The following is a 115343-nucleotide window of genomic DNA, read 5'->3' as shown; positions in this document are numbered from 1 at the left end:
GGGCGGGATAGATCGAAAAGATTGTGCCGATGGACACGTTCACGTCGATATTCGACGACCCGTCCAGCGGATCAATGGCCAGTGCGAAGTCTCCGGCGGGGTCCAGAACTTCGACGGTTTCGCGTTCTTCGGATGCGTAATGGCGCACACCAGTGCCGCGCAGTGCGCGGGCAAAGGCTTTATCTGCGATCACGTCCAGCGCTTTCTGGGTATCGCCGTCGGTATTCGAACCAAGTTCAGCGCCATGCCGCTCTTCCAATGGGCCACGCGCGATTTGAACGCTCAGTTCAGACCCGACCCGGCATATTGCCTCGATCATCGGGCGCAGGGCCTTGGGCACCTGTTCCATTTCGATGTAAGATGTCTCGCTCATCGCCAAGGCCTCCCTCCTTTAGCAGTGGATGGGATTGTTGTTGGCCAAGAATGAAGATAAGAAAATTTAATCTTTTTGAATTTGTGTTAGGAATTTTGGAATGCAGAACCTCAAGGCGCTGACTTTCAAACAACTGCGGGCGCTGGTTTCTGTGGCAGAACACGGAACGATTGCCGCCGCTGCAAACAGCTTGTCTTTATCCTCGCCGGCGGTGCATAGCCAATTGAAATTATTGGAAGAAAATTTCGGAACGCCACTTCTTGATCGGGATGTTTCGGGACAATTTCATGCCACTCAGGAAGGCCGGATTCTGATCGAAGCTTTCGAAAAAGCCTGGGGTTCGCTCAGCCGCGCTGCCGAGGATATCGAGGCCGTGCGGCGTGGCGCCGCAGGCCGTGTTGTGTTGGGCGTGGTCAGTACCGGCAAGTATTTCGCCCCTGGAATTGTGGCGCGGTTGAAGGATCTTCATCCCGAAATAGAGATTCGCCTGATCGTCGGGAACCGCAATGAGATCATAGAAGGGCTAGAGTCCGAACGCATAGACATCGCGGTGATGGGCCGTCCTCCGCGGCAACCCGATGTGATGGCCGAACCGCTGGGGCCCCATCAGCATGTGCTGATTGCCAAACCCGATCATCCGCTGGTCGGCGCCGGGAAAGTGCCCAAGGCAGATATTCTCAGTCAACATTTCATGATGCGTGAGGAAGGCTCCGGCACCCGAATACTTGCGATGCGATTTCTTGACCGGTTAGGGCAGGGCAAGGTCTATGATTTTACCGAAATGGGCAGCAATGAAACCATCAAGCAATCGGTGATCGCTGGCTTGGGCGTGGCGCTACTGTCAGCGCATACGGTGATTGACGAACTGCGCGCTGGTCGACTGGCGCTGATCCGGGCCGGGGGATTGCCGATCATGCGGCACTGGTTCGTGCTGCACCGTTCGGATCTGCGGCTGACCGGGGCGATGCAGACCGTTTGGGATGAAATTCGCAGCCACGCGATGGAGATGATCCGGTCTGAAGAAGTCGCTGAAGTGATTGCGGAATAGGGGGCTCAGGCACCGATGGCAGATGGTGCGGGGGCACCGATATTGACTTTGCTACGGTAATCCGACGGACACATGCCGACGCGCCTGCGAAACATGCGGGAAAAATAGGCCGGGTCGTCATAGCCCAGATCGAAACCGATCTGGCGAATGTCGATACGGGTATAGGCCAGTTGCCGGCAGGCTTCGCGGAATATCGTCGCATCGACATAAGCCTGCGCCGATGCCCCGGTCAGATCACGTACCACCCGGGTCAGATGGGTCGCGCTGACCGCCAGCGCATCGGCGTAATCGCTGACCCGCCAGCGGTCGCGAAAATGTTTCTGCACCAACTGTTCGAAACCTGCCATGATCTGGCTGTAGCGCGCGGGAATGTCACCGCGTTCCGGTCCCGGCAGCAATCGTGCGACCCGCACCATGATCTGTTCCGCCAAGGCTTTCAACATCAACGACCGCCCCGGATCGTCGGTGCAATGTTCGTGGTGCAGGCTGTCGAACAGGGCACAGATTACATCATTCGCCGGCAGGAGGCCCCAATGTTCCAGTCGCTCCGCCAGGTCATTAGGTTGACCGAACAGTTCCGGCAATTCGGCGGTGGGCAGGGTCAGGACATAGCCATCGGTGCCTTTCGAAAAGGAAAAACTGTGCACCGTCCAGCGCGGCATATTGATCACAACCGGTTCATTCAGGTCACGCCGGTTGCCATCGACGCCCAGAACCGCCGATCCGCGGCGGATCAGGAACAATTGATGGACATGCGGATGCCGATGCGCCGAAATAGTCCAACCATTCGGTCCTGCCCGGTCCAGAATTCTTTCGCAGTGTAACAGGTCCGGCAATAGCTGTTGTTCGCCATAAAGGGCATAGGCGGGTATCCGGGTCATGACGGGCCTTTCAGTTTATGTTCGATTAGTACCAGTCTTTGAGAAAAAGCGCCATTCCGAATAAACTGTGATCTGATATCAGTAACGGCAATCGAGGATGGGAGAAGAATTATGCGCACACAGGTTTGTATCATTGGTGCGGGTCCATCGGGCCTGCTGCTGTCTCAGCTGCTGCACCGCAAAGGAATTGAATCGGTCGTGCTGGAACGCAAGACCAAGGACTACGTTCTGGGCCGGATTCGTGCGGGCGTGTTGGAGCATGGATTTGCCGAGCTGATGCGCGAAGCAGGTGTCGGCGACCGGATGGACCGCGAAGGTTACATCCATGACGGCACCGTCATCGCCTATGACAATCACCAGTTCCGCGTCGATTTCGCGGCGCGGGCCAATGCCTCGGTTATCGTTTACGGTCAAACCGAATTGACCCGTGACCTTTACGCCGCGCGCGAAGCGGCGGATGGCAAGATCATCTACAATGTCGATGATGTACGCATTCAGGATGCCGATGGCGACGCGCCCTATGTGGAATTCAATGTCGGCGGTCAGGGCCAGCGGATCGACTGCGATTACGTGGTCGGTTGCGACGGGTTCCACGGCGTGTCACGTAAAACGATCCCGGAAACTGTCCGCAAGGAATATGAAAAAATCTATCCATTCGGCTGGCTTGGCGTTCTTTCAGAAACCCCCCCAGTGCATGACGAACTGATCTATTCCAACTCCCAACGCGGTTTCGCGCTGTGTTCGATGCGGAACGAAAATCTCAGCCGGTACTATGTTCAGTGCCCACTGGATCATAAGCCCGAGGACTGGAGCGATGACGCCTTCTGGGAAGAGCTGAAGCGCCGGATTCCGGAAGAAACGGCAGAGAAATTGATCACCGGCCCATCAATCGAGAAATCCATCGCGCCGCTGCGATCCTTCGTGACCGAACCGATGCGGTGGGGCAAGCTGTTCCTCTGCGGCGACGCTGCCCATATCGTACCGCCGACTGGGGCCAAGGGGCTGAACACGGCTGCTTCGGACATCTATTACCTCTACCACGCGATGGTTCAGTTCTACGTCGATGGCGAAGAGGAAGGTCTGGACCGCTATTCCGAAAAGGCGCTGGCCCGGATTTGGAAGGCGGAACGGTTCAGCTGGTGGATGTCGAACATGCTGCACCTCTATCCTGAACAAAGCGCATTCGATCGCAAGATGCAGCGCGCCGAACTGGAATTCCTCGAACGCAACGAAAGCGCGCAAAAGGTGATGGCGGAAAATTACGTCGGCTTGCCATTCTGATCAACCACTGCAACAGCGGCCGGGTGTCGCTGTTGCAGCATTGACCGGCCGCTGCTCGGTGCTCAATCCGCCAGCAGTGACGCCATGCGCCGCAGCGCCAGCTGATAGCCTTCAACGCCGAAGCCCGCGATCACCCCGTCCGCACGCAGCGATACATAGGAATGGTGGCGAAAGCTTTCGCGCTTGTGCACGTTTGAAATATGCACCTCCAGCACCGGGCCTTCGAACGTATTGAGCGCATCAAGAATCGCCACAGACGTATGCGTGTAGGCAGCCGGATTGATGATGATCCCCGCCGCCTTATCACGCGCCTGATGAATCCAGTCGACGATCTGGCCCTCGTGGTTCGATTGCATCAACTGGGTTTCCAACCCCAGATCGGTTGCCAGACGGCTGCAATCCGCCGCGACGTTGTCCAGCGTGATATCGCCGTAAATCTCGGGTTCCCGCTTGCCCAGCAGGTTCAGATTGGGGCCGTTGAGGATATGGATCGTCTTGGTCATGCGTTTATCCGCCTATGGGTATGGCGTTTTTTCGCACCCGGCCCGGCGCAATGCAAGCACAGCCTGCCAGCTCAGGTACGGATCAGCTTTAGACGCTCTCCCTCTTCGACCCAGTTCAGATCGCCCTTTGCCGCCATGTAATTCGCATGCGCCAACGCTTCGCTGAAGGCAAAGCTGACTTCATGCGCGTCAAGCTTGCCCTTGAACAGAACCGGCACCAGATCGTTGACGCTTTGGGGCGCGGGGCCACAGGCGTTCGCAATCATATCGCAACGTTCGGCATGGTGCTGTGCCAGTTCGGCACGGCGCTGATGCAACCCGTAAAACGGGCGGTGATGGCCCGACAGGACCAGCGCATCCTCGGGAACTGTATCGCTGATTTGCTCCAGTGACTTCAGGTACAGCCCCAGGGGATCTGCGGCGGGTTCGCTGGCAAAAACCGAAATATTCGGGCTGATCCGTTCGATGACCTGATCGGCGGCCAGGAACAGATTATCCGACGGGTCATACAGCATCACCTGTTCCAAGCTGTGACCGTCGCCGGTCAGAACCTTAAACTGGCGACTGCCGATCCGAAGGTCCATGCCTTGGTACAGGCGGTGATAGCTGTCCGGTGGCATCGATACCATCCGAAGATAGCCATGCCCCAATGTACTGACCAGTTTTGCACCCTCCGTCGACATTCCGTGGCGGGCATAGAAGTGGGTGTAGGGATCGGCTTTGGCAGACGCTGAGGGATTGGTAAGAGAGAGAAAAGACAGGAACGACCCGGCACTCGTCAGTAATTCGACCCCCAGCGTTTCGCACAGCCACCCGGCATTGCCAATATGGTCGGGATGGTGATGAGTGACGATCACTCGGGTGATTTTTTGTCCCGCCATCGGACCCTCAAGCAAAGCCTGCCACGCGGCGCGGCTTTCGGAGTTGGAAATACCGGTATCGACAATTGCCCAGCCACCATCGTCTTCGATGAAATAGATGTTCACATGGTTCAACCGGAACGGCAGGCTCAACCGCGCCCACCGGATGCCCGGGGCGATTTCAAGTGTTTCGCCAGGGGATGGGAGGTCGGTGTGGGGAAATTGCAGGGACAAGGGGACTCCGGGTTTTCAGTGAGCGGCCAGCAGGAATAGGACCGAAGGGCAGGATAAGGCAAGCTGTTGGGGTGACTTGCGTATAGCTGCTGTCCGCAAATGACGTTCCGTCAGTCGATCTGCGGCTTGTGCGGCCCTGATTTGCACAAGACAGTTTCACCAAGTTGGGAAAGCAGGAGGAAAGACCATGCAGATCAAGGGATCTCTGGCGGTGGTGACCGGTGGTGCAAACGGCATCGGCCAGGCGCTTTGCGAAGCGTTGGCAGATGCCGGGGCGAATGTGGTTGTGACGGATCTGGACGGGGCCGGAGCCAAGGCGGTGGCCGCTGAAATCGGTGGCCGCGGTTTGCAACTGGACGTGGCCGATGCGGAGGCGATGGCGCAGCTGATCGCGGATATCGAGGCCGAAGAGGGGCCGATTGATCTGTTTTGTTCCAACGCCGGGATTGCCACCGGATTCGATCTGGATTTTGCCAATGCTGGCGGTGCCCCTGACGAGGTCTGGCAGAAAGCCTGGGAGGTCAATGTCATGGCCCATATCCGCGCCGCGCGAATCTTGGTGCCGCTGATGAAGGCGCGCGGCGGCGGTACGTTCCTGAACACGGTGTCGGCCGCTGGACTGCTCAGCCAGGTTGGCAGTGCGGTCTATTCTACTTCCAAACACGCTGCGGTGGGATTCGCCGAAAATCTGGCCATCACCCATCGGGATGATGGTATCCGGGTCAGTATCCTATGCCCGCAAGGCGTCGATACCGACATGTTGAACGGCATCAGCAGTGGCCCACAAACGCTCGATGGTGTGTTAACGCCCAAGGCCGTAGCGCAGGCGGCGCTGGCCGGGTTGCAGGCCGAACAGTTTTTGATCCTGCCGCACGAACAGGTGCGTGAGTACATGACCAGAAAACTGGCCGATTATGACCGCTGGATCGGCGGCATGGCCAAGCTGCAACGGATGATGAAGGACTGAGGTGGCACGCTTCGGACTAAAACGCGAACCAGGCTTTTTAGCGGACTTTCGAGGTCTCAAACTGCAGGGGTTATAGGCCCTGCTATCGGCAGCTTTCCATTCAGCTCCGGTAGCTAAGGCATCACCCGGTCGGGGCCAAGCGTATATCCGGCCCCGGCAAAGACCTTCAGATTGCGCGATCCTAACCGGATCGAGCGTGGTTTCAGCCCATAGGTTCGCCGGATTGAATGGCTGAAATGGCTGCTGTCGGGATACCCCAGTTCCAGCGCCACTTCGGTCAGGCTTTCGCTGCCATTGGCGTGGTCGAGAAACCGTCTGGCCCGTTTCCACATCCGTAGAGACCGGAACGCGATGCCGGTGTTTTCTTTGAACAGGTGCAGGAAGCGTGAGGTCGACAAACCCGCCTTGGCCGCCAGATCATCGGCACTGAGCGCGTTATCCTCGATCTCGATACAGATCGTCGCCAACGCCTCTTTGATCCGGCGGTCTTTCGGGCGTTCTGCCAGCGTTTCGCCCAAAAATAACAGATCGAAAGCAGTATTGGTGAACCCAGCCTCTTTGCCGCTTGCCGACAGCTGCGCTTCGGCATCGCGGATACGCTGAGCCAGTTGCGGCCCGCGTTCGGCATCGTTGCAACGCGCAATCAGACGCGCCTGATCCTCGGGTCGCAGGCTTTCGGGTTCGAAGCCAAGGTTCAGGATGCGGCCGCAAGGCGATATCAGCCGATGGGTTTCATATGGTGCCAGCGCTGCGATTTGCCGTCGTTCTGTCCGGCCGGACTTGCCAAATCCGATATCCAGCTCGCCTTCCGGTGCAACATAGATCGTAACGCCCCCCATTCTGCGGGGTTTGCCCGAATTACCTAACAAACCGGAATAGAAGAACCGGTCGCGCCCAATGGCCATCTGGCCCGTCGTCCGATGGGGTCTCATCTGCACTCCTCCTGAAGCAAGCGTGGCGCGGGGGGGAGGGGCTGTCAATTCACCGGACCGGTGGTTTCACACTGGTCCGGGGGAAATGGCGTAACGTCATTTGGCAGGATTGTCAGCAGAAGCTGACCCCGCACGGGGTGTCGTAAATCTGGGCCACAGCCTGGGGTCGTTCGCGAAGCACCGCACGCTGATTGATCGACCCTTTGTCGGTAGCCTCGCCCTTGTCGAGGTTCGGCGGTGCGGTCAGCACCACGACCCGGCGCACCCGGTTGGAACTGCCAGTGGCCGCGGCGGCGAAACTATCCAGTTTTTCCTGCAACGCGGGCAGGTCGGCCTCACCCACGCCCTCGGCAGGAAACACCAGAGCGCCCAGTTCCTCGCGGTTTTCGCCGACGATCACCGCGTCGCGGATCAGCCCTCCGAAATGATCGACAAGCTTGGCGCGCAGCGCGCCGACTGCGACCCATGTTCCGGTCGCCAGCTTGAAATTTTCCGCGATCCGCCCGTCAAAGAAAAATCCTTTGGTCAGGTCATCCGGATCGGCCGGGCGCAGCGCGTCGCCCAGCAGGTAAAATCCTTCCTCGTCGAAATGGTCCGCGGTGGCTTTTGCATCCTTGTAATACCCTGCGGTGATCGAGGGGCTTTTCAGGCGCGCTTCCAGCTTATCCTCGTTTGGTACCAGTTTCAGGGTGATGCCGCGCGCGGGCACGCCGACATTGCCGGGCGCTTCCTGCTGTTCGGTGCACATCAGCGCAAAAGGCCCGGTTTCTGTCGCGCCCAACGCTGTGGTCAGCAAAACGTCATGCCCGGCCACGTCGCGCGCCATGTCCAGCAACCCGTCCCAAATATGCTGCGCCATGCCGGCGCCCGCATACATCATCAGATCGAGATGAGCGAAGAACCTTTCGGCCAGTTCGCGGTCCTTGCGGAATTCTTCCAGCAACATTTCGTATCCTGCTGGCACGTTGAAATACCAGGTTGGCGATATTTCGTGCAGGTTGCGCAGGGTTTCTCCTATCAGGTGCGGGGTCGGTTTGCCCTCGTCGATGTAATAGCTGCCGCCATTACACAGCACCATGTTGAACACCTTGTTGCCGCTGGCGGTATGACTCCATGGGGCCCAGTCGATGACGACGGGCGGGTGGTCGCGCAGGAAGCGGAAGCAATCGGCGACCATATCCTGATTGCGGGCAATCATGTCATGGGTGTTGATCACCGCCTTCGGGCTGCCTGTCGATCCGGAGGTGAACAAGTATTTCGCCACCATATCACCGGTCAGTTGCCCGAACGCCGCGTCGGCCTTGGCCGGATCGCCCGCCAGTGCCGTGATATCCAGCATGTCGCCGCTGGGTTTCGTGGCGGCAACCATAGTGCCGTCGGTGCGGATGGCATCGACCGCAGGGGCATATCGTGCGCCGTCGGACACGAAGATCAGCCCCGGCTGTAACAGCTCGGCCACGCCGGTCAGCTTGTCATGGGTTTCCGAGACCAGCGAAAACGCGGTGGACACAGCCGCGCTCGGCACGCCGACATATTGTGCTGCCAGCGCGACCAATGCATGGTCCAATGAATTTTCTGACAGGATCAGAACCGGCCGGTCCTGCGATAGCCCCATCTCCAGAAAGGCTGCGCCCAGCGATCTCACCCTGTCATGAGCCGTGCCATAGCTCAGCCGCCGCCAATCACCGCCCTCCACGCGCTGCGCCAGATAGATCGCTTCAGGCGTGGTTTCGGCCCAGTATTTCAGTCGCGCCGGGATGGTGTCGGCCAGCCGCTCGGCGACGCCAAGATGTTCCATCAAAATGGTGCCGTCATCGCGTTTTTCGACGTGGAATTCCGGTGTCCAGAACTGCGTAGCGGTCATTGCTTAATCCTCCCTCAGGAAATGGCGGAACGAGAGACTCGCCATAGTCCATAATTGATATATAATATAACTATTATCACTAAGACGAGCAAGCCGTTTGGCAGAGAGGAGTCTACAATATGAGCGAACAACCGAAGCTTGCGCGGCCGGGGCTGCGGCATGTCTGTGATCTGTTTGTGGAACTCGATCCGATCCGCGAAATGGGGGCCGGACAGGCGGGACAACGGCGGATCATTCCGATTGTTGGGGGCCGGGTCGAAGGTCCGGAAGTAACGGGAAAAATCCTGAACCTCGGCGCCGACTGGCAAACGATCTGGTCAAATGGCGTGGCTGAACTGGACACCCGCTATGCCATCGAAACCGATGACGGTGCGGTGGTGGAAATCCGCAATTACGGCTATCGCCACGGCCCCGATGACGTCATTGCCGCCATCGCCCGCGGCGAAGAGGTTGCGCCGAGTGCGTATTACATGCGTACCCATGCCAGGTTGGAAAGCGGCGATCCGCGCTATGCCTGGGTTAACCGCACCCTGTTTGTCGGTACCGGTGCCCGCAAGGACGGTCAGGTTGTGGTATCACTTTTTGCCATCGACTGATCCCGTGCACCGATATCGGCCTGTGCGACAGAGACGGATTTGACAATGGCAAAAACCTCGGACCCGGGGTGCAGATCCAACAGGGTGGCGGATCGTTTGGTGATGCGCGCCAGTATCTGATCTTGACCTGCTTTCAATTGCACCATCGCGCCGGGGCCGCCGCCGCTGCGGATCGCGGTCACCTTGCACGGCAATACGTTCAACGCCGAAATCCGTTCCGGTCGATCAAGGGACAGCATTACGTCATTGGCATGAATACGCAGTCGAACGGTGTTGCCCGGCGCGACACCGATCCGCGGCAGGAAAACCTGACCGCCCGCGGCCATAAGTTCGGTCAGCCCATCGGCGTGATGTGCGGTGACGGTGGCGGCCAGAACCGACCCCGCTTCGCGCAATCCGAAGGCCGGGGCCAGCGCCGGATCCGACATCACCTGTGCGGTCGGCCCGGTTTTCAGCAGCTTGCCTTTGTCCAACAGCACGACAGTTGTGGCAAGACGGGCAACCTCGGCCACCGAATGGCTGACATAGAGGATCGGGATATCGGTTTCGTCCTGCAGCCGTTCCAGATAGGGCAGGATTTCTGCTTTGCGCGCTTCGTCTAGCGCGGCAAGCGGTTCATCCATCAGCAACAAAAGTGGTTGCGACAGCAATGCCCGACCGATTGCCACGCGCTGCTTTTCCCCACCCGATAGCGCGCCGGGACGACGGTCGAGAAGATCGCCAATGCCCAGCATATCGACCACCCGGGCTTCTTCGGTCCGGTCACCGCGCCGCCCGGAGAACCACCTGCCATAACGCAGGTTATGCCGAACCGTCAGATGCGGGAACAACCGGCCCTCTTGGAATACATACCCGATGCGGCGTTTATGCGGCGGTAGGAAGAGCCCCTTTGCGCTGTCGCAAAGCACCCGCTCACCGATCTGAACCCGGGCCTGATCGGTCCGCAACAGACCGGCAACGGCATTGACCAGCGTGGTCTTGCCCGATCCGGAACTGCCGAACAGGGCGGTGACACCGGCGGGGGCTTCGAAACTTGTATCCAGTGTGAAGCCTTCGAAACGGTGCTGTATGGAAATCGACAGGCTCATGTGCCCATCATCCGTTTCGTTGCTCTGCGGGCCAGAATTTCGGACCCGATCAGCGCCGCCATCGCGATGGTGACCGACACCGCCACCAGACGCAGGGCAGAAGCTTCACCGCCCGGCACCTGCAGGAAGGCATAGATCGCCGAAGGCAGGGTCTGGGTCTGGCCGGGGATGTTAGACACGAAGGTGATCGTGGCGCCAAATTCCCCCATCGCCTTGGCAAATCCCAGGATCGCCCCGGCAATGATCCCCGGAAGGATCAGCGGCAAGGTGACCGTCACGAACACCCAGATACGCGGTGCGCCCAAGGTCGCAGCGGCCTGTTCCAGTTTCGGATCGACCGATTCCAGCGCCAGCCGGATCGCCCGCACCATCAGCGGGAACCCCATGATCCCAGCCGCCAGCGCCGCACCGGTCCAACGGAACGCGAATACCAATCCCAGCGTATCGGCCAGCCATGATCCCACCGGCGCGCGGCGTCCAAAGGTCAAAAGCAGCATATAGCCGGTGACGACTGGCGGCAGGATCAGCGGCAGATGCACGATGCCGTTGAGCAGTTGTTTGCCCCAGAATTCACGCCGCGCCAGCAGGACCGCTATCCAGATCGCCAAAGGCAACGCCACCACAGTGGCCCAGAGCGATACCCGTAGCGACAAGGCAACGGCGGTCCATTCTTCGGGGCTCAGAAAATCCATCTGAGGCAGGTCAATTGGACTGCGGTGGGTCGGTAAAACCGTGGCGCTGGAAAATCGCCTTGGCAACCGGCGTGCTGAGGTAGTCGAGGAACGATTGCGCGTCGTCGCTGCGGGTGTCGGCCAACATCGCGACCGGATAGGTGATCGGTGGATGACTGTTTTGGGGGAAGGTTGCCACGACGCTCACCTTCGGTTCCGCCTGCGCATCGGTTCTGTAGACGATGCCCAGCGGTGTTTCACCAAGCGCGACCAAGGCCAGCGCAGCGCGGACATTATCGGCCTGTGCCACATGCGGCGCGATTTCGGACCAAAGCCCCAGAAATTCCAGCGCGGCCTTGCCATAGATACCGGCGGGAACCGCCTGATACAGCGCCATCGCCATATGCCCACCGTCCAGCGCGTCGACCAACCCGTCGTCCAAAGCCAACGGGGCGGCCCCGGCTGGGCCGATGAGCACGAGCTGATTGCCCAACAGATCGGCGCGGCTGCCTTGGTGCAACAACCCTAGCTGTTCCAGATGATCCATCCATGCCGTATTAGCCGAAATAAACACATCGGCCGGAGCACCGGCTTCGATCTGCCGGGCCAACGCCGAACTGCCTGCAAAGGACAGGGTCACATCATGCCCGGTCTGATCTTCCCAGTTTGTGGCGACATCTGTCAGCGCGGTTTTCAGACTGGCGGCGGCGAATACGCTGACCTGTCCGGCCAGACCGGGCAGGGGCAGCAACATCAGCGCAAGAGTGCAAACCAATCGTTTCATGCTCCTGAAACTCCGGCGAAAGTCAGGAATTTGCAAGCGATATTATTATCGAATCAAAACGAGAACAGCCGCCCCAAGAGGCGGCTGTTCAGCTCTACTAAAAGGGAATGCAGTATTAACCGCCGTGCTTCTTGATCAGCTCTTTTGCTTGCATGATTAGCGCATTACCATCAATGCCCTTGCCTTCCAGATCGGCGACCCAACGGGCGATCACTGGTTGGGCTTTTTCCTTGAAACGGGCGACTTCGGCTGCGTCCAGCTGGACGATTGTATTGCCCGCCTTCTCGGCGATATCGCGTCCCGGTTTATCATACTCGTACATGACTTCCGCTGCGAATTTGGACAAAGCCATGCCGGATTCCGCATCGATTGCAGCGCGGATATCCTCGGGCAGGCTGTCATACTTGTCCCGATTCATCACCATGACGATCGTCGCTGTATAGAGCGCTTCTTCACCGGAAAATTCAGTGTGATTGTGAACCAGCTCCGCAAGCTTGATCGCTGGCGTCACTTCCCACGGGATCACGGTTCCGTCGATCACGCCCTTGGACAACGCTTCGGGAATTGCAGGCAGCGGCATCCCCACCGGAGTTGCACCCAGTTCCGACAACAGGTCGTTGATCACCCGGGTCGGACCGCGAAGTTTCTTGCCTTCGAGGTCTTCCAGCTTGGACACGCCATCCTTGGTGTGGATCACACCGGGACCATGCACCCAGGCACCCAGCACTTTGACCTCGCCATATTCGCTGTTTTGCAGGTCGGTTTCGACCATGTCCTGAAACGCCATCGCGGTGGCGACCGGGTCGGTCATCATGAAGGGCAGTTCAAACACCTCGGTACGCGGAAAACGTCCGGGGGTATATCCCACAACGGTCATAACGATGTCAGCAACACCGTCAATCGCCTGATCCATCAGATCCGGTGGCCGTCCACCCAGCGACATCGCGTCGTAATGTTCAATCTTCAACTTGCCGCCGGTGCGGTCTTCGACGCGCTTCGCCCAAGGTTTCAGAATGTGTTTCGGAACCGTCGCAGGCGGCGGCAGAAACTGGTGCAGGGTCAGGGTAATGTCCTGCGCAAATGCCGCTGCCGGCGTCAGGCCCATGGCCAGCACCGCAGCGGTTGCTGTTTTCAGCAGAGTTCGTTTTTTCATTTTTCCTCCCAAGAATGAAGTTGGTTTGCCCAACTCGTTAGTTGCCTGTCATATATACTCTCTTTTGTCCGATGGGACTGAACATTATCAGTTCAACGTCACCGGCAGATGGCGCGGCCCACGGAAACCGAACCCGTAGAAATCGACTTTGGATGGATCAGGCAGGGTCATGTTGGGGAACCGGTCGAACAGCATCGGTAGCATGATATTTGCAATCATCCGCCGCGCAACATGGGTGCCTTGACAGAAATGCGGTCCGTTACCGAACGCCTGATGTTGCTGCTTGAGGCGGAAGATGTTGTACAGGTGTCCATCTTCATAAAGATCTTCGTCATGATTGGCTGACGCCTGAATGGTCATGACGGTGTCGCCCTTTGGAATGAGGTTGCCACGTATCTCGGTATCTTCGGTCACCAAGCGCGACGAGACTTGGATCGGCGCGACCCAGCGTACACCTTCTTCGAACGCCTGCAGCCACAGTCCGTCCGTCTTGCAGGCCTCGAACTGATCGGGATTGCTTAGTAGTCCGTAGATGATGGTCAGCAGCGCGTCGCGCGGTTCGTTGATGCCGCCGCCGATGGCAATTTTTACGTTGGCATATATCTGCGACATCGGGATCGGATCTTCTGCGTTCAGCATTACCGAAAGGGCCGATTGGTTCGGGTCCTTGATGTGTTTGTCCGCCGCCCGTGCGAACAGCGCGTCCATTTCGTCATTGGCCGCATCGCATTGCGCGAATAACTCGTCCGCCCAGCCAAAATTGCCAGCGCCATCAATCAGAATCTGGCTCCAGCGCTGCATGTCGTCATCGCTGGCCTCGGGAATGCCCAGCAGGCGGGTCAGCGTGCGCGCGGCAAAGGGGCCCGCCAGTGTCGGAAACAGATCCACCGTCTCGCCGCGCGGCAGGGCGCTGACGAATTGCTCGGCGATCTCGGTATAGATCGGGGTCCAGCACTGCGTGATGTTCTTTGCGCTGAAGGACGGGGCCATCGCGCCACGTTCGCGGGCATGTTCTTCGCCATCCTTACGCATCAGGGTATGAGCGCGGAAGGCACGTTCCATCGGCGTTTCGGGATCGTTCGAACTGAACAGACCGGGGTTGTCCTTGACGTATTTGGTGTCTTCGGCCTTGGTCAGCAGGGTGCGGCCTACAGATTTCACCCGCAGAACCGGCGCTTCTGCGCGCAGCCGCTTGTAAATCGGATAGGGATCGAGCGTGAGTTGCTGAATCGTGATCGATTCGTCTATCGGTGCGAAATTGTCGAGCGCAGCGGTCATCGTTCCCTCCCCAGAACGTCAACGGTATAGCGACTTTAGGCGAGCGGGTTCTATTCGACAATCTGATGAAATTGATATACTGCATCGACAAATTCGATGGAGGTTCCCGTGGCATCCCGTGATCCGATGACCGTGGATTTTGCAGCATTGAAAGTGCTGCGGCTGGTGCATGCCCATGGGTCCTTTACCCGTGCGGCCGAAGCGTTGGGGGTGAACCAGTCCACGATCAGCTATGCAATCGACCGGCTGCGCAACGTGTTCAGCGATCCTCTTTTCGTACGTCAGGGGGCGGGCATTGTCGCCACCGACCGTTGCAATGAAATTGTCGCGGCGGCGGGGCAGATGGTGGATGAATTCGCCGCCCTGACCGAACCGCGTGAATTCGATCCGGCCAATGCCCGGGCAACCATCACGATATCGTGCAATTTCTACGAAAGGGTGATTTTGGTGCCGCCGCTGGTACGGCGGCTGAGGGATAATGCGCCGGGCCTGAAGCTCGACATCATCTCTTCGACCGTGCAAGGCAAGGATCAGTTGGCGCGCGGAGAAAGCGATCTGCTGATCGGGCCGGTCCAGATCACCGAAGGCGGGTTCTATGGACGGCGGTTGGCCGGCGATCACTATGTCAGCGTTATGGCGCCAGATAACCCGCTGGCAGGCAAGGTGTTGACGGCCAGGGAATTTGTTGCTGCTCCGCATGTGGTGGTGACTTATGGCGGCAATTGGCAATCGCGCTATCTGGTCGAGGTCGAAGCGGCGGGGATGATGCTGAATTCGATCATGGAAGTCCCAAGCCCGGCCAATTTGCCCGATATCCTGATCGGCACCGATCTGGTTGCGACGGTTCCTCTGCGTACAGCGCGCGCTTATGGAGATCAGGTGGTGTTCGGGGAATGCCCGTTTCCCGCGCCCTTTGACATTGACCTTTACTGGACCTCACGGACGCATCATTCGGCGATGTATAAATGGGTGCGGAAAATGTTGGGCGAAATTGCGGACGAGTTAAATCAGGACCGGGTATGACGGTTGCAGCGCAAGCGCGTTGCTTTGGTCATGGCCCTGACTTTTGGCGTTTAGCGTCAGCAGCTGACTTTGCCATCGGCGGCGTCGACCGGGCCGCAGAAGAGCCGGTAAAGCAGGCTGATCACCTCATAGGTGTTTTCATCCGCAAGCGAGTAGTAAATCGTTTTGCCTTCTCGCCGGGTCGTCACCAGACCCTCTTCGCGCAGCCGTGCCAGCATCTGACTGACGGCCGCCTGACGGATTTCCAGCAGACTTTCCAACTCGCCCACTGATTTTTCGCCCGATCCCAGATGGCACAGGATCATCAGCCGCCCCTCATGGGCCAGAGTTTTAAGATACGCGGCAGCCGCTTCAGCGCTGCGGGCCATTTCTGAAGGCGGGGCGGGGGGTGTCTGAGTGTTCACGTCTCGATCATTCCTCGATTTTCCGCCTTTCTTAGCATGTATTTTTATGAAGAGCGAGATCGGCGGCGTGTTGTCGGGGCTCCGCCTTCAAATTGGTTATCCTGCTGATAAGCACAAGGGCTCTGTTGCATTTCCAAGTGCAGATTGCTGCCGGAATAGGCATTTTCGCGGGCCAGAGCCTCGTCGACAGAGATCCCCAGGCCGGGGGCCTCAGGCGGGATGACGTAGCCGTTTTCGACCCGGATCGCGCCACCGATCAGCGCATCATGGAACGGGGTTTCGATTGTTTCGATCATCAGCAGGTTGGGGATCGAAGCGGCAAGATTGATATTGGCTGCCCATTCCACCGGGCCAGCATAAAGATGCGGTGCAATCTGCGCGTTATAGACCTCGGCCATCGCGGCGATTTTCTTGGCTTCCCAAAGTCCGCCGGCCCGACCCAAAGCCGGTTGCAGTATCCGCGCCGCACCGTGGCGCAGAACCGTGGCGAATTCGGCCTTGGTGCACAGCCTTTCACCAGTCGCCACCGGGATCGACGTCGCTGCCGCGACCTGCGCCATCTGTGTCACGTTGTCGGGCGGCACTGGTTCCTCGAACCAGAGCGGGTCAAAGGGTTCCAATGCCTTCGCCAAACGGATCGCCCCGTCGGTGCTGAATTGCCCGTGGGTGCCGAACAGAAGATCGGCTTTGTCACCTGCCGCTGCGCGGATCGCCTTGCAAAATGCGACCGAACGGTCGATGTCGCGCATCGCAGGCATGTGGCCGCCACGGATCGTGTAGGGCCCTGCCGGGTCGAATTTCACTGCTGTATAGCCGCGCTCAACCAGATCAATAGCGCTTTCGGCGGCCTGTTCGGGCGAGTTCCAGAAATCGGGCAGGTCATGATGTGGCAACGGGTAGAGATAGGAATAGGCGCGCAGCCGGTCGTTCACCCGCCCTCCCAGCAGGGCCCAGACCGGTCGATCCCGCGCCTTGCCTAAAATATCCCAACAGGCGATTTCCAACCCCGAAAACGCCCCCATGACGGTCAGGTCGGGGCGCTGCGTGAATCCCGCCGAATAGGCGCGGCGAAACATAAGTTCGATATTTTCAGGATTTTCGCCCGCCATGTGGCGTTCGAACACGTCCTCAATCACTGCTTTCATCGCTTCGGGCCCGACCGAACTGGCATAGCATTCGCCCCAACCGGTGATCCCGTTCGATGTGGTCAGCTTGATCAGTATCCAATAGCGCCCGCCCCAGCCCGGTGCGGGTGGGGCGGTCACGATGATATCAAGATCGCTCAGGTGCATGGCGGCCCTCCTTGCGGGCCATCATAGACCGGATCAGCCGTGATCGAAAATGATCACGTTGCGCCGCGCGGCGCCGGATTTGGTGTCGGCGATCGCTTCATTGATTTGCTCAAGGCTCCAACGGCCAGAAATCAACTCGTCTAGCTTCAACCGGCCCTGCTGGTACAGGTCGACCATCCACGGAATATCGCGCTTGATCACCACGTCGCCCATTTTAGATCCGACGATTCCCTGGCCGACATCGGCCATGATCAGTGGCGAATACTTCGCGGTCTCACCGAAATGCGGCATGCCGACCATGATCACCTTGCCGCCATTGCCGATATAGCGCGGCGCCATGTCGTAGACGGCGGCGACCCCAACGGTGACAAGCACCACATCGGCGCCTCGGCCCAGCAGTTTCTTGACCGCGCTCCACGGTTTGCCTTCGCTCGCCAGCACACCGTCCGTGGCGCCGAATTCCTTGGCTGCCTCCAGCTTGTCGGCATTCATGTCTACCGCCACGATCCTGCGGGCGCCGGCTATCCGCGCGCCTTGAATGGCGTTCAGGCCAACACCTCCGGCACCGATCACCACCACATCCTGGCCGGGCCGGATGCCGGCGGCGTTGACTGCCGCGCCGACCCCGGTGATCACGCCGCAGGACAGCAGCGAAGCGACATCTTTGGCCATATCGGTCGGAATTTTCACGATCTGGCTCTGATCCACGACAACCTTTTCGGCAAAGGCGCCGGTCGCCAGCCCCTGAAAGACCGGGGCGCCCTCGGTCGTGGTCAACGGACCCTTGGTGCCGTCATAGGGCGTTTCACAGATCGTCGGTTTGCCACCGCCGCAACTGTTGCAATGACCGCAGGCGCGGATCAGTGTGACCGCGACGTTGTCGCCCACTTCGAACCCCTGAACGGCATTGCCGACTGCGGTCACCCGTCCGGCACCTTCATGGCCATAAACTGCGGGCAGGCTGCCGCCGAAACCGCCTTCCCAAAAAGAAATATCGGAATGGCAGATGGCGACCGCGTCGATCGTCACCTCAACCTCGCCTGTCTCCGGCGCGCGCAGCTCGATCTCTTCGATCTTCAATGGCGCGCCGAATTCGTGGCATACGGCAGCTTTGACTTTGGACATGAGACTCCCCTTTTCCTGTTGCAGTGAATTTGCATCAAGGCTGGTTTTTTCTGCAAGTGCGAAATTTAATTTTACTATGCGAAATGACTGGCGACGCTACGTCAATTGGAAAGCCGGGGGCCGCGAGCGAAGACAAGCAGCGCGGCGAGCATCAGGAACGCGGCCAGAAGGAAAGGCGCGCCGGGCAAGTAAATGAGGTTCCCGGGGGTTGTGAATACGGCAAATATCTGTGTCATAACCACCGGCCCGATAATCATCGCCACCGAGGTGATGCTGGCCAGAACACCTTGCAATTCGCCTTGGGAATCGTCGGGAGCGGTGCGCGAAATGATCCCTTGCAATGCTGGCAAGCCAACAGCCCCCAGCGAAATCACGGGGATCATGATCAGCGTCCAGATCCCCGAAGTAATGACCGTGAGCACGACTAAAGTGGCTAACTCTATCAGCAGCCCCAGGATCACCGTGCGATTGTTACCCAACAACCGGATTGTCGGTGCGACAAGCGCGCCCTGGACAACGGCCAATCCGGCGCCATAGGCCATCAGTGAAACCCCAATCATGCCGGGCGACCATCCGAACCGTTCGATGGTGAAATAGGCCCAGATCGCGGGATAGACCATATTGGCCAGTTGATAGAAGAAATACACGGCCGTAAGCGATTGGATCGATGGTAGTCTGACCAAATTCTGCAGGGCCGAAAACGGATTGGCACCGGTCCAACGGAAGGCGCGGCGGGTTTTGTCGGTGACCGTTTCAGGCAGGATCAACGCGCCGAAAACCGCATTGCCGAGCGCCAGCGCGGCAGCCAGATAAAAGGGGGCCCGTGTCCCGTATTCGGCCAGCAATCCGCCCAGCACCGGACCCAGCACGAAACCCGCCCCGAACGCCGCGCCGACCAGACCAAAGCGACGCGCTTTGTCTTCCGGGGCCGAGATGTCGGCCATAAAGGCCATGGCGGTGGAATGCGTGGCGGCGGTGATGCCGCCGACGATCCGGCCCGCCAACAACAACCAGATTGTCCCGGCCAGAGCCATTACCAAATAGTCGGCGGCCATGATTGCCAACGACACCAGCAACACCGGACGACGCCCGAAGCTGTCGGAAAGCCGACCCAGCAGTGGGCCAAACAGGAATTGCATCACCGCAAATGACGTTGACAGGATGCCGCCCCAGATTGCCGCCTGGGATAGGTCGCCGCCCCCGACTTCACGGATCAGGTCGGGCATGACCGGCATTATTAACCCGATGCCAATAGCATCAATCGCGATGGTGGTGAGGATGAAAAGAACGGGGAGTCTACTCGACATGAACGCGCCTGCTGGAAACCGGGCCGGTGGCCACAGACGAAGATAGGTGGCTGCGGTTGAGCTGAAAAGGGAAAAGAACAGGAATGGATATTGCCAAATGGAAACGGAGGCCGAAGGTTGAAAAACTATGTAATTTCTTGTGCTTGGGTGATTAGTCGGTGGCGGTCGTCTATCTGTGGGGTTCGGTCCAGTCTGACGGAGGGGTGTCCCTGCGATACAGGCGGATCGCCAATCCAACCGCGACCCCGACACTGATCGCGACCGTCAGGTCGGCAATGACCGTCAGAACAAGGGTCAGGACCAAAAGCAGCTGATCTGAACGGCGGTCTTTCAGATAGCCTTTCCAACGGTGAAATTCGCACATGTTCCAAGCCGTCAATATCAGCAGACCGGCAAGCGCAGGCATCGCCATGAAACCCGCCAAGGGGGCAGCAACCAGCATCACCAGCAATATTGCAAGCGCATGAACGATCCCTGCGACGGGTGTTTTGCCGCCTGCCCTGACATTCGTCGCGGTGCGTGCGATCGCTCCGGTGGCTGGCAGCCCCCCGAAAAAAGCCGAGCCCAGATTGGCGGCCCCTTGCGCGATCAGTTCGGCATTTGGTCGATGGCGCCCCGCGATCATCCGGTCCGCTACCATCGCCGACAACAACGACTCGACCCCGGCAAGAAAGGCTATCACCAGGGCGGAGGGAAGCAATTCAACAATCCGCGCCCCGCTGACGAAGGGAACAGTGGGCATCGGCAAAGTTCGTGGCAGGTCTCCGAAGCGCGAATGGATCGTGTCGACCGGTAAACCCATCGCCGCAACGATTGCGGATGCTGCCGCGATTGCCACAATAAGCCCAGGAAAACGCGGGAAAATTCGCCGCAGGACAACAATCAGGATCATGGCGGTCACGCCGATGGCAAGCGCGGCTGGCGAAAGCGTCACACGCGCGCCCCAAAGGGTTTCCAGCTTGGCGAAAAATTCCGCCGGAACCTGTTCTGGGGTCAATCCAAAAAGGTCCTTGAGCTGGCTGGTGGCGATGATGATCGCGATCCCGATGGTGAAGCCGTTGATGACAGGTTCGGGGATCAATTGTATCAACCTGCCGGCATGCAGCCCCCCTGCGATCAGCAGGATCAGGCCCGCCATGAAGGTGGCGAGGACAAGTCCATCATAGCCATGTTCGGCAATCACGCCGAAGACAACAACGATGAAGGCGCCGGTGGGGCCGCCGATCTGAACGCGGCTGCCGCCGAGGGCGGAGATTATGAAGCCACCAATAATTGCCGTTATCAGCCCCTTGGCCGGATCCGCACCCGAGGCAATCGCGATGGCGAGGCTGAGCGGCAGGGCGACCATCGCAACGGTCACGCCAGCCAATGCGTCCGCCAAGAACAACTGTCGGCTATAGGATTGCAGCGTCGTGAGTATCTTGGGTTTCATCGTTGACCGTCTTTCGCGTGAATGCCTAAGGCATTCGTTTTGCGTTGTTATTTGGAATCTAACAGGATGCGGGCGGACAGCGTAATGCGCGGTCCGGAGGCGTTCTGAAATGAATGGCTTGGATCCTGACCTGCCACCAAAGCGCAGGCAGAACAAGAGCATCAGGCAATGTTTGCGCTGACAACGGGCATTTGCGACGACTTCGATTAGGTTTTGGCGATCTGATCGAGCCGTTTCGCCAATCCGGCAGGATCGGCAAAGAACGGCGAATGGCTACAGTCCATGGTCGAAACATTTGCCTCCGGCCAGTCCTTCGTCATCTCGCTCTGGTATTCTGGAGGGATCGTCCGATCATCGCGGCACTTGATGTAATACCTTGGAATGCTTTCATAATTTTTCCCTGTCTTCACTGGAGCAGAGGTCGGTTGCGTTGCCTGAATGCAGAGTTTCGGCGTGGCATATTCGAGCGTGGCTTCGGGGCAATCATGATAGAACAAATCACGGATCATGGCGGGATCGGCGGTCCAGCCTTTACGATCTTCGGTCATGCGGATCGCGGGCAGCAGTGGTTGCGACGGGGCGCGCATGCGCATTTCGGCAAGTGACAGGCCGGGGTGCGGGACATAGGCGCAGAGATAGATCAGGCGTTGAAAATTCAGCGGCTTGCGTTCGGCGGCAAGGGTGATTGGGTAACCGGCCATGGAATGGCCGACGACGATCATCGGACGGTCCAGCGCATCGAGGATGGCATCGGCATAGAGGTCTAGAGTAACATCTTGATAAGGCGTGGAATCTTCGCCATGTCCGGGCAGGTCGATGGCGTGGGCCCGATGGCCCAGATCGGCCAGTTCGGGGATCACGTCGCGCCAGCACCAAGCGCCGTGCGCCGCCCCGTGGACCAGTAGAAAATCCGCCATTTTATCGCCTTTCGTCAGGCCCGGTCCGCCGGATGCCGGGCAGGGCAGGAGTGCAGAAGTTTAAGGACATTTGTGCAATATGTACGGTGAATTGATACAAATCCCGTTGCCGGGGTGCAAGCGGGGGAAAGTCGTGCCGGAGGCTCTGTCGGGCAAGTCGGCCTATCGCGCTTGCAGGGTGTTTTGCTGCTGGCCGGTGGTCACTGCATGAAAGTAGAAGTCAAGCATTGCGTCGAGAGAGGTTGGATTGCGCTGCAGACGGCTGCGCAGCGCGGCCCCTTCCCAGCAATCGACAAGCAGGTCGGCCATTTCCTGAACATTGCTGTCTTCGGGGATGTCATGGCGCTTTCGCGCTTCTTCGAGGCATCCGGCCACACGGTCGGCAATCGCGGCAAAGCATTCTGCGATCTTGTCCCGAAACACTTCGCTGACCCCGGACAGTTCCTGACCAAGTCCGCCGAGCAGGCAGCCCATGTAGCCTTCTTCGCGGTAGGAGGCCTGTGTCTTTTCAAAGAAATCCCGGACCCGCAGCAGCGGGGGGCGGTTGGGGTCGGTGAGGCTGACATCGAGACCGGCGTGAACCTGCGTCATGTAGCTGTCGACGACTTGCAGGGCGAAGTCTTCTTTGTCTTTGAAGTGATGGTAGAAAGATCCTTTTGGAATCCGCGTCTCTGTCAGCAGAGCCTGAATTCCCAGATCGTTATAGCCATGCTTGAGAAGCATCCGAAGCCCAGCCTCGATCAACCTTTGTTTGGTTGAATGGATTGGCGCAACTTCTGTTGCGCCCTGTATTGCTTTGTCGTTCATAGAGCACTTCTGTGGTTGGGCAGTCACTGGGCCGGATGCCAGAGGCGGTCTAGCCCTTGGTCATTTCAATCATATGATTGATCACATTGCTATGCTCGTGTTGTGGGCTGAACATGACGATTTCAGCATCTGCGTCGACCTTCACGTTATGGCCGGGAGGCCAGTAGAAAAGATCATTGGCACTGACCGTTTCCTGAATCCCCGCTGCATCGGTCGTTGTCAGCTGCCCCTGCAACACATAGCCCCAATGCGGCGATTGGCAGAGATTGCCTTCCAACCCCTGAAACAGCGGCGTGGTATCGACGCCCGCAGACAGGGTGAAGTATTCGCCGCTGATTTTTCCAAGCCCGGTCGCGTCCCCGAAATTCTTGTGCTGGCGGATAACTGCGCCAGGAATTTGCATCTTGATATCAACTTGTTCTTTGGCAATGCGCATAACTGTATCTCCTTGCTTGATAATTAGACCGAACGGTCTAATTCAAGGTACGCTCTATGCTGAATTTGTCAATAACACTGTGTTCCGGCCCGCAGAGTGCAGGGCCGGGCTGCCGGTTTGATCCGGTTCCGGGGCATTGGTTCTGAATTCAGTGACAGTGCGCTTGCGGGACGCTCTCAGCGCCCTTTACGCATGATGTAGAACATGTCGCGGCTATCGGTGGTGCCGAGGAATTTCGGCACCACACCGGCGCCGCCGCGTTTGTCAGAGGTGGCCATCTGGGGCACCAGATGTTCGATATAGGTGGTGCCGCCGCTGTTGACGTAAAGCGCCAGATAGGTGAGGACCGGCGCGTTCATGTCCAGCAGCATGGCGTATTTGCAGCCATAGGCCTGAAAGGTCCGGGTCATCGCCGACGGTGTTGCGGACGGGAAATATGCATAGGCGAGATAGCTTTTGCTGCCGCTGCCCAACATGCAGGCCCCCGCGCGCAGGGTGCGCAGTTTGGCCTCGGCCGATCCTGACCAGTTGCCGGGGCCCCATTGGGTCACGTAGCGGCCGGGAACGCCGCCTTCGATCAGGGGCACGCCGTTTTGCCGTGCGAACCGGATCTTGGACAATTGGCCATTGTCCGATTTGGTCCAGGTCTTCATCTGGATCTGGCCATTGGTTGTCACATAGAGGGTCGACAGGCCCGGCTGCAGTTTGCTGAAGATCACGCCCTGTTCGATGAAGCCATAATGCGATCCGCCATTGACCGCGGCGTAGGGGCCGTATTTGAACGCCCCTTGTCGCCGCTTGAACCCACCGGCGAAGGTGGCCACGGTACGGCCCGCAAGGTTGGGGCTGACCATGCCCAGCGGAGCCAGCGGGGCAGGAGAGCCGACCCCGTCCGGCCCCGGCAGGCCGGGCGCGCGCACCGATGCAGGTGGGCGCGGTGACCATTTCAGGTTCGGATCGTTGGTTCCGACCGCGAAGCCAAGATCGTAGCGCGACAGATCGAACGCCACCATGTAGACGGTTTGCCCCAATTCCACCCCGTCCAGCGCGTTGACGGTGCCCGGGCCCTGCAGGATGGATTTGCTGATCGCCCTGGGCTGGATCGCGCTGGCAAAGACACCGGTCAGACCGGCGACCGGATGCCAGGCCCCCATCGTCATCTGACCCGGCTTGGTGCCCGACAGGCCAAGCCCGGTCTGGGCGGTGATCGCCGGGCGATTGCCGGAGGCGGCGATCGACGCGGCGGGTGGTCCGCCAGCAGAGGCCGCGCCACCGGAGGGCGCGCCGCGCGCCACGCTCAGGGTCGATCCGGCCACCGGGTTGCGCAGGTAGAGCCGCCCGCCGCAGATCGGCGCGAAGGGGCGGCGGGACGCCGCCGCAGTGGCGAGTTCCGACGGATTGGCCCAGGGCGCGCAGGTCACGGTGCCGCCGCCGCCGCTCAGTTTGAGCGCCGGGCCGGAGGCGAGCGCGATTTTCTGGCCCCTCGGGTTGGGATTTTCGATGTGATAGTATTTCTGCGCCGCGCCGGTTTTGCCGATTTGCAGGACAAACCACGAATTGACCGCGGGGTTGAGCGAAATCAGCCGCACCTTTGCGTCCGATCCGGGCAGGTTGGCGGATGTTTCGCTGCGGAAGGGCTGCAATTCGATAATGGATTTCGCCCTGACGGCATCGTATTGCGCGCGCTGATCGGCCGGGGCGGCGGTCCCCAACAGGCAGGTGGCGAGGATCAGGACGGATCGGGCAAGGCCGAGGGGGCGGTTGCAGAGTCGGGGGCTCTCGGAATCTGAAATCGGCAAGGTTTGGCGCTCCTTATGCAATATCTAAACGCTGTGACCCGGGCTTGGGGTGGCCCGGCCGTGCTTTGGTAATTTCCGCACCGCGTTTTCGGATCAGCGCCTGTTCACCCGGTTGGAGTGAAGTCCGCAAGGCGGGCTTCGTTATCTTGCCGATGCAAGCGCGTTCATCAGTGCCGAGCGTTGCAGGACAGGGGTGAACGACGGGGCAGATCCCACGAGTTTTCCTGATGCTACAGGCTGCGTTGCGGGTTCTCCAAGCCCTTTTTGACCTTTGGTTCCTGCCGGGGCGTCCGTCCGCGATGTTCCGCCAATCGGGGGCCGGTGGTTCAGGCCCTTGCCGCGTGGGTCTCTGCGGGGGGATGAATGGAGAGGCCGGCATCCCGGCTTGGAGGGGTGCCGAATTTTCTGCTGTAGTCGCGGCTGAAATGGGTCGGGCTTTCGTAACCGACCGCATAGGCGGTTTCGGAAACCGAGTTGTTGCCGTCCGCCAGTAAGGTTTTCGCTTCGATCAGGCGAAGATCTTTTTGGTACTGGAGCGGCGTTGTGCCCGTGACCGATTTGAAATGCTGATGAAACGAAGACGCGCACATGCCTGCGGTTTTCGCCAGATCCGGCACGTTGAGCGGCGACCGGAATTCCGATCTGACCTTTTGGATCGCCTTGGCGATCCGGCTGGCGTGGCTGTCTGCGGCCAGAAGATTGCGCAGCATCCCGCCAATCGGCGATCGCAGCAGCCGGTAGTGAATTTCACGCAGGACAGAGGGGCCAAGGACGGCCGCGTCCAGCGGCGAGTCCATCAGTTCGAGATACCGGGTCAGCGGCGCAAGCCAGTCCGCATCTACCGGCCCGGCAGAGAGCGAACGCGCCTGATTTGCAGGCATCGGCATATCGGCGAGCTGTTCGTAGAGGCTTCGGACCAGCCCCAGATCAAGCGACAGAATCAGCGCGAGATAGGGGGTTTGAACGCTTGCGCTGGTAATCCGGGAAATCACGGGCAGGTCGTGGCTGACCAGCAGGGCATCACCGGGTCGCAGTTCAACGAATTGATCCCCTATTGATGTTACTTTGCTGCCTTGCAGGATCAGGCACATGACTGGTTGGTATAGCATCGCCTCGATATCGCTGACGGCGTCCCTGCGATACATGGACAGGCCGGGCAATTTCGTGACTTTCCCCGAATTATCAGTGCAGTACCGGGTGCTCAGATGGGTGAGGCGCGAAAGGTCCATGTATTTCTCCTTGCCTGAAATGCATATCAGAACCAGCCTGTCAGAACAGTAATAATTCATTTCTTTGCAGGAATTGGCAGGCTTTGCAGAGAATGTGGCAGGCAGGGATTGGCCGTCACGGTTATCTGTTTTCTCCACAGACATTTTCAAAACCGGAGAGTATCCAATGTCGTCAATTCAAGACCAGTTTCTCGACCTCACGGCGCATCGTGCCAGATATGACGCGATTGATCCGGCTGCGGCGCTGAAGGGGAGCGCGCTGGGCAAGGTCGTGTTCATCGCCGGCGCATCCCGCGGGATCGGTCAGGCCACGGCCGTTGCTTTTGCCGAGGCCGGGGCCAAGGCGGTTTATCTTACGGCCAGAACGCAAAGCGCGCTTGAGGAAACGCGGGATTTGGTCCGAAAGGCCAACCCGGAAACGCAATGCGCCTTTTCGGTTTGCGATGTCACCAGCGCCGCGCAGGTCGAGGCGGCGGTCGCGGATTGCGTGGCGAGGTTTGGCGGTATTGATGTGGCAGATGCGAATGCCGGATATCTTGGCCCTTGGGTCAAGATCGGGGAATCCGATCCCGAGGGGTGGTGGCGCAACTGGGAGGTCAATGTGCGGGGGGCCTATCACGTGATCCGTTTCACCATTCCCCATCTCATCGAGAGCGCGAAAAGGCGCGCCGCGGAGGGAAAAAGCGGCGGTCATCTGATCCTGCTGTCTTCTATCGGGGCTCAATACCTGATGCCGGGGGCGTCCGATTACCAGACCTCGAAACACGCCATCAACCGGCTGTGCGAATTTGTTCAGAGCGATCACGGCGAAGACGGGATCAATTGTTTCGCCATCCATCCCGGCGGCGTGGCGACCGATCTTGGCCGGACTATGCCGGAAAACATGCATGAGTATCTTATCGACGACCCGGATCTGGCCGCCAGTTTTGCCGTCTGGCTGTGTTCTGGTCAGGCGGATTGGGCCAAGGGCCGGTATCTGAGCGCGACCTGGGATGTCGGGGAGCTTTGCGCGATGAAAGACACCATCCTGCGGGACGATCTGTTGGTGAACCGTCTGCGCGCCAAGCTGTGACAGCCGCAGCAATCCGCGCGTGCCGCCAATACTGGCGGGGCGCGCGGTTCCGGGGCGGGCACCGGCGAGGGCCGGGGGCGGGACGGGCTGATGGGGGCAGCGTGTGGAATTTGGCGTGGACGGCGGTCTGCTTTGTGTGACAGTTTTGGCCAGATCTTGTGACAGAAACAGTGCAGTGTTTGACTGCGCGCATTTTGGATTTGGCCGACGCTATGACGATAACTGACAATACGATTCCTGCAAACGATCCCGCCTGGACACCCACGGATGCCTTTGTGGATGCCAGCAATATGACGGCTTTCATGCGATGGATCGAACAGCGCGAAGGTCTGCAATTGGTGGATTACAATGCGCTTTGGGAATGGTCGGTCGCGCAGCCCGATGCGTTCTGGGAGGCCATTTTCGTCTGGGCCGAGGTGCAGTCACCGACCCCGCACAGCAGCGCGCTGGAACGGGGCGGCATGCCGGGGGCTGTCTGGTTTCCCGGCGCGACGGTGAATTACGCCGCCCATGTGTTCAGCCATGTCCGCCCCGACCGCTGTGCCATTCGCCACGAGGCAGAAGACGGCACCCTGAGCGAGATCGACTGGACCGAGCTGCAACAGAAGACCGCGGCGGCCGCGGCGGCGCTGCGCAAGCTGGGCGTCAGCCAGGGGGATCGGGTGGTGGCCTACCTGCCCAATACGCCCGATACGATCATCGCCTTTCTGGCAACGGTCAGTATCGGGGCGGTCTGGTCGCTTTGCGCGCCGGACATGGGGGCCGCGACCGTGTTGGAACGGTTCCGTCAGATCGAGCCGAAGGCGATCCTGACCGTGTCGGGCTATACATTTTCCGGTCGCGCCTATGATCGCAGCGCCGAGGTGTCGCAATTGCTGGCCGGGTTGCCGACGCTGGCGGCGTGGATTTCGATGGATGCCGCAGACGGGGTCGAGCCCGGCGCGCTGACCCGGACGGACTGGACCGAGGCGACGGCGGCGCGGGATGTCGCGTTCGAACCGACGATGGTTCCGTTCGATCATCCGCTCTGGGTGGTCTATTCGTCGGGCACCACCGGCAGCCCCAAGGCGATTGTCCACGGTCACGGCGGCGTCATGCTGGAACATCTCAAGCTGCTGGGGCTGCATTGCGATGTGGACGCGCAGGATGTGTTCAGCTGGTACACCTCGACCGGCTGGATCATGTGGAACTGTCAGGTCGGCGGGTTGCTGACCGGGGCCACCATCGCGCTGGCCGAGGGCAGCCCCGGGTTCCCCGATGCGGGGCGGCTGTGGCGGTTCATCGAAAAGGCGGGCGTGACCGTGTTCGGGGCCGGGGCCGCGTGGTACACGCTGTGCATGAAGGCCGGGATCGTGCCGAAGGACGAGGCCGATCTGAGCGGGCTCAGGATGCTGGGATCGACCGGGTCGCCGCTGCCGCCCGAGGCGTATCAGTGGGTTTACGAAAATGTGCGGGCCGATATCTGGATCGCGCCGATCGCCGGGGGCACCGATCTGGCCGGGGTTTTCCTGGCCGGATCACCGACCCTGCCGGTGCATGTCGGGGAAATGCAGTGCCGGTCGCTTGGTGCCGGGGTCTATGCCTTCGACGCGGAGGGAGAGCCGGTCATCGACGAGGTGGGCGAATTGGTCTGCACCACGCCAATGCCGTCGATGCCTTTGTATTTCTGGGGCGACGAAGATGGCAGCCGCCTGCATGGCAGCTATTTCGACACTTATCCGGGGGTCTGGCGGCAGGGCGATTGGGTCAAGATCACGGCGACGGGCGGGGCGATCATTTACGGCCGGTCGGACGCCACGATCAACCGCCACGGTATCCGCATGGGGACCGCAGACATCTACCGTGTGGTCGATGAAATGGACGGTGTCGATGACAGTCTGGTGGTGGATCTGGAATATCTGGGTAAACCGTCCTGCATGATCCTGTTCCTGAAGATGGCCGGGACGGCGGAGCTGACCCCGGAACTGGAAGCGGAGATCATCGCGGCGCTGAAACAAAAGGTGTCGCCGCATCATATCCCCAACCGGATCGTGGCGGCACCGGATATTCCCTATACGCTGACCGGCAAGAAGCTGGAGGTTCCGATCAAGCGGCGCCTGCTGGGACAGACCATGGCCGAGGTCGCCACCGCGGACGCCATGTCGAACCCCGGTTGCCTGAGCTGGTACGATCAGTTCGCCGAAGGGTTCCACGCGGAAGCGGGTTGATCCGCTGCGCGGCAAGTGGGGAATGGGCATGGGCTTGGGGGCGGTTCTGTGAAGGCAGAACCGCCCTTCCTGTTCCGGGCGGTGAAGGGCTGCTGCCAGCCCCAAAGCGGACTTGAAGGTCGCCCGCGACGTGCCAACGTTGCCCCTGCAAGTAGGGCGGGGAGCGGTCTTTCGCCGCACACTTCAGCAAATTCCGAAATGCGGGGAAAAGCGGACTCTGCATCGTTCAGGGTATGGCCCGTGGCACCTATTCAGACTTCAAGCACAGAAGGTCTGGAGGCTGCCAATAGAACCTTTTCCTATCCATTAGGGACATCACGCGGAGGATCAAGTGCGAAAGATTTCAGACGTGGCACACCAGTCAACGTGTCATCGTGCGTCCTCACAAGTGTTTGTGTATCACGATTATAATCAATGTTGGCAGGTAGCATTGCCTCAGCCACAGGTGGGTGTGATACTGCAATCGTTTGGTAATTCTTTTTCACCCACCCTGCGACAACTTTCGCAAGTGCCCAACTGTCTCTTTCCAAGGTGTCCTTCCGATGGATGCTCTCGTCGTAGAAGCCCAAGACGTTCAGACAGAAACGAATATATGCCGCTCCTTCGTAATTTGGGAAGTCATCCATACGCCCGATCTCATCCCAGATCATCCGTCGAAGCTTTCGACGGACCATTTTCATGATTTCAGTATCTCTGATCTCGTGTCTTTCAATAGGTGCCCACACAGTGTTGCGTTGAACGTCCCACATCCGGAATTCCTTCGTATTGACCTGCGCCGCGTTGAAAATCGTCTCGAATAGTAGCGCGGCAATACCTGACGACAGGTCGTGTCCGTACCTAAAATCATCTCTTCTATCGAAGCCAACCCAACCCTTGCTTTCATCGAATGCTTTGACGAGGTCTTTCAAGAAGTCATTGGCCTCTTTGGCTTGCCAGGTTGGGTTGTATGGACTGAACGTGTCCTCATACTTCTTCAGATCGCCCAGTTGATCGTACGCTTGCTTTGTTGTTTCAAGAATGTGTTGGATGCCTCGAGTATCCCAATTCACCCTCTCATTGGATGTTAGCCCACGAATGTACTCGCGTGCCATGCCGAAATACACGCGCCAAGCGTCTCTGTCCCAACTGCGAGCATGCGGATAATCCAGATCAAGCGGCGCTTCCAAACCCAACTCATAGCCTTCCAGCAGATACCAATTACCAAAGATAGATCGAGTTATGGGTTTTTGATTGCCTATAAAACCTTGGCCTAGCCATTCATTCTCGACAAATAATGCCGAGCCCGGATTGCTGAGCATGGCTATTATAAAACGCCTTACCATAAGATGAATGGGGGCATCGTACCTTTCTAGTTTGACAGCTACTTCCACCATATGAGCAGGAAATGAGGGTATCTCTTTCGCGACAACGTCGCAGAACCGAGTATCGGACAGGAGCGAGTTGAGGTAGTGAGCGTGCGTTTGCAGCGCTGACAGTTTCACCGGCGTGTCATCTTCGAAATAGTGCCTTTGCCTGCGTGGCGTATGGCGGATCAATCTGGGGGCTTCGCGCATAATCTCACGCGCCAATGCAAGCATCTCTTCCTTGCTTCCATTTGCGATATGGACATATGTCTGCTGGAAGAAATGCTTGGCGGTAAACATGGAGAACCGGGGTGGCCTTATAAAGCAAATCTTCATCCAGTAGAGGATCAATATCGCAATCGTAGCGGTGATAAGAAAATTGATCGTATTTGGGTTTAGGAAACTTGGAAACCGAACACCGTAGAGAATACAGGCTTCAATGGCGAACGTAATGACGGCGGAAACGAGAAGCGTGCCAAAGAATAGAGGTCGAAAGGGAATGATTGCCGTCGCCTGCCTGATTTGAAATCTTGGACTGGTGAGAGTGAAAACGGCTACAGAGAACGCAAGAATGCCGAGAAAGCCGCCGATATCGAGCAAGGGGGCGTAGTCATCGCGTTCGACCACAATCAAGTTTTGGTCCCACCATTTTGAGAACCTTGCCCAAGAGCTAAGAACCCAACTGATTAGCTCATCCAACAATGCTTGTGTCTCCCGCGTTTTTGATCCCTAAATCAGCCTACCCGGTTTCCCTGTCGGCTTCTACGCAGGATGTACTTGTACTGCCCACCCGGCGTGTCAGAGGATCATGTCCGCTTTGCTCTGGCATCGGCTGTTGTTCGGGCTTTATGCGAACTGCCGCTTTGGGCCGGAAGCGCCATTCGGCCCCACGCGGTTACCTCGACTCTGCAAAGTCGGCTTCCTGCGCAAAGCTGCCATTGGGGCTGGCCGGATCGCAAACCGGCTCCTCATACCTTGGCCCCTCATCCTCTTGGCTCTTGCTCCGGAGCGGGCTTTCACCGTTCCGGTGAAACCGCGGGCCTGCGGTCCGCTCAAGGTCGGGGCGGGGCGGAGTTGGCGGCGAAACGGCTTGAACCCCCGGCGTATCGTTGGCAGGGTGGATGGGTTGGCGTTCTGCTTGGACTGCCGGACAGAGCGAGGACCCTTATGCCCTTTTTGCCCTTCTTTGCGGATGGTCTGGAATGACCGCCGGTCCGGCCCGTCCGTGGCTGGTGTTGGCGGGGCTGGCGCTGGGCGTGACGGTGACGAACGGGTTTGCGCGCTTTGCCTATGGGCTGATGCTGCCCGCGATGAAATCCGAAATGGGGTGGAATTTCGCGCAGGCCGGGTGGCTGAACACCGCCAATGCGCTGGGCTATATCGCCGGGGCGATCCTGACCATGCTGCTGATCCGGCACATATCGCCCAACCGCCTGTTTGCCTTCGGGCTGATCACCACCACGCTGGCGCTGCTGGCGACCGGGCTGAACGCGGCGCTGTGGTGGCAGACGATGTGGCGTATCCTGGCGGGGATTTTCGGCGCGATGTCGTTTTCCACCGCCGGGGCTTTGACCGCGGGGTTGTTCCGTGACGATCCGCGCCGCAACGCATTGGCGATTGCGATCCTGTTCGGGTCCGGTGGCGGTTTGGGCATCGTGCTGGCGGGGGCCGGGTTGCCGCTGATGCTGGACGCCTACGGCCCCGGCGCATGGCCGGTCGGCTGGATCGCCATCGGCATCGTCAGCCTGTCTTTCCTGCCCCTTGGGCTTTGGTCGGCGCTGCAACTGCGGGCGCCGGTGCAATCCCGGGCCGGGGCCGTGCCGTTGCCGCTGCGCCGGATGCTGCCGGAAATGGCGGGCTATGCCGGGTTCGGGCTGGGCTATATCGTTTACCTGACCTTCCTGTCGGCATGGATGACCGAACAGGCGGCGGGGGCCGGGTTCATTGCGCTGGTCTGGGTCATTCTGGGCCTGTGCATCTGCCTGTCGCCGCTGGTGTGGCGGCGGGTTCTGGCGCGCTACGCGTCGGGGGTGCCTTTGGCGCTGATCCTGAGCGGCATCGCCATCGGGTCGGCCTTGCCGGTGGTGTTGCCCAATGGCGCCGCGCTGCTGATTTCGGCGGTGGTGTTCGGCCTGTCGGTGTTTATGGCGCCGGGGGCGGTTACCAATTTCACCCGGCAGAACCTGCCCCCCGAAAGCTGGGGCCGCGCGATCAGCCTGTTCACGGTGGTTTTTGCCGTGGCGCAGACGCTGGGGCCGTATGGGGCCGGATTGGTCGGGGATTTGTTCGGCAATATCGGGGTCAGCCTTGTGGCTGCCGCCGGTTTGTTGCTGATCGGGGCGGTCATCGCCTTGTTGCAAAAACCGCTTTGAGGGCGCGCGGCATGTGACGCCTGAGCGTCGCTCGGGGCATTGGAATTTTTGGCTGTTCGCCTTACGTTCTTTTCCATGCGAGTCGATCTGCTCAGTTCTTTTCCGTTGCGCCCGTCCCGCGTTCACGAGGTTTGCGGGCCTTCGGGCATGGCCTTTGCAGCCATTGCCGCGCCCGCGCGGGGCACTGTTCTGTGGGTGCGGGAAGGCTGGCTTGCCGATGCTCTCGATCCGCTGGGTCTGATGCCCCTTGTCGATCCTTCGCGGCTTCTGCTGGCGCGGCCGAAGGACCAGACCGACAGTCTTGCGGTTGCGGAAGAAGCACTGAAGGACGGGGTGATCCCCTTTGTCGTGATCGAGGTCACCCGGGCGCTGAACCTGCGCGAGGGGCGGCGATTGCAACTGGCGGCCAAGGCGGGGGGCACGACGGGGCTTTGCATCATCCCCGAGGGCATGGGATCGAACGCGGCCGAGACCCGGTGGCAGGTCGCGCCCGTCTTCGATCCCGTCAGCGGAGACTCGACTCTGATGCGTTGGGAAATTATTAAGAACAAATCGGGAACACTTGGTGCTTGGCATGTTCGGTGGAATCAGGAAACGCGTCGTGTGCATATGGTTTCCCCGGTTGGCGAGCGACCGGGTTCTGAGAGCACGCCCGGTTGACGGGCCTTTCGCGCTGACGCTGAGGGAGAGCAACACAGAGCGGATATATTGCCTTAACGCGCAGGCCGAGCGGCTGGGCCTGCATCGCGGGATGAGCTTTGCCGATGCGCGTGCCTTTTGTCCCGATCTGGTGAGCCGTCCCGCGCGGCCCGATCTTGACGCGCGGTTTCTGGCCGCGCTGCGCCGTTGGGCGACGCGCTATTGCCCGTGGGTCGGGCGCGAGGGGGTGGACGGGCTGGTGCTTGATGTCACCGGGTCCGCCCATCTGTGGGGCGGCGAGGCGGAGATGCTGGCCGATATGCGGGCCGGTGCCGCGCGGGCGGGGCTGACCATTCGGCTGGGGATCGCGGAAACGCGCGGGGCGGCCTGGGCTTTCGCGCATTACGGCAAGGGCGAGGACGGGCTTGCCGGTCTTCCTGTTGCGGCGCTGCGGCTTGATGACAAGGTGGTGACCGCGCTGCAACGGCTGGGCCTGCGCAGCATTGGCGATCTGTCGGGGGCCGCGCGCGCGCCGCTGGCCCGGCGGTTCGGTCCGGGCCTGATGCTGCGCCTCGATCAGGCGCTTGGTACGGTGCTGGAACCTGTCGGACCCGAAAACGACCCGCCGCATTACGGCGTGCGCATGACATTGCCCGACCCGATCGGCCTGAGCGGGGATGTGATGGGGGTGACCGCCCGCCTGCTTGCGCCGCTTTGCGACAAGCTCAAGGCGCAGGAGACCGGGGCGCGGACGCTGACCCTGACGCTGCGCCGTGTCGATCAGGGCAGCCAGCAGGTCGAGCTGCGGCTTGCTGCGCCGATGCGTGATCCGCAGCGTATCCTGCCGCTGTTCGAACGGGGCGTCGGCGCGGTGGATGCGGGGTTCGGCATTGACCAGATCCGGCTGGAAGCCACGTTGGTCGAACCGCTGCCGGTTCAGCAGATCGGCAGTACACAAGTGTCCCCCGACCGGCTGGACGATCTGATCAGCCGCATCGGCACCCGGATCGGGCTGGAAAACATTCAGCGGTTCCTGCCCGCCGACAGCCATATCCCCGAACGTGGCTTTATCATCGCGCCGGCCGCGTTCAGTGCGGCGCAAGGCGGGTGGGTGGCCCTGCGGCCGCGGCCGCTGCGGCTGTTTGCGCCGGTTCCCATCGCGGGCACCGGCAACCGCCCGCCCGAGCGGTTCCGCTGGCGGCGGATGCGGCTGACCACGGGGCGCGCCACCGGCCCCGAACGGATCGCGCCGGAATGGTGGTTTTCGGATGACAACTGGCGCATGGGGGTGCGCGATTACTGGAAGGTGGACACGCGCGAGGGGCGCCGGTTGTGGCTGTTTTACACGCCGCAAAACCCCGCCTGGTTCGTGCAGGGGGAATTCGCATGAACGTTTTTCCGGGCAGGGATAACGCCGGGGCGGGGGCCGATGCCCCGCGCTATGCCGAACTGTGCGTGACTTCGAATTTCACCTTTCTGACCGGGGCGTCCCATCCCGAGGAGTTGGTGCAGCGCGCGACCGAGCTTGGATTGAGCGCCATCGCCATCACCGATCGCAACACGCTTGCCGGGGTGGTGCGGGCCTATTCGGCGCTGAAGTCCCTGCGCACCGAAATGGAGGAGAGCCTGCGCGTCCGGTCCACGCAGCAGGTCGATCCGAGTTCGCGGCAGGATGTCGGGGCAGCGGTCGATCTGCCGCGCCCCGATGCGGGCCGGTTGCCCAAGCTGATCGTCGGCAGCCGCGTCGTGCTGCGCGATTGTCCGGTGGAGTGGCTGTTGCTGCCCACGGACCGCGATGCCTATCACAGATTGGCGCGTTTGCTGACATTGGGAAAGCGGCGCGCGGAAAAGGCGGAGTGCCATCTCGATCTGCGCGATCTGGAAGACCATTGCCGGGGCATGATCCTGATTGCCCTGCCGCCTTGCGACCTTGGCCGGGCACGACACGCCGTTCAACGGCTTCAGCGGCGTTATCCCGGTCATGTCTTTCTGGGGGCGCCGCCGCGTTATGACGGGTCGGATCAGGCGTGGTTCGATACCTGCGCGCGGCTGGCGCTGGCGACGTCGGCCCCGATGGTCGCCGTGGGCGATGTGCTGATGCATCGTGGCGGGCGGCGGCAACTGGCCGATGTGCTGACCTGTATGCGCGAAGGGATCACCATCGACCGGATCGGCACCAAGGCGCTGGCCAATTCCGAGCGCCGGCTCAAGGGCGCGTCCGATATGGCGCGGCTTTATCACCGGCACCCGGCCGCGTTGAAACGCACGTTGGAAATCGCGGCGCGGTGCAGTTTCGACCTGTCGGAGCTGAGTTACGAATATCCCGATGAGATTTCCCAAGACGAAACCCCGCAGGACCGTCTTGACCGGCTTGCCCGCGACGGGATCAAGCGCCGCTATCCGCACGCGGCATCGCAACGCATATATGACCTGATGGAAAAGGAATTGAGCCTTGTCGCGGAGCTTGGCTATGCCGCCTATTTCCTGACGGTCCATGATATCGTTCAGCACGCCCGGTCCCGTGGCATCCTGTGTCAGGGGCGCGGGTCGGCGGCGAATTCGATCCTGTGTTACCTTCTTGGCATTACCGATGTCAGTCCCGACATGATCAGCATGGTGTTCGAGCGGTTCATTTCGCGCCACAGGGGCGAACCGCCCGATATCGACGTGGATTTCGAACACGAACGGCGCGAGGAGGTGATCCAGTGGATTTATCAGACCTATGGCCGTCACCGCGCCGGGCTGTGCGCCACGGTGATCCATTTCCGCACCCGTGCCGCGATCCGCGAGGTGGGCAAGGTGATGGGCCTGTCGCAGGACCTGACCGCGCGGCTGTCGGGGGATATCTGGGGTATGACCAATGCGGGTGCGGATCTGGACCGCGCCCGCGAACTGGGGCTGGACCCGCGGGATCAGCGGCTGGCGCAGACCCTGCACCTGATCGGTGAAATCATCGGATTTCCGCGTCACCTGAGCCAGCATGTCGGCGGCTTCATCATCACCCGCGGACGTCTGGACGAACTGTGCCCGATTGAAAATGCCGCGATGGAGGGGCGCACGGTGATCGAATGGGACAAGGACGACATCGACGCCTTGGGCATTCTCAAGATCGATATCCTGTCGCTTGGCGTGTTGACCTGTCTGCGCAAGAGCTTTGACCTGCTGGAGCAGCACGCGAATATCCGGCTGAACCTCGACAGCGTGCCGCAGGAGGACAAGGCGACCTATGATATGCTGACCCGCGCCGATGCGGTGGGGGTGTTTCAGGTCGAAAGCCGGGCGCAGATGAATTTCCTGCCGCGGATGAAGCCCGCGACCTTCTACGATCTGGTGATCGAAGTCGCCATCGTGCGTCCCGGTCCGATTCAGGGCGGCATGGTGCAGCCTTATATCCGGCGGCGGCAGGGGTTGGAGGCGGCCAAACCCTTTGGTCCGGCCTTGGCCAAGGTCACGGAAAAGACCCTTGGCGTGCCATTGTTTCAGGAACAGGCGATGCAGATCGCCGTGGTCGGCGCGGGCTATTCTGCGGGCGAGGCCGATCATCTTCGCCGGTCCCTGGCGTCCTTCCGGCGGATGGGCACGATCGGGCAGCACCGCGACCGGTTCATGCGCGGGATGATAGGGAACGGGTATAGTCAGGAGGCCGCCGAGAAATGCTTTGCCCAGATCGAAGGTTTCGCCGATTACGGGTTTCCCGAAAGCCATGCCGCGGCGTTCGCGATGCTGACCTATGTGTCGTCCTGGCTCAAATGCCACCACCCGGCGATTTTTGCCTGTGCGCTGCTGAATTCCCAGCCGATGGGGTTTTATGCCCCGGCCCAGATCGTGCGGGATGCGCGGGAGCATGGCGTCGAGGTGCGGCCGGTCTGTGTGAACCAGTCCGACTGGGACAACCGGCTGGAACGCCGCGCCGACGGGGCCCTGGCGCTGCGACTGGGGTTTCGGCAGATCAAAGGGTTCCGCGAGGAAGACGCCAGTTGGATCGGCGCGGCGCGGGGCAACGGCTATCCCGATCTCGAAAGCGTCTGGTTGCGGGCCGGTGTCGCGCCTGCGGTGCTGGAACGGCTGGCCGAGGCGGATGCGTTTGCCGGTATCGGGCTGACGCGACGCGATGCGCTTTGGGCGGTGCGGGCGATCCGGGCGCCCAAACCCTTGCCGCTGTTTTCCGATCCGCTGGATGGCGAGGGGGTGAACGAGCCGGAGGTGGTGTTGCCCGCGATGCATCTGGGCGAGGAGGTGGTGGAGGATTACGTTGCGCTGCGCCTGAGCCTGCGCGCCCATCCGATGGAATTGCTGCGCCCGACGATCCCCAATATCACGCCGCATGAGCGCCTGCCGGAGGCGTCGCCGGGGCGCATTTCTGTCTGTGGGCTTGTCATCACCCGCCAGCGCCCCGGCACGGCGTCGGGGGTGATTTTCCTGACGCTGGAGGACGAAACCGGCGTGTCCAACATCGTGGTTTGGCCGAAAGTCTATGACCGGTTCCGCCGCACCGTCATGGGCGGGCGGCTGTTGCGTGTCAGCGGACGGTTACAGCGCGAGGGCATCGTCATTCACCTGATCGCGGAGCATATCGAAGACCTGTCTCATAAGCTGACCGAGCTGGGCCATCCGCTTGACGCGGTGGTGGGGCTGACGCTGCCGCAGGCCGATGACGCCCCGCGCCCGCCGCGCAGGAAACCGACCGCGCGCCATCCCCGGGAGCAGGCCAAGCGGCTTTTCCCCAGCCGGGATTTTCATTGACCGGGCGGGTGGGACGCGCGTGGGGGATCAGTAGATGCCGAAATATTCGGCCTGTTCCCATTCCGAAACGGTTTGCTGATACCGCTGCCATTCGGCCCGGCGAATGCGGGTCAGATAATCGACGAACAGGTCACCGAGCGTTTCGCGGTAGAAGGCCGAGGTTTCGAAGGCCTGAATGGCGGCCAGCAGGCTGTCGGGCAGGGTTGGCGCCTCCGCATCATAAGGCAATTCGACCGGAGCGGGGGCGCGCGCGCCACGGGTCACGCCATCGAGGCCGCACAGGATTTGGCTGGCGAAAAAGTAATAGGGGTTGGCGGTCGGTTCGGCGACCCGGTTTTCGACCCGCGAGGCGGTGTCGCCGGGAGCCATCAATCCGCGGATCATCGCGCCGCGATTGTCGCGGCCCCACTGAATGCGGTCGGGGGCCAGTTGATGCGGCCGGTAGCGTTTGTAGCCATTGACCGTTGGCGTGGTCAGCAGGCAGCTTGCGGCGGCGTGGTCCAGCAGCCCGGCGATCCAGCCGCTGGCCAGCGCTGTGAGTTCACCGCCTGCATCGGGGATCATCAGGTTTTCGCCTGTGTGCGTATCGACCACCGATTGATGCAGATGCCAGCCGCTGGCGGCGGCATTGGGCAGGTTGGGGCGGCACATGAAGGTCGCATGCAGGCCCTTGGCGGCGCAGACCTGTTTCACCATCGTGCGAAACATCACCATGTTATCGGCATGGGTCAAAGGGTCGGCCGGGTCGAAGGTGAATTCGAACTGGCTTGGCCCCATTTCGATTTCCATCGACCGGACCGGCAGCCCGAGGGCCTGACAATTGCGGCGCAGTTCGTCCAGCAGGGTTTCGGCTTCGGCATAGCGGGTTTCGGTCAGGAACTGATAACCTTGCGTCAGGTTGCGGGTCGTGACCGGTTGTCCCGGCATGGTCGCGTTGGAGTGGTCCAGCTGCGGATCTTCGACAGAAAAGACGTGGAATTCCACTTCGAGCCCGACGATCAGGGCAAGCCCTTGGGCATCCAGCCGCGCCATCGCGGTTTTCAGCACGTCGCGCGGGGCAAAGGGGATGGCGTCGCCGGATTTGAGCCGGGTATCGCACAAAATCCACGCCGAATGCGGTGCCCAGGGCAGGATGCGGAACGTCGCCGGATCGGGGATCATCAGGATATCGCCCGCGCCGCCCATGCCGCCATCGACGCCGGGGTCGGCGGACCAGACCGGAAACACGGTTTTATGCGCGGTGTCCTTCAGCAGCAGTGTGGACGGGGCGTTGAGACCGCTGCGAAAGACCGATGGAAGCGCGTCTGCCACCAGCGTCTTGCCGCGCAGGATGCCGTGCTGATCGGTGAACAGCACGCGCACGGTTTCGACCTGACTGTCGGCCAGTTGCTGCAACAGGGCTGCGGCGGCGTCCACCGCGGCGGCGTCCAGCAAACCGGTACGGGCCAGCGTGCCGCCAGCGATGGACGTTTTGTAATCCGTCATGTGATGGGCCTTTCGGACGTGTTCCGGCGATCAGACAACAGCGTCCCAGCCAGTGCAAGCCTCGCGGCGCGCGCGGTCACTGGTTTCAGAGGATTCTTTCCACGTTTCGCGGGTGCCGATCGTGTCGTTGGAAATCGGTCCATAGACGGTCTTGGGGTCGACATCCCCCAGCATCGGCAGCTCATCGGCCTTGCCATCCTTGAGGCTGGCAATCGCGGCCCGCAGCATCCGGCGGTAGTGGATGATCGCCACATCCGTTTTACCCAGATGTTCCTTGGTGCGGTCAAAAATCGCACCGGGGCTTTCCACCGCCCATTGGTCGTGCACGTTGATATCCAGCCCCATGCCGGTATAGGTTTCGCGCCGCTGTTCGTCGGGATTGAAGCCATAATTGTTGGATTTGTTCTTGAGCGGGGCGTAATCGGGCAGGCGGTGTTCCTTGAGCCGCTGCGCGCGCATCAGGTCCTTGTCGACGGGTTTGTCGAAGCTGGTGAACATCGAATACCAATAACATTTTTCGTCGTCGATCGGCACATGCCATTGGGTGATGATCATTTCACGCGACATCGGGATCGAGATCGCTTCGGGGAAGATCTGATTGGTGATGCGCACATGGGTTTTGCCGTTTTCGAGATGCCGCAGCGCGATGATCCGCAGGCCGTATTCGGTCGGTTCGACCGAAATGTCGGGGCGCGGGTAGTCGCGCAGCAACTGGGTCATCGGGATGTCGGTATCGGCGGCCTTGTCGCGGAATTGCTTGCCATAGCTGTCGGCAGGGTCTTCGTCCTGCAAGAAGCGGTGCAGGAACGACGCATGGGCCGGGTCGATGCCTACTTCGAGCGCCTGAAGCCAGTTGCAGTCCCACAGGCCCTTGAACGCGAAGACATGGGTGTCGGGGGCGCGGAAACAGTCGTAATTGGGAAATTCCGGCGGATCGCCCGGGCCCATATAGGCAAATACGATGCCGTTCTTTTCGACAACGGGGTAAGACACGTTGCGGATTTGTTCATGCATGCGGGACCCTTCGGGTTCGCCCGGCTGTTCGACGCATTGGCCGTCGCGGTTGAAATGCCAGCCGTGGAACGGGCAGCGCAGGCCGTTATCTTCCAGCCGGCCGAAACACAGGTCCGCGCCGCGATGCGGGCAGCCGCGCCCGATCAGCCCCAACTGGCCTTCGCTGTCGCGAAACAGCACCAGATCTTCGCCCAGCAGCTTGACCGGCACGACCGGGCGGTCGCCAGTCAGTTCATCCGACAGGGCCGCAGGTTGCCAATAGTGGCGCATGACCTCTCCGGCTTCGGTTCCGGGGCCGGTTTTGGTCAGGGTGTCGTTCAGGGCTTGGCTGATCATCGGCTGGGCTTTCTTGTCTTGGGGTGGGCAGCATATGGGTTGTTTTGGTCATATATCGCGCATAAGGTCGTATAATGAAGCATCTGGCAGCGCGGCGTTGCTGTCAAGACAAACTCTTGCTAACGCCGCAGAGCCTGACCGAAGCCGAACTGGACCCGTGTATGACCGACCCCGCCCCGGACCGCTGGTATGCCGAGCGCGATCTCTCCACGACCTTTGCCAAGGGGTTGCGGGTGCTGTCCGCCTTCGATGAACACACCCGGCAGCGCAGCATTCCCGATATCGTGCAGGTCACCGGATTGGATCGGGCGTCGGTCCGGCGTCTGGTGATCACGCTGGTCGATGCCGGGTATCTGGAAAAAGTCGGGCGCGGCTTTGTGTTGACGTCGCGTGTCCTGAGCCATGCCGGGGCCTATCTGCGGTCCAACAATGTCGGGACGGCGGTTCAGCCGATCCTGAACCATTTCGCAGCCGAGCTTGGTCTGGCGATTTCGCTGGCGAGCCTAAACGGGGACGCCGCGATCTATGTGGCCGCGTCGACCTTGCGTGATTCAACCGTGTCTCTGGGCTTTACCGTCGGCAGCCGGTTGCCCCTGCTGCACACGGCGATCGGGCGGGGTTTGCTGGCCTTTGGTCCGCCGCATGTCGCCCGCCGGTTGATCGCACAGGACCCTTTGACCCACCACACCGGCACCACGCTGATGGACCGCGATGCCATTCGCGCCGATGTCGATCAAATCCGCGACAAGGGATATGCGCTTGTCCGGGGGGAGTTCGAGGCGGGGGTTGCCGGGTTGGCGGTTCCGGTCGGCAGTCCGGGGCGCTGCCGTTTCGTGATCGGGATTTCTGCGCCGATGGACCGTTTTGAAGACGCCAAGACACTGTCGCGCGATATCGGCCTGTTGCAGCAATGTGCGGCCCAATTGGACCGCACCGGCGTTTTGTCCGGGGACCCGGCAGCGGATCATTGACCCCTGCACCGCCGGATGCGGACAGGAGAGGTTTTGTTTCAAAATCCCCCGCAAACCGGATAGGCCAGCGCAGGAGCAGTTGCGAAAACAGGGGAGCCAATGTCGAAAGCCGTGAAAATAGATCGCTATGACATCGCGATCCTGCGCGAATTGCAGATCAATGGCCGGATCACCAAGACCAAGCTGGCAGAGCGGGTGAACCTGTCGCCCAGCCCGTGCTGGGAACGGTTGAAGAAACTGGAAGATGCCGGGCTGATCACCGGCTATCGCGCGATGGTCGATATTCGCGCCATCGCGCCGGTGACGGAGGTGTTGGTCGAAATCACGCTGGTCGGTCATAAATCCGACGATTTCCGCCTGTTCGAAACCGCGATACGGGACGCGCCGCAGGTGCAGGCCTGCTGGGCCACTGGCGGCGGCATTGATTATATCATGCGGGTCGTGGTGTCGGATGTGGATGCCTATCAGCGGCTGATGGACGATTTGCTGGACCGCAATGTCGGGATCGAACGGTATTTCGGTTATATCGTCACCAAGTCGGTCAAGAACGTACCCGATCCGCTGCCGTGAGCTTTGCAGATAATTCTTCTGCCAAAGCCCCGCCATGTTGCCATTTTTCCTGCTTGAGCAAATCAGAACAAATACTTCCTCTGCCACATTGTCGCTAACCTCGGGCTGAATGCGAAACCCTGTTTCAGCCGAGGTATCCAATGATCCAAGACATCCAGCAGACCGGAATCGCGGTGAGCGATGGCAAGCTTGTCCGGTCGTTTTCCTATATCGGCGGCAAATGGACCGGTGCGGCGGATGGCGCGGTGCTGCGTGTGACCGATCCGGCCAATGGTGCGCTGGTCGGTGAGGTTGCCGCGCTTTCGACAGGCGAAAGCGTCGGGGCGGTCGACGCGGCGCAGGCGGCGTTCGCGGGCTGGTCCGGGATGTTGCCGCAGGAACGGTCCGACATCCTGCGCCGTTGGTTCGGCCTGATTGTCGCGCACAAGGAAGACCTTGTACGGATCATGGTGGCCGAGCAGGGCAAGCCTTTGTCCGAAGCGCGTGGCGAGATCGATTATGGTGCGTCCTTTGTCGAATTCTATGCCGAGGAATCCAAGCGCCCGAATATCGAAGGGGTCACCAGCCATCTGCACAGTGCCGAGGTCGAGCTGTGGCTGGAACCGGTCGGCGTGGTGGCGTTGATCACGCCGTGGAATTTTCCAATGGCGATGCTGACCCGGAAGGCGGCGGCGGCGCTGGCCGCCGGGTGCAGCGTGGTGGCGCATCCGTCGGGCGAAACCCCGTTTTCGGCGCTGGCCTTGGCCGAACTGGCAGAACGGGCGGGGTTTCCGCCCGGTGTGTTCAACGTGGTGACCGGATACGCACCGACCGTGGTGCCGCCCTGGACCGCAGACCATCGGGTGCGGGCGCTGTCGTTCACCGGATCGACCGAGGTGGGGCGGCTGTTATACCGCAATTCGGCCGACACGGTGAAGAAGCTGGTGCTGGAACTGGGCGGTCATGCGCCGGTCATCGTGTTCAAGGGGGTTGATCTGGACCATGCCGTTGCCGAGGCGATCAAGGCCAAGTTCGCCACCTCGGGGCAGGATTGTCTGGGGGCCAACCGGATATTCGTCGAACGGCCGATCTATGACGATTTCTGCGCCCGTTTCACCGCAGCGGCGCAGGCGCTGACGGTCGGGGCGGGCATCGACGATCCCGATATCGGGCCGTTGATGAATGAAAACGCCGTCGCCAAGCAACAGGAACATGTGGCCGATGCGCTGGCCAAGGGGGCGACATTGGCCTGCGGCGGCAAAATCCACGCCGCCGGGCCGCTGTTTTACGAACCGACCGTTCTGACCGATGTGCCCGACGACGCACTGATCCTGCGCGAGGAAACCTTTGGCCCGGTCGCTGCGATCCTGCCATTCGACAGCGAGGACGAGGTGGTGGCGCGCGCCAATGACACCGAATACGGGCTGGTCGCCTATCTGCACAGCCATGACCCGCGACGGATCTACCGGATCAGCCGGGCGCTGCAATACGGCATGGTGGCGGTGAACCGCACCAAGGTCACCGGCGCGCCGATCCCGTTCGGGGGCACCAAGCAATCCGGTCTGGGCCGCGAAGGGGCGCGGCGCGGAATGGAGGAATTCATGGAGATCAAATACGTCTGCCGCGACTGGTCGTGATGTGGGCGTGAGAAGTTAAAGGACAAGGACAAAAAGATGCTGAAGAACGATCAACTGGAAGCCTGGGACCGTGATAATTTTTTCCATCCCTCGACCCATCTGGCGGAATTCGCCCGTGGAAACCTGCCGCAGCGGATAATTACCGGCGGGTCGGGATGTCATATCGAGGACCGCGACGGCAACCGGTTGCTGGACGCCTTTGCCGGGCTTTACTGCGTCAATGTCGGTTATGGCCGCCCCGAAATCGCAGAGGCGATTGCAGAGCAGGCCAAGGAACTGGCCTATTACCATGCCTATGTCGGGCATGGCACCGAGGCGTCGATCACGCTGGCCAAGATGATCCTCGACCGGGCACCGGATAACATGTCCAAGGTGTATTACGGGCTGAGCGGATCGGATGCGAACGAGACCAACATCAAGCTGGTCTGGTACTACAACAATATTCTGGGCCGTCCCGAGAAGAAGAAGATCATTTCGCGTTGGCGTGGCTATCACGGGTCGGGGTTGATGACCGGATCATTGACCGGGCTGGGGCTGTTTCACCGCAAATTCGATCTGCCGCTGAGCCAGGTGGTGCATACCGAAGCGCCGTATTATTTCCGCCGCGACGATCTGGATCAGACCGAAGAACAGTTCGTTGCCCATTGCGTGGCCGAATTGGAAGCGCTGATCGCACGCGAAGGCGCTGACACCATCGCCGCCTTCATCGGCGAACCGGCGCTGGGCACCGGCGGGTTGGTGCCGCCGCCCGAAGGGTATTGGGCCGCGATTCAGGCGGTTCTGGACCGCCATGATATTTTGCTGATCGCAGATGAGGTGGTGACCGGGTTCGGCCGGCTTGGGTCGATGTTCGGGTCGGATCACTATGGCATCAGACCCGACATCATCACCATCGCCAAGGGGCTGACATCGGCCTATGCGCCGCTGTCGGGGTCGATCCTGTCGGACAAGGTCTGGAAGGTGCTGGAAAAGGGCACCGACGAAAACGGCGCGATCGGTCACGGCTGGACCTATTCGGCGCATCCGATCGGCGCGGCGGCGGGGGTTGCCAATCTCAAGCTGCTGGACGATCTGAAGCTGGTGCAGAATGCGGGCGAAACCGGGGCCTATTTCAAACAGGCGTTGATGGATGCGGTCGGAGATCATCCCAATGTCGGCGAAGTCCGGGGCGAGGGTTTGCTATGCGCGGTGGAATTTGTCGAAGACCGGACCGACCGGACCTATTTCGATCCCGCCAAGACGGTGGGGGCAAGGATCAACGCGGCACTGCTGAACCGCAAGATCATTTCGCGCGCCATGCCGGAGGGCGATATCCTTGGATTTGCGCCGCCGTTCTGTCTGACCCGGGAAGAAGCCGACGAGATCGCGGGCAAACTGAAAGAGGCGGTGGCCGAAGTTCTGGGCTAGGATTGGCCGGGCCGTACTGCGCGGCGGCAGATCAAGAATTCCAAAGTGGTCCGGCCGATGGCCGGGCCACTTTTTTGGGGATCGGGACAGCAGGCGCCCATGCAGGTTGGCCGGTCCGTGCCCTGATATTGCCGTTGCAGCCGTTCAGGCTAATTTGCTCAGAAAGGATTTCAGCTTGGTCGCCGGTTTTGACCTGTGACGATGAACCGGGACATCGCCGGGGAACACAACGGGCGCAAGATGTCCAGGATGGGGGGATCGGTGAAGACAGGCAAGCAAGGATCGAAGCGGAAGCGTTCCGCGCAGGTGTTGAAACATCCGTTCGCATGGTTTGCGTTGCTGTTGGTCGTGATCGTGATGGTCTTTGCGCCGCCGCTTGCGGCGCAGGACAGCCCGGTCTTCAACGAACCTTTCTCGACATGGGACAAAACGGCAGCCGAGGCGCAGAGGCTGCTGGAGCTGGACAGTCCGACAGAGTCTGTTCTTGAACAGTTGCGCAAGACGCTGGCGCTACAGCGCGATGCCGCTTTTGACCTTTCCGAAAAGGGCAGCCTCGCCGCGCGGGCGTTGCAGGCGCAGTTGGATGCGCTGGGGCCGCCGCCGCCCGAAGGAGAAACGGAAGCCGAGGAAATCGCCGAACGTCGGCTGGAAATCAAAAAACAATTGTCGACGGCAAATGCGCCCATCCTTGCCGCCCAGGAAGCCTTTGAACGCGCCCAGTTCCTTGTGCGTGAAATGGATACGAAGCTGCGGGCAAGCCAGACCGAAAAATGTTGCGGCAATCGCCGCCGCCGATCCTGCCGTCAAACTGGACTGGACTGCCCGAAGAATTGTCCGGCCGGGTTGCCGATTTCGCCGGGGATATTTCACTGGCGTTTAAACTGCGGGCAGAGGCGGGCGGGTTGTGGAGCTATTTGCCGGTTGCCGTCGGGTTGGCTGTGGCCGGGTTCGTGTTGATTTTCGTGGTAAGCCCGTGGATTTCACGCCGCGCCGAGATGGGACTGCAAAGGGAAACCAACAAATCCCGCCGCCGGTTGATGGTTTTTGGCATTTTCGCGATACGGCTGATCGTGCCAGCGGTCGGGCTGGGTCTGCTGTTTATCGCGCCACTCATGCTTGATCTGAAAATGCAGCGGGGTCAGGGGTTGATCACCGCGCTGCCAATGTTCCTGACCTATCTTTTCGTCGCTCATATTCTGGGATTCACCGTTTTTGGCGGCAAAGGCCGGACGCCGGGCGTTTTCGATATCGACCCGGAACAGGCCCTTCGCGGGTATCGGCTGACGCTTGGGCTCGGGTTCTTTGTCGCCATCGAGGCGCTGCTGGTGGTGGCGGAAACGGCCTATCGCGTCAGCCCCGAGACGCGGGCGATCATAGCCACGTTCATAATTGTGATCGGCGCTGTTCCGCTTTGGCGTCTGGGCCGGCTTTTGCTTGATATCAACGCCGGAAAATCCGCAGCGCCTGGCACCGATACGACGGGTGCCGACCCCACAGAAGGCGCGATTGTCGGTGACCTTATCTGGATTGTTGCCCGGTTGATTCAGATTGCCGCCATCGTGGCTGTCGTTGCTTCGGCGCTGGGCTTTGTCAATCTGGCGCGGCAGGCCACCGTTCCGATGATCTTTACGCTTGGTGTGCTGGCGGCGGCGCTGTATTTCCGGCGTCTTCTGATTTCGTTGGTCCGGGACGCGGTCGGCGAGATAACGGAAGACGAAGCCGAGGGTGCGTTCGTGCTGCCGCTGGTGGTTTCGCTGTTGATCATATTTGGGGTTTTGCCGCTTCTCGCTTTGATCTGGGGGGCCCGTCTGACCGATATTTCCGAAGTCTGGCGGTTGCTGACTGAAGGCGTGAAAGTGGGCGATATGCGGTTGTCGCTGACGATGCTGATCACGCTGGTCGTCGTCTTCATGATGGGTCTGGTCGTGACCCGGTGGACGCAGCGCCTGTTTCGCCAGACGCTTCTGCCCAGAACGAAAATGGATCGGGGTGCGCAGGCGTCGCTGATCACCGGGTTGGGGTATCTTGGGCTGACATTGACCGGTTTGATCGCCATTTCGTCTGCCGGGATCGACCTGTCCAGCCTAGCCGTGGTCTTTGGCGCCTTGTCCGTCGGTATCGGTTTCGGGTTGCGCAATGTGGTTTCGAATTTCGTGTCGGGGATTATCCTGCTGGTCGAACGGCCGGTTAAGGTGGGCGACTGGATCGAAGTTGCCGGGCATTCCGGCATCGTGAAAAAAATCGCCGTCCGGTCGACCCGGATCGAAACCTTCGACCGGTTTGATGTGGTGGTTCCGAACGCCGCGCTGATCGAGGGGAGCGTCAAGAACATGACGCTTGCTGGCAGTGACGGCCGTTTGGTTCTGCCCGTCGGTGTCGCCTATGGCAGTGATGTCGACGCGGTGCGCACTATTCTGGAAGAGGCCGTGAAGGACGATTCCCGGATCATCAGTTTTCCCGCGCCGTCGGTTTTGTTCGTCGGGCTTGGCGACAGTGCGCTGGACTTCGAACTGCGGGTGTTCCTGCATGATGTGAGCACGGTAATGGGGGTGAAGTCGGACCTGTTGTTCCGGGTCTATTCCGCGCTGAACAAAGCCGGGATCGAAATCCCGTTCCCGCAGCGCGATGTCAATCTCAAGGGGCTGGAACGGCTGGCCGAAGCCATCGAAACGCTGGGCCGCCGCAACGGCGACGCCGGGGCCTGACCCGACGGGGCAGGGTCAGGCCGGTTTTCAGGCGTCGAGGTTCCGGGCCGCTTCGGCAATCCGGGTGCAGACGCGGGCAGCGTCGCCGATATCGTGGGACAGCAGCAGCGCCAGCTTGGCAAGGAACAGGTCGCTTTTATCCCCGACCGCATCAAGCTGTTCGGCAAGCGCTTCGTAGACGGTTTCGACATCAACGGGGGTCATGCGGTTTCTCCTGCGGTCGAGAGGGCGAAGGCGTGGTGGATTGCGGCGGGGCTGGCATCGGCCCAGCGGGCGGCGATATGGCCATCGGGCCGCACAAGATAGGCGGTCGACGCGGTGGCAGCCAGCACCTTGGCGGCTTCTGATCCGGGGGACAGCACCACATGGGCGAGGTCGGGATCGGCAAGATCGGCGCCGAGCGCGGGATCAAAGGCGATCAGGCTGAACCCGGAACCCAGCCGGTCAGACAGGAAACCGTCATCGACCCGGGCTTCGGGCAGTGGCGCGCCGGGCACCGGTCCGCCGTCAAACCCCGGGTCGTCGGGCGACACGATCGGGCTGTCGGCATAGCTATAGGGGGTCATCTGGCGCGGGTTGGCCAGTTCCCCGGCAAACGGGTGGTCCAGCGCGAGGTTCAGTGCTGCGTCGCGCATCAGCGCCCAGCCTTTGGTCGGCGGTGTCATGAACCGCGCCGATTTCGATGCGTTGGCAAACACATCGAGCGTGGCTCCACGCCGTTCTGGCGTGTAGCTGTCCAGCAGCGCCGGTCCGGCCTGTCCCTGAATCACCCGAGCCAGTTTCCATGCGATATTGTCGGCATCGGCAATGCCGTTATTGAGCCCGCGCACGCCAAAGATCGGCACGATATGGGCGCTGTCACCGATGAAGAAAACCCGCCCGTCGCGGTAATCGTCCAAAGCCAGCGTGTTGGCGGAATAGATGCTCCACCATTCCAGATCCCAGTCGCCGCTATAGCCGAGCTCGTCCAGCACCGCGGCCACCGAACCGCGCACGTTTTCTTCGCGGATCGCATCGGTTGCGTCTTCGCCGTCGCGCAGCTGGTAATCAATGCGCCAGATATTATCGGGCTGTTTATGGACAAGGATGGTGCCGCCGCGCCTGCAATCGGGGTCGAACAGCGCCCGGCGGATGGTGGGATAATCGTGATCCATCTGCACGTCGGCGATGACATAGCGGCCTTCGAAATTGTCGCCTTTCAGGCGCAGCCCGCGCAGGGTGCGGACGGTGCTGCGGGCCCCGTCGGCGGCCAGCAGCCAATCGGCGGCGATGTCATAGCTGCCCTTGGGGTCGCGCACGGTTAGACGCACACCATCCTCGGTGTCTTCTGTCCCGGTGACTTCGCTTTGCCAGCGGGCGTCGATCAGAGGTTCGAGCGCGATGGCGTCCCACAGGTATTGTTCGATATATTGCTGTTCGATGTTATACATCGGGCGGTATTTTTCGCGCGGGCTGTCGGGCATGTCGAATTCAAGGATCTGACGACCGCGGTAGAAGCTGCGCCCGGTGGTCCAGCCCAGAGATTTTTCAAGGAAGGGAGCGACCGCGCCGAGCCGGTCGAGAATGTGATAGGACTGGCGCGCGACGCAGATCGCGCGGCTGCCGTCGTTGAAGCTGTCCTTGGCGTCCAGCAGAACCGAGGCGATACCCGCGCGCGCCAAAGCCAGCGCGGCGGTCATGCCGACCGGGCCGGCGCCGACAATGGCGACCGGCGTGGGGTCGGTCAGGCGATCCCGCGCGGCGGGCGGATCGAAATGCGGGTAGTTGAAATAAAGCGAGTCCGTTTCGGCGCGTCCGGCTGGTCTCATGATCTGCTCCTGTGGTTTGGGCACTGTTGTACAGAACCGGTGGGCTGTCTGTCTGTCCCCTTTGTAGGAGGACATGCTAAGACCGTCCCATGACCACGCTTGCACAGCATATCGACACCTGCCTCGCCGCGCTTGGGCGCGATGATTTCGCGCTGGTATTTGCCGATTTCGTCGAAACGCTGGGGGTCGACCAGATCATGGTTTTTGCCATCGGGGACGACCGGGCGCAGTGCCTGTTGTCGCGGCATTTCAGCCATGGGGCGCTGGCGGGGAGGTTGGCGGCGACCTATCTCGACGGCTGGTTCCTGCAAGACCCGTTGCTGCCCGAGCTGCGCAAGGCGGACGTGGGGACGGTCACGCTGCACCGGCTGGAGGACCTCGCGCCGCGGATGGGAACGGAATACCGGCGGGTATTCTTCGGCGCGCCGGGATTGGCGGCCAAGACGACGATGGTGGCGGTGGGCGACCGGCTGCGGCTGTTCGTCAGCCTGTATCACACGGGCGACGGGGCGGAATGCGCGCCCGATCTGGCCCGGCTGGCCGGACGATTGGCGCTGATGCATTTCGAACGCGCGGCGCAAAGCGATATACCGGCACCGCTGGCGGTGTTGAGCACGCGTGAACGCGCGGTCTGTCTGGGTATCCTGTCGGCGCGCAAGACCGATCTGATCGCCGCCGATCTGGGGGTCGCGGCATCGACCGTGGTGACCTATCGCAAACGCGCCTATGGCAAGCTGGGCATCACGTCGCGGGCGGGATTGTTCGCCATCTGCGGCAGGTAGGGCAGGCCGGGGCAAAGCCGGGCCCGCCCCAAGCGCGATCAGACGAAATCAATGCCCTGATTGAACGGCATCGCCCGCAGCCGCTGGCCGGTGGCCGCGAAGATCGCGTTGGCCAGAGCGGGCGCGGCAGGTGGGATGGGCGGTTCCCCGATACCACGCACATGCGGCCCGTTTTCCAACCCTTTGACAAAGATGTCAGGGCATTGGTAATTCCGCATCCCTTCGGCATCCCAGTAATTGGATTGTTCCGCCATGCCATCGGCATAGGTGATTTGACTGTTCATCGCGTGACCAAGGCCGAAAATTACACCGCCCTGAACAAGGTTTTCGAAATTGACCGGATCGACAACCTGACCGACTTCGGCAGCGATCCAGACCTTGTCGATGCGAATGCCGTTGTCGGTATTGGTCACTTCGACCACTTCGGCTGTGGGCACGCCGAAGCTTTCGACAAAGGCGACGCCGCGGCCCTTGTTCGGGGCCAGATCACCGCCCCAGGACGACATTTCGGCCACCGTTTCCAGCACCTTGCGCGACAGGTCATGTTGCATCAGGCGGATTCGTTCTTCCATCGGATCGGCCCCGGCCCGGTGGATTAGTTCATCGAGAAAGCTGTCAAAGAAGAACCCGGCCCCGGCGGCCCCGACCGACCGCCACGACGAGACCGGCGCCAGTTCCGGCACCCGGTAGCCGCGCACCCGCAGATGCGGCAGCGCATAGGGATTGTTCCATGCCCCGGCCACGATCTGCATGTCCGGTCCGGCCATCGGCATTTTGGCGCGGCCCATTTGCGACGTCATCACCGAGGGCGATGCAATGTCCAGATCCATCGCCACCACTTTACCATCTGCCACCGTGCCCCGGCCACGGGCCATGGCGATATGGCGGGGGAAATCGTGGCCGAAATCTTCTTCGCGCAGATAGGTCAGCTTGACCGGTGTGCCGCGCAGCAGGTTGGCGATTTCGGCGGCTTGCTTGATGAATTCGAATTCCAGACGGTGACCGAAGCTGCCACCGATGAATTGATTGTGGAACCGGACCTGAGCCGCTTTGTGGCCGGTGATCTGACTGACGATCTGTTGCAATTGGCGCGGGATCTGGTGCCCGGCCCAGACATCGACCGCGTCATCGGTCACTTTGATCACGGCGTTGAGCGGTTCCAGCGGTTGATGCGCCACGTAAGGCGAGCGGTATTCGGCCGCAACGACCGTGCCTTTTTCCAGTTCGGTTTCGACCGCGCCGTCGTCGCGCCATGTCTTGTCGAGCCGGTCTTCGATGAAGGAATCCGAGATTTCAGCCCAGTGATCGGCCTGTTCGGCGGGGTAGGGGGCGGGGCCCCAGTCGCAATCGACCACTGCCGCCGCCTGAAATGCACGCCATGTGTTGTCGGCGATCACCGCGATGCCGCCAGTGATCGGCAGGATTTTTTGCACACCGCGCATGGTTTTCGCTGCCGCGTCGTCATAGCCATTTAGCGCGCCGCCCTGACGCGGGTTCATTTTCACCGCCGCATGGACCATGCCGTCGACTTCGAGGTCGATGCCGTAGGTCTGGGTGCCGGTGACCTTGGCCGTCATGTCGAGCCGGTGCATCGGCTTGCCGATCAGCCGCCACTGATCCGGGTCGCGCAGGGTGACATCGCGCACCGGGTCCAGCGTGGCGGCGATGGTGGCCAGTTCGGTGTATTTCAGCGCCGTTCCGTCGGGCAGTTGCACCGCGCCATGCGCGGTTTTCAACTGCGCCACCGGCACACCGGATTGCTTCGAGGCTGCCAGTTTCAGCGTTTCGCGCGCCATTGCCCCGGCGCGGCGCAACTTGTCGAAACTGTCGGGGATGGTGCTGGACCCGCCGGTCAGTTGCATCCCCAGCAGTTTCAGCGCGCCCGACATCACGTCGCGCATGGTTTCGGCAGAGAAGCTTTCATTGGTGGACATGAACGGCACGCCTTCGCCGGCCATGGCGGTGTTCCAATAAGCCTTGTCCGGGGCGCCGAAGCTGACCTCGAACTGGCCGAAGTCGAGATCCATTTCTTCGGCGATCAGGGCCGCCTGAGACGAGGCCACGCCCTGCCCTTTGTCGGCATGGGGGCCGATCAGGGTGATCTTGTCGGCGTCGATCATGACCCAGGGGTTGAAGCTGGCGGCGCCCTCGGCCAGTTCGTCCTGCAACGGATTGGCATAAGGCGTTTTGACCCGGTAAACGCCAAAGGCGACGCCGCCGACGATGGCGGCGGACCCGATCAGAAAGGTGCGGCGGGCAATTTTTCCTGCGCGGCTCATGGCTTATGCCTCCTGTAGTTTGGCGGCGGCGGTTTTCACCGCGGCGCGGATACGCGGATAGGTGCCGCAGCGGCACAGGTTGCCCGACATCGCGTCGTCGATATCGCTGTCGGACGGGTCGGGAATGTTGGCCAACAGGTCAGCGGCCTGCATGATCTGGCCCGACTGGCAATAGCCGCATTGCGCCACCTGATGTTCGTCCCAGGCCGCCTGCACCGCGTGCAGCGCGGCGGGGTTGCCCAAACCTTCGATGGTGGTAACGGGACCGTCGACATCGCCCACCGCGGTCTGGCAGGAGCGCACGGCGACCCCGTCGATATGCACGGTACAAGCCCCACATGCGGCGACACCGCAGCCGTATTTGGTGCCTGTCAGCCCGAGTTCATCGCGCAGTACCCAAAGCAGCGGCATGTCCGTTTCGATATCGACTTCGTGCGGGGTTCCGTTCACGATCAGTTTCATCTGCATTCCTCCCGGCGCAATAAGTAGTTGCTGCAAAGATAGCGCAGTAATTGGTTTAGAAAACTCGCATATCACGCCAAATCTATAACTAACTGCGCCAAGTCTGTGGCATGGTATGGTTTGGACATGGTCAGAAAGGGTATTCTTGCCATGATGCCGGAGGAAAGGTCTGCCTGAAGATGAGCCAGAAAAAACGCTATCCGATCGCCAAGCATATGCGGCAATATTGTGCGATGCTGAAACTGGATGAAACCCGGCTGCTGCGGCGGGTCGGGTTGGCACCGGATTTCCTTGATCATGAAGGCAAGGGCGTGACAGCGCGGGAATTTTACGCGCTGTGGCAGGCCGGGTTTGACGAGGCCAAGCGCGACGATATGGCGTTGAGCCTGGGTCGGCAATTCGCCCAAGCCCCTTATGTGCCTGCGATCCTGGCGTTTTCATGCAGTCCCAATATCGAGATCGGTTTGACCCGGCTGTCGCTGTTCAAGCCGCTGGTGGCCCCGATCCGGCTGGACCTGATGCGCAGCGGCGGGCAGGTCGAAATCACCATCGCCTCTGCCGACCCTGAAGTGGCGATGCCGCCCGGTGTCGCGGCGTTCGAATTGGTCTATTTCCTTGAATGCGCCCGCCGCTTTACCGCCGAACATATCGTGCCTGTCGCCATCCATATGCCGCATTGCTGCGGGCCGCTTGAGGCGTTCAACGATTTTTTTGGCGTGGTTTCGGAAAATGGCACCATCGCGAAGATGGTGCTGAGCGTCGAGGATGCCGAACGCCCGTTGCTGTCGCAGAACGATGATTTCTGGGCGATGCTGGAAATCGACCTGCACCGGCAATTGGCGGAACAGCAGGCCGAGGCGTCAATTGCCGACCGGGTGCGCACGACGCTGCTGGACCTGTTGCCCAGCGGCAATGCCTCGGCCGATGCGGTCTGTGCCCGGCTCAATATCAGCAAACGCAGCCTGCAACGGCACCTGAAGGCCGAGGGCGAAAGTTTTCAATCGGTGCTGGATGCGACCCGGTCGGAATTGTCGCTGCGGTATCTGTCGCAGGGCGATTTGAGCGTCGAGGAGATTTCCTATTTGCTGGCCTATCGTGACCCGAATTCATTTTACCGGGCGTTTCAGGGCTGGACCGGCATGACCCCGATGCAGGCGCGCGGGCAGGTGGTGCAGTGACGGAATGTTCGGACCGCTTTGCGGCAGGTCCGTTCAAGGCTGCGTTGACAGGAAAAAGGCCGCTTAATAGGGTTAATTTTATTTGAAGTTCAGCACGCGGGCGATACCGCGCCCCGGCCCATTTCAAAAGGACATATAGATGCTGCGATCTGGCCTGATCTGGGTTCTGGCTTATGTTGTTCTGCTTTGGCCGCTTTTGATGTTTCAGGGGCCGATCGTTTTCCCCGACACCACGCCCTATTTGAAAGGGGCGGCGACCGGGTTGCAATTGGCGCTGGGAGTCGAAACGACGCTGGTTGAGGCGAAAATGCTGCCGGTGGCCGCCAACCCCGCCGCGACGGTGGTGGAGATTCCAGACGGGCCAATGGGCGACGGGTCCGTTTCGTCTGCCAGATCGCCCTGGTTTGGCGGGTTCCTTCTGATCGGGGTGCTGCTGGCGGATGGGGCCGGGCCGGTGCTGATACAGGCGGCATTGGTGCTTGGGGTGATCGGGCTGACCACCCGCAACGTGCTGGGGCGCAGCGATTTCGGGCCGGTCATCGCGGTGGTTCTGGCGCTGCTGACGCCGCTGGCGGTTTACAGCAATTACCTGATGCCCGATCTGGCGGCGGGGGTGGCGATTTTGGCGCTGGCCAACCTGATGATGTTCGACGGTCGTATGGGACGCGGGCAACGGGCGTTCTGGGCGGTGATGCTGACCGGGACGCTGTTGTTCCATGTCAGTCACGTATTGGTGGCAACGGTGTTGGTGCTGTTGGCGGTGCCGGTTGCACAGCGTTGTTCCGGGCGTGTGCCACGGCGCGGCATCCTGACCGTGTTGGCGGCTATCGCGGTGTTCGTCGCCGGGCAGACCGGGTTCAATGGCATGGTCAAAAGCCATTATGGCGCGGCCCCGATACGGCCTCCGTTCCTGACCGCGCGTCTGGTGGCAGATGGGCCGGGATTCGATTATCTGACGGAAAATTGCGCCACGGTGGAGTTTGCGATTTGCGCCTATCTGGACCGGATGCCGGGTGCCGAACTGCGCGCGGGCACCGGTGAATGGTACAGCAACGTTCTGCTGTGGTCGGACGATCCGCAACAGGGGGTCTATGAAACCGCCAGCCCGGAGATGCGGGCGCGGCTGTCGGGCGAACAGATGCGATTTACATTCGCGGTATTGCGTGCCGATCCGGTGGCGGTCATCGGTGATGGGCTGTGGAACGCGTGGCGGCAGTTTTTCCGCTGGCGGATCGATCACATCGGCGATCTGCATTCCGTTGGCTTTATCGAAACCCCGCTGATCGATCCCGCGCCATTGCTGAGCGTCGGTCCTGCGGTGCCGTTCGAGCCTGCCCGGCTGAGCCCGGTCTATCAGGTCACCACCGGGTTTGCGTTTCTGGCCTGTGCGGTGCTTCTGGTGCTGATCGCGCGCAATCCGCGCGATGCGCAGGGCGTGCTGGGCCTGATGATCGTGATCCTGCTGGGTCTGGTGCTGAATGCCGGGGTGACCGGGGCATTGTCGGGCGTCGATGATCGTTATCAGACCCGGGTGATCTGGCTGCTGGGATTGGTGGTGCTGCTGGCCGTCGCGCAGCTGATCCGCCGGGCGCGGCGTGGTGGCTAACCGGTCTGCGCAACCTGCAACGCGGATTTAGTCCGCCGCAGCAGGCGTTTCGGTTTCAGGGCTGGGGTCGGTGGTCGGGTCTTCTGCCGACAACGCGCCGTTTTGCCATGTGCCGGTGGCTTCCTGTCCGGTGGCATAGCGCATGGTGCCGGTGCCCTGGCGTTTGCCGTTCAGGAAGGTGCCTTCGTAGACATCGCCGTTGGAATAGGTGGCGATGCCGCGGCCTGAAATTTCCCCGGCCTTCCATTCGCCATCATAGCGGAACCCGCTGGGCATGGTTAGTTCGCCGCGGCCATCACGCTGGCCTTCGGCGAACATGCCCTTGTAGATCGTGCCGTCGGGATAGGTCGCGGTGCCGCTGCCGTGGCGCTGACCGTTGAGCCATTCACCTTCGTAGCGATAACCGTCGGCATAGGTCATGATGCCGAAACCCTGATTGCGGGCGTTGACGAAGCCGCCTTCATAAGTGACCCCATTGGGATAGCTGGCCTTGCCCTGGCCTTCGATCACCCCGGCGACCCATTCGCCTTCGTAGGTGGCGCCGTCGGGATAGGTGATCTTGCCCGCGCCATCGGCCAGCCCGTCGCGGAATTGCCCGGTATAGACCGACCCGTCGGGATAGGTGACTGTGCCCTGGCCTTCGATCTGCCCGGCGGTCCAGTTGCCGTCATAGCGGTAGCCGTCGGCACCGGTGAACACGCCGTGACCGTGACGTTTATCGGCCTTGAAATCGCCGACATAGGTGTCGCCATTGGCATAGGTCACCCGACCGTCGCCTTCGCGGCGCCCGCCGGCAAGGGTGCCTTCGTAGACATCGCCATTGGGCTGGGTCAGTTTGCCCTCGCCGTTGATCTGGCCGTCTTTCCACAGCCCGGTATAGATCAGCCCGTCGGGCATCGTCAGCGTGCCCTGACCTTCGCGGGCACCGCGTTGCACCTGACCTTCGTAGACCGCGCCATCGGGATAGGTGATTTTGCCCAGACCTTCCTTGACGCCATTGATCCAGTCGCCGTCATAGATATAGCCGCCGGGCGATTGCATCACGCCGCGACCGTGATGCATCGCGTTGAAGAAGCCGCCTTCGTAGCGCACACCATTGGCATAGATGGCGATGCCCTGACCGGTGATCTTGCCAGCCAGCCAGTCGCCTTCGTAAGTGCCGCCATCGGTGAAAACGATCTTGCCGAATCCCTGCGGTTTACCCTTTTCGAAATCGCCCTCGTAGACCGATCCGTTGGGGAAACGCGCGACGCCCTTGCCCTTGATTTCGCCATCGACCCATTGGCCGGTATATTCGTAACCATTGGGCAACCGGTAGGTGCCGGTGCCGTGCTGCAGCCCGTTGCGGAAGGTGCCTTCATAGACGCCGCCATCGTCATATTGCTTGGTCAGGACCTGACTGTCCTGCGCCTGTCCGATGCCCGCCACCAGAGTTGCGGTGCCAAGGAGGAGTGCAAAAACGATCTGCTTCTTCGTCATGTGGTGTTCCCGACGCTGCTGTTCCGGTTCCGTACTGAAACAAGTGGGAAACTAGAGGACAGCCCGGGGGGTGACAACGTGTTTTGGCGCAAATCGGCTTTCCCTCGCCTGCTGATCTGGTAAATCGTCAGGATAGGCCATGAGGGAACGGAACATTGGCAGACAGATTTCGCATCACGCTGGCGCAGCTCAACCCGACGATGGGCGATCTGGCCGGAAACGCCGCCAAGGCGCGCGACGCCTGGGAAACCGGCAAGGCGGCGGGCGCCGACATGGTGGCGTTTCCGGAAATGTTCATCACCGGCTACAATACCCAGGATCTGGCGATGAAACCCGCCTTCCATCGCGCCGCGATGGAAGAGGTGGCCAGTCTGGCCCAAGCCTGCGCCGACGGTCCCGCGATCGGCATCGGCGGCCCTTACGTGGAAGATGGCAAGCTTTATAACGCCTATTTCATTCTGCAGGGCGGCAAGGTGGCGCACCGGGTGCTGAAACATCACCTGCCCAATGAAACCGTGTTCGACGAAGTCCGCATCTTCGACAGCGGCCCGCTTGCCGGACCTTATTCCGTCGGCGGTGTGCGCATCGGCAGCCCGATCTGCGAAGACGCCTGGTACGAAGACGTGGCCGAGACATTGGCCGAAACCGGGGCGGAATTCCTGCTGATCCCCAACGGATCGCCCTATTTCCGCAACAAGCTGGAACTGCGGCAGAACCTGATGGTGGCGCGGGTGATCGAAACCGACCTGCCGCTGATTTACCTCAATCTCGCCGGGGCACAGGACGATCTTGTCTTTGATGGCGGCACTTTCGCGCTGAACCCGGGCGGCGAATTGGCGCTGCAGATGCCGCTGTTCGACGAGGGTATCGCCCATGTCGACCTGATCCGGGGCGATGCGGGTTGGCGGATCGATGCCGGTGAAAAGACCCATATCCCCGACGATATGGAGCAGGATTACCGCGCCATGGTGGAGAGCCTGCGCGACTATTGCGGCAAGACCGGGTTCGGCAAGGTATTGCTGGGCCTGTCGGGCGGGATCGACAGCGCCATCGTCGCCACCATCGCTGCCGATGCGCTGGGGCCGCAAAACGTGCGCTGCGTGATGCTGCCGTCGGAATACACGTCGCAAGGGTCGCTGGACGATGCCAGGGCGATGGCGGAAAACCTGGGCTGCCCTTACGATTTTGTGCCGATTTCCGAGGGCCGCGTGGCGATCACCAATACGCTGGCACCGCTGTTCGAGGGCCGGGACGCCGATATCACCGAGGAAAACATCCAGTCGCGCCTGCGCGGGCTGTTGCTGATGGCCTTGTCGAACAAATTCGGCGAGATGCTGTTGACCACCGGCAACAAATCCGAGGTCGCGGTCGGTTATGCCACCATCTACGGCGATATGGCGGGGGGCTATAACCCGATCAAGGACATGTACAAGACCCGTGTCTTTGCGGCCTGCCGCTGGCGCAATGACAATCACCGCGACTGGATGATGGGACCGGCCGGTACGGTGATCCCGGTGTCGATCATCGACAAACCACCGAGCGCCGAATTGCGCCCCGATCAGAAGGACGAAGACAGCCTGCCGCCCTATGAGGTGCTGGACGGCATTCTGATGCTGCTGGTCGATGCCGAGGCGTCGGTCGAGGAATGCGTGCGCGCGGGCTATGACCGGGATGTGGTCAAACATGTGGAACATTTGCTGTATATCAGCGAATACAAGCGGTTCCAGTCCGCGCCGGGCACCCGGCTGAGCCCGCGCGCGTTCTGGATGGACCGGCGCTATCCCATCGTCAACCGCTGGCGCGACCCGTCGGGGGCGTGACCCGCAGGAGCGCCCGTTCCGGGCGCGCCGGATCAGCTTCGCCTTGCGGCGAAGCGGGTGGGGGCGCTGCCCCCGCCGCGCGGGGCGCGGCCCCCCCGGGGATATTTGTGAAAAGAAGAAGCGACGGGGTGGCGTTTCAGGCGGGGTCGGGAGCCAGCTGCCTCAGCTTGCACTGATCAAGCAGGCGGTCCGCGTCGGCGCGGCGGCACAGGTCGGTGGCTTCGGTCATCACCGCCGCCGAAGCCGCTGCAGTGCCGCGGCGAAGCGCCTCTTCGGGGCGCAGGCCGCGGGCCAGCGCCAGGGTGAAGGCGCCGACGAAGCTGTCGCCAGCGCCGATCTTGCTGACCACCGGGACCGTGGGGGGGGCTGCGTGAAAGCAACCCTCGGCTGAGGCCAGAACCGAACCGTCGGCACCGCGGCCGACAACCACCAGATCCGCCACGCCGCGCCGCAGCAGCGCGCGGGCAAAGATGGCGCTGTCTTTGGCAGCCGTCAGCGGATGTCCGGCGATCCGTTCGGATTGAGCGCGGTCCATCCGCAGGGCCGCCACCGGCGGGCCGTGGCCGTCACACAGGCTTTGCAGGGTGGGGCCGGAAACATCAATGATCAGCCGCACGTTGCGCGGCGCCAGCCCCGCGGCCAGCAATGCGGGGAAATTGTCGGTTGCACCGGGCGGCTGGCTGCCGCTGAGCACGACAAAACCGTTCTGAGGGGCGGTTCTGACCGCCAGGCGCAAGAGCTGGTTCAGCCGTTTTTTGCCCCATTCGGGCCCCGGCAGCACGAAGCGGAATTGGTCCCTTGTGGTTTTGTCGGTCACCGCAAGGCTGAGCCTTGTTTCGCCGGGCGCCGGGAAGGGCAGCACCGCGATGCCCTGATCATGCAGCAGGTTGTGCAGGGTTTTGCCGCGCGGCCCCGCCAGCGCCACCAGCGCCCGGCTGTGCCCGCCCAGAATTTGCACCACCCGTGATACATTGACACCGCCGCCGCCGGGATCGGTGCGGGGCGCGTCGCAACGCAGTTTAGGCCCGGCGCTGACCCGGTCGGTGGCGGTGGCAATATCCACCGCCGGGTTGAGCGTGATTGTCAGAATGTCCCGCATCCGCTGCCCCTCCGGCGCTGTCCTGTGCCCACCGGAGTAGAATGCCACCGGTGGGCGCGGAAAGCCAAGTGCCGAATGGGCAGCGCTGCGTGCGTTGTCTTCGGGTCAGAGCATGTGCTGATAGCTTGCGGCGAGGTATTTGTAGCCCTCGTCGCGCGGTTCGACATAGCCAAGCCCCGGGAACGGCATGTGATAGCCGACGAAGGGGACCTTGTCGGCGGCCAGCATGGCGAGGATTTTGCGCCGGGTGACGGCTGCGGCGGTCTTGTCGTTGTCAAAGCGGACCTCCCAGTCGGGATGGGCCAGCGACCAGACATAGTGGTTGGCGAAATCGACCGCCAGCAGTAGCTGTTTGCCTTCGCTTTCCAGACGGTAGGCCATGTGCCCTGGGGTGTGGCCGAAGGCGGCCATCGCGGTGATGCCGCCGGTGACGCTGCCGCCATCGTCGAGCATGGTCATGCGGTCGGCCAGCGGGCGGACCTTGGTTTCGAACCCTTCGTTTTCCATCTTGGACCAGGCGTCGAATTCGACCGCGCCGGTGACATAGCTGGCATTGGCGAAGGTGTCGCCGGTTTCGCCCCGCAGCCCGCCGATATGGTCGCCGTGCATATGGGTAATGACCACCTTGTCGATCTGATCCGGGCTGTGGCCTGCCGCGTTCAGCGCGTCGGTAATGCCCGCCGGGTTCAGCCCGGTGTCGAACAGGATCAGTTCCGACCCGGTATTGACCACGGTCGGGGTGAAGAAAAACTGCGCCTTGTCGGCGGGGATCAGGTTGGCGGCGGAAACATCCGCGAATTCCTGATCGCTGACATTCAGGCCGAAGATTTTTTGCGGTTCGGGTACCGTGCGGGTGCCGGCCAGCAGGGTCGTGACTTCGAACCCGCCGAGGGTGAAGCGGTTGAACCGGGGTGGCGCGGCGCCCAGCATGGCGGCGGCGGCGCTCAGAGGGGTCGACAGGGCAGCCCCCAGAGGCAGCGAAGCGGTCGCTGCCAGCATGGCGCGGCGGGTCAGTCGAGAAGTCGTCATTGGCGTTTCTCCTGCTGGTTGGTTTCCTGCCCGGGATATTAGTGCGACGGCGGTCGCGGTCACGGATTTCACGATTATGTGAACGACGCGCTGCGCGGTGCGCATTCTGGACAAAACCCCGTAGCTGTGACATGGGGTCCGGCAACAGGAGATCATGCATGACCACCACCCGTTTCGCCCCATCGCCGACCGGCTATATCCATGTCGGCAACCTGCGCACCGCGCTGATGAATTACCTGATTGCCCGCAAGTCGGGCGGGACGTTCATCCTGCGGATCGACGACACCGATGCCGAACGGTCGAAACAGGAATATATCGACCAGATTCAGCGCGATCTGGAATGGCTGGGGATCGGCTGGGACCGGATCGAACAGCAATCGGCGCGGCTGGACCGCTATGCCGAGGCGGCAGATCGTCTGCGCGATATGGGCCGGTTCTATGAATGTTTCGAAACCCCGGTCGAGCTGGACCTGAAGCGCAAGAAGCAGCTCAATATGGGCAAACCGCCGGTCTATGACCGCGCTGCGCTGGAGTTGTCGGAAGACGAAAAAGCCAAGCTGCGCGCGGAACGCGGCGGGTACTGGCGCTTCAAGCTGGATCACGAGCGGATTGAATGGAAAGATGGCATTCTGGGCGATATTTCCATTGATGCGGCCAGCGTGTCCGACCCGGTGCTGATCCGGGCCGATGGTCAGGTTCTTTATACCATCGCGTCGGTTGTGGACGACACCGAAATGGGCGTGACCAACGTGGTGCGCGGGTCCGACCACGTGACCAATACCGCCACCCAGATTCAGATCATCCGGGCGCTGGGCGGCACGGTGCCGGAATTTGCGCATCATTCGCTGCTGACCGGGCCGCAGGGCGAGGCGCTGTCGAAACGTCTGGGGGCTTTGGCGATCAAGGATCTGCGCGAACAGGGGGTGGAGCCGATGGCGCTGCTGAGCCTGATGGCGCGGCTGGGATCGTCCGATCCGGTTGAGTTGCGCGGGTCGATGGATGAGCTGATCGAGGGTTTCGATATTACGCGGTTCGGCGCGGCGCCCACGAAGTTCGACGAAAAGGACCTGTTCCCGCTGACGGCGCATCATCTGCAATCGCTGCCGTTCGATGCGGTGAAAGACGAAATCGCGGCGTTGGGCGTGCCTGCCGATCTGGCTGAACAATTCTGGGCGGTGTGCAAGGATAACATCACGATCCGCGCCGATCTGAAAACATGGTGGGAGCTGTTCCGCGATGGCGCCGAACCGGTGATCGAAGATGAGGACCGTGATTTCATCGCTCAGGCGATGGAACTGCTGCCGGAGGGGCCGTTCGACGGCGACACCTGGGGCAAGTGGACAGCCGAGGTCAAGGCCGCGACCGGGCGCAAGGGCAAGGGATTGTTCATGCCGCTGAGAAAGGCGCTGACCGGACAGGGTCACGGCCCCGATATGGCCAGCGTGATGCCGTTGTTGCAGGTGGTGCGCGCCCGCGGCTGAGCCGGATAGACATGTAGCACGGAGAAGCCCCGCATCCCTGGGAGGATACGGGGCTTTCCTTTCTTCGGCGCTGGCTTAAAGCGGATGCGCGACCGAAACGGGGGCTAGGGCCGCACATCGCCACACCAAAGCCGAACTCGAAAATCGGCAGGATTGGCAGTGTCGCCGCTCAGGCGGGTTCGGGTTCCAGGCGCTGAAGGCTGGCGTCAACGATCCCGAGGTTTTTCATTGCCATGTAGCTGAGTTCGTGGATCAGTTCGCGGATTGAAACGCAGCCCACGACCCGGCCGTCCTCAACCACCGGAAGATGGCGAATATGGTTCTGCATCATCTTGGCCATGGCGACCATGACGGAGTCGTCGGGGTCGGCAAAGACCGGGTTTTCCGTCATCACTTCGCTGATCGGGGTGGTCGCGGTGCGGCGGCGTTCACCGATACAGCGGCGGACGATATCGCGTTCGCTGATCATGCCGAGCAGCTTGCCATCTTCGTCGATCACCGGGAGGGCGCCCATTTTGCGGTTGTTCATGACCTTGCAGGCTTTGCGTGCCATTTCGTCAGGTGACATCGCATGCAGTCGGCGCTTGCGAATAATTTGTGTCATCGTCTTAGGTTTGTCCATGCTTCCCCCACTCAGGGCGCTTTCCAGTTTAGCCACATGCGGCATTGGTCTTCGTCCCTTTCGCTTCGTTTCCGTTCACCGGACGATTTGGCAATGCAGACCAAATGCCGACTTCTCAGGTACTACAACGGTAGGAGAGTGGTCCGGTTGACCCGGTAATAGGTATGGGGCGGGCGGCGAAAGGAGAGGCGGACGGTCTTTCGAAGGGCGGAACGGAGGCTTTGGCGGTTTCCAGATGAAAAAGGATGTTCGCAATGCCTCCTTTCGGGCGGGGTCAGTTGTCGCGGGTTCTGTGCAGCGCTTCGGAATGGGCCGGGGTGAGCGGCACCAGACGGGCACCTATATCATCAAGCATCCGGTCGACCAGCCGGGTTTCAGGCCGCGCCAGGGTCTGATGTCGCGGATAATGCGGTTGTTTGCGATCATCCAGAATCGGGGCGTCCCAGCCGTCGGTGGTCTGGAAAAACCGGGTCACGCCCTGTTCGCCGAATTCCTGATGATAGCCCTGCACCACCACATCAAGATAACTGAGCAGGATGGGATGCGCCATTGTGGGGGCACCATGTTTGCCTGCCGGGATGGAATAGATCGCCGCCTTTGGCGTGAAGGGCAGCGGGTGGTCGTCGAGATCGGTCAGATCGACCCGGTCATGTCATAGGCATGTTCGCGCGCGTCCAGCGCCCGCCAATCGCCATTCGGAACCCCGGCAATCAATCCGTCGATTCGGGTCGACGGATCGGGTATGGCTGTCAAAAAAGCGACAGGACGCAGCGCCGTATGGCGCCAGATGCGTCGCCATCCGGTGGCGCGGGCGCGGTGCGCCTCTCCGTAGGCGTGTGTTTTACGATTAACAAGTGAACCGTATCCGAAGAAAAATGCATTTGTCATGCCGATAGGGTATTCATTTATTGATCAAATTCAATCTGTGCCATCTAAATGGGGCCGGGGAGATGGTCGTCGGATTACCTAGACCAAATAATTTAGCTCTGATGGACACACGAAGATGTACCACGGAGGGGGAGTATCGCTTGCGTATTACGAAACGGACCAATATCGCGATCCGGGTCTTGATGTATTGTTCGGCTCACATCGAGCGGCTGGTGACCAAGTCGGAAATCGCTGAACGGTGCAATACGTCGGAAAACCATTTGGCACAGGTCATCAATCAGCTGGGCCAGTTGGGCTATCTATATACGCAACGCGGCCGCAATGGCGGTATCACCTTGGCGCGCAAAGCCGAGGAAATATCAATTGGCGAAGTGTTCCGTAATCTTGAGGCTTCTGTGCCGCTGGCCGAGTGTTTCGCCGATGTCGACAACACCTGTCCGTTGATCGAGGCCTGCCGTCTGAAACTGGCCATCGCCGATGCTGCTGAGGCTTTTTACAGCCATCTCGACATGATCACGCTGAATGCTCTGGTCTGTGGCAATGATGAGCTTTTACAGATTATGTCGTCGATCACCTGCCAACAGGGAAAGTGACGTCCGGGCTTTTCGTTGCACTGTTTAACCTTCGGTCGACTGCCGTCTGACGTGCCGCAAACGCCGCATGTGCGGGTGCGTTATTGAATGACGTTGCCGGAAAACGACCACTTGCCGAATGTAGGCGACTCGGCTAATCACGAGTTATCGATCGGGAGAACCGGCTTAGCCGGTGCCGAAGGAGCAACCGCCCCCGGAAACTCTCAGGCCCAAGGGACCGATCGGGTGAAACACTCTGGAGAGAGGCGCAGAGATGCGTCCGCCGAAGGGATAGCGATCTCAGGCAAAGGGACAGAGGGGGCATCGAAGAACGTGGCCTGATGGCCGCGTCGGATTGATGCCGGACGGGGTTTGCATTGCCACACCGGTTAACCAAGGATCGGAGCGGCTATGAGCGATTTGAAATCCCTGCCATTGGACGGGTTGCACCGCGAACTGGGCGGCAAGATGGTGCCGTTCGCGGGTTATGACATGCCGGTGCAATACCCCGCCGGGGTGATGAAAGAGCATCTGCATTGCCGTGCCCATGCCGGGCTGTTCGATGTCAGCCATATGGGGCAGGTGATCCTGCGCGGCGCGGATTTTGAGACCGCGGCGCTGGCATTGGAAACGCTGGTGCCGGTGAACGCGGCAGGGCTGGGCGAGAACCGCCAGCGCTATGGCTTTTTCACCAATGATCAGGGCGGCATTCTGGACGATCTGATGTTCGCCAATCGCGGCGATCACATCTTTATGGTGGTCAATGCCGCCTGCAAGGATGCCGATGTCGCCCATCTGCGCGCCGGGCTGCCCGCCGATGTGACGTTGCAGGTGATCGAGGACCGCGCGCTGCTGGCGTTGCAGGGCCCCGAGGCCGAGGCGGTGCTGGCCGCGCTGAATCCGGTCGTGGCGGATATGAAATTCATGGATGTTGCGACGGTCGAACTGGCAGGCGCCGAATGCTGGATTTCGCGCTCGGGCTACACTGGCGAAGACGGCTATGAAATCTCGGTCCTGGCCGATGCCGCCGAGGCGCTGGCGCGCAAGCTGCTGGCCGATGAACGGGTGCTGCCAATCGGGCTGGGGGCCCGCGACAGCCTGCGGCTGGAAGGCGGGCTGTGCCTGTATGGCCACGATATTGATCAAAACACCAGCCCGATCGAGGCCGGTCTGAACTGGGCGATCCAGAAAATCCGCCGGTCGGGCGGCGACCGCGAAGGCGGTTTCCCGGGTGCCGCGCGCATCCTGTCGGAATTGCACAACGGTGCCGAGCGCGCCCGCGTCGGGCTGAAGCCGCAGGGCCGCGCGCCGATGCGTGAAGGGGTGGAGCTGTTTGCCGAAGAAGACCGCGAAACGCCGATCGGGTGCATCACATCGGGCGGTTTCGGTCCAACGGTCGAGGGGCCGGTGGCGATGGGCTATGTCCCCATTGCTTTTGCTGCCCCCGGTACGGTTATCTATGGCGAGGTGCGCGGCAAACGGCTGCCTGTCGAAGTGGTGGCGCTGCCTTTCGTGCCGGCGCGTTTCAAAAGATAAAATCAGGCTTACAGGGAAAAGGAACTGGCCTATGAAATTTACCGAAGATCATGAATGGCTGCGGGTCGAGGACGATCTGATCGTCGTCGGCATCACTGAACATGCCAGCACGTCGCTGGGCGACGTGGTGTTCGTGGAACTGCCCGAGGTGGGCACGATGGTCGCCAAGGGCGACGAGATCGTGGTGATCGAAAGCGTCAAGGCCGCGAGCGATATCACTGCGCCAGTCGATGGCGAGGTTGTCGAGGTGAACGATGCGATCGTCGACGAACCGGGCAAGGTGAACGAGGACCCGCTGGGCGAGGCGTGGTTTTTCAAGCTCAAGGTCGACGATGTTTCCGTGATCGACGATTACATGGACGAAGACGCCTATACCGCGCTGGTCGAGTAAGCGTGATGGGTCTGCGCGCCCCGCGGAGGGGCGCGCAGACCCAGCCTCCGGCGGGGGTATTTACCGCCAAGATGAAACGCAAACGCGCCGAAGCGAGGAGCCCCGGGATGCCGTTCCAGCCAACCGATTATTTGCCTTACGATTTTGCCAATCGCCGTCACATCGGCCCGTCACCCGAGGAAATGGCGGCGATGCTGCAGGTGGTTGGGGTGCGGGATCTTGACGAACTGATCGACCAGACCGTCCCCCGGGCGATCCGGGCCGAGGTCCCGCTGGGATTTGGCCAGGCGCTGTCAGAGCGCCAGATGCTGCGCCGGATGCGCGAAGTGGCGGGCAGGAACAAGGTCCTCAACAGCCTGATCGGCATGGGGTATCACGGCACCGTGACGCCGCCTGCGATCCAGCGCAACATTCTGGAGAACCCGGCCTGGTACACCGCTTATACGCCCTATCAGCCGGAGATTTCGCAGGGCCGTCTGGAAGCGCTGCTTAACTATCAGACCATGGTCAGCGACCTGACCGGGCTGGAGGTGGCCAATGCGTCGCTATTGGACGAGGCGACGGCGGCGGCCGAGGCGATGACCATGGCGCAGCGGGTGGCGAAATCGAAGGCAAAGGCGTTTTTCGTCGATGAAAACTGCCATCCGCAGAATATCGCGGTGATGAAGACACGCGCCGCGCCGCTGGATATCGAAGTGATCGTTGGCGCCCCCGAGGAGATGGAAGCCGACAAGGTGTTTGGTGCCATTTTCCAATATCCCGGCACCTATGGCCATGTGCGTGATTTCACCGCCCAGATGGCGGCGCTGCACGACGCCAAGGCCGTGGGTATTGTGATCGCTGATCCGATGGCGCTGGTGCTGTTGAAAGAACCGGGCGCGATGGGCGCAGATATCGCCGTGGGGTCAACCCAGCGTTTCGGCGTGCCCTTGGGTTATGGCGGCCCGCACGCGGCCTATATGGCCTGCCGCGATTCCTTCAAGCGGGCGATGCCGGGTCGGATCGTCGGGGTGTCGGTCGATGCCCGCGGCAACCGCGCCTACCGGTTGGCGTTGCAGACCCGCGAACAGCATATCCGCCGCGAAAAGGCGACGTCGAACGTGTGTACCGCGCAGGCGTTGCTGGCGGTGATGGCGTCGATGTATGCGGTATTCCACGGCCCCAAGGGGCTGAAGGCCATCGCGCAGCGGATTCACCGCAAAGCGGTGCGGCTGGTGCAGGGGTTGGAAGACGCCGGGTTCAAGATCGAGCCGGAAAATTTCTTCGATACCGTCACGGTCGAGGTCGGCCCGCTGCAGCAGGCGGTGCTGAAATCGGCGGTGGATGAGGGTGTAAACCTGCGTCCCGTGGGCAAGACCAAGGTGGGGATCACGCTGGACGAAGCGGTGGTGCCGGAAACCATCGAAGCGGTCTGGCGGGCCTTTGGCATTGATCGGGCTGACGACCGGGCGGGCGATTGGCGGCTGCCCGATCCGTCCTTGCGGGAAACGGATATCCTGCAACACAAAATTTTCCACATGAACCGGGCCGAGACCGAGATGATGCGCTATATGCGCCGTCTGGCCGACCGCGATCTGGCGCTGGACCGGGCGATGATCCCGCTGGGGTCCTGCACGATGAAGCTGAATGCGGCGGCCGAAATGGACCCGATCAGTTGGCCGGAATTCAGCGACATCCATCCTTTCGTGCCCGCCGATCAGGCCGAGGGCTATCACGAGATGATTGGCGATCTGAGTTCCAAGCTGTGCGATATCACCGGCTATGACGCGTTTTCGATGCAGCCAAATTCGGGCGCGCAGGGCGAATATGCCGGTCTGCTGACCATTGCCGCCTATCACCGCGCCAATGGGCAGGGGCACCGCAATGTCTGCCTGATCCCGATGAGCGCACATGGCACCAACCCGGCCAGCGCGCATATGGTCGGTTGGAAAGTTGTTCCGGTGAAATCGAAGGAAAACGGCGATATCGACCTCAATGATTTTCTGGAAAAGGCGGCGCAGTATCGCGACACTCTGGCGGGCTGCATGATCACCTATCCGTCAACCCATGGGGTGTTCGAGGAAACGGTGAAGGAAGTCTGTGCCATCACCCATGAACATGGTGGCCAGGTCTATATCGACGGGGCCAACCTGAACGCGATGGTGGGGTTGTCGCGCCCCGGCGATCTGGGCGGCGATGTCAGCCACCTGAATCTGCACAAGACCTTTGCCATCCCGCATGGCGGTGGCGGTCCCGGCATGGGACCGATCGGGGTGAAATCGCATCTGGTGCCGCATTTGCCGGGCCATCCCGAGACCGGCGGCGAACAAGGTCCGGTTTCGGCCGCACCTTACGGGTCGGCGTCTATTCTGGCGATCAGCTGGGCTTATTGCCTGATGATGGGCGGTGACGGTCTGACCCAGGCGACCCGGGTTGCCATTCTGTCGGCCAATTATATCGCCAAGCGGTTGGAAGGTGCGTTTGACGTGCTGTACAAGGGGCCGTCGGGCCGGGTGGCGCATGAATGCATCATCGACACCCGTCCTTATGACGAAAGCGCCGGGATCAGCGTTGACGATATCGCCAAGCGGTTGATGGATAACGGATTCCATGCGCCGACGATGAGCTGGCCTGTCGCCGGTACGCTGATGATCGAACCGACGGAATCGGAAACCAAGGCTGAACTGGACCGGTTCTGCGACGCGATGATGTCGATCCGCGAAGAAATCCGCGACGTGGAAGAAGGCCGGATTGATGCGGAAAACAACCCGTTGAAGAATGCGCCACATACGGTTGAGGATCTGGTCGGCGACTGGGACCGGCCCTATAGCCGCGAACAGGGCTGTTATCCGGCGGGGGCCTTTAGGGTCGATAAATACTGGCCGCCGGTGAACCGGGTCGACAACGCCTATGGCGACCGCAACCTGGTCTGTATCTGCCCGCCGATGGAAGACTACGCCGAGGCGGCGGAGTAATAAGGAAAGCCCCGCCTCGGCGGGGCTTTCTGTTGCGGGGGGCGGGCCGCCCGCGATCAGTCAGCGGCGCGCAATTCCCGCTTGGCGTGACGGATGATGATCCATGCGGAATGCAGGAACAGCCCGGCGATAGCAAAGGCGGTGATCAGGTCGGGCCAGCGTTGTCCGGTCCAGCCCACCGCAAGCGCCGCCACCACGATGGCGGCGTTGCCGATCGCGTCGTTGCGGGAAAACAGCCAGACCGCACGCAGGTTCGCGTCGCCCTTGCGATGTGGCATCAGGACCAGCGCGGCGGCGACGTTGATCACCAGCGCGATTAGCCCCATCACCCCCATGATCCCGGCCTCGACCGGGGCGCCGGTGAACACCTTCATCGCCGTGTTGCCAATTACGCCCAATCCCATCAGCGCAAGGAATATCCCCTGCATCAGCGCGGTGCGGGCGCGCCAGGCCGGGCGCCAGCCGGTGGCGATCACCGCCAGCAGCGTGATCAATCCGTCGCCCAGAAAATCCAGCGCATCGGCCTTCAGCGCCTGCGATCCGGCGATGTAACCGCCGACCGCCTCGGCGATGCCATAGCCGAGGTTCAGCACCACCACGATCCACAGCGCCCGTCGATAGGCCGGGTCCAGATGCGCAGGCCCGGTGCCCCGCAGCCGTTCCAGCCCGTAGCCCGCTTCTGTGACGCTCTGCTCGATCTGCGCCAACAACGCCTCGGGCGTGCCGGGCAGCCGCAATTCCTGCGTGCTCAGCGAAATCTCGGGGTCGCGCGCGCCCGCCGCGCGGGCGGCGCTTTCAACCTTGGCGGCGCAGGACCCGCAATCCATGCCGATCACCCGGTAGCGGATTTGTTCGCTCATCCGGTCACTCCATCAGGAAGCTCAACCGCTTCGCCACGGTGTTCCACACGTCCTCATTGGCGGCGGCCAGCAGGTAGCCGTTCTTGATCGAGATGTCGTATTCGCGCCCGTCCAGCATTCGCACATGTCCGCCCGCGCGTTCGCAGATCAGCACACCGGCGGCGTGGTCCCACGGGTTCAGAACCCCCGAGAGGCAGAAATCGACGCTGCCCTGCGCCAGCATGCGGTATTCATGGCACGAGCAACGCAGCGCGCCGGTGCGGCCGAAATCGGGTAGCGCTTCGGCCAGTTTCGGCTGCACCTCCTTGTCCATCAGGTAGAAATGCAGATAACCCGACAGGTCGCCGAGCGCGCCGCCCGTGGCGGTGCGCATCCGCCGGTGCGGTCCGATTGCGCCGAACATCATGGCACCGGTTTCGCTGTCGGCGGTGATCCAGTCGTCCATGATCGCATCGTACAACATCCCGAACACCGGGCGGCCAAAGCGGGTGGCGGCGAGGATCACGCCGAACACCGGCAGCCCATGAGCGAAATTCCAGGTCCCGTCGACCGGGTCGATGATAAAGGCCAGTTCGGCCTTTGCCGCCTCGTCGCGCAGGTCGGGGCGGGCGTGTGCCGCTTCTTCGCCGATCACCATTGCGTTGGGGAACATCCGCAGGATGCCGCGCGCGATCATCTTTTCCGCCTCGGTGTCGGCTTCGGTCACCAGATCGTGGGGGCCGGATTTGGTGCTGATCTGTCCGGCACTGAGATTGCGGAACAGCGGCAGGATTTCGGCCTTGGCGGCGCGGCGTACGATATTGATCAGGCTTTTTTGCTGGGCCTGGCTGAGAGAAGTGACGGGCAGGGGAAGCGATGTTTGATCGGTCATGGGTTCGATTCCGGCTGATGTTGCAGTTGCAGCATGGGTGGCATCTGTGTCCCCGAATCACAAGCGATCAGGGGGTGGCTTTTGGTCCGCTGTGGCTGAACGGTTTTGGGTCGCAGGATGCCATAATAGCGGCTGTGGCGCAGGAAAATGTTGTGGCCCCTGATATTTCAGGGGCTTACTGGCCGCAGAATTCGATAAAATCCTTCACGAATGTTTTAGCCAATTGCCGCGCTTCGGCCTTTTCGAAGTGGCGAGAGATTTCTTGTGGCGACTTCTTCATCAGGTCACAGCGCAAGAAAATGTCAGCGTTAAAGCCCGTGCTGACCGTGGAAAGGACCAAACGAAGCTGGGCAAGCATATCGTCACCCCGATGGGAGGCATGTGCGAGCGCAATGGGTTTGCCGATGATTTCATCCCGAGACACCAACCAATCTATTGCATTCTTCAATCCGCCCGGGATTGCCCGGATATATTCCGGGCTTGCGATGATCAGGCCATCGCTGTTCGCGATCAGATTTACAAAACGCTTGACCGGCTGCGGCAACGGGGCCGTTTCCAGATCCGGCGAAAACACCGGTAGATTCGCGATATCGTCAAATACCGATAGGGTGTGGCCGGGTGGGGTGACCGACGCAAGACCCCTGAGCAGGGCCGTATTGGTGGAAACGGACCGGGCGCTGCCGGATATTGCGAGAAGGTTCATGCCGTATGAGTAGCGATTGTTGGAAGCGCGAGCAACGCCGGGGAAAGTCCCATGGGCGGGGTTTCGGGGAAAAATGATAGCGCCTTTGAGCAGAGAGGTCTGAGCATTGCTGCACAGTCGGGCCGCGTTTTCGATCTCGCAATGGGTCGGGCGCGGGGCTATAGCATGGGCCATGAACATGTTCAGAACCCCGATACCGTTATCACAGGCGAAGGAACTGCCCTTCTGGCGGCGTCCGATCAGCCTGCTGTTTCTGATGGCGATGGCGATGCCGGTGGCGTTCGCCACGTGGTCGGCGCTGCTGAACAATTTCGTCATCGAAGTGGCGCAATTCGACGGCTCCGATATTGGCTGGCTGCATACGGTGCGGGAAATACCGGGGTTTCTGGCCATCGGGGTGATCGCCCTGATCATGGTGATCCGCGAACAGGTGCTGGGGGTCGTGGCGCTGATTATGCTGGGTGTGGCGACGGCAATGACCGCATGGTTCCCGTCGCTGGGCGGCATTCTGACCATCACCATGCTGAGTTCCATCGGGTTCCACTATTACGAAACCGTCAACCAGTCGCTGCAATTGCAATGGCTGCCCAAGGACCGCGCGCCGCAAACGCTGGGTTGGCTGCTGGCCACCGGATCGGCGGCGACATTGGTCGCCTATGTCCTGATCGTGCTGAGCTGGGATAGGCTGGGGCTGACCTATAATATCGTTTACATGTTGTCGGGCGGGTTTACCGCCGCCGTGGCGCTGTTCTGCCTGCTGGCCTATCCGCAGTTCGAAGCGCCTAATCCGCAGGTCAAGAAATTCGTGCTGCGGCGGCGCTATTGGCTGTATTACGCGTTGCAGTTCATGGCCGGTGCCCGGCGGCAGATTTTTACCGTTTTCGCAGGGTTCATGATGGTCGAACGCTTCGGTTTCGACGTGCATGAAGTGACCGGGCTGTTCCTGATCAACCTGGTGCTGAACATGGGGCTGGCCCCGGTATTCGGCAAGATCGTGGCGCGGTTCGGCGAACGCCGGGCGCTGATCTTCGAATATGTCGGGCTGGTATCCGTGTTTTTGGCCTATGGCGGTATCTACTGGTTCGGTTGGGGGGTGATGCTGGCTTCGGCGCTATACGTGATCGACCACATGTTCTTTGCCCTCGCGCTGGCGCTGAAGACCTATTTTCAGAAGATCGCCGATCCGGGCGATATCGCGCCCACCGCCGCTGTGGCCTTCACCATCAACCATATCGCGGCTGTGTTCCTGCCTGCGGTGCTGGGATATCTTTGGCTGGTGTCGCCGGGGGCGGTGTTTTTCCTGGCTGCCGGGATGGCGGCGACGTCGCTTGGCCTGTCGCTGATGGTGCCGCGTCATCCCGAACCCGGCAACGAAACCCTTTTCAGCCGGTTCCTGCCGGCCCCGGCGGAATAACCTATGGCACATCCCAAAGCGAAATTTACCACCGGGTCGACCATGCGTCACGTGGTGGTGATGACGATGACCGGCGCGATGGGGCTGAGTTTCATGTTCCTGGTCGATTTTCTGACCCTGTTCTGGGTCAGCAGGCTGGGCAACGAAATCCTGATTTCGGCTGTTGGATTTGCCGCCACGATCCAGTTTTTCGTCGTGTCAGTTGCGATCGGGATGATGATTGCCGGGGTGGCGCTGGTCAGCCGGTCGCTGGGGATGGGCAAGGGCGCACGGGCGCGTCGGATTGCGTCGGTCGCGCTGATCTATGCCACCGGAATCCAGGCGCTGATCGCGCTGTTGGTTTTCATATTCCGCCGCGACATCCTGATCTGGACCGGGGCCGAGGGAGAGACGCTGGAAGTGGCGGTTCGTTTCCTTTCGATTTCACTGCCGTCGCTGCCGCTGATCGCTGCGGGGATGTGCGCCTCGGCGGTGCTGCGGGCGGTTGGCGACGCATGGCGGTCGATGCTTGTGACAGTGACCGGCGGGGCGGTGGCGGTGTTCCTCGATCCGCTGTTCATTCTGGGGCTGGATATGGGCGTTGATGGGGCGGCGCTGGTGATCGTCCTTTCGCGCGGCATGATGGCGGTGGTCGGGCTGTATTGGCTGGGGGGCACGCACAAGATGCTGGCCAAGCCACGGCAGTGGGACATGGTGGCGTTCCTCAAGCCCTATCTGGCGATTGCGTTACCTGCGGTGGCGACGCAGTTGTCGACACCTTTTGGCAACTGGGTGCTGATCCGCGCGATGGCGGAACATGGTGACAGCGCGGTGGCGGGGTTCGGCGTGGTGTCGCGGCTGACCATTCTGGGGTTCGGCGGTATCTTTGCGCTGTCGGGTGCGATTGGCGGAATCATCGGTCAGAATGCCGGGGCCGGATTGCGGGACCGGGTCGCCGGGGCCTATGTCGATGCGCTGAAATTCTGCGCCATCTATACCGGGGTGACATGGGCGCTGATGGCGGGTTTTGCCGATCACATCGCGGCCGGTTTCGGGCTGAGCCCGGAGGGCGCCCATATCGTCCGGGTATTTTCCCATTACGCCGCCGGGTCCTTTGTGTTCACCGGGGCGCTGTTCGTGTCGAACGCGGCCTTCAACAATCTGGGCCGCCCGATCTGGGCCACGATCAGCAACTGGATCCGTGACGGGATTATAATGGCGCCGCTGGCGCTTGGCATGGGCATGATCTGGGGCTCTACCGGCGTTGTTCTGGCGCAGGCCGTGGCCAATAGCGTTGTCGGTATCGCGGCGGCCTTTGTCGGTTGGCGCTATGTCAGGGCGGGGCGCGGCACAGAAACGCCGGAACGCGCAAAGGCTTGACCCGGGGCCGCCGCGCGCTTAGGCGCTGAGCCAGATAGAGACCGGAGTCCAGACATGCCTACCTTTACCGCCCTCACCACCCTGACCGGAAAAGAGCCCGCCGAAGCGCTGGGCGAAGCGATGGAACGACTTAACCCGGAACCGACCGGGATCGGCGTGTTCGAGATCGAAGACGGATCGGGGCTGTGGGAAGTGGGCGGTTATTTCATCGAAGCGCCTGATCAGGCCGGGCTGGCGGTTCTGGCCGCCGCGTTCGGCGCGAAGCCGTTCGTGATTTCGGAACTGCCGGAAACCGATTGGGTGGCCAAGGTCAAACGCGAACTGGCCCCGGTGGAAGCCGGGCGTTTCTTTGTCTATGGCAGCCATGACGCCGATAAGGTGCCCGAGGGGACCGAGCCTTTGCTGATCGAGGCCGCAATGGCCTTTGGTACCGGGCATCACGGCACCACGCAGGGCTGCCTGCGGGCGCTGGACCGGCTGGACCGGGACGGGTTCACAGGGAAAAACGTGGCCGATATCGGCTGCGGTACGGCGGTTCTGGCGATGGGCGCGGCGCGGATTTGGCCCAATCCGGTACTGGCCAGCGATATCGACCCGGTCGCGGTGGACGTGGCCAATGCCAATGTCACGGTGAACGGGTTGGATGGCCGGGTCAAATGCGTGGTCGCCGCCGGGTTCGACAATCCCGAACTGAAGGCCGCCGCGCCGTTCGATCTGGTCTTTGCCAATATCCTGAAAGCCCCTCTGATCGATCTGGCCCCTGACATGGCATCGAATTTGCAACCGGGTGGATATGCGATTCTTTCGGGGATTCTCAACGAACAGGCCGATGACGTGATCGAGGTTTATGCACGGTCCGGCATCAATCTTGTTCATCGGGAAGAGATTGGTGAATGGACCACGCTGACCTTGGGCAAATAACGGCGTGTTAAGGGCAGTTTGAGCCTAAATTGAGGCATTTGCCCCATTTTCGCCACATTTCAGCAATACTTATTTAGCCTTGTTGAGTGGGGGCTCAACCAGTGGAGGCTGCTATGGCCGATACATTCAGAGAGTTCGACAAACGGCTAAGCCGGATCGACCGCAAGCGTTCCCGCATGAAGCGCGGTTACGTTACGGTTGTCGGTCGCGACGGTTTGATTGTCACCAAACCAAGGCGGGCGCGCCGGAGGCTGCCGCTGCGCGGCATTCTATTGCTCGTGCTGGGGTTCGTGGGGTTCAAAGCGATACTGCTGGCGCATCTGGGGTTTGGAATTTACCAGGACCGGGTTGAAAGCTTGCAAGGCGGGGGACTGGTCGAACAGGCCGGGGCTATCGTGATGGCACCGGATCCGGTTTCCGAATTTATGGCAATCAGGCTGCGCCCTTATCTGAAGTGACGCCTGCACATTGTCGTCAGACTCAAAACGGCCGCGCTCGGATGAGCGCGGCCGTTCGTTTTGGCACCGTTGCCGGGATTAGAATTCTTTGGCAATCCGGTCGATGTCGCCACGGCACAGGCCGATGTCGTCCAGTTCGCGATCCGTCAGTTTGGACAGTTCGACCCGGGTCACACGAGCGCTGTTCCACGACGCGATTGCATCACGCATTGTGAACAGAGCATTTGCGAACAGCAAGCCGCCGCGCGAAATATGGCCGGCCAGTACGCCAGCCTGATACTGGGTGGATGCGTTGTCATAGACAGCCATATCAGGTTCCTCATTGAAGTATGTTTGGTTCGTTATTCTGAAACGGCATTTAGAGTGCCCAATTTAGCCGCACAATGGGGTGATATTGCATAGTTACTATGCGCTTTGTGCATGGCGGGCTGAAATGGATTTCAGTCATGAAAAAAAGACATTTCCGGCGGGAAAGACGTGTCGGTTTCAGACCTCTCGATGTCGGGATTCGGCCAGTTTTCCCTAAGATGCCCGGAAAATGCTCATTTTAAGACATCCACGCTTTGTGCTTGGTGTTTGTTCCCGTTTCGTGCTAGTGCATCAAAAAGGCAACAGAGCAGGGGGCAGAGATGCGGGTTTTGGGGATTGATCCCGGCTTGCGCAATCTCGGATGGGGCGTGATCGAGGCCGAAGGCAGTCGACTCACCCATGTGGCAAACGGCGTATGCCATTCCGAAGGGACCGATCTTGCACTGCGTCTGCTGTCGCTTTACCGGCAGTTGAGCGAAGTGGTCGGGCAATACAATCCCGATACTGCGGCCGTGGAACAGACTTTCGTCAACAAGGATGCGGTCGGCACACTGAAGCTGGGGCAGGCGCGCGGGATTGCGTTGCTGGTTCCGGCGCAGGCCGGTCTGAGCGTGGGCGAATATGCCCCCAATAAGGTTAAAAAGACCGTGGTCGGGGTCGGTCATGCCGCCAAGCAACAGGTGGAACACATGGTCAAGATGCAGCTACCCGGTGTGGATATTGCCGGACCGGACGCCGCCGACGCGTTGGCGATCGCGATCTGTCACGCGCATTACATCCGCGCGCCCGGGGCCGCGTTGCAGGAAAGAAGGGTGCGCGCATGATTGGCAAGGTTGCCGGGCGGGTCGATTACCGCGGTGAAGATCACGTTCTGATTGATGTGCGCGGGGTGGGCTATATCGTGTATTGTTCGGACCGGACATTGGCCGCTTTGCCCGGACCGGGCGCGGCGGTGGCGCTTTATACCGATCTTCTGGTACGCGAGGATCTGATGCAGTTGTTCGGGTTCCCGACGCTGGTGGAAAAGGAATGGCACCGGTTGCTGATGAGCGTGCAGGGTATCGGCGCCAAGGCGTCGCTGGCGATTCTTGGCGCGCTTGGGGCCGATGGCGTCAGCCGGGCGATTGCGCTGGGCGATATGGCGGCGATCAAGGCCGCCAAGGGCGTCGGGCCGAAGACCGCGCAGCGGGTGATCATCGAATTGAAGGACAAGGCCCCGGCGGTGATGGCGATGGCTGGAAGTTTGGGGGCGACATTGGAGGCGGTGCCGTCGACCGACGAGGTGATCGAGGAAATCGCCGCGTCGCGCCCCGTTCCCGCCCCGGCACCGCCATCACGGTCGCAGACCAGCGCGGTGGCGCAATCCGAGGCGTTGTCGGCGCTGGGCAATCTGGGCTATGCCCCATCCGAGGCCGCCAGCGCCGTGGCGCAGGCGGCACAGGACGCACCCGAGGCGGATACGTCGGACCTGATCCGCGCGGCCTTGAAGCTGCTGGCGCCGAAAGGGTAGGGGGATGCAGACACTTCCCCGTGGTGACCGACAATGACCGAACCAGACAGCACCCTGCGCCCCGAGCGGCAGGCCGAGGATAACGACCGTGCGCTGCGGCCGCAGGTGTTGGACGATTTCATCGGACAGGCCGAAGCGCGGGCCAATCTGAAAGTGTTCATCCAATCGGCGCGGCAACGCGGCGAAGCGATGGATCACACGCTGTTTCACGGCCCGCCCGGATTGGGCAAGACCACGCTGGCGCAGATCATGGCGCGCGAGCTGGGGGTAAATTTCCGCATGACCTCCGGGCCGGTTCTGGCCAAGGCGGGCGATCTGGCGGCGATCCTGACCAATCTGGAAGCGCGCGACGTGCTGTTCATCGACGAAATCCACCGGCTGAACCCGGCGGTGGAGGAAGTGCTGTATCCGGCGCTGGAAGATTACGAGCTGGATCTGGTGATCGGCGAAGGCCCGGCCGCGCGCACGGTGCGGATCGAATTGCAGCCCTTCACGCTGGTTGGCGCGACCACCCGTCTGGGCCTGCTGACCACGCCGCTGCGCGACCGGTTCGGGATTCCGACCCGGCTGCAATTTTACACCGTTGAAGAGTTGAACGAGATCGTCACCCGCAATGCCCGGCTGATGGGCGCCCCGGCATCGCGCGATGGCGCGCTTGAAATCGCAAAACGCGCGCGCGGTACGCCCCGGATCGCCGGGCGGCTGCTGCGCCGGGTGGTCGATTTCGCCGTGGTCGAAGGCAATGGCCGGGTGACACAGGAAATCGCCGATCACGCGCTGACCCGGCTGGGGGTGGATCATCTGGGGCTGGACGGGGCCGACCGGCGCTATCTGACCCTGATCGCGGAAAATTACGCCGGCGGGCCGGTGGGGATCGAAACGCTTTCGGCGGCGCTGAGCGAAAGCCGCGATGCGCTGGAAGAGGTGATCGAGCCGTTCCTGTTGCAGCAAGGATTGATTCAGCGCACCCCGCGCGGTCGGATGCTGGCCTCCAAGGCGTGGCGGCATCTGGGTCTGGATGCACCGAAGGAGCCGGGACAGGGCGCGTTGTTCGACTAGCGCCGGTTCCCGATATCGACCTTGGATTTGAGTATTTTTACCAAGAAGAAGGGGCGGCCGGTGCAAAAGGGTCTGGAGCGGCTGCAACCCCGCGCGGCCGAACTGGGCGGCATCTTTGCCGGCTATTTCGGGATTAAGCGCGACGGGGCGTTTTGCTTTGGCAAGCTGACCGAGGAGCAGGACGAGGTTGCCTTGGCCTAACTCTGAAACTGGCGGACAAGTCGCGCGGGTCTGACGGCGGCGGCGGGGCGCTGCGACCGCGGATGGAAGACGAATTGGTCGATCTTTTCGGCTTCCTTTTGATATTTGCCGATTGGCAGGGGGTGGACCTTGCCCACGCCTTTGAGAGAAAATGGGCAAAATATCTGAAGGAACGGCCATGACCCCGCAAGAGATCGAAACCCTGTTCACCCGCGCCGACGGACAGTATGCCTTTGCGCGCTGGGGCCGCCCGGTCGCGCCGATCGTTTTTGGCGTCGATGACGCCACGCTGAAGGTCGTCAAAGGCGCGATCGAAGCGGTGGCGGCATTGGCGGGGCATGATATCGCCGAGACCGATCCGGAACTGGGATCGAACATGATGTTGTTTTTCTTCCGCGAATGGGACGAATTGCTGGAGGTTCCCGATCTGGACAAGCTGATCCCCGATCTGGCGGCGCTGGTAGCACGGTTGAAAGCAGCCGATGCGAACCAGTACCGCGCGTTCCGGTTCGACGATCAGGGCGGGATTCAGGCGGCCTTTGCCTTTCTTCGGATGGATGCGCAGTTGAGCGAACTGCCGGCTGAAACATTGGCGCTGTCACAGGTGGTGATGCTGATGTTGCAATGGTCGGAGCGGGCGTTTTCGGAGGCGTCGCCGCTGGCCGTGGCGGGCGGCACCACGATCCTGCGCCCTGACATCGCCGGGGTGGTGCGGGCGGCCTATGATCCGGTGCTGCCGGTGGCGGCGCAGGACCCGAGCCACGCGCTGCGCCTGTTTGCCCGGATCCAGGCGCAGACTGCGGCATCATGAGCCGCGGCGATCTGCGGCTGTTCGTGGCACTGGACCTGCCGGAACCGCTGCGCGAGGCGCTGATGGATGTGCAGGACGGGCTGGGCGTCGGGCGCGAGGTGCCCGAGGACGACCTGCATGTCACGCTGGCGTTTCTGGACGGCCAGAACCCGCAGGTGGTCGAGGTGTTGCATGACATGCTGTCGGCCATCCGGATGGTGCCGGTGCGGTTGACGGTGAAGGGGCTGGAGCTGTTTGGCGGCCGACGGCCCAATCTGGTGGCGGCGCTGGTCGAAAAGGTGCCGGAGCTGGCCGCGCTGCAAGAAAAGGTGGCACAGGCGGCGCGGATGGCCGGGATCGACCTGCCGCGCCGGAGGTTCAGGCCGCATGTGACGCTGCTGCGGTTCCCCGGCGCGTTGTCGCCAGAAGGGCGGGAGCGGATCGCCGCGTATATGGCCGCGCATGGCGATATTGCGCTGGATGGTTCGGAGGCGGTTACGTTTTCCCTGTATCAATCGCATCTGCGCGCAGGCGGGCCGGTTTACGAGGCGCTGGCGCGTTATCCTTTGACCGCCGCAGGCTGAGCGCAATGGCTTGCGCGGCTGGCCCGGGCTGCTAGGGTGCCGCCGAAACAACCCGGGAGGCCCGTCCACATGACCCATGAATTGTCCATTCGTGTCTATTACGAAGACACCGATATGGCGGGGATCGTTTATTACGCCAACTACCTGCGCTATATCGAACGTGCGCGCAGCGAATGGGTGCGTGAACTGGGTATCGATCAGCGCGAAATGAAGGAAGAGGACGGGTTGGTTTTCGTCGTCCGCCGGGTCGAGGCGGATTATCTGGCACCGGCGAAACTGGACGATCTGCTGGTGGTGGAAACCGAAACGGTTCAATTGACCGGGGTGCGCTGGATTCTGGAGCAACGGGTCAAGCGGGGCGAGGAGGTTCTGTTCCACGCCATCGTGACCGTTGTGATGATGACCGAAACCGGCCATCCAAGCCGGATGCCTGCAAATATCCGCCAGATCGTGCATTAGGCGGGCTTTTCTTCGGTCCCGTGTTTGATGCCGAAAAGCAGATTGTGCACAGCCTGCTGTGGCACCAAAGCCAACTGCCGTGGGCGAAACATTCGATTTGGGGGCGCGATTTGCGACCGTACCCGCGATATTCCGCTCAATTCTTAGCGATATGACGCCAATTCTGTTGGTTTCCCCTTAAGGATCGGCTAGCTTTGCCAGTAATAAAGGCCCAACAAAAATGGGCCGACAAGAGCAGAGCAGGCATATGGAAACAGAAACTCTCGCCCTGGTGCAGGAGATCGATTTCTCCTTGTGGGCATTATTTGCGCGCGCCACGCTGACCGTGAAACTGGTGATGATCCTGCTGATCGTGGCCTCTTTCTGGTCGTGGTCAACCATCATTCAGAAACTCATTACCTACCGGTCTGCCCGCCGGGAGGCGCAGCGCTTTGACCGGAATTTCTGGTCTGGCGAACCGCTGGACGCGTTATTCGATCAGATCGGGACCGATCCCAAGGGGCATTCGGAAAAGATCTTTGCCGCGGGCATGATCGAATGGCGCCGGTCGCATCGCGATGATGGCGCACTGATCGCAGGGGCGCAGGCCCGGATCGACCGCAGCATGGATGTGGCGATCGCAAAAGAAGCCGAAGGGCTGCAACAGGGCTTGCCGCTTCTGGCCACGGTTGGATCGACGGCGCCTTTTGTCGGGCTGTTCGGCACCGTTTGGGGCATCATGCATGCCTTTATCAATATCGCCGAACAGCAGAACACCAATCTGGCGGTGGTGGCCCCGGGCATTGCCGAGGCGTTGCTGGCCACCGGTCTGGGCCTGTTGGCAGCGATTCCGGCGGTGATTTTTTATAACAAGCTCAGCGCCGATGCCGACCGGATCATCGCCGGATACGAGGCGTTCGCCGACGAATTTTCCACCATCCTCAGCCGACAGCTGGACCTTTAGGCGATGGGCGCGGGTGTGATGCAGAAATCGGGCGGCGGCCGCAGGCGGCGCAGTCGCCGTGGCGGCGCCAAGCCGATGTCGGAAATCAACGTGACGCCGTTTGTCGATGTCATGCTGGTGCTGTTGATCATTTTCATGGTCGCGGCGCCGCTGATGACGGTGGGTGTGCCGGTGGAATTGCCTAAAACGGCCGCCAACGCGCTGCCCGGCGAACAGGAAGAACCGCTGGCCGTCACCATCACCGCCCAAGGCGTCGTGATGATCCAGAAAACCGAGGTGCCACGCGCCGAGCTGATCAACCGGCTGCGCGCGATCGCGGCTGAACGTCAGGGCGACCGGGTGTTCCTGCGCGCCGACGGATCGGTGACCTATGAAGAGGTGGTGCAGGTCATGGGCGCGCTGAACCGCGCGGGTTTCAGCAATATCGGTCTGGTGACCGATACCGGCGGGCCCGCGTTGAACGGGGCGTCGGACGGGGCAGAGAACTGAGGCGGGCATGAATACCGGCCAGTATATTTCGGGCGTTGCGCATATCGGCCTGATCGGCTGGGCGCTGATCGGCGGGGTTTTCCAGCCCGCGCCGGAACCGTTCGAGGTGACCGAAGTGTCGGTGATATCCAATGCGGAATTCGACGCAATGATGACGTCGACGACCGGCCCGAGTCTGGAAACGGATCTGGCCGCGCTGACGCCGCCGGAACCCGATGCGACCGAGCCTGAAGCCCCGCGGGCGGAAAATCCGGACCCTGCCCCGGTGATCGCCGAACCTGACCAGACCACCCCGCCGCCCGCGCCCGAAACCGCGCCGGATGTGACCGCTCTGCTGCCGCCGGGACCACCGGCCGAGGTCGAAGATGTCGCCCCGGTTCTGGTCCCGCCAACCGAGGCCCCGGTCACCGCTGCGCCGGAAAACAGCCCGACCCCGAAACCGCGCCCGGTGCCGCGGGTCGCGCCGGAACCGGTGGCCGCACCGGAGCCGGATGCAAGGACCGACGATATCGCACAGGATCAAGCGGTCGATGACAGCACGGCAGACGCGCAGCGGGATCAGCAGGAGCAGACCGTCGAGGAAGAGGCCGCCACCGAGATCGTGACCGAGGCCGAGCAAGGTGCGAGCAGCGCGCCCAGCCGGTCGGTTCGTCCGCGCCCGCGTCCGACACAGGTGGCCCGACCGGAACCGGACAGCAATACCGGCACGCAGGATGCCGTTGCGAATGCGCTGGCCGAAGCTTTGGCGACAGGTACGGCCGAGACGCCGAAACCGGCGGCACCTTCGGGGCCGCCGCTGACATCGGGGGAAAAGGATGCGTTGCGGGTCGCGGTGCAGAAATGCTGGAATACCGGCGCGCTTTCGACGGATGCGCTGAAGACGGTTGTGATTGTATCGGTGCAGATGAAACCGGACGGTTTTCCGGAAACCGGGACCATCCGTATGGTGGACGCGCAGGGCGGCACTTCGGGATCGGCCAGTCAGGCCTTTCAGGCGGCGCGCCGGGCGATCATTCGCTGTGGTGCCAAAGGATTCAAACTGCCACCGGAAAAATACGAACAGTGGCGCGAGATTGAAATGACCTTCAATCCGGAGAAAATGAGGATCAAATGATGAAACAGTTTCTGACCCTCCTGTTGGCCGTTCTGGCCCTCGGTTTGCCGATGACGGCTCAGGCTGCACCGCTTCGGATCGAAATCACCGAAGGGGTGATCGAACCACTGCCGTTTGCGGCCCCCGGTTTCGTGCCGGAAAACAGCGCTGCGCGACAGTTGGCGCAGGATCTGGCACAGGTGGTGGCGGACGATCTGGCCGGAACCGGATTGTTCCGGCAAATCCCAGACAGCGCCTTTATCAGCCAGATTTCCAGCTTTTCCAGCCCGGTGCAATTTGCCGACTGGAAAGCGATCAATGCGCAGGCCCTGATCACCGGAGCGGTCAATCTGGAATCGAACGGGCGGCTGGTGGTCAAGTTCCGCCTGTATGACGTGTTCGCCGGGCAGGAATTGGGCAGCGGGCTGCAATTCGCCGGGACTCAGGACGGGTGGCGGCGAATGGCGCATAAGGTGGCCGATGCGGTGTATAGCCGGATCACCGGCGAAGGCGGTTATTTCGACAGCCGCGTTGTCTATGTCAATGAAACCGGCCCCAAGGATGATCGTAAGAAACGGTTGGCGATCATGGATTACGATGGCGCCAATGTGCAATACCTGACCGATAGCCGGTCGATCGTTCTGGCACCGCGGTTTTCGCCCACCGGCGACCGCATCCTGTATACAAGCTATGAAACCGGGTTTCCGCGGATCTATCTGCTGGATGTGGCCAGCGTCCGCCGCCGGGTGCTGGAAGATCAAACCGGCACGATGAGCTTTGCGCCACGGTTCGGACCGGATGGACAAACCGTGGTTTATTCGGTCACCCGGGGCGGCAATACCGATATTTACCGGATGAATGTGAGCACCGGCGCAACCCAGCGGCTGACCAGCGCCGCCTCGATCGAAACCGCGCCCAGTTTCAGCCCGGACGGGTCACAGATCGTGTTTGAAAGCGACCGCAGCGGCACCCAGCAACTGTATATCATGGATGCGACGGGGGGCGAACCGCGCCGGATCAGTTTCGGCCAGGGCCGCTATGGCACCCCGGTCTGGTCGCCGCGCGGCGATCTGATCGCCTTTACCAAGCAAAGCAAGGGGCGGTTCCATATCGGCGTGATGCGCACCGATGGGTCCGAGGAACGCCTGCTCACGGCATCGTTTCTTGACGAAGGCCCGACATGGTCGCCCAATGGCCGGGTAATCATGTTCACCCGTGAAACCCAAGGCGCAAACGGGCAGGCCAGCCTGTATTCGGTGGATATCAGCGGGCGCAACCTGAAGCGGGTGAAAACGCTGGGCGGAGCGTCTGATCCGGCGTGGTCGCCGCTACAGAACTGAACAAAGGCCTGCCCCGTTGCGCAAAGTCGCCACCGGGGTAGGGAAATCCGGCAATGCGTTTCCAGAAAGCGGACAATATGCTAGGGGAAGCGAAAGAAACACGAAATCGAGCGGGGCAAAAGCAATGAAATTCGTGGTACAGGCACTCTTACTCACTTCGGTTCTGGCCGTGACGGCCTGTTCCAATGCGGACCGGTTCGGCGATGACGTTTACCTGAATGGCGGTGGTGCCGCTGGGGCACCCGGATCGGCGGACGATCCGACGTCGCCGTTGTATTTCCAACAGGCGGTCGGGGATCGGATTTTCTTTGCGGTCGATCAGTCGACGCTCAGCGACGCGGCCAAGCTGACGCTGGACGGGCAGGCGGAATGGCTGTCGGTGAACGGTGATTTCACCGCGATCATCGAAGGCCATGCCGATGAACAGGGGACGCGCGAATATAACCTGGCTCTTGGTGCCCGCCGCGCCAATACGGTGCAGGAATACCTGGTGTCGCGCGGCGTGCCCGCCAGTCGCCTGAAAGTGGTCAGCTATGGCAAGGAACGCCCGATCGAGATTTGTTCGGTCGAATCCTGCTATGCCAAGAACCGACGCGCGGTGACGGTCATTTCGGCCGGACTGTCGAGCTAAGGAAGCGGAGAGTCAGATGCGTCTTGTATCGGTTGTTGCATGTGTTGCGCTGATGATGCCGCTGGCCCCGGCCGGTTGGGCGCAGGATCGCGAACAGACCCTTGCCGATATCCGGCAGGAATTGTCGGTGCTTTACGTCAACATTCAGCAGCTCAAGCGTGAACTCAACACCACCGGCGCGCCGGTTGGCGCCGGTGCGGGAGGGTCGGCTTTGGCGCGGCTGGACGCGATTGAGGCGCAGATGCAGCAACTGACCTCAAAGACCGAAGAACTGGAACACCGGATCGACCGGATCGCCACCGATGGCGGCAACCGTGTCGGCGATCTGGAATTCCGCCTGTGCGAACTGGAAACCAATTGCGATATCAGCAAGCTGGGTGAAACCACCACGCTGGGTGGTTCGGCGGGCAGTGCGCCGGCCGCGGTGGTGCGCCAGCCCGAAGCCAACACGCCGGAACTCGCCGTCGGGGAAGAGGCCGATTTTGACCGGGCCCAAGCCGCGCTTGATGAGGGCCGCAGCGCAGAGGCGATCGAGATCCTTGATCAATTCATGGACGCCTACCCGGGCAGCCCGCTGACCGCGAAAGTCCAGATCGCGCGCGGCGATGCTATGGACAGTCTGGGGGAAAAAACCGGATCGGCCCGCGCCTATCTGGAAGCCTTCAGCGCCGCACCGGAAGGGCCGCAGGCCCCCGATGCCCTGTTCAAGCTGGGCCGGGCGCTGGGTCAGTTGGGACAGCAGTCCGAAGCCTGTGTGACACTGGGCGAGGTCGGTGTCCGTTTCCCCGGTTCGGACGCGGTGCGCGACGCCGAAGCGGAACGCGCCCGGCTTGGGTGTTCGTGACCGCACCCGATTTCGACACGATGCTGCGAGATACGCTCGCGACCCTGCCTGACGGCCCTGTGGGCATTGCGGTGTCGGGGGGCGGCGATTCCATGGCCCTGATGGTATTGGCGGCGGATTGGGCCAAGGCGACGGGCAGGCGTGTGTTTGCCGCGACGGTCGATCACGGATTGCGCCCCGAAGCCGCTGAAGAAGCCCGTTTCGTTGCGGGCGTGGCGGCCCGGTTGGGGCTGCCGCACGAGGTGTTGTGCTGGACCGGCTGGGACGGGCGCGGCAACCTGCAAAGCCAAGCGCGGCAGGCGCGATATGGTCTGTTGGCCGGTTGGGCCGGGCGGCACGGGCTGCGCGGTGTTCTTCTGGCGCATACCAGCGACGATCAGGCCGAAACCTTGCTGTTGCGCATGGCGCGCGGGGCCGGGGTGGACGGGTTGTCGGCGATGGCGGTGCGGTTTGCGCAGCGCGACACTGTATTCCTGCGGCCACTGTTGCGGGCGCGCCGGGACGACCTGCGCGGATTTTTGCGCGACCGGGGGCAGGACTGGATCGAAGATCCCTCAAACAGCGATACCAGATTTGACCGCGTCAAGGCGCGCCAAAGCCTGCCGACGCTGGCGGAATTCGGGCTGAATGCCGACCGCATGGCGCAGGTGGCCGACAACATGGCCGAGGCCCGCGCGGCGCTGAACTGGGCCGCGCAACGCTTTGTGTCGGATAATGTCGACCGGGTGGCGGGGGATCTGATCGTGAAGCGCGATTCGTTTCTGGACCTGCCTGCGGAATTGGCGCGCAGGGTCGTCGTCGCGGCGCTGGCATGGCTGAGCGGGGCCGATTACCCGCCGCGCCGGGCCGAGGTCGGGCATTTTCTGAGCGCTATCCGTGATGGCAAGGGGGCGACGCTGCAGGGTTGCCGCATGATGCCGCGCAAAGGCGGGCTGCACCTGTTCCGCGAATATGACGCGATCCGGGATATGGTGGCGGTGCCGGGTGCGGCGTGGGATGGCAGGTGGGTTCTGACCGGGCCGGACGACGCCGGTTGCCGCGTTGCTGCGTTGGGCGAAGAGGGATTGGCGCAATGTCCCGATTGGCGTGCTGGCGGCCGACCGGCTGCGGCGGTGATGGCAGACCCTGCCGTTTGGCGCGACAATGATCTGATTGCCGCGCCTGTGTCGGGGCTGCATAATGGCTGGCAGGCGACGCTTGGCCCAGGCCGAGACGATTTCGCCATTGCGCTTTATTCTCATTGAAGATGGGCGCATGATCTCTATTTAAGTACTGACCCTCCTGTGATACCTGCGGGAGCATCCGAAGATTTGGGAGATTTTCCTTGGGTAACGCGAAAAATATCGCCTTCTGGGTTGTGCTGTTTCTTCTCATCCTGGCGCTGTTCAATATGTTCAGTGGATCAGGCAGCACGCTGCAAAGCCAGGCCATCAGCTATTCCGATTTCGTACAATCGGTTCAGGATGAAAAAGTCAGCAAGGTCACTCTGGACGGCGAAAAGATTCGCTTCCGCAGCACCGACGGCCGCGATTACGTGGCGATCAAGCCGGACGACGCCGAAGTTACCCAGATGCTGATCGACGAAAACATCCCGGTTTCGGCTGAAAGCCAGGAACAATCGGGATTCCAGACCTTCATTCTGAGCCTGTTGCCGTTCCTGTTGCTGATCGGTGTCTGGATTTATTTCATGAACCGGATGCAGGGTGGAGGCAAAGGCGGCGCGATGGGCTTTGGCAAGTCCAAGGCCAAGCTGCTGACCGAAAAGCAGGGCCGTGTGACGTTTGACGACGTTGCCGGGATCGACGAAGCCAAGGAAGAACTGGAAGAGATCGTTGAATTCCTGCGCAATCCGCAGAAATTTTCGCGCCTCGGCGGCAAGATTCCCAAGGGCGCGTTGCTGGTCGGTCCTCCGGGTACCGGTAAAACTCTGCTGGCGCGCGCGATTGCGGGTGAAGCGGGGGTGCCGTTCTTCACCATTTCCGGGTCGGATTTTGTTGAAATGTTCGTTGGTGTCGGCGCATCCCGCGTCCGTGACATGTTCGAACAGGCCAAGAAGAATGCGCCCTGTATCGTCTTCATTGACGAAATCGATGCCGTGGGCCGTGCCCGTGGCGCCGGTTACGGCGGTGGCAATGACGAACGCGAACAGACGCTGAACCAGCTCTTGGTGGAAATGGACGGGTTTGAGGCCAATGAAGGCGTCATCATCATCGCCGCCACCAACCGCAAGGATGTTCTGGACCCCGCGCTGCTGCGTCCGGGCCGGTTCGACCGTCAGGTGACGGTGCCGAACCCAGACATCAAAGGCCGTGAAAAGATTCTGAACGTACATGCCCGCAAGACCCCTCTGGGGCCGGATGTCGACATGCGTATCATCGCCCGCGGAACCCCCGGGTTTTCCGGTGCCGACCTGATGAACCTGGTCAACGAGGCGGCCTTGATGGCGGCGCGGATCGGTCGCCGGTTCGTCACCATGGAAGACTTCGAGAACGCCAAGGACAAGGTGATGATGGGGGCCGAGCGCCGGTCGATGGTGCTGACACCCGATCAGAAGGAAAAGACCGCCTATCACGAAGCCGGTCACGCCGTTGTCGGTCTGGCGCTGCCGAAATGCGACCCGGTCTATAAGGCGACGATCATCCCGCGTGGTGGTGCCTTGGGTATGGTGGTCAGTCTGCCTGAAATCGACCGGTTGAACTGGCACAAGTCGGAATGCGAGCAGAAGCTGGCGATGACCATGGCCGGGAAGGCTGCGGAGATCCTGAAATACGGTGAAGACGAAGTGTCCAACGGTCCGGCTGGCGATATTCAGCAGGCGTCGGGTCTGGCGCGGGCGATGGTGTTGCGCTGGGGCATGTCGGACAAGGTCGGCAATATCGATTATTCCGAAGCGCATGAAGGCTATTCAGGCAATACCGCCGGTTTTTCGGTCTCTGCCCATACCAAGGAATTGGTCGAGGAAGAGGTGAAGCGCTTTATTCAGAATGGCTATGATACCGCGTTTCGTATCTTGACCGAACAGAACGAGGAATGGGAACGTCTGGCACAGGGCCTGCTGGAATATGAAACCCTGACCGGGGAAGAAATCAAACGGGTGATGAAGGGCGAACCGCCACATATGGGGGAGGATGACGATACCCCGGATGAGGGCAACGCGCCGTCGGTCACTGCCATTCCCAAGACCAAGCCAAAGCCGAAGCCCAAGGGCGACGGCGGGATGGAACCCGAACCTTCGGTTTGATCTGACCTAAAAACAACCCCGCCCATTGGGCGGGGTTTTTGTTTGCGGCAAGACGACAAGGCGCGCCCCCCACAGCGGCGGGTGACCTTTGTCTATCCATTCTTGTTGGCACGCCTGATTGTGCATGGTATACAGCGGTATACAATTTAGGGGGCGTGAATAATGGATTGGGACCCTGCGACCTATGGCCGGTTTTCGGATTTGCGGCTCAGGCCGGCGCTGGATCTTCTGGCGCAGGTTTCGGCACTGCCTGACGGCCCGGTTTGCGATCTTGGCTGCGGCGCGGGGGCGGTTGGCCCGGTATTGCGTGCCCGGTTTGCGGATCGCGATCTCTATGGGCTCGACACGTCACCGGCGATGCTGGCCAAGGCCGATGCGACGGGGGCGTATGATACTCTGACCGAGGCGGATATTGCCGATTGGTTGCCGGAGCACCGTTTCGCGTTGCTGTTTTCCAATGCCGCGTTGCATTGGCTGCCGAACCACGACCTTTTGTTGCCGCGTTTGGCCCGTCTCATCGCCCCGGGCGGGGCGTTGTCCGTGCAGGTGCCACATCAGAATGCCGCTCTGTCGCACCGAACTTGGGTCGAACAGGCCGAAACGCTGTTTCCCGACCGGATCAATCCGACGGACGGGCCGGGGGTTCTGATGCCTGCCGACTATTTCGATATCCTGTCGCCTTTGGGGCAGGTGTCGATCTGGGAAACCGAATATCTACAAGTATTAACCCCGGTGGCCGATGGTCACCCGGTGCGCCATTTCACCGAATCCACTTTTGCACGACCGATCCTGAACGCATTGGCCCCGGCGGAACAAAACGCGCTGATCGCCGCCTATGAAACCGAGATGACGCGGGCCTATCCGCTGCGCCCGGATGGCAGTGTGTTGTTTCCGTTCCGGCGGTTGTTCTTCGTGCTGCGGACCTGAGTCCGAGCGGTAAAGCCGGACGGCGGCAATCTGGCGAATTGTAAACGGCGATGCGCGATAGGTCCGGGTATACGAAAGGCATTGAGACAGCAGACGGGTTGCGCCATGCTAACGGTATAGAGACACGGAGTTGCGCGCATCATGCCTGCCTTGAAACCCACAGATTTCACCGCTCGTATCACCTGGCTGGGCTATGTGCCCGACCGGGATCACAGCCTGCGCGCCGAACCGTTGAAACGGGCCGATCTGACCTGGACCGGGATCGCGGGCGAAGCTCATGGCGGGATTAACCGGCGATCCTGCAGCCGGGTGATTTCGCAATATCCGCGCGGCACCGAGATTCGCAATGTACGGCAATTGTCGGTGCTGTCGGCGGAAGAACTGGCAAAGATTGCCGACGCGATCGGTGCGGATGATTTCGACCCCCGCTGGGTCGGGGCGTCGATGGTGATCGAGGGCATCCCCGATTTCACCCATGTGCCGCCGTCATCGCGGTTGCAGGCCCCGTCGGGGGCGACGCTGGTGATCGACATGGAAAACCGGCCCTGCCATCTGCCCGCGCCGGTAATTTCAGAAGACCTGCCAGAGGCGGGCAAGCGGTTCAAACAGGCAGCGGCAGGCAAACGTGGCGTCACGGCTTGGGTGGAGCGTGAAGGGGCGGTGCGACTGGGCGATATCCTGACCCTGCACATTCCCGACCAGCCCGCTTGGCCGCATTTGGACAAGGCGCGCGGATAGGGCGCTGAGAGACCGTTGAAGGTAAATAGATTTCCCTGCGACGTTTCGCACTGTGGATAGGTCGGATTTGCGGTACCTTTCCGGTTCCAACATGCGCTAAGGCGGAAGAAAGCATGCGATCAGCAATCCCAGAGGAGGGGTGAGATGAGCTATAAATCCGATATCGAGATTGCCCGCGAAGCCAATAAGAAGCCGATTCAGGACATCGGGGCCAAATTGGGCATCGGCACGGATCACCTGCTGCCCTATGGGCATGACAAGGCCAAGATCAGCCAGGATTTCATCAACAGCCTGAAAACCCGTGAAAACGGCAAGCTGATCCTGATGACCGCGATCAACCCGACCCCTGCAGGCGAAGGTAAAACCACGACTACCGTGGGGCTGGGCGACGGTCTGAACCGGATCGGCAAGAAGGCCGCGATTTGTATTCGCGAAGCATCACTGGGCCCGTGTTTCGGGATGAAGGGCGGTGCGGCGGGAGGCGGTTACGCCCAGGTGGTGCCGATGGAGGAAATGAATCTTCATTTCACCGGCGATTTCCACGCGATCACCAGCGCCCACAACCTGCTGAGCGCGATGATCGACAACCATATCTATTGGGGCAATGAGCTGGAAATCGACGCGCGGCGGATCGTATGGCGTCGGGTGATGGACATGAACGACCGGGCGCTGCGCGATATCGTGACTTCGCTTGGCGGCGTGACAAACGGGTTCCCGCGTCAGACCGGGTTTGACATCACGGTCGCGTCGGAGGTGATGGCGATCCTGTGTCTGGCCACCGATCTGAAGGATTTGCAGAAACGACTGGGCGATATCATTGTCGCCTACCGTCGGGATCGCAGCCCCATCTATGCCCGCGATATCAAAGCCGATGGCGCAATGACGGTGTTGTTGAAGGACGCAATGCAGCCCAACCTGGTGCAGACGCTGGAAAACAATCCAGCCTTCGTGCATGGCGGCCCGTTCGCCAATATCGCACATGGCTGCAATTCCGTGATCGCCACCACCACGGCGCTGAAACTGGCCGATTACGTGGTGACCGAGGCCGGCTTCGGTGCCGATCTGGGAGCCGAGAAATTCATGGATATCAAGTGCCGCAAGGCAGGCATCGCGCCCGACGCGGTGGTGATCGTCGCCACGGTGCGGGCGATGAAGATGAACGGCGGCGTTGCCAAGGCCGATTTGGGCCCAGAAGATGTCGAGGCGGTGCAAAAGGGCTGCCCCAACCTTGGCCGCCACATCGCCAATGTGAAAAGCTTTGGCGTGCCGGTGGTGGTGGCAATCAACCATTTCGTCACCGATACCGACGCCGAGATTCAGGCGGTGAAGGACTATGTCGACAGTCAGGGCAGCGAAGCGATCCTGTGCCAGCATTGGGAAAAGGGCAGCGCGGGCGCCGAGGAACTGGCACTGCGGGTGGCTGAGCTGGCCGATAGCGGCATTTCCAATTTTGCGCCACTCTATCCCGATGACATGGGGCTGTTTGATAAGATCGAGACCATTGCCAAGCGGATTTATCATGCCGATGAAGTGTTGGCCGACAAGAAGATCCGCGACCAGCTGCATGCCTGGGAAGAGGCGGGCTATGGCCATCTGCCGATCTGCATGGCCAAGACGCAGTACAGTTTTTCCACCGACCCAAACCTGCGCGGCGCACCGACCGGTCATTCAGTCCCGGTGCGTGAGGTACGGTTGAGTGCGGGAGCCGGGTTCGTCGTGGCCATCTGCGGCGAAATCATGACCATGCCCGGCCTGCCGCGCAAACCGGCAGCTCTTGACATCGGAATTGATAATAAAGGAAATGTCACGGGTCTTTTTTGAGCTGTCCAGCCCGTCGCGACCGGGTAAAGAAAGTAGCGAAATGAATGTGACTCCCAACCCATATTCCTCTTTACCGGCCAGCGCGTTCTGGAAACTATCGGTGACCAATCGGAATTTGCAGGAACAGGTCGATATCTGGAATCCCAAATACCCGATCAAACCGAACACTCCGGTCGTCACCTATGGATCCTGTTTCGCACAGCATATTGGCCGGGCGCTGAAGGCGCGCGGATATTCCTGGCTAGAAACCGAGGTCTCACCTTTCGGAATGCGGGCGCAAACGGCGCGCAGTTTCGGTTATAGCGTGTTTTCATCTCGTTCCGGCAATATCTACACGCCAACCTATCTGCGACAATGGACAGAATGGGCGCTGGGAAAGAACTCAGCACCAGATATCTGTTGGTATGACAAAGGTAGGGCAATCGACCCATTTCGGCCGCGCATCGAACCTCACGGTTTCGAAGATAAAGAAGAGATGTTGCGGTGCCGGGAGATGTCGTTGGAAGCTTTTCGTGAAAGCATCCGCCGCGCCGGCGTTCTGGTTTTCACCCTCGGTCTAACCGAACGATGGCTGGACAAAGCTGGTTTCGAATACCCGATGTGTCCTGGAACCGCGGCGGGGGAATTCGATCCTGAAATGCATTTTTTCGACAATCTGGATTATGCGGAAACCACACGCGCCCTGAATGATGTGACCGCGATGTTCCGCGCTGAGAACCCGGAATTGAAGATTCTTTTAACCGTTTCTCCGGTCCCGTTGACTGCGACGGCGTCACAGGCGCATGTGATGGCGGCAACCGTGCGATCGAAGTCGATTTTGAGGGCCGCGGCCGACAGCGTTGTGGCCAACGACGAAATGGTCGATTATTTCCCGTCTTATGAGATATTCAGCAGCCCGGTTTTTGGTCGCGGTCTGTTCGAACCGAACTGGCGCAGTGTTTCGGCAGACGGCGTTCGACAAGTCATGGATCTGTTTTTTCGGGCGCAAGTTTCTAAGTTCGGAGAAGTCGAGGTTAATTTGCCCGAAGAGGACGATCTGTACGATCTGATCTGTGAAGAGGAAATTCTAGATTTCTTCGGGGCGGAACGTTGAAAATCTGCGTCCTTGGCAACAGCTTCTGTATCGCGCTCGGGATGGGCTGGGATGAACTTCGTGTGTTCTATCCCGAGATCTCGATGTCGATATTTTTTTCGCCAGGAAGATCAATCCTGAATACCGAGATTCGGGGCTCGAAAATAGTGCCAACCGATAAACGGGTGCTCGAATATTTTCAACAATCCTCGAGTTGGCAGGGTGAGATAGATGTGGCCGAATTTGACAGGTTTCTCGTTTACGGGTTGCATCCGGTGCCTCCATCAATCCAAAATGATCGCGCTTTTTCACGGGCTGTTCGATTGGCAGCCTACAAGGAAAGGGTGAAAACCTGCCCAGTGCTTCCTTTCATCGAAAGGCTACGTTCGGTGACGGATGCGCCGATCGATTTCATGATGAATCCATACCCGGCGTTGCCTGCTGATTGTGACCCAGTACCCGTGGTCGAATTTCTGCGCGAAGATATAGAAGTCACGACGCAGCTTTGGAACGAGCTATTGAACGTGCGGTTCGTGCCGCAGCCAGAGGAAACACTTATTGAAGGCAACCGGGCGACGAAACTGGAATTTGCCAAAGGCGAGTATTCCAAACCTGACGATCCGGACGCCCCCCCGATGATAGATTTGCGGCACATGAACGCAGCCTTTGGCAAGGTTTCTGTCGCACGATATCTTGACGGTTTGGCTGGGCTGGTATGATTGAAGAGAATTGCGCCGTAGCCAGGCAAAAGGAAACGATCAGGTTTGACTGGTAACAAAGTAAGCAAACAGGAAGAGCAGATTGAGATGAGTGCCAGAATAATCGACGGGAAGGCCTTTGCGGCCACTGTGCGGGAAAAGGTGGCGGGCCATGTGGCGCGGCTGAAGGAAGAGCACGGGATTACCCCCGGACTGGCCGTCGTTCTGGTCGGTGAAGATCCGGCCAGCCAGGTCTATGTCCGGTCCAAGGGGGAGAAGACCCGCGAGGTTGGGATGAATTCGTACGAGTATCGCCTGCCTGCGACTGTGGCCGAGGACGAGCTTTATGCTCTCATCGACAAGCTCAATACCGACCCGGCGGTTCATGGCATCCTTTGCCAGTTCCCGGTGCCGCCGCATCTTTCGGAGCGTGATATCATCGCCCGGATCAGCCCGGAAAAAGATGTGGACGGGCTTAGCGTGATAAACGCAGGCAGGCTCGCCACCGGGCAGAAAACCATGGTGTCCTGCACGCCTCTCGGCTGCCTGATGATGCTGCGCGACGAACGTGGCGACCTCACCGGGCTCGATGCGGTGGTGATTGGCCGATCAAACCTCGTGGGCAAGCCGATGGGCCAGCTTCTTCTGCGCGATAGCTGTACCGTGACGATGACGCATAGCCGGACCCGCGATATTGCCGAAGTGGTGCGCCGAGCCGATATCGTGGTGGCTGCCGTCGGCGTGCCCGAGATGGTGAAAGGCGATTGGATCAAGCCCGGCGCGACGGTGATCGACGTGGGCATGAACAGGATTGATGCACCGGAAAAGGGCGCGGGAAAGACCCGGTTGGTCGGCGATTGCGATTTTGACAGCTGCGCAGAGGTTGCCGGTGCCATCACTCCGGTCCCCGGAGGTGTCGGTCCGATGACCATTGCCTGCCTGCTGGCCAACGCGGTCACCGCCTGTTGCCGCGCGCATGATTTGGCGGAACCCGAAGAGCTGACCGCCTGAGAATTCGAAAGCAGCCGCAAGGCTGCTCTTTCATTTCTCGGGATGGACCTCAGCTCTGCACCGGCACCATTGTGCCCTGCATCAGCGCGATTTGCTTTTCCTCGCCGCCGGTGCGGGCGAACACTTCGGATGTCACCACGACCAGACGTCGTCCCGGTTTGACCACCTTGCCCCGCGCGATCAGAAGATCGCCCTTGGCCGGTGACAGCAGGTTGATCTTAATTTCCGAGGTGAGCACTTCACAGTCTTCGGGCATGACCGACAGGGCGGCATATCCGGCGGCGCTGTCGCCGATGGCGAAGGTCAGCGCGGCATGACCAAACCCGTTCTGTTGCAACGAACCCGGCAGCAGCGGAGCGGTGATTTCGCATTCACCATTCGCCACGTAAATCAATCTGGCGCCGAGTGTTTTCATCATGGTCTGCGCATCGAAACTTGCCTGAATTTTGTTGGCTACCGTCATGTCTTCCCCTCTAAAAATGTAAAGTCTCGGGTTTTCTGGTCGTTGTAACGACTTGCAGTTGTCTTGCCCGCAATAATTGCAGTAAACCACTGGAAAGTCATTGTTTTGAGTTCTCAGCCCATTTTAGGTGTCCGAAATGAATAACCTCGTTTTTCGAGCTTTTAAGCATACATTTTCCTATCCGCCTGTCGCGATTTGGACGCTGATGGCGTTTGGGGCGGCGATCATGGGGCCCTTTGGAACGTTTTCCGTTTTCGGCTGGTGGCCCCGGATGGTTTATTGGTTCGTGATCTGCGGAAGTTCGGTTTTCTTGGCCTATCTGGTGCGGGCCGGAGTCGGGCATTTTATCCGCGATGAATTCAGTTTGCTGTTTGATGCGCTTAGTGTCTTTGGAATGACGGTGGTGTTTTCACCCCTTGCCTATGGCCTGACGGTGTTCATGTCGTTCGATCCCGGTGCGCCGGTGCCGGACCCTTGGCGGGTGATCTTGTTCGTGTTTCTGGTCGCCACCATCGTGCATGCAATCCGCCGGATTCATCGGTACAGCCAGATGTCGCAATTCGTATCGGAAGAAACCGGCAGTTTTCGTTTCGATGGGCAGGATGGCGAGGCCGCTTTGGCCGACGCCGAAGCTGAGACTGAGGCAGAGCAATCCGCCATTCAACAGTGCCGGTTGCAGGAACGTTTGCCCGAAGATATCCGTACCCCGATCCTGCATCTGAGCGCCCGGGACCATTTCGTCGATGTCGAAACCCATACCGCGCTCTACAGTCTGCGGATGCGGTTTTCGGATGCCGTTGCCGAAATGAACGGGGTGGAAGGGTACAATACCCACCGCTCACATTGGGTTTCCCGCGCTGCGATCTGTGAAAATGCAAACAAAGATGGCAAGCTTTTCCTGATTCTGGTCAATGGCACGCGGGTCCCGGTCAGTCGCAGTTTCCGCCCGCATCTGACCGATGCAGGGCTGATCGAGGGCGGCTGAGCTAGTCCCGCGGCATTGGCATCGGCAGCAGGTTCGGCCCGGTCAGGATCGCCAGCGCTTCGGGGCGCATCAGGTGCTTGAGCACCGCATGTGAAGTGTTCAGTCCGCCGGTATAAGTGCCATAGGCGGGCATGATGATGCGATCGCTGTCGATCAGGAAGCAAGGACGCGTGATGGATTGGCCGTGGGCCGTGACCCGCGCCTTGGGATGATAATGACCGGATATTTCGCCACTGGCTTGCAACCGGGCAATATGACGGAAGACGAGGGGCGGAAACGGCAGTTCGGCCATATGCGTGCCGCCGATGGCCAGAGGACCGGGATCATGGTTGCCCTGAATCCAGATCCAGCGGCGGCCCGCCTGCATCCGGGTGATCCACATCACGTCCGATTCGCTGATCCCGCGCGATGACGCGCTGTCGTCGAAACTGTCGCCGAGGCAGATCACCGAATTGGCCGCCGTCGTCAGCAGATCGCGTTCCAGCTGTGCCAGCGTTTCGCGGGTGTCATAGGGCGGCAGCATCGCACCGCCCAAACGGGCAATCCGTTCGGATCTGCCGAGGTGCAAATCCGAGACGCAAAGCACCCGTTTTTCGGGCCAGTAAAGCGCGCCCGATTTCATCGCTTCCAGCTTTACACCGGACAAGGTGAGCGAATACGTGTTCATGCTCTGTTCATTCGCATGTCATAGAGATTCCAGCAAGCGCTATCGTGCCTGAAACTTACAGATTGGCCAGCCCCGATTGCGTCATCAATTTGGCGGTTTCTGCCGCCAGCAGCCGTTCGCGGCCTTCGCCAGAGATCGGCACCTTACCGATTTCCAGCAACAGGGGGGCGGCCAGCGGCGTGATGCGGTCCAGTTGCAAATGGGTGATATTTCCGGCGGTGCGGGTGATCATGTCGCGCAACCGGGAAAAATCGATCAGCCCGCGCATCGCTTCGGCCTTGGTGATCCGCATCAGCAGGTGATCGGGGTCGTATTTCATCAGCGTGTCATACAGGATATCGGACGAAAATGTCGCCTGCCGTCCGGATTTGCGTTGTCCCTGAAAACTGCGCTGAATCAATCCGGCGATGGTCGCCGAGGTTTTGAAGGTGCGTTTCATCACCGCGTTGGTGGTCAGCCACCTGTCCAACCCCTGTTCCAGAGCATCAAGGCCGAATAACGGTGCCGGATCGCGCAGCGGTTCCAGCCCCCAGATCAGCGTGGCGTGATCGGTGGCGACGAATCCCAGCGGTGCCAGACCGGTTTCTTCCATCCGTTTGGTCAGAAGCAGGCCCAGTGTCTGCTGTGCATTGCGCCCGGCAAATCCGTAGATGCAGGTATGGGCCAGCCCATCATGCGGGAAGCTTTCGATCTGAATTTCGCCGGGACGGGGCAGGCGGGACATGTCGCGCTGCAATGCCAGCCATTGCGCAGTGTGAGAGGGCAGGTCGGGCCAGTCGTCCTGTTGCAGCATGCGCAAGATACGTTGTGACAATTGGGTGGAGGTGGAAAACTTGGTGCCCATGAAGGTGGCGATTTTGGGTTTCCGGCCGGGGTCTTTGCTGACTTCGACGACCAGTTCTTTCAGCGTTTCATAGCGCACCACCCGACCGCCGATCAGAAAGGTGTCGCCCTTGGTCAGCGACGCGGCGAAGGTTTCTTCGATCTCACCGAGCGGCGCGCCGCCGCGACCACGCATTTTTACCTTGAGCGTATCGGTGTCCTGAATGGTGCCGATATTCTGCCGGATCAGGGCGGCGCTGCGCGTGTCGCGCAATTGCCACAACCCGTCGGGCCGTTCCTGCAACCTTTGCCAGCGGTCATAGGCGCGCAGGGCATAGCCGCCGGTGGCGCAGAATTCGAAACAATCGTCGAATTGCGCCCGGGACAACCCTGCATAAGGCCCGGCGCGGCGGAATTCGTGAAACAGGGCATTGGGGGCAAAGGGGCCGGAACAGGCCGCGATCAGGATATGCTGGCACAGCACGTCGAGCGGGCCGGGGCCGCGCGGGTCGCCGTCCAGATCATGGTCCCTGACGGCTTCGAGCGCGGCGATGCATTCGACCACCTCGTAACGGTTGGCGGGGACCAGCAGCGCCTTGGATGGCGCATTGTAGCGGTGGTTGGCGCGGCCGATCCGCTGCACCAGCCGTTTGACGTTTTTCGGCGCGCCGATCTGGATCACCAGATCGACATCGCCCCAGTCTATCCCGAGATCGAGCGTCCCGGTGCAGACCACGGCGCGCAGTTCGCCGCGCAACATCGCCTGTTCCACCTTGTCGCGTTGACCCCGGTCCAGACTGCCGTGATGGATGCCGATGGGCAGGTTGTCTGCGTTGGCAAGCCAAAGATTACGAAAGAAAATTTCGGCCTGTGCGCGGGTGTTGTGGAAGATCAGAGTGGTCTTGTGATTTTTTACCTGCTCCAGCACCGCCGGGATCGCATAAGCCGCGCCGCCGCCTGACCATGGCGGCGCTTCATCGGTTTGCAGCATCTGGATATCTGGGTCGGGACCGGGATCGGCAGTCAGAATGGCGCAGGGTTCAGGAGGGGCGGCAAGGAAATCAGCGATGCCTTGCGGGTCTTCGACCGTGGCCGACAAGCCCACCCGGCGCAGTCCGGGGCAGAGCGTTTGCAACCGGGCGAGTGCCAGCGTCAGCTGATCGCCCCGCTTGCTTTCGGCCAGCGCGTGGATTTCATCGACCACTACCCGTTTGAGGCTGTTGAACATGCGCGGCGCGTCTTCATAGCTGAGCAGCAGCGCAAGGCTTTCGGGGGTGGTCAGCAGGATATGCGGCGGGTCGGCGCGCTGGCGTTTCTTGCGGCTGGACGGCGTGTCGCCGGTGCGGTCCTCGATCCGGACGGCCAAGCCCATTTCATCGACCGGCGTCTGCAGGTTGCGGCGGATATCGGCAGCCAGTGCCTTCAGCGGTGAGATGTAAAGCGTGTGCAGGCCCTGATGCGTTCCGTCTGCCAGCTCTGCCAATGTGGGGAGGAACCCGGCCATTGTCTTGCCGCCTCCCGTAGGCGCGATCAGCAGCAGCGCCGGGTCGGCAGCCCGGGCCAGCATCGCGGCCTGATGCGGGTGGATCGACCAGCCACGGTTTTTGAACCAGTCGGCAAGGGGGGCGGGCAAGGGCGTCATACCCGATATTTAGGCACGTCGGTATGAGAGTGCGAGAGGAGAGACGCGGCCACCGGCCATGAGCGCGCTGCAATGCAGGTATTCCGATGCGCCGCAACAGAACGTGTTGGCATCTGCGTATCAACAATGACGTTAAAATTCAGGAGTTTACCAAAATGGCATCCCTTCGCAACTGGGCCACACCGTTGACCATCGGCGCGTTCACGATTTCAGGCGTGACAGGCGTGTTGATGTTTTTCCATCTCGATACGGGGCTCAACAAGGTGGCGCATGAGTGGCTGAGCTGGGGATTGCTGGCAGGTGTGGGGCTGCATCTGACCGCCAATTTCCGGGCCTTTAAAACCTATTTCAAACGGCCCAAAGCGATGGCTGTCGTTGGGATTGCCGCCTTGCTTCTGGCAGGGTCTTTCTTTTCCTTGGGCGGCACCGGGAACACCAGCCCGGTGGCGGCGGTGATGCAGGGTATGGGGCGTGCCCCGGTCGACCGGGTGATCGCCCTGACTGGCGAAGATGTCGATGCCGGCTTGGCACGTCTGGGCGCGGCGGGGATCAAAGCCACGCCGGGCCAGACCATTGGTGCGCTGTCCGGTGGGGACCGGGGCAAACAGGCCGAAATTTTGCAGGTCATATTCGACCCGAGCGGAACCCAATAGATCAGCAATGCCAAGAAGGTGGCGCCAAGGCCATCGGCAACGGCGTCACTTCACAATCACTTCGTCCCGCACGAACATGTTGTCCCACGCCCGGTCGATCAGGTCGGGGGACATCTGATAGGGGATGCCTTCGAAATCGCAAATCGAAATCATCTGATCGATCAGGAAAACCGGCTGATAATTGGCATAGATATTATCGATGGTCGGATATTTTTTCTGTAACAGATGCACCAACGCGGTTTCGTCCAGCGGCATACCCTTCTTCTTGGCCACAAGGGCAAAGATTTTCAGGTAATCTTCCTGGCAGGGCCCGTCGATCTTGATCTTGTAGAAAATCCGGCGCAGTGCCGCCTGATCGAAAATCTCGTTCGGGTGGAAGTTGGTGGAAAAAATCACCAGCGTGTCGAACGGCACTTCGAACTTTTCGCCCGATTGCAGCGCCAGAATATCCTTGTTCTCCTCCAGCGGCACGATCCAGCGGTTGACCAGCGATTGCGGCGGTTCCGACTGGCGGCCAAGGTCGTCGACGATGAAGATGCCGCCCGTCGCCTTCAGTTGCAAAGGCGCCTGGTAAGTGCGGGCGGTGGGGTTGTATTTCAGGTCCAGCATGTCGAGCGTCAACTCGCCGCCAGTGATCACGGTGGGGCGGTCGCAGTGGACATAGCGGCTGTCGAAACCTTTCTTGCGGCGCAGGGAATGCGGGTCGTCTTCGACCGCTTCGGCCTTGGAATGCACGATCGGGTCGTAAACAGTGATCACCTGACCGGAATATTCGATCGCGCGGGGGACATAGATCTTGTCGCCCATCGCGTCGCGGATACCGTTGGAGATCGAGGATTTGCCGTTGCCCGGCGGTCCATACATCAGGATCGAGCGGCCCGAGCTGACGGCGGGACCAAGGTTCGACAGCAGGTCAGTGGGCAGCACCAGATGGCCCATCGCGCTGGTCAGTTGTTGCCGGGTGATCTGAATATCGCGGATCGACTGGCGCTTGATCTGTTGGCGGTAAACATCCAGCGGCACCGGCATCGCGCCGTAATATTCCGACTGCGCCAGCGCATCCAATGCCCGCGCCTTGCCCGCATCGGTCAGTTGGTAACCCATTTCGTTGCCCGCATTGGCGTTCAGCGTGCCGGTCGCTTCAAGCAGTTTCTGACCACGCGCGATATCGATCAGTTCCTGTGTCACCATGCGCGGCAGACACAGCGCGGCGGCGGCATCGGTGACTGTGCCGGTGCTTTTGCGAAACATGGTTTTCAACAGGATGTCGCGCATCATCGGGATTGGCAGGCGCATGTCGTCCAGAGTGTTGGGCGGCGGCGGCGGGGTAACGCCGGTGCTGGGCTGTACCTGCATATTCATTTCATATCCTGCTCTTGTCATCAAAACTGCGCCGCGTCGGGCTATCATGCGCGATACTGGCCGCAGAGTTGGGCAAAAAAAGGGAGAAATCCGCGCGGGATCAGGCCAAATTGAGATAAATGCGGCCGGTTCAGCCGCCGTATACCGCCCCGATCAGCAGGTAGAGCGACAGGGTGGTCCCCAGTGGCAGGCCCATCGGGAAATCGCCCTTGCGGGTCCAGCTTTCCCAGTCCGGCGCCAGCTTGCGCAGTGGCGTCACCCCGGCCAGCCGGTGCGCGGCAACCGCGGCCAGCGTCACCGTGGCGAACAGCATCACCACCAGTTTCCAGTCGCCCAGCATCACGTAAGGTGCGGCGGCGGCGGTGAATTTAGCATCCCCGGCCCCGATCAATCCGGCGCCGTTCATCACCATGCCGACCAACAACAGGATCACCAGTTGCAACAATTGCCACCCGACCTGTTGCAGCGGCAGCAGGAAGGGCGCGGCCACGACAAAGGCGACGGCCAGCAGGATCACCGCCTTGTTGGGGATTTTCATCACCCGCAGATCGCTTAGGGCCGACCAAAGGCAGGCGGGCAGGCTGATCAGGAAAAGCCACAGCGCCACCGATTGCGGCATGTGCAGGGTCGGGGCGATGGCGGACAGGGTGGTCACGAGCGGCGTCAGCTTTCCAGTGCCCGCAGGCTGCGCACGGCGGCTTCGAAATGCTGCGGATGGGTGTCGATCGCTTCGTGCAGCAATCCCTTGGCGGTTTCGATATCGCCCTGTTTTACGGCGCTGAGACCCAGCGTGTGCAACAGTTGGGCGCGCTCGATCTGATTCATCGGAATCACCGGCAGAGAATAATTGCGCTGTGCGCCCCGGGCCAGAACGATGTTGTTCTTGGCCGTGAACAGGGCCGGATCGTTGCGGATCGCTTCGCCGAACAGACGTTCGGCTTCGGCAAAATCGCCCCGGGTCAGCTTCGAATAGCCCCAGTTGTTCAGAACGCTGGCGGGCCGGGTGGTCAGGCCGATGGCGGTTTCATAGAAACTGTCAGCCTTTTTCCATTCCTTGTTGCTGTCTGCGACCATCGCTTCGAGCCGGTAGCGTTTGAAGGATTCAAAGGTCGGCGGGATCGCGTCCAGCGCTGCATCGGCATCGTCCCATTGCCCGGTGCGGATCAATGAATCGGCCAGATCGACGCGGTCGTCATCGGTGGCTTCGGCAGATTTGACCACCTTGCGCCAGACCGGCACCGCTTCGGTTGCGCGGCCTGCGCGGACCAGCGATTTCGCCAAGCCGCGTTGCAAATCCAGCCGGTCGGGATTTTCGGATGCGGCGCGTTTGAAATAATTCACCGCCTCACCGGCATCTGCCACGGTCAGCATGATGTCGCTGAGATTGTTTTCATCCACCGCGTTGACCGCGCTCATCGCACGGTCGACCTGGTTTTTACCGCGTATGTCTTCACAGGCGGACAGACCCAACGCGGCTGTCAGACCCAGAGTCACAAGAAGGGGATGGCGCATATTTTGCGTCCTTGTACTGCTCTTGCCATGTCATGGTATCCGGCGCAGGACATAGCTGCCGCTGCCGCGCTGTACCAATTTATATTCTTGTTCTAACTCGTCATCATAATCCGGATTTTCAAATTTTGCGAGTGCCAAGCGCAAATTATCGCGAATTGAGTCACTTTCGCCATTGTCGAGCGCATAGGCCTTTTTGAAAATCTGCACGGCTTCGCCCAGTTTGCCCCGTTCCATCAGCACCACGCCCAGATTGTTCCAGACCTCCGGTATCGCCTGATCGGTCGCAACCGCCTGTCGCAGCTGGCGTTCGGACTGACCCAGACGGCCCAGCCCCAGATTGGCGGTACCGATCCCGGACAGAACATCGACGGTCATGCCGTGGTCCAGCGCGGCGCGGGAATAGGCTTGCAGCGCCAGTTCGTATTCCCCTGCCTGCATCAGCCGTTGACCGACAACCAGCCCGTCAACGGCCTGCCCGCGGGGCGCAACACCGGGCGCATAGGTCGTGTCAGACGCGCCAAGGCCGCCTGTTGAACAGGCGGCCAAAGCGGTAAGTGCAACCAGGCCAAGCCCGGCGCGAAAGCGTTTCATTTGTTATCTGCTCATTTACCCAAAGCCGTGATCCCGATCACCGACGGCGCGACCAGAATGATCAACAACGGCGGCACGGTGAGCATCATTGTGGCAAGGGTCATCTTGGTAGGCAACTTATTTGCTTTCTCTTCCGCGCGCATAACGCGTTTATCCCGCATTTCCCCGGCATAGACCCGCAACGCTTCGGCGATCGAGGTGCCGAAGGTCTGCGATTGAACCATCACGGTCACGAAGCTGGATACGTCCGGTACGCCGCAGCGTTCGGCCATGTCGGCCAAGACGTTGGATTTGTCCTTACCGGCCTTGACCTGCTGGGACACGATGTCGAATTCATCGGCCAGCGCCGGGTAGGAGGCGCGGATTTCGCGGGCGACGCGGATGATCGACTGGTCCATCGACTGGCCTGCTTCGACGCAGACCAGCATCATATCGAGCGCGTCTGGAAACCCGTCGGTGATTTCATCCTGCCGCGCCTGTTGCCGGCGGGTGACCCAGTATTTCGGGGCCATGTAGCCGACGATGCCGGGGCCGAGAACATAGATCATCGCTTCGGTTGGTTTGGTTTCGCCACCCGATTTGAACAGCAGGTAATACAGCACCCCCACGATCAGCAGTCCGATCCCCAGCGCGAACTGGCTGAAGTGATAGATCATCACCGCCTCTTTCGACTGGTATCCGGCCTGCGTCAGTTTCATCCGGACGTTGGAAAATTCTTCTTCGTCCTGCGGTTCCAGGAAGGTGGAATATTTTTCCAGCTTCTGACCGCTTTTGGCGGTGCGCAACGACGAGCCGCGAATAGGGTCGTCCCGGTGGGCGTCCTTTTTCAACTTGTCCAGCGGGTCTTCGCCGGATTTGAACAGGAAGGGCAGGGTGATCAGGATCAGGGCGATGCCCAGAAACCCTGCCAGCATCAGAGGGCCGGTGCCACTGGCAGATGCGCCGAAAATTGAATTGACGATATCCATAGCAGTTCTCCTCAGACCTTGATGTTCACCAGCATCCGCATCACGAACATGTTCGCCACCAGGAACACGCCGACCGCTATGCAGGCGGGAATGAACATCGGGTGATCGAGAACGTCATCGTAATAATGCGGATCGGTCAGGTTGATGCCGACAAGCGCCATCAGCGGGAAGCCGGACAGGAATTTGCCCGACCATTGCGCTTCGGCGGTGATCGCCTTGACCCGGCGGAACAGGCGGAAACGGGCGCGGATGACCTTGGCCAGACCGGCCAGGATCTCGGCCAGGTTGCCGCCCGATTGCTGCTGAATAGTCACCGCCACGGCAAGGAAGCGCAGATCCTGCAATTCCAGCCGTTCGGCCATGTCCTTGAGCGCCTCGCCGACATCGCGGCCATATTGCGCTTCGTCCGCGATCATGCCGAATTCTGTGGCCAGCGGATCGGCCACTTCGCGGGCCACGATCTGAATGGCGGAACTGAACGGATGGCCGACCCGCAGTGATCGCACCATCAATTCGATGGCATCGGGAAGTTGTTCCTCGATCATCGCCATGCGCTTCTTGGCCTTGCTTGAAATCCACAGGAAAACGCCGCCGACCCCCATCGCAACCGATGCCCCGGCGCGGATCACCACGCCGGTCTGGGTGCCGACGGTCAGCGCCACGAAGGCCATGGCCGACAGCCCGGCCATGATCATCAGCAGTTGGGTGGGGGAAAAGGCAATCGCTGCCTTTTGCGCCTTGGCCGCCAGAATCGAATAGACCGGGATGGCGCGCCATTGCATATGCTGGCCCATCTCCTTGCGGAGTTTTTCCATCACTTCGGTGCGGTTACCGCCCTTTTCCAGCATGTCGAGCCGCCGGTTGACCCGGTTGTTGAGGCTGATCGAGCGGCCGAAAACGGTCAGGTAGATCCCTTCGACGATGACCAGAACACCGACAAAGATCAGACCGTAAATAAGCGGTTGAATGGGAATGGACATCGGCGTTACTCCGCAGCAGCAGGTTCAAAGATTTCGGCGGGCAGGTCATAGCCCCACAGACGGAACCGTTCCGAATAGTGACTGCGGACACCGGTCGCGGTAAAGTGACCGATGATCTTGTTTTCCGGGGTCAGGCCGACGCGCTGGAAGCGGAACACTTCCTGCATCGAGATCACGTCGCCTTCCATGCCGGTGATTTCGGTGATCGAGGTCATCCGGCGGCTGCCGTCCTGCAACCGCGACGCCTGTACGATCAGGTTCACCGCCGACGAAATCTGGCTGCGCACCGCTTTCAGCGGCATTTCCACGCCGGACATGGCGATCATGTTTTCCAACCGGCTGAGTGCATCGCGCGGGTTGTTGGCGTGGATCGTGGTCATCGACCCGTCATGGCCAGTATTCATCGCCTGCAGCATGTCGATGACTTCCTCGCCGCGGGTTTCGCCGACGATGATCCGGTCCGGGCGCATCCGCAGGGCGTTTTTCAGGCAGTCGCGCGCGGATACTTCGCCCTTGCCTTCGACATTTGGCGGGCGGCTTTCCATCCGGCCGACATGGACCTGCTGCAACTGCAATTCGGCGGTATCTTCGATGGTCAGGATGCGTTCGGAATTGTCGATGAAGCCCGACAGTGCGTTCAGGGTGGTGGTTTTGCCCGACCCGGTGCCGCCCGATACGATGATGTTCAGCCGGGTCGCGACGGCGGCCTGAAGATAGGCAGCCATTTCTTCGGAAAAGGCGCCAAAGCCGACCAGTTCGTCGATGCCCAGCTTGTCCTTTTTGAATTTCCGGATAGATACCAGCGATCCATCCACCGCGATCGGGCCGACCATCGCGTTAAAACGCGATCCGTCCGCCAGACGGGCATCGACATACGGGTTTGATTCATCGACCCGCCGACCCACCGCCGAAACGATTTTGTCGATGATCCTCAAAAGATGCTTTTCATCCTTGAAGGTAATGTCGCTCAGTTCCAGTTTACCGTCGCGTTCCACGAAGATGCGCTTGGGCCCGTTGACCAGAATATCGTTGACGGTGTCGTCTTTCAGAAGGGTTTCCAGCGGCCCCAATCCGGTGACTTCGTCATAAAGTTCCTGAAACAGCTGACCACGGTCTTCGCGGTTCAGAACGATGCCTTTTTCTTCCAGCACTTCGGCAGAGATCGAGCTGATTTCAGACCGCAGATCGGTTTCGGTGGCGGTTTCCAGCGCGGCCAGATTGAGGTTGTCCAACAGGGCGCGATGCAGTTCGAGCTTGATTTCCGACAGCCGTTCCTTGCGCTTGCGTTCCTTGTCCTGCGGGACCGATTGCGCGGCGGCCTTCTGCGCCGGTTTGCGGATGCTGACAGGTTTCGCAGCGCCGGCACGGGTTTCGGCCGTCTTTGGCATTGCCACTACTTTCGCAGCTGGCTGTGCGGCGGCTTTGCCGCTGTCGTTTTTTTTGTATCGTGAAAACATCGCGTAGTCCCCCTAATTTCCGATTAACCCGGTTCCGACTGGCCCAACTCGTGAAGCGACGCCGCCAGTTTGGCGATTTCCTTGCGCAACGGATTCTTGGCCGCGCTTTCCGCCAAGGGTGTGCCGTGATCGCCCGCCTGGGTGACCTGTTTGCCGCCATCGGGCATTTGCAGGTCGATTGAGATATCAAGGCTGTCCGCCATCCGCTTGACCCGGGATTTCCCGCTTAGATCGGTGAATTTCGGTGCCCGGTTCAACACGAAGCGCAGCTTTTCGAACGGCAGGTCTTCGGATTGCAGCGCACGCTTGAGCCGCAATGCGTTCTGTGCCGACCGCATATCCAGTTCCACCATTGCGAAATAGACATGTGCGGCGTTCAGCACCGTTTCGGACCATTGCACCAGAGTTCTGGGCACATCAATAAGGACATAGTCGAAATGGCGCCGCGCGACGTCGATGATGCGCTGAATGTCTTCCGGTCCGACCAGATCCAGCGGAAGCATTTCCTTGGGTGCGGTCAACACGTGAAGCTTGTCCTTGTAAGACATCAAGGCCTGGGTGAAGAGATCGTCATCCAGCGCCTCTGTATCGGACAGCAATTCATAGACCGCATCACGGCGGGGCAGGTCGAGATAGGTCGAAACCGTGCCGAATTGCAAATCCAGGTCGATGATACAAACTCTTGGCGGTGTTTGCTTTTTCTTGACGCCAGCGATCAGTTCCCAGCCCAGATTGGTCACCAGGGTCGTCGCCCCGGTGCCACCGGCCAGGGGATGCACGGCGATGACCACGCCTTCGCGGTCATGTGCCGATTTCGGGGCGCGGGACACCGGTTCAGATCCGCTTTCGTCAGCGTCGTCTGCGGCATCTTCGGGCTGGTCTGCCATCGGTGCGGGCGCGCGCAGCCGTTCGATTGCGGCCTGCAATTCGTTTTCCGGCAACGGGTAGGGGACGAATTCATCGGCCCCCTGACGCAGTAGTTGATGCAACGCCGCCGGTGTGACTTCTTCGGCGATCAGGATGATCTTGATGCCCAGCCGTTTGGCCGAGGAAATGATTTCGCCCAGCAGGACCAGATCGTTTTCGTCATTTCGGTCGATGGCAATGGCCACGAATTCCAGCAGGCTGGCATCCGGTTGCTGAAAAAAGGCAAGCGCATCGGAAAATCCCAGGTCGCCCCAGGCTTCGCCCATCACGGCTTCCATGTCTTCGATCAGCAAATCGAAGTTCTGAACGTCCCGACTTATCGTACAGGCCAGGATCGGGCTGGCTTCTGCAGGTGAATTGTCGCTACTCGTCATTGCCTCTTGTCCTTCAGCTCGAACGCTGCGGGCAATGCAAGGTCGGGTTTTTAAGCGCCCCGTTGCCTCATCCCGCGAGCGCCGCATCTGGCTGATGCCAGACGCACTACTCCGTATGAGGTTAAGATCGCGGGGAATCTGGGCGAGATTAGGGCCAAACTATCGAAATTGTGCGGTATTTCCGGACGATCCGCGCCCAGAAGCCACATTGTCCCTATTGGGTGCTGCCTGTGGTCACGCTGTTTTCGATTCCGGTCAGCGTGGTCGGGACAACAGCGCTTTCGACATAATCGCGATAGACGATCTGGGCATATCTGCCATCCATGACCGTGGGATGACGACGGACAAAGCCGGTCACCTCGGTCACCGTGCGCCGGTTCTGCCGTTCGCGGTTTTTGGTCACGATCAACGGCTGGGTCTCACCCTGCGACACGACCGCTTCGAGCCGCGACCGGCTGATGCCGTATTGTGACAGGACACGCACAACCGCATTGGCGCGGCGTTTGCCCAAGCCATAGTTATAGCTGGCACTGCCGACCGCGTCGGTATGGCCATAAACCTTGAACCGGACTTCGGGGAATTGGCGAATCCAATCGGCCTGACGCCGCAGAATGGCGGCGGATTGCGCATCAATCCGGGTTGAATTGAATTCGAAATTAATGGTGGTGGGCACTTCTTCGGCGAACCGGTGGGCCAGATTGCTGACATAGTTTTTTTCACCCGACAGAATCTGGGTGTTGTTCTGGGTCGCGTTGCCGAAATCGCCCCCTGCCACCAAGGCACCCGCTTCGCCGGTGAAGGACGAATAGCTGTTGGTGCCTTCGCATCCGGCGGTAAAGGCGACACTGCCCAGCAAAGCGATCTTGAGAAAAGCGGTTTTCATTCGATCACTCCATTACATAGCCGTAAGAGCCGCTGAAATCCTGACGGGCGACTTCGCCAGCCGCGCCTTTCAGTTTGCGCGACTTATCGCGTGAGACGCGGCCATAGAGGAACAGGTCCTTTTCCGACGGCGGTTTGATCCGGTCGGTCGGCAGCGCCAGTGCGTCGCCCCGGGTGGGGGTCACCAGATGCGCCGTCACGATGATCACCAGTTCAGACTGCGACCGCTGATATTCGGCGCTGCGGAACAGCGTCCCCAGGATCGGGATGTCGCCCAGCCATGGTACCTGACCGTTCAGATCGACGAAATCGTCCTGCAACAATCCGGCGATGGCAAAGCTTTCGCCGTCGCGCATTTCCACCGTGGTCGAGGTTTCGCGGCGGCGAAACGCGTCGATGGTGAAGGATTCAGTGGAATATCCCTTCGAGGAATCCAGAGCGGAGACCGCGGCCTTCAGTTCCAGATTGATCAGGTCGCCATCTACAACGCGGGGGACGAAATTCAGTTCCACCCCGAAAGGTTTGAATACGACCGAGATCACGCCGTTATCCTGACTGATCGGGACCGGGTATTCGCCACCGGCCAGAAATTTGGCTTCCTGACCTGACAAGGCGGTCAGGTTCGGTTCGGCCAGCGTTCGGACAACGCCTTTGCTTTCAAGAGCTTCCAGCAGAACCCCGACTTCGACAGATCCAACGCCGAAACCGAACAGCATGGCACCGTTATTTTCATTGACCGACGGTATGTTGCCGCCAAGCGCGGTTGCAACGCCGCCCGACGTGTTGGTCGTGTTCGAGCCGCCGTTCATGGTCAACCCGCCGCTATTGCCGTTCAGCGACAGTGACGAGCTAAGCGATTTGGACACGTTGCGCTGCATTTCTGCGAAGCGGACTTTCAGCATGACCTGCTGGACACCGCCCACTTTCATCAGGTTGGATACCCGTTCGGGCGCATAGCGTTCGGCCAGGCTGAGCGCGCTTTGCAGTTTCGCGGCTGAGGACACGGTGCCTGACAGTACGATGCCGTCATTGGCGGTGCGCACTTCAATTTTTTCACCGGGCAGGATCTGCCGCAGCCGTTCCTTGAATTCGGAAACATCGGCGGCGACGACCACGTCGACATTGGCGATCAGACTGCCCTGCGCATCCAGCAATGTCAGGGTGGTGGTGCCCGGCGATTTGCCCAAGACATAGATCGACCGGTCCGACAAAGAAGAAATATCCGCGATCGCCGGGTTGGCGATCGATAATTCCGCGAAGGGGGTTTCGCTTTCCACCACCACGGCGCGACTCATCGGGACTTTCAGACTGGAAGATGTCCCGTTTTTAACCACGCGAAGGTTCTGAGCCACAGCCGTCTGAGGCACCTGAGTGGTGCCCAAAGCCAATGTCAGACCGACAAGCGCGGCCTTGAATATCATTCGATTTTTCATGTGACCTGCCTTTTCGATCACGCCTCAATGCCGGGTCTTTTGCCCGTTTATATCGGGCAGACTGCGCGAATTTCTGATTTTTTGCAAGAATCAATAGGTTCGCGACCGGGTTTCACCTGATTTGCGGGTATTTCAGCGTCAGATGCGGCTGAAATGCAACGGGGCGGCCGCAGATGCGCCCGCCCCGTAATTACAGGCTTGATCCCGTTTAATTGGTACAGGGGATCGGAATTTCAACCACGTCGGCCCCACGGCGGGTCCGGATGGTACAAACCTCTTTTTGTACTTCGGCCTGTTCGACCGGGGCTTCTTCGATGATGCCCAGAAGATCGCGCTGATCCACTTCGATCGCGCCGGCGATGGTGTCATCTTCGGCCCCGACGAGGGACAGGGACAGCCGCCCGGTCGATTGCGCCTGAGCCAGCGCGGCGACCTGGTTCGGAGTGGCCGCGACCGTCACGGTGCGGGCGATGGATGCGGTCGTGGTTTCGTTGGTCGAGGTCTGATCGACCGCGATCAGCTTGACCGAACTTTCGATCAGCTTGGTGAATTCGCGCCGGTCATTAGGGCCGCCGGTGCGGCTTTCGCCTGTCCAGTAGACATCAACGCGGTCGCCGGGGCGCAGAAAACCGGACACGCCGCTGGCGACGTCAACTTCGACGGCAAAGGCCCTCATGCCGCGGTCCAGCCGCGAGGTCAGGCCTGCCTCTTCTCCGGGTTTGGTGATCTTGACCGCCAGAATCGCTTCGTTTTTTTCGATCTGGCGCAGCACGACGCGGCGTTGTTGCGGATTCTCCGGGTCGGGAAACAGGTCCGCAGCCGTGGAAAATACCCCCTCGGGCAGCGCATCGGCGGGATATTTTACCAGCCGCGCATCCTTGGGCGTCAGCGTTTCGCCATAGGCGAGGGGCCGGTTGGCAACTGCGACTTCCACGAGTTTGATATTGCTGGTCTGGGCGCTTTTTGCACGGGCCAGCTCGGCTTCGAAACCCGAGATGTAGTTATTCGCCATGTAGACGGCGAAACCAGCGAGCCCCAGCCCGACAATCAAGACCAATCCGAATATTGCACGCATGGCTAATCCTTTCTCTCTTGCCGACCGACCTGAACCGGACGCAAATTTTTCTATCAGGTTAAACTGGTGGAGAATTGCGGCGAAATGATGGAGCGGTGACGTCAGCAACTGGGTATTCAGTTGGTTTCGCCAGCCTCTGACATCGCGCTTTGCATCGAGCTGTTCGCAGTTTCGGCGACATTTTCGGTGCCGGTGAAAACCGGAAGGGTCGCGACAGCGGCGATGCCAGCCATGGCGGTGGTCAGAACAACCCATTCGATGGTGACTGCGCCGCATTCTTTCGTCGAAAAACGGCGCAGTTTGAATTTGATCCCAGGAAACATGGCGAAGCCCTCAAAATTACTCGTCCAAAAAGTCAAAACGCATAGACGATCACAGGGCGCGCGGCTGGCCGCTTCCAGTCCTCTCGCTGATCTGGGCTGGCGTGGAGCTGATGGCCGGGCTGCACCGCACCAATAAGGCGCGGCCCAATCTGTAGACCGGCTGGAACCGCATCAGTTGGTTGTGGTTGCGGTGCTCATATCCGTGGTCAGATCATTGACCAGGGTATTCGAGGCGGTGTCGATGCCGTTGGAGACGGTGGCAACGGCGGCGATGCCCAGACCGACAACGGCTGCGGTCAGCACAACCCAGTCAACGGTTACGGCGCCGTCTTCGGTTTTGCGGAAGTTTTTGATGAAATTGATCATGGTCGTTCTCCTGAAAAGCGACATTTTCAGCCCCCACAGTAGCGATTCCACTTTATTTTGCCGGGTGCTGTCGCGGTGTAGACAGCATTAGGGCGTCGGAATGGGGCAGGAATGGGGCGCGAAAAAGTCTTGTTCAGGACATTCCATAGCCCCGAGCAGCGATCGCATTGCCCGCGCGTTTCAGGATAGGCCGCGCCTGAAATCAGGCGCGGCCCTTGGTCTGAGCGAAGTCAGGCCGGAATTAGCTGCCGACGGCGGCGGCAGACGTCATGTCGGTGGTCAGGTCGCTGTTCAGCGAGGTCGCTGCGGCGTCGATGCCGTTGGATACGGTCGACACGGCGGCGATGCCCAGGCCAACAACGGCTGCGGTCAGCACAACCCAGTCAACAGTTACGGCGCCGTCTTCGTCTTTGCGGAAGTTTTTGATGAATTTGATCATGGTCTCTCTCCAGTAGATGTTTGTTTCAGTTCGCCCCGTCGTTGACGTCCCGGCCTCTCTCACTTGCCTGTCCCCGTCGTGGTATGACTGTATTTAGACCTTCGATTGGGGCGGTAATTGGGCGAATTAGGGAATTGTTAACGACGTTTTCGCGGTTGTTTCGGGACATGGCACGACAGTGTCGGGACGATAAGAAAAGGGCCGCGCCTGAAATCAGGCGCGGCCCTTGGTCTGAGCGAAGTCAGGCCGGAATTAGCTGCCGACGGCGGCGGCAGACGTCATGTCGGTGGTCAGGTCGCTGTTCAGCGAGGTCGCTGCGGCGTCGA

General features: G+C 60.7%; 108 protein-coding genes and 1 riboswitch (1 of these 109 running past the window's edge). Of the genes, 53 read left to right on the top strand and 55 right to left on the bottom strand.

Features of this window, described 5'->3' with window-relative positions:
• Positions 1-373, bottom strand: partial view of a class 1 fructose-bisphosphatase gene (locus VOI23_RS14910; RefSeq protein WP_323785711.1) — the 5' end (the start) only. 632 nt of this gene lie to the left of the window's left edge; the window shows 373 of its 1005 coding nt (coding positions 1-373); its start codon is at positions 371-373; the stop codon falls past the left edge of the window.
• Between the two features lie 100 nt (positions 374-473).
• On the opposite strand from VOI23_RS14910, the gene VOI23_RS14905 reads away from it, so the two are divergent.
• Positions 474-1421, top strand: coding sequence for a LysR family transcriptional regulator (locus VOI23_RS14905; RefSeq protein ID WP_323785710.1), 948 nt, complete (start codon positions 474-476; stop codon positions 1419-1421).
• Positions 1422-1426: 5 nt separating this feature from the next.
• Here the strand turns inward: VOI23_RS14905 and VOI23_RS14900 are convergent, their stop codons facing one another.
• Positions 1427-2302: a helix-turn-helix domain-containing protein gene (locus tag VOI23_RS14900; RefSeq protein ID WP_323785709.1), complete on the bottom strand. Its 876-nt coding sequence runs from the start codon at positions 2300-2302 to the stop codon at positions 1427-1429.
• Positions 2303-2413: 111 nt separating this feature from the next.
• On the opposite strand from VOI23_RS14900, the gene pobA reads away from it, so the two are divergent.
• Positions 2414-3583, top strand: coding sequence for a 4-hydroxybenzoate 3-monooxygenase (gene pobA / locus VOI23_RS14895; RefSeq protein ID WP_323785708.1), 1170 nt, complete (start codon positions 2414-2416; stop codon positions 3581-3583).
• A gap of 62 nt (positions 3584-3645) precedes the next feature.
• Here the strand turns inward: pobA and aroQ are convergent, their stop codons facing one another.
• Complete coding sequence (aroQ, locus tag VOI23_RS14890) at positions 3646-4086, bottom strand: type II 3-dehydroquinate dehydratase (protein WP_323785707.1); 441 nt, start codon at positions 4084-4086, stop codon at positions 3646-3648.
• Positions 4087-4157: 71 nt separating this feature from the next.
• Complete coding sequence (locus tag VOI23_RS14885; protein WP_323785706.1) at positions 4158-5099, bottom strand: MBL fold metallo-hydrolase; 942 nt, start codon at positions 5097-5099, stop codon at positions 4158-4160.
• A gap of 268 nt (positions 5100-5367) precedes the next feature.
• Here VOI23_RS14885 and VOI23_RS14880 point away from each other — a divergent pair, with 268 nt between their 5' ends.
• Positions 5368-6147, top strand: coding sequence for an SDR family oxidoreductase (locus VOI23_RS14880; protein WP_323785705.1), 780 nt, complete (start codon positions 5368-5370; stop codon positions 6145-6147).
• A 113-nt stretch (positions 6148-6260) separates the two neighbouring features.
• Here VOI23_RS14880 and VOI23_RS14875 read toward each other — a convergent pair whose 3' ends face one another.
• Both VOI23_RS14875 and VOI23_RS14870 read right to left on the bottom strand, forming a co-directional pair.
• Positions 6261-7079: an AraC family transcriptional regulator gene (locus VOI23_RS14875; RefSeq protein WP_323785704.1), complete on the bottom strand. Its 819-nt coding sequence runs from the start codon at positions 7077-7079 to the stop codon at positions 6261-6263.
• 112 nt (positions 7080-7191) lie between these two features.
• The gene (locus tag VOI23_RS14870) at positions 7192-8943 is read right to left on the bottom strand and encodes a feruloyl-CoA synthase (RefSeq protein WP_323785703.1); all 1752 of its coding nucleotides are present in this window, start codon (positions 8941-8943) and stop codon (positions 7192-7194) included.
• Positions 8944-9062: 119 nt separating this feature from the next.
• Between VOI23_RS14870 and VOI23_RS14865 the strand changes: the two genes are divergently transcribed.
• Positions 9063-9539, top strand: a complete 477-nt coding sequence (locus VOI23_RS14865) for a DUF3237 domain-containing protein (RefSeq protein WP_323785702.1) — start codon at positions 9063-9065, stop codon at positions 9537-9539.
• Here the strand turns inward: VOI23_RS14865 and modC are convergent.
• From modC to VOI23_RS14840, 5 genes are all read right to left on the bottom strand, one after another.
• Positions 9506-10627, bottom strand: a complete 1122-nt coding sequence (modC, locus tag VOI23_RS14860; protein WP_323785701.1) for a molybdenum ABC transporter ATP-binding protein — start codon at positions 10625-10627, stop codon at positions 9506-9508. The two genes, VOI23_RS14865 and modC, sit on opposite strands and share 34 nt — an antisense overlap.
• Positions 10624-11319, bottom strand: a complete 696-nt coding sequence (modB, locus tag VOI23_RS14855) for a molybdate ABC transporter permease subunit (protein ID WP_323785700.1) — start codon at positions 11317-11319, stop codon at positions 10624-10626. The genes modC and modB overlap by 4 nt, the downstream gene beginning before the upstream one ends.
• A 10-nt stretch (positions 11320-11329) precedes the next feature.
• Positions 11330-12082, bottom strand: a complete 753-nt coding sequence (gene modA, locus VOI23_RS14850; RefSeq protein WP_323785699.1) for a molybdate ABC transporter substrate-binding protein — start codon at positions 12080-12082, stop codon at positions 11330-11332.
• 115 nt (positions 12083-12197) lie between these two features.
• Positions 12198-13235 carry a TRAP transporter substrate-binding protein gene (locus tag VOI23_RS14845; protein ID WP_323785698.1) on the bottom strand — a complete coding sequence of 346 codons (1038 nt, stop codon included), beginning with the start codon at positions 13233-13235 and terminating at the stop codon, positions 12198-12200.
• An 87-nt stretch (positions 13236-13322) separates the two neighbouring features.
• Complete coding sequence (locus VOI23_RS14840) at positions 13323-14513, bottom strand: cytochrome P450 (protein ID WP_323785697.1); 1191 nt, start codon at positions 14511-14513, stop codon at positions 13323-13325.
• Between the two features lie 108 nt (positions 14514-14621).
• Between VOI23_RS14840 and VOI23_RS14835 the strand changes: the two genes are divergently transcribed.
• Positions 14622-15536 (top strand): LysR family transcriptional regulator, encoded by a 915-nt coding sequence (locus tag VOI23_RS14835; RefSeq protein ID WP_323785696.1) that lies wholly within the window; start codon positions 14622-14624, stop codon positions 15534-15536.
• Between the two features lie 56 nt (positions 15537-15592).
• On the opposite strand, the gene VOI23_RS14830 is transcribed toward VOI23_RS14835, so the two are convergent.
• The 10 genes from VOI23_RS14830 to VOI23_RS14785 form a co-directional block, all read right to left on the bottom strand.
• Entirely contained in the window at positions 15593-15904 is a 312-nt protein-coding gene (locus tag VOI23_RS14830; RefSeq protein ID WP_323785753.1) for a metalloregulator ArsR/SmtB family transcription factor, read from the bottom strand.
• An 80-nt stretch (positions 15905-15984) separates the two neighbouring features.
• The gene (locus tag VOI23_RS14825) at positions 15985-17232 is read right to left on the bottom strand and encodes a mandelate racemase/muconate lactonizing enzyme family protein (protein ID WP_323785695.1); all 1248 of its coding nucleotides are present in this window, start codon (positions 17230-17232) and stop codon (positions 15985-15987) included.
• A gap of 33 nt (positions 17233-17265) precedes the next feature.
• Positions 17266-18357 (bottom strand): Zn-dependent alcohol dehydrogenase, encoded by a 1092-nt coding sequence (locus VOI23_RS14820; RefSeq protein ID WP_323785694.1) that lies wholly within the window; start codon positions 18355-18357, stop codon positions 17266-17268.
• Positions 18358-18458: 101 nt separating this feature from the next.
• Positions 18459-19664, bottom strand: coding sequence for a TCR/Tet family MFS transporter (locus tag VOI23_RS14815; RefSeq protein ID WP_323785692.1), 1206 nt, complete (start codon positions 19662-19664; stop codon positions 18459-18461).
• Between the two features lie 169 nt (positions 19665-19833).
• Positions 19834-21096 (bottom strand): SulP family inorganic anion transporter, encoded by a 1263-nt coding sequence (locus VOI23_RS14810; protein ID WP_323785691.1) that lies wholly within the window; start codon positions 21094-21096, stop codon positions 19834-19836.
• Between the two features lie 206 nt (positions 21097-21302).
• Complete coding sequence (locus VOI23_RS14805) at positions 21303-22013, bottom strand: alpha/beta fold hydrolase (RefSeq protein WP_323785690.1); 711 nt, start codon at positions 22011-22013, stop codon at positions 21303-21305.
• 162 nt (positions 22014-22175) lie between these two features.
• Positions 22176-22820, bottom strand: a complete 645-nt coding sequence (locus VOI23_RS14800; RefSeq protein ID WP_323785689.1) for a TetR/AcrR family transcriptional regulator — start codon at positions 22818-22820, stop codon at positions 22176-22178.
• A gap of 49 nt (positions 22821-22869) precedes the next feature.
• The gene (locus VOI23_RS14795) at positions 22870-23256 is read right to left on the bottom strand and encodes a hypothetical protein (RefSeq protein WP_323785688.1); all 387 of its coding nucleotides are present in this window, start codon (positions 23254-23256) and stop codon (positions 22870-22872) included.
• A gap of 176 nt (positions 23257-23432) precedes the next feature.
• Positions 23433-25055, bottom strand: a complete 1623-nt coding sequence (locus VOI23_RS14790) for a hypothetical protein (protein ID WP_323785687.1) — start codon at positions 25053-25055, stop codon at positions 23433-23435.
• A gap of 326 nt (positions 25056-25381) precedes the next feature.
• On the bottom strand, positions 25382-26284 hold the full coding sequence (locus tag VOI23_RS14785) for an AraC family transcriptional regulator (protein ID WP_323785686.1): 903 nt from the start codon (positions 26282-26284) through the stop codon (positions 25382-25384).
• A gap of 166 nt (positions 26285-26450) precedes the next feature.
• Here VOI23_RS14785 and VOI23_RS14780 point away from each other — a divergent pair, with 166 nt between their 5' ends.
• Together VOI23_RS14780 and VOI23_RS14775 are read left to right on the top strand one after the other, a co-directional pair.
• Complete coding sequence (locus tag VOI23_RS14780; RefSeq protein WP_323785685.1) at positions 26451-27356, top strand: SDR family oxidoreductase; 906 nt, start codon at positions 26451-26453, stop codon at positions 27354-27356.
• Positions 27357-27568: 212 nt separating this feature from the next.
• Positions 27569-29563 (top strand): acetoacetate--CoA ligase, encoded by a 1995-nt coding sequence (locus tag VOI23_RS14775; protein ID WP_323785684.1) that lies wholly within the window; start codon positions 27569-27571, stop codon positions 29561-29563.
• 299 nt (positions 29564-29862) lie between these two features.
• Here VOI23_RS14775 and VOI23_RS14770 read toward each other — a convergent pair whose 3' ends face one another.
• Complete coding sequence (locus VOI23_RS14770) at positions 29863-31539, bottom strand: hypothetical protein (RefSeq protein WP_323785683.1); 1677 nt, start codon at positions 31537-31539, stop codon at positions 29863-29865.
• A 569-nt stretch (positions 31540-32108) separates the two neighbouring features.
• On the opposite strand from VOI23_RS14770, the gene VOI23_RS14765 reads away from it, so the two are divergent.
• From VOI23_RS14765 to VOI23_RS14750, 4 genes are all read left to right on the top strand, one after another.
• Entirely contained in the window at positions 32109-33278 is a 1170-nt protein-coding gene (locus tag VOI23_RS14765; RefSeq protein ID WP_323785682.1) for a YbfB/YjiJ family MFS transporter, read from the top strand.
• Positions 33279-33353: 75 nt separating this feature from the next.
• Positions 33354-33938 (top strand): hypothetical protein, encoded by a 585-nt coding sequence (locus tag VOI23_RS14760; RefSeq protein WP_323785681.1) that lies wholly within the window; start codon positions 33354-33356, stop codon positions 33936-33938.
• Positions 33853-35307, top strand: a complete 1455-nt coding sequence (locus tag VOI23_RS14755) for a DNA polymerase Y family protein (protein WP_323785680.1) — start codon at positions 33853-33855, stop codon at positions 35305-35307. The genes VOI23_RS14760 and VOI23_RS14755 overlap by 86 nt, the downstream gene beginning before the upstream one ends.
• A complete protein-coding gene (locus VOI23_RS14750) occupies positions 35304-38660 on the top strand; it encodes an error-prone DNA polymerase (RefSeq protein WP_323785679.1) in 3357 nt (1118 codons plus the stop codon). The genes VOI23_RS14755 and VOI23_RS14750 overlap by 4 nt, the downstream gene beginning before the upstream one ends.
• A 27-nt stretch (positions 38661-38687) precedes the next feature.
• Here the strand turns inward: VOI23_RS14750 and VOI23_RS14745 are convergent, their stop codons facing one another.
• Both VOI23_RS14745 and VOI23_RS14740 read right to left on the bottom strand, forming a co-directional pair.
• A complete protein-coding gene (locus VOI23_RS14745) occupies positions 38688-40145 on the bottom strand; it encodes a glutamine synthetase family protein (protein ID WP_323785678.1) in 1458 nt (485 codons plus the stop codon).
• 30 nt (positions 40146-40175) lie between these two features.
• A complete protein-coding gene (locus VOI23_RS14740) occupies positions 40176-41495 on the bottom strand; it encodes an aromatic ring-hydroxylating dioxygenase subunit alpha (protein WP_323785677.1) in 1320 nt (439 codons plus the stop codon).
• Between the two features lie 116 nt (positions 41496-41611).
• Here VOI23_RS14740 and VOI23_RS14735 point away from each other — a divergent pair, with 116 nt between their 5' ends.
• The 6 genes from VOI23_RS14735 (at position 41612) to VOI23_RS14710 (ending at position 48764) form a co-directional block, all read left to right on the top strand.
• Positions 41612-42466, top strand: a complete 855-nt coding sequence (locus VOI23_RS14735; protein ID WP_323785676.1) for an IclR family transcriptional regulator — start codon at positions 41612-41614, stop codon at positions 42464-42466.
• Between the two features lie 99 nt (positions 42467-42565).
• Positions 42566-43036 carry an Lrp/AsnC family transcriptional regulator gene (locus tag VOI23_RS14730; protein WP_323785675.1) on the top strand — a complete coding sequence of 157 codons (471 nt, stop codon included), beginning with the start codon at positions 42566-42568 and terminating at the stop codon, positions 43034-43036.
• A gap of 140 nt (positions 43037-43176) precedes the next feature.
• The gene (locus tag VOI23_RS14725; RefSeq protein WP_323785674.1) at positions 43177-44652 is read left to right on the top strand and encodes an NAD-dependent succinate-semialdehyde dehydrogenase; all 1476 of its coding nucleotides are present in this window, start codon (positions 43177-43179) and stop codon (positions 44650-44652) included.
• A gap of 36 nt (positions 44653-44688) precedes the next feature.
• The gene (locus VOI23_RS14720; RefSeq protein WP_323785673.1) at positions 44689-46059 is read left to right on the top strand and encodes an aspartate aminotransferase family protein; all 1371 of its coding nucleotides are present in this window, start codon (positions 44689-44691) and stop codon (positions 46057-46059) included.
• A gap of 201 nt (positions 46060-46260) precedes the next feature.
• Positions 46261-47016 (top strand): hypothetical protein, encoded by a 756-nt coding sequence (locus tag VOI23_RS14715; protein ID WP_323785672.1) that lies wholly within the window; start codon positions 46261-46263, stop codon positions 47014-47016.
• Between the two features lie 38 nt (positions 47017-47054).
• Positions 47055-48764 (top strand): mechanosensitive ion channel family protein, encoded by a 1710-nt coding sequence (locus VOI23_RS14710; RefSeq protein ID WP_323785752.1) that lies wholly within the window; start codon positions 47055-47057, stop codon positions 48762-48764.
• A gap of 27 nt (positions 48765-48791) precedes the next feature.
• Here the strand turns inward: VOI23_RS14710 and VOI23_RS14705 are convergent, their stop codons facing one another.
• Positions 48792-48968 carry a hypothetical protein gene (locus VOI23_RS14705; RefSeq protein ID WP_323785671.1) on the bottom strand — a complete coding sequence of 59 codons (177 nt, stop codon included), beginning with the start codon at positions 48966-48968 and terminating at the stop codon, positions 48792-48794.
• Positions 48965-50572: an FAD-dependent monooxygenase gene (locus tag VOI23_RS14700; protein ID WP_323785670.1), complete on the bottom strand. Its 1608-nt coding sequence runs from the start codon at positions 50570-50572 to the stop codon at positions 48965-48967. The genes VOI23_RS14705 and VOI23_RS14700 overlap by 4 nt, the downstream gene beginning before the upstream one ends.
• Before the next feature lie 89 nt (positions 50573-50661).
• Here VOI23_RS14700 and VOI23_RS14695 point away from each other — a divergent pair, with 89 nt between their 5' ends.
• The gene (locus VOI23_RS14695) at positions 50662-51354 is read left to right on the top strand and encodes a helix-turn-helix transcriptional regulator (RefSeq protein ID WP_323785669.1); all 693 of its coding nucleotides are present in this window, start codon (positions 50662-50664) and stop codon (positions 51352-51354) included.
• Between the two features lie 38 nt (positions 51355-51392).
• Here VOI23_RS14695 and VOI23_RS14690 read toward each other — a convergent pair whose 3' ends face one another.
• Positions 51393-53633 (bottom strand): xanthine dehydrogenase family protein molybdopterin-binding subunit, encoded by a 2241-nt coding sequence (locus tag VOI23_RS14690; RefSeq protein ID WP_323785668.1) that lies wholly within the window; start codon positions 53631-53633, stop codon positions 51393-51395.
• Between the two features lie 3 nt (positions 53634-53636).
• Positions 53637-54095, bottom strand: coding sequence for a (2Fe-2S)-binding protein (locus VOI23_RS14685; protein WP_323785667.1), 459 nt, complete (start codon positions 54093-54095; stop codon positions 53637-53639).
• 179 nt (positions 54096-54274) lie between these two features.
• Here VOI23_RS14685 and VOI23_RS14680 point away from each other — a divergent pair, with 179 nt between their 5' ends.
• Together VOI23_RS14680 and VOI23_RS14675 are read left to right on the top strand one after the other, a co-directional pair.
• Positions 54275-55273 (top strand): AraC family transcriptional regulator, encoded by a 999-nt coding sequence (locus VOI23_RS14680; protein WP_323785666.1) that lies wholly within the window; start codon positions 54275-54277, stop codon positions 55271-55273.
• Positions 55274-55412: 139 nt separating this feature from the next.
• A complete protein-coding gene (locus tag VOI23_RS14675) occupies positions 55413-56879 on the top strand; it encodes a hypothetical protein (protein ID WP_323785665.1) in 1467 nt (488 codons plus the stop codon).
• A 27-nt stretch (positions 56880-56906) separates the two neighbouring features.
• Here the strand turns inward: VOI23_RS14675 and VOI23_RS14670 are convergent, their stop codons facing one another.
• Positions 56907-58358 (bottom strand): 2-isopropylmalate synthase, encoded by a 1452-nt coding sequence (locus tag VOI23_RS14670; protein WP_323785664.1) that lies wholly within the window; start codon positions 58356-58358, stop codon positions 56907-56909.
• Positions 58359-58513: 155 nt separating this feature from the next.
• On the opposite strand from VOI23_RS14670, the gene VOI23_RS14665 reads away from it, so the two are divergent.
• Entirely contained in the window at positions 58514-60178 is a 1665-nt protein-coding gene (locus tag VOI23_RS14665; RefSeq protein ID WP_323785663.1) for an NAD+ synthase, read from the top strand.
• A 136-nt stretch (positions 60179-60314) separates the two neighbouring features.
• Here VOI23_RS14665 and VOI23_RS14660 read toward each other — a convergent pair whose 3' ends face one another.
• A complete protein-coding gene (locus tag VOI23_RS14660) occupies positions 60315-61277 on the bottom strand; it encodes a hexose kinase (protein ID WP_323785662.1) in 963 nt (320 codons plus the stop codon).
• 105 nt (positions 61278-61382) lie between these two features.
• A complete protein-coding gene (locus VOI23_RS14655; RefSeq protein WP_323785661.1) occupies positions 61383-62306 on the bottom strand; it encodes an MBL fold metallo-hydrolase in 924 nt (307 codons plus the stop codon).
• Between the two features lie 158 nt (positions 62307-62464).
• On the opposite strand from VOI23_RS14655, the gene gltX reads away from it, so the two are divergent.
• Entirely contained in the window at positions 62465-63787 is a 1323-nt protein-coding gene (gene gltX, locus VOI23_RS14650) for a glutamate--tRNA ligase (protein WP_323785660.1), read from the top strand.
• A 169-nt stretch (positions 63788-63956) separates the two neighbouring features.
• Here the strand turns inward: gltX and VOI23_RS14645 are convergent, their stop codons facing one another.
• From VOI23_RS14645 to VOI23_RS14635, 3 genes are all read right to left on the bottom strand, one after another.
• Entirely contained in the window at positions 63957-64391 is a 435-nt protein-coding gene (locus VOI23_RS14645; RefSeq protein WP_323785659.1) for a CBS domain-containing protein, read from the bottom strand.
• Positions 64392-64683: 292 nt separating this feature from the next.
• On the bottom strand, positions 64684-64959 hold the full coding sequence (locus VOI23_RS14640) for a hypothetical protein (protein ID WP_323785658.1): 276 nt from the start codon (positions 64957-64959) through the stop codon (positions 64684-64686).
• Between the two features lie 83 nt (positions 64960-65042).
• Positions 65043-65297 (bottom strand): gamma-glutamylcyclotransferase family protein, encoded by a 255-nt coding sequence (locus tag VOI23_RS14635; RefSeq protein WP_323785657.1) that lies wholly within the window; start codon positions 65295-65297, stop codon positions 65043-65045.
• Between the two features lie 140 nt (positions 65298-65437).
• Here VOI23_RS14635 and VOI23_RS14630 point away from each other — a divergent pair, with 140 nt between their 5' ends.
• The 4 genes from VOI23_RS14630 to gcvP all read left to right on the top strand — a co-directional run bounded on the left by VOI23_RS14630 (position 65438) and on the right by gcvP (position 70750).
• Positions 65438-65890: an Rrf2 family transcriptional regulator gene (locus tag VOI23_RS14630; protein ID WP_323785656.1), complete on the top strand. Its 453-nt coding sequence runs from the start codon at positions 65438-65440 to the stop codon at positions 65888-65890.
• 142 nt (positions 65891-66032) lie between these two features.
• Positions 66033-66120, top strand: a riboswitch (glycine riboswitch).
• Between the two features lie 160 nt (positions 66121-66280).
• Positions 66281-67405, top strand: a complete 1125-nt coding sequence (gene gcvT / locus VOI23_RS14625; protein WP_323785655.1) for a glycine cleavage system aminomethyltransferase GcvT — start codon at positions 66281-66283, stop codon at positions 67403-67405.
• 31 nt (positions 67406-67436) lie between these two features.
• The gene (gene gcvH / locus VOI23_RS14620; protein ID WP_323785654.1) at positions 67437-67796 is read left to right on the top strand and encodes a glycine cleavage system protein GcvH; all 360 of its coding nucleotides are present in this window, start codon (positions 67437-67439) and stop codon (positions 67794-67796) included.
• Positions 67797-67903: 107 nt separating this feature from the next.
• Positions 67904-70750: an aminomethyl-transferring glycine dehydrogenase gene (gcvP, locus tag VOI23_RS14615; RefSeq protein WP_323785653.1), complete on the top strand. Its 2847-nt coding sequence runs from the start codon at positions 67904-67906 to the stop codon at positions 70748-70750.
• A gap of 56 nt (positions 70751-70806) precedes the next feature.
• Here the strand turns inward: gcvP and VOI23_RS14610 are convergent, their stop codons facing one another.
• From VOI23_RS14610 to VOI23_RS14600, 3 genes are all read right to left on the bottom strand, one after another.
• The gene (locus VOI23_RS14610; RefSeq protein WP_323785652.1) at positions 70807-71610 is read right to left on the bottom strand and encodes a cation transporter; all 804 of its coding nucleotides are present in this window, start codon (positions 71608-71610) and stop codon (positions 70807-70809) included.
• A 4-nt stretch (positions 71611-71614) separates the two neighbouring features.
• Positions 71615-72481: an inositol monophosphatase gene (locus VOI23_RS14605; protein WP_323785651.1), complete on the bottom strand. Its 867-nt coding sequence runs from the start codon at positions 72479-72481 to the stop codon at positions 71615-71617.
• A 175-nt stretch (positions 72482-72656) separates the two neighbouring features.
• A complete protein-coding gene (locus VOI23_RS14600) occupies positions 72657-73184 on the bottom strand; it encodes an NADPH-dependent FMN reductase (protein WP_323785751.1) in 528 nt (175 codons plus the stop codon).
• Between the two features lie 178 nt (positions 73185-73362).
• On the opposite strand from VOI23_RS14600, the gene VOI23_RS14595 reads away from it, so the two are divergent.
• The 4 genes from VOI23_RS14595 to VOI23_RS14580 all read left to right on the top strand — a co-directional run bounded on the left by VOI23_RS14595 (position 73363) and on the right by VOI23_RS14580 (position 77336).
• Complete coding sequence (locus VOI23_RS14595) at positions 73363-74598, top strand: MFS transporter (RefSeq protein ID WP_323785650.1); 1236 nt, start codon at positions 73363-73365, stop codon at positions 74596-74598.
• A 3-nt stretch (positions 74599-74601) separates the two neighbouring features.
• The gene (locus tag VOI23_RS14590) at positions 74602-75957 is read left to right on the top strand and encodes an MATE family efflux transporter (protein ID WP_323785649.1); all 1356 of its coding nucleotides are present in this window, start codon (positions 74602-74604) and stop codon (positions 75955-75957) included.
• A gap of 54 nt (positions 75958-76011) precedes the next feature.
• Positions 76012-76878: a 50S ribosomal protein L11 methyltransferase gene (locus VOI23_RS14585; protein WP_323785648.1), complete on the top strand. Its 867-nt coding sequence runs from the start codon at positions 76012-76014 to the stop codon at positions 76876-76878.
• 113 nt (positions 76879-76991) lie between these two features.
• Entirely contained in the window at positions 76992-77336 is a 345-nt protein-coding gene (locus VOI23_RS14580; RefSeq protein WP_323785647.1) for a hypothetical protein, read from the top strand.
• Between the two features lie 78 nt (positions 77337-77414).
• Here the strand turns inward: VOI23_RS14580 and VOI23_RS14575 are convergent, their stop codons facing one another.
• Complete coding sequence (locus VOI23_RS14575) at positions 77415-77645, bottom strand: DUF1127 domain-containing protein (RefSeq protein ID WP_323785646.1); 231 nt, start codon at positions 77643-77645, stop codon at positions 77415-77417.
• Positions 77646-77965: 320 nt separating this feature from the next.
• Between VOI23_RS14575 and ruvC the strand changes: the two genes are divergently transcribed.
• The 21 genes from ruvC (at position 77966) to folD (ending at position 97096) form a co-directional block, all read left to right on the top strand.
• Complete coding sequence (ruvC, locus tag VOI23_RS14570) at positions 77966-78469, top strand: crossover junction endodeoxyribonuclease RuvC (protein ID WP_323785645.1); 504 nt, start codon at positions 77966-77968, stop codon at positions 78467-78469.
• A complete protein-coding gene (gene ruvA / locus VOI23_RS14565) occupies positions 78466-79155 on the top strand; it encodes a Holliday junction branch migration protein RuvA (RefSeq protein WP_323785644.1) in 690 nt (229 codons plus the stop codon). Before ruvC ends, ruvA begins: the two co-directional genes overlap by 4 nt.
• 33 nt (positions 79156-79188) lie before the next feature.
• Complete coding sequence (ruvB, locus tag VOI23_RS14560; protein ID WP_323785643.1) at positions 79189-80214, top strand: Holliday junction branch migration DNA helicase RuvB; 1026 nt, start codon at positions 79189-79191, stop codon at positions 80212-80214.
• A gap of 60 nt (positions 80215-80274) precedes the next feature.
• Positions 80275-80415 carry a hypothetical protein gene (locus tag VOI23_RS14555; protein ID WP_323785642.1) on the top strand — a complete coding sequence of 47 codons (141 nt, stop codon included), beginning with the start codon at positions 80275-80277 and terminating at the stop codon, positions 80413-80415.
• Between the two features lie 178 nt (positions 80416-80593).
• Positions 80594-81226 carry a hypothetical protein gene (locus VOI23_RS14550; RefSeq protein WP_323785641.1) on the top strand — a complete coding sequence of 211 codons (633 nt, stop codon included), beginning with the start codon at positions 80594-80596 and terminating at the stop codon, positions 81224-81226.
• Positions 81223-81789, top strand: a complete 567-nt coding sequence (thpR, locus tag VOI23_RS14545; protein ID WP_323785640.1) for an RNA 2',3'-cyclic phosphodiesterase — start codon at positions 81223-81225, stop codon at positions 81787-81789. Before VOI23_RS14550 ends, thpR begins: the two co-directional genes overlap by 4 nt.
• Positions 81790-81858: 69 nt before the next feature.
• Complete coding sequence (ybgC, locus tag VOI23_RS14540) at positions 81859-82248, top strand: tol-pal system-associated acyl-CoA thioesterase (RefSeq protein ID WP_323785639.1); 390 nt, start codon at positions 81859-81861, stop codon at positions 82246-82248.
• Positions 82249-82495: 247 nt separating this feature from the next.
• Positions 82496-83191 (top strand): protein TolQ, encoded by a 696-nt coding sequence (tolQ, locus tag VOI23_RS14535; RefSeq protein WP_323785638.1) that lies wholly within the window; start codon positions 82496-82498, stop codon positions 83189-83191.
• Positions 83192-83194: 3 nt separating this feature from the next.
• On the top strand, positions 83195-83680 hold the full coding sequence (gene tolR / locus VOI23_RS14530) for a protein TolR (RefSeq protein WP_323785637.1): 486 nt from the start codon (positions 83195-83197) through the stop codon (positions 83678-83680).
• Positions 83681-83687: 7 nt separating this feature from the next.
• Entirely contained in the window at positions 83688-84794 is a 1107-nt protein-coding gene (locus tag VOI23_RS14525; RefSeq protein WP_323785636.1) for an energy transducer TonB, read from the top strand.
• Positions 84794-86113 carry a Tol-Pal system beta propeller repeat protein TolB gene (gene tolB / locus VOI23_RS14520; protein ID WP_416376538.1) on the top strand — a complete coding sequence of 440 codons (1320 nt, stop codon included), beginning with the start codon at positions 84794-84796 and terminating at the stop codon, positions 86111-86113. Before VOI23_RS14525 ends, tolB begins: the two co-directional genes overlap by 1 nt.
• Positions 86114-86237: 124 nt before the next feature.
• Positions 86238-86744, top strand: a complete 507-nt coding sequence (gene pal / locus VOI23_RS14515; protein ID WP_323785634.1) for a peptidoglycan-associated lipoprotein Pal — start codon at positions 86238-86240, stop codon at positions 86742-86744.
• 16 nt (positions 86745-86760) lie between these two features.
• A complete protein-coding gene (locus tag VOI23_RS14510) occupies positions 86761-87588 on the top strand; it encodes a tetratricopeptide repeat protein (RefSeq protein ID WP_323785633.1) in 828 nt (275 codons plus the stop codon).
• The gene (tilS, locus tag VOI23_RS14505; RefSeq protein WP_323785632.1) at positions 87585-88832 is read left to right on the top strand and encodes a tRNA lysidine(34) synthetase TilS; all 1248 of its coding nucleotides are present in this window, start codon (positions 87585-87587) and stop codon (positions 88830-88832) included. The genes VOI23_RS14510 and tilS overlap by 4 nt, the downstream gene beginning before the upstream one ends.
• A gap of 80 nt (positions 88833-88912) precedes the next feature.
• A complete protein-coding gene (ftsH, locus tag VOI23_RS14500; RefSeq protein ID WP_323785631.1) occupies positions 88913-90829 on the top strand; it encodes an ATP-dependent zinc metalloprotease FtsH in 1917 nt (638 codons plus the stop codon).
• Positions 90830-90991: 162 nt separating this feature from the next.
• Entirely contained in the window at positions 90992-91756 is a 765-nt protein-coding gene (locus VOI23_RS14495) for a methyltransferase domain-containing protein (RefSeq protein WP_323785630.1), read from the top strand.
• Positions 91757-91897: 141 nt separating this feature from the next.
• Positions 91898-92494 carry an MOSC domain-containing protein gene (locus VOI23_RS14490; RefSeq protein WP_323785629.1) on the top strand — a complete coding sequence of 199 codons (597 nt, stop codon included), beginning with the start codon at positions 91898-91900 and terminating at the stop codon, positions 92492-92494.
• 144 nt (positions 92495-92638) lie between these two features.
• On the top strand, positions 92639-94315 hold the full coding sequence (locus VOI23_RS14485) for a formate--tetrahydrofolate ligase (RefSeq protein ID WP_323785628.1): 1677 nt from the start codon (positions 92639-92641) through the stop codon (positions 94313-94315).
• A gap of 100 nt (positions 94316-94415) precedes the next feature.
• Positions 94416-95408: a GSCFA domain-containing protein gene (locus VOI23_RS14480; RefSeq protein ID WP_323785627.1), complete on the top strand. Its 993-nt coding sequence runs from the start codon at positions 94416-94418 to the stop codon at positions 95406-95408.
• A complete protein-coding gene (locus tag VOI23_RS14475; RefSeq protein ID WP_323785626.1) occupies positions 95405-96106 on the top strand; it encodes a hypothetical protein in 702 nt (233 codons plus the stop codon). The genes VOI23_RS14480 and VOI23_RS14475 overlap by 4 nt, the downstream gene beginning before the upstream one ends.
• A gap of 87 nt (positions 96107-96193) precedes the next feature.
• Positions 96194-97096, top strand: a complete 903-nt coding sequence (gene folD, locus VOI23_RS14470) for a bifunctional methylenetetrahydrofolate dehydrogenase/methenyltetrahydrofolate cyclohydrolase FolD (RefSeq protein WP_323785625.1) — start codon at positions 96194-96196, stop codon at positions 97094-97096.
• 49 nt (positions 97097-97145) lie between these two features.
• Here folD and VOI23_RS14465 read toward each other — a convergent pair whose 3' ends face one another.
• Positions 97146-97559, bottom strand: a complete 414-nt coding sequence (locus VOI23_RS14465) for a PaaI family thioesterase (RefSeq protein ID WP_323785624.1) — start codon at positions 97557-97559, stop codon at positions 97146-97148.
• A gap of 136 nt (positions 97560-97695) precedes the next feature.
• Between VOI23_RS14465 and VOI23_RS14460 the strand changes: the two genes are divergently transcribed.
• Positions 97696-98544 carry a LytTR family DNA-binding domain-containing protein gene (locus VOI23_RS14460; RefSeq protein WP_323785623.1) on the top strand — a complete coding sequence of 283 codons (849 nt, stop codon included), beginning with the start codon at positions 97696-97698 and terminating at the stop codon, positions 98542-98544.
• A gap of 1 nt (position 98545) precedes the next feature.
• On the opposite strand, the gene pdeM is transcribed toward VOI23_RS14460, so the two are convergent.
• Positions 98546-99211 (bottom strand): ligase-associated DNA damage response endonuclease PdeM, encoded by a 666-nt coding sequence (pdeM, locus tag VOI23_RS14455; protein WP_323785621.1) that lies wholly within the window; start codon positions 99209-99211, stop codon positions 98546-98548.
• A gap of 55 nt (positions 99212-99266) precedes the next feature.
• Complete coding sequence (locus tag VOI23_RS14450; RefSeq protein WP_323785620.1) at positions 99267-101675, bottom strand: ligase-associated DNA damage response DEXH box helicase; 2409 nt, start codon at positions 101673-101675, stop codon at positions 99267-99269.
• 155 nt (positions 101676-101830) lie between these two features.
• On the opposite strand from VOI23_RS14450, the gene VOI23_RS14445 reads away from it, so the two are divergent.
• Positions 101831-102328, top strand: coding sequence for a DUF4405 domain-containing protein (locus tag VOI23_RS14445; protein WP_323785619.1), 498 nt, complete (start codon positions 101831-101833; stop codon positions 102326-102328).
• A gap of 45 nt (positions 102329-102373) precedes the next feature.
• Here VOI23_RS14445 and VOI23_RS14440 read toward each other — a convergent pair whose 3' ends face one another.
• From VOI23_RS14440 to VOI23_RS14375, 14 genes are all read right to left on the bottom strand, one after another.
• The gene (locus VOI23_RS14440) at positions 102374-103690 is read right to left on the bottom strand and encodes an ATPase (protein ID WP_323785617.1); all 1317 of its coding nucleotides are present in this window, start codon (positions 103688-103690) and stop codon (positions 102374-102376) included.
• A 130-nt stretch (positions 103691-103820) separates the two neighbouring features.
• Positions 103821-104345, bottom strand: a complete 525-nt coding sequence (locus tag VOI23_RS14435; RefSeq protein WP_323785616.1) for a prepilin peptidase — start codon at positions 104343-104345, stop codon at positions 103821-103823.
• Between the two features lie 8 nt (positions 104346-104353).
• Positions 104354-105202, bottom strand: a complete 849-nt coding sequence (locus VOI23_RS14430; RefSeq protein WP_323785615.1) for a tetratricopeptide repeat protein — start codon at positions 105200-105202, stop codon at positions 104354-104356.
• Positions 105203-105232: 30 nt separating this feature from the next.
• The gene (locus tag VOI23_RS14425; protein ID WP_323785614.1) at positions 105233-105793 is read right to left on the bottom strand and encodes a tetratricopeptide repeat protein; all 561 of its coding nucleotides are present in this window, start codon (positions 105791-105793) and stop codon (positions 105233-105235) included.
• 11 nt (positions 105794-105804) lie between these two features.
• Positions 105805-106761 carry a type II secretion system F family protein gene (locus VOI23_RS14420; RefSeq protein ID WP_323785613.1) on the bottom strand — a complete coding sequence of 319 codons (957 nt, stop codon included), beginning with the start codon at positions 106759-106761 and terminating at the stop codon, positions 105805-105807.
• 11 nt (positions 106762-106772) lie between these two features.
• On the bottom strand, positions 106773-107741 hold the full coding sequence (locus VOI23_RS14415) for a type II secretion system F family protein (protein WP_323785612.1): 969 nt from the start codon (positions 107739-107741) through the stop codon (positions 106773-106775).
• Between the two features lie 5 nt (positions 107742-107746).
• Positions 107747-109198 carry a CpaF family protein gene (locus VOI23_RS14410; RefSeq protein ID WP_323785611.1) on the bottom strand — a complete coding sequence of 484 codons (1452 nt, stop codon included), beginning with the start codon at positions 109196-109198 and terminating at the stop codon, positions 107747-107749.
• Positions 109199-109221: 23 nt separating this feature from the next.
• The gene (locus VOI23_RS14405; RefSeq protein WP_323785610.1) at positions 109222-110499 is read right to left on the bottom strand and encodes an AAA family ATPase; all 1278 of its coding nucleotides are present in this window, start codon (positions 110497-110499) and stop codon (positions 109222-109224) included.
• Positions 110500-110713: 214 nt separating this feature from the next.
• Complete coding sequence (locus VOI23_RS14400) at positions 110714-111382, bottom strand: OmpA family protein (RefSeq protein WP_323785609.1); 669 nt, start codon at positions 111380-111382, stop codon at positions 110714-110716.
• Positions 111383-111386: 4 nt separating this feature from the next.
• Positions 111387-112814, bottom strand: coding sequence for a type II and III secretion system protein family protein (locus VOI23_RS14395; RefSeq protein WP_323785608.1), 1428 nt, complete (start codon positions 112812-112814; stop codon positions 111387-111389).
• Between the two features lie 208 nt (positions 112815-113022).
• Positions 113023-113889, bottom strand: a complete 867-nt coding sequence (gene cpaB / locus VOI23_RS14390; protein ID WP_323785607.1) for a Flp pilus assembly protein CpaB — start codon at positions 113887-113889, stop codon at positions 113023-113025.
• Between the two features lie 116 nt (positions 113890-114005).
• Entirely contained in the window at positions 114006-114212 is a 207-nt protein-coding gene (locus tag VOI23_RS14385) for a hypothetical protein (RefSeq protein WP_323785606.1), read from the bottom strand.
• 171 nt (positions 114213-114383) lie between these two features.
• Complete coding sequence (locus tag VOI23_RS14380; RefSeq protein WP_323785605.1) at positions 114384-114578, bottom strand: pilus assembly protein; 195 nt, start codon at positions 114576-114578, stop codon at positions 114384-114386.
• A gap of 241 nt (positions 114579-114819) precedes the next feature.
• Positions 114820-115017 (bottom strand): pilus assembly protein, encoded by a 198-nt coding sequence (locus VOI23_RS14375; RefSeq protein ID WP_323785604.1) that lies wholly within the window; start codon positions 115015-115017, stop codon positions 114820-114822.
• Between the last annotated feature and the right edge of the window lie 326 nt (positions 115018-115343).

Origin of the sequence: Thalassovita sp., assembly GCF_034670005.1 — a bacterium.
Taxonomy (GTDB): domain Bacteria; phylum Pseudomonadota; class Alphaproteobacteria; order Rhodobacterales; family Rhodobacteraceae; genus Thalassobius.
Note: the sequence above shows the minus strand (reverse complement) of the source record. Positions and strands in the feature narration are given on the sequence as shown.

Excerpts from the sequence above, each read along its gene's own strand:
- gcvP (WP_323785653.1), top strand. The coding sequence starts at position 67,904 with ATGCCGTTCCAGCCAACCGATTATTTGCCTTACGATTTTGCCAATCGC.
- modB (WP_323785700.1), bottom strand. The coding sequence starts at position 11,319 with ATGGATTTTCTGAGCCCCGAAGAATGGACCGCCGTTGCCTTGTCGCTA.
- VOI23_RS14525 (WP_323785636.1), top strand. The coding sequence starts at position 83,688 with ATGAATACCGGCCAGTATATTTCGGGCGTTGCGCATATCGGCCTGATC.
- VOI23_RS14605 (WP_323785651.1), bottom strand. The coding sequence starts at position 72,481 with ATGACCGATCAAACATCGCTTCCCCTGCCCGTCACTTCTCTCAGCCAG.
- tolB (WP_416376538.1), top strand. The coding sequence starts at position 84,794 with ATGAAACAGTTTCTGACCCTCCTGTTGGCCGTTCTGGCCCTCGGTTTG.
- folD (WP_323785625.1), top strand. The coding sequence starts at position 96,194 with ATGAGTGCCAGAATAATCGACGGGAAGGCCTTTGCGGCCACTGTGCGG.
- VOI23_RS14810 (WP_323785691.1), bottom strand. The coding sequence starts at position 21,096 with ATGAAACCCAAGATACTCACGACGCTGCAATCCTATAGCCGACAGTTG.
- VOI23_RS14715 (WP_323785672.1), top strand. The coding sequence starts at position 46,261 with ATGAACCGGGACATCGCCGGGGAACACAACGGGCGCAAGATGTCCAGG.
- VOI23_RS14755 (WP_323785680.1), top strand. The coding sequence starts at position 33,853 with ATGTTCGGTGGAATCAGGAAACGCGTCGTGTGCATATGGTTTCCCCGG.
- VOI23_RS14375 (WP_323785604.1), bottom strand. The coding sequence starts at position 115,017 with ATGATCAAATTCATCAAAAACTTCCGCAAAGACGAAGACGGCGCCGTA.
- VOI23_RS14760 (WP_323785681.1), top strand. The coding sequence starts at position 33,354 with ATGCGAGTCGATCTGCTCAGTTCTTTTCCGTTGCGCCCGTCCCGCGTT.
- VOI23_RS14830 (WP_323785753.1), bottom strand. The coding sequence starts at position 15,904 with ATGGCCCGCAGCGCTGAAGCGGCTGCCGCGTATCTTAAAACTCTGGCC.
- tolR (WP_323785637.1), top strand. The coding sequence starts at position 83,195 with ATGGGCGCGGGTGTGATGCAGAAATCGGGCGGCGGCCGCAGGCGGCGC.
- VOI23_RS14700 (WP_323785670.1), bottom strand. The coding sequence starts at position 50,572 with ATGAGACCAGCCGGACGCGCCGAAACGGACTCGCTTTATTTCAACTAC.
- aroQ (WP_323785707.1), bottom strand. The coding sequence starts at position 4,086 with ATGACCAAGACGATCCATATCCTCAACGGCCCCAATCTGAACCTGCTG.
- VOI23_RS14765 (WP_323785682.1), top strand. The coding sequence starts at position 32,109 with ATGACCGCCGGTCCGGCCCGTCCGTGGCTGGTGTTGGCGGGGCTGGCG.
- VOI23_RS14465 (WP_323785624.1), bottom strand. The coding sequence starts at position 97,559 with ATGACGGTAGCCAACAAAATTCAGGCAAGTTTCGATGCGCAGACCATG.
- tolQ (WP_323785638.1), top strand. The coding sequence starts at position 82,496 with ATGGAAACAGAAACTCTCGCCCTGGTGCAGGAGATCGATTTCTCCTTG.
- VOI23_RS14680 (WP_323785666.1), top strand. The coding sequence starts at position 54,275 with ATGAGCCAGAAAAAACGCTATCCGATCGCCAAGCATATGCGGCAATAT.
- ruvB (WP_323785643.1), top strand. The coding sequence starts at position 79,189 with ATGACCGAACCAGACAGCACCCTGCGCCCCGAGCGGCAGGCCGAGGAT.
- modA (WP_323785699.1), bottom strand. The coding sequence starts at position 12,082 with ATGAAACGATTGGTTTGCACTCTTGCGCTGATGTTGCTGCCCCTGCCC.
- VOI23_RS14695 (WP_323785669.1), top strand. The coding sequence starts at position 50,662 with ATGACCACGCTTGCACAGCATATCGACACCTGCCTCGCCGCGCTTGGG.
- VOI23_RS14905 (WP_323785710.1), top strand. The coding sequence starts at position 474 with ATGCAGAACCTCAAGGCGCTGACTTTCAAACAACTGCGGGCGCTGGTT.
- VOI23_RS14510 (WP_323785633.1), top strand. The coding sequence starts at position 86,761 with ATGCGTCTTGTATCGGTTGTTGCATGTGTTGCGCTGATGATGCCGCTG.
- VOI23_RS14710 (WP_323785752.1), top strand. The coding sequence starts at position 47,055 with ATGGGACTGCAAAGGGAAACCAACAAATCCCGCCGCCGGTTGATGGTT.
- VOI23_RS14450 (WP_323785620.1), bottom strand. The coding sequence starts at position 101,675 with ATGACGCCCTTGCCCGCCCCCCTTGCCGACTGGTTCAAAAACCGTGGC.
- VOI23_RS14740 (WP_323785677.1), bottom strand. The coding sequence starts at position 41,495 with ATGATCAGCCAAGCCCTGAACGACACCCTGACCAAAACCGGCCCCGGA.
- VOI23_RS14800 (WP_323785689.1), bottom strand. The coding sequence starts at position 22,820 with ATGAACGACAAAGCAATACAGGGCGCAACAGAAGTTGCGCCAATCCAT.
- VOI23_RS14900 (WP_323785709.1), bottom strand. The coding sequence starts at position 2,302 with ATGACCCGGATACCCGCCTATGCCCTTTATGGCGAACAACAGCTATTG.
- gcvH (WP_323785654.1), top strand. The coding sequence starts at position 67,437 with ATGAAATTTACCGAAGATCATGAATGGCTGCGGGTCGAGGACGATCTG.
- VOI23_RS14825 (WP_323785695.1), bottom strand. The coding sequence starts at position 17,232 with ATGCACCTGAGCGATCTTGATATCATCGTGACCGCCCCACCCGCACCG.
- VOI23_RS14400 (WP_323785609.1), bottom strand. The coding sequence starts at position 111,382 with ATGAAAACCGCTTTTCTCAAGATCGCTTTGCTGGGCAGTGTCGCCTTT.
- VOI23_RS14635 (WP_323785657.1), bottom strand. The coding sequence starts at position 65,297 with ATGACAAATGCATTTTTCTTCGGATACGGTTCACTTGTTAATCGTAAA.
- VOI23_RS14415 (WP_323785612.1), bottom strand. The coding sequence starts at position 107,741 with ATGTCCATTCCCATTCAACCGCTTATTTACGGTCTGATCTTTGTCGGT.
- VOI23_RS14645 (WP_323785659.1), bottom strand. The coding sequence starts at position 64,391 with ATGACACAAATTATTCGCAAGCGCCGACTGCATGCGATGTCACCTGAC.
- VOI23_RS14870 (WP_323785703.1), bottom strand. The coding sequence starts at position 8,943 with ATGACCGCTACGCAGTTCTGGACACCGGAATTCCACGTCGAAAAACGC.
- VOI23_RS14585 (WP_323785648.1), top strand. The coding sequence starts at position 76,012 with ATGCCTACCTTTACCGCCCTCACCACCCTGACCGGAAAAGAGCCCGCC.
- VOI23_RS14660 (WP_323785662.1), bottom strand. The coding sequence starts at position 61,277 with ATGCGGGACATTCTGACAATCACGCTCAACCCGGCGGTGGATATTGCC.
- VOI23_RS14485 (WP_323785628.1), top strand. The coding sequence starts at position 92,639 with ATGAGCTATAAATCCGATATCGAGATTGCCCGCGAAGCCAATAAGAAG.
- VOI23_RS14385 (WP_323785606.1), bottom strand. The coding sequence starts at position 114,212 with ATGTTTCCTGGGATCAAATTCAAACTGCGCCGTTTTTCGACGAAAGAA.
- VOI23_RS14640 (WP_323785658.1), bottom strand. The coding sequence starts at position 64,959 with ATGGCGCATCCCATCCTGCTCAGTTATCTTGATGTGGTGGTGCAGGGC.
- VOI23_RS14380 (WP_323785605.1), bottom strand. The coding sequence starts at position 114,578 with ATGATCAATTTCATCAAAAACTTCCGCAAAACCGAAGACGGCGCCGTA.
- VOI23_RS14690 (WP_323785668.1), bottom strand. The coding sequence starts at position 53,633 with ATGAGCCGCGCAGGAAAAATTGCCCGCCGCACCTTTCTGATCGGGTCC.
- VOI23_RS14875 (WP_323785704.1), bottom strand. The coding sequence starts at position 7,079 with ATGAGACCCCATCGGACGACGGGCCAGATGGCCATTGGGCGCGACCGG.
- VOI23_RS14575 (WP_323785646.1), bottom strand. The coding sequence starts at position 77,645 with ATGGCTGTCTATGACAACGCATCCACCCAGTATCAGGCTGGCGTACTG.
- VOI23_RS14430 (WP_323785615.1), bottom strand. The coding sequence starts at position 105,202 with ATGCGCCATCCCCTTCTTGTGACTCTGGGTCTGACAGCCGCGTTGGGT.
- pal (WP_323785634.1), top strand. The coding sequence starts at position 86,238 with ATGAAATTCGTGGTACAGGCACTCTTACTCACTTCGGTTCTGGCCGTG.
- thpR (WP_323785640.1), top strand. The coding sequence starts at position 81,223 with ATGAGCCGCGGCGATCTGCGGCTGTTCGTGGCACTGGACCTGCCGGAA.
- VOI23_RS14445 (WP_323785619.1), top strand. The coding sequence starts at position 101,831 with ATGGCATCCCTTCGCAACTGGGCCACACCGTTGACCATCGGCGCGTTC.
- modC (WP_323785701.1), bottom strand. The coding sequence starts at position 10,627 with ATGAGCCTGTCGATTTCCATACAGCACCGTTTCGAAGGCTTCACACTG.
- VOI23_RS14785 (WP_323785686.1), bottom strand. The coding sequence starts at position 26,284 with ATGGACCTTTCGCGCCTCACCCATCTGAGCACCCGGTACTGCACTGAT.
- VOI23_RS14805 (WP_323785690.1), bottom strand. The coding sequence starts at position 22,013 with ATGGCGGATTTTCTACTGGTCCACGGGGCGGCGCACGGCGCTTGGTGC.
- VOI23_RS14610 (WP_323785652.1), bottom strand. The coding sequence starts at position 71,610 with ATGAGCGAACAAATCCGCTACCGGGTGATCGGCATGGATTGCGGGTCC.
- VOI23_RS14550 (WP_323785641.1), top strand. The coding sequence starts at position 80,594 with ATGACCCCGCAAGAGATCGAAACCCTGTTCACCCGCGCCGACGGACAG.
- VOI23_RS14775 (WP_323785684.1), top strand. The coding sequence starts at position 27,569 with ATGACGATAACTGACAATACGATTCCTGCAAACGATCCCGCCTGGACA.
- ruvA (WP_323785644.1), top strand. The coding sequence starts at position 78,466 with ATGATTGGCAAGGTTGCCGGGCGGGTCGATTACCGCGGTGAAGATCAC.
- VOI23_RS14705 (WP_323785671.1), bottom strand. The coding sequence starts at position 48,968 with ATGACCCCCGTTGATGTCGAAACCGTCTACGAAGCGCTTGCCGAACAG.
- VOI23_RS14720 (WP_323785673.1), top strand. The coding sequence starts at position 44,689 with ATGCTGAAGAACGATCAACTGGAAGCCTGGGACCGTGATAATTTTTTC.
- pdeM (WP_323785621.1), bottom strand. The coding sequence starts at position 99,211 with ATGAACACGTATTCGCTCACCTTGTCCGGTGTAAAGCTGGAAGCGATG.
- VOI23_RS14590 (WP_323785649.1), top strand. The coding sequence starts at position 74,602 with ATGGCACATCCCAAAGCGAAATTTACCACCGGGTCGACCATGCGTCAC.
- VOI23_RS14405 (WP_323785610.1), bottom strand. The coding sequence starts at position 110,499 with ATGACGAGTAGCGACAATTCACCTGCAGAAGCCAGCCCGATCCTGGCC.
- VOI23_RS14675 (WP_323785665.1), top strand. The coding sequence starts at position 55,413 with ATGCTGCGATCTGGCCTGATCTGGGTTCTGGCTTATGTTGTTCTGCTT.
- VOI23_RS14495 (WP_323785630.1), top strand. The coding sequence starts at position 90,992 with ATGGATTGGGACCCTGCGACCTATGGCCGGTTTTCGGATTTGCGGCTC.
- VOI23_RS14845 (WP_323785698.1), bottom strand. The coding sequence starts at position 13,235 with ATGAAAAAACGAACTCTGCTGAAAACAGCAACCGCTGCGGTGCTGGCC.
- VOI23_RS14880 (WP_323785705.1), top strand. The coding sequence starts at position 5,368 with ATGCAGATCAAGGGATCTCTGGCGGTGGTGACCGGTGGTGCAAACGGC.
- gcvT (WP_323785655.1), top strand. The coding sequence starts at position 66,281 with ATGAGCGATTTGAAATCCCTGCCATTGGACGGGTTGCACCGCGAACTG.
- VOI23_RS14725 (WP_323785674.1), top strand. The coding sequence starts at position 43,177 with ATGATCCAAGACATCCAGCAGACCGGAATCGCGGTGAGCGATGGCAAG.
- VOI23_RS14655 (WP_323785661.1), bottom strand. The coding sequence starts at position 62,306 with ATGACGACTTCTCGACTGACCCGCCGCGCCATGCTGGCAGCGACCGCT.
- VOI23_RS14685 (WP_323785667.1), bottom strand. The coding sequence starts at position 54,095 with ATGAAACTGATCGTGAACGGAACCCCGCACGAAGTCGATATCGAAACG.
- VOI23_RS14595 (WP_323785650.1), top strand. The coding sequence starts at position 73,363 with ATGTTCAGAACCCCGATACCGTTATCACAGGCGAAGGAACTGCCCTTC.
- ybgC (WP_323785639.1), top strand. The coding sequence starts at position 81,859 with ATGACCCATGAATTGTCCATTCGTGTCTATTACGAAGACACCGATATG.
- VOI23_RS14600 (WP_323785751.1), bottom strand. The coding sequence starts at position 73,184 with ATGAACCTTCTCGCAATATCCGGCAGCGCCCGGTCCGTTTCCACCAAT.
- VOI23_RS14745 (WP_323785678.1), bottom strand. The coding sequence starts at position 40,145 with ATGACGGATTACAAAACGTCCATCGCTGGCGGCACGCTGGCCCGTACC.
- VOI23_RS14815 (WP_323785692.1), bottom strand. The coding sequence starts at position 19,664 with ATGTCGAGTAGACTCCCCGTTCTTTTCATCCTCACCACCATCGCGATT.
- VOI23_RS14730 (WP_323785675.1), top strand. The coding sequence starts at position 42,566 with ATGTCGAAAGCCGTGAAAATAGATCGCTATGACATCGCGATCCTGCGC.
- VOI23_RS14410 (WP_323785611.1), bottom strand. The coding sequence starts at position 109,198 with ATGTTTTCACGATACAAAAAAAACGACAGCGGCAAAGCCGCCGCACAG.
- VOI23_RS14580 (WP_323785647.1), top strand. The coding sequence starts at position 76,992 with ATGGCCGATACATTCAGAGAGTTCGACAAACGGCTAAGCCGGATCGAC.
- VOI23_RS14425 (WP_323785614.1), bottom strand. The coding sequence starts at position 105,793 with ATGAAACGCTTTCGCGCCGGGCTTGGCCTGGTTGCACTTACCGCTTTG.
- VOI23_RS14670 (WP_323785664.1), bottom strand. The coding sequence starts at position 58,358 with ATGACGAAGAAGCAGATCGTTTTTGCACTCCTCCTTGGCACCGCAACT.
- VOI23_RS14440 (WP_323785617.1), bottom strand. The coding sequence starts at position 103,690 with ATGAATATGCAGGTACAGCCCAGCACCGGCGTTACCCCGCCGCCGCCG.
- VOI23_RS14865 (WP_323785702.1), top strand. The coding sequence starts at position 9,063 with ATGAGCGAACAACCGAAGCTTGCGCGGCCGGGGCTGCGGCATGTCTGT.
- gltX (WP_323785660.1), top strand. The coding sequence starts at position 62,465 with ATGACCACCACCCGTTTCGCCCCATCGCCGACCGGCTATATCCATGTC.
- VOI23_RS14780 (WP_323785685.1), top strand. The coding sequence starts at position 26,451 with ATGTCGTCAATTCAAGACCAGTTTCTCGACCTCACGGCGCATCGTGCC.
- cpaB (WP_323785607.1), bottom strand. The coding sequence starts at position 113,889 with ATGCGTGCAATATTCGGATTGGTCTTGATTGTCGGGCTGGGGCTCGCT.
- VOI23_RS14840 (WP_323785697.1), bottom strand. The coding sequence starts at position 14,513 with ATGACCGCTGCGCTCGACAATTTCGCACCGATAGACGAATCGATCACG.
- ruvC (WP_323785645.1), top strand. The coding sequence starts at position 77,966 with ATGCGGGTTTTGGGGATTGATCCCGGCTTGCGCAATCTCGGATGGGGC.
- VOI23_RS14750 (WP_323785679.1), top strand. The coding sequence starts at position 35,304 with ATGAACGTTTTTCCGGGCAGGGATAACGCCGGGGCGGGGGCCGATGCC.
- VOI23_RS14795 (WP_323785688.1), bottom strand. The coding sequence starts at position 23,256 with ATGCGCATTGCCAAAGAACAAGTTGATATCAAGATGCAAATTCCTGGC.
- VOI23_RS14395 (WP_323785608.1), bottom strand. The coding sequence starts at position 112,814 with ATGAAAAATCGAATGATATTCAAGGCCGCGCTTGTCGGTCTGACATTG.
- VOI23_RS14820 (WP_323785694.1), bottom strand. The coding sequence starts at position 18,357 with ATGTCCAAAGTCAAAGCTGCCGTATGCCACGAATTCGGCGCGCCATTG.
- pobA (WP_323785708.1), top strand. The coding sequence starts at position 2,414 with ATGCGCACACAGGTTTGTATCATTGGTGCGGGTCCATCGGGCCTGCTG.
- VOI23_RS14460 (WP_323785623.1), top strand. The coding sequence starts at position 97,696 with ATGAATAACCTCGTTTTTCGAGCTTTTAAGCATACATTTTCCTATCCG.
- VOI23_RS14420 (WP_323785613.1), bottom strand. The coding sequence starts at position 106,761 with ATGGATATCGTCAATTCAATTTTCGGCGCATCTGCCAGTGGCACCGGC.
- VOI23_RS14490 (WP_323785629.1), top strand. The coding sequence starts at position 91,898 with ATGCCTGCCTTGAAACCCACAGATTTCACCGCTCGTATCACCTGGCTG.